This window comes from Sphingobium sp. LF-16 (assembly GCF_003711185.1).
Classification (GTDB): Bacteria; Pseudomonadota; Alphaproteobacteria; order Sphingomonadales; family Sphingomonadaceae; genus Sphingobium; species Sphingobium yanoikuyae_A.
In genome coordinates this window covers 3178652-3285867 of record NZ_CP029335.1, presented here as the reverse complement: position 1 = coordinate 3285867, position 107216 = coordinate 3178652, and the positions used below count along the sequence as shown (strand labels likewise).

Sequence of the window (107216 nt, the reverse complement as noted above, 5' to 3'; positions counted from 1 at the left end):
GCGCATCGATCAGTTGATGGATTGCAGAACCGGCTGGCCGCTCAGCCGACAATAAGAAGGGTACCATGCTTGATGCGCTGCCGGATGGACGGGCGATCGTGAACATGATGACATTGTGACAAGTTCAGGAGTTTGCGAAACCTCGGTCCGGGTTGTCGCTCAGCAGCCTTTCCTCCTCACTGATTTCCTGTTCGCTCTGAGAGCGCGCCGTCTCGGCCATAGCGCGTATCTTCTCGCGGCGAGCTTCGCGCCGCTCTGCAAAGGCCGCCTCAGTACCCCATGCGTTAGCCGCCCGGCGGGCAATCGCTCGCTCATTTTCTAACGACGCCTTATCAGCGCGGTCGCGCTGGATGGCCTCCTGCGCGCGACAGAATGTGGATGAGGGTTCCATGGCATATCCTTCCAAAAGATCGTGCCCAATAAGCTTATGAACGGAAGCAGAATCAGGAGGGCGGATGATCCCGTCTCGTTTGAGCGATCGCATCAATGAGGCGAGAGTATCGATACTCCCTGTATTGAAACTGCACCCCTATCATCCGGGTGATGCCATAAAGATGCATCTTCGCAGCATCGCCTTCATCGAGCTCTACAAGAATACTCGTGCTTTCTGCATTGCTGCCTGAAAGCAGGTGCGCCGGACCACCAGCGTCGCCTTCTACTGGCGATGACGATAATGCCGCGCGCGACGCGCGTAGAGCTTGCGATGTGCCGCTTATGTGTCCATTGGCAAAATCGTTGGCCAGGACCCTTCTTTTACGATGGATTTCCGAACCGGGCGTCTCGACGTCGATCCCCGAGGTTGCTGGGGACGTAACATTAAGCTTTTCATCTGAGTCACATCCATCATCCCAGCTGTCTTCACAACTGTGATGCGCGGCTTCACGGCGGGCCGCCTCAGAAAAGGGTGCTAACGAAAAATCGGACGAAGCAACCGGCTTTTCCACGGCCGTTACCGCATCTACTAGTACAGACATAATTCGTCTCCAAGCATGAGCGGGAGCACGAACTATCTCTCTGCTGTATTCAAGCCCAAGGCGTTAGGAGTGCAGTATGTTCGATATAGGATGTGAAATCGGGAATACCATGGGTGGCGAACGATTTTGAGCAACTGTCGCGCTTCGTCTTTGTGAGAGTACGAAAAAATGGATTGCTAAGTCCTTTTCCCGTTCGCTGCGCCGAGCATTCATCTCTCCTCCACTTAACATTTTACCATGATGGGAATTTTAGAACATAAGGGCAACGAGATGCAGCTGTTTTTCGCAGAGGTGATCCTCGGTAGACGCACTTCGCAATCATTTTACAGACAGCGGAAATTCCGCAGGCGGCCAGCATCGATCGCTCAGGCCCGAAAAGCGGAACGTCCGGACCTGCGGCACGAAAACTGGCGACTAAACGGCAAAGATGGGTCGACCGCGGAATCAGGGCTGGCCCGCTATCGCTATAGCTGAAAGGTCCGCAGTGGTGGCGTCGATAGGCACACCAGCCTCCTTCCGTTCGGAGTATCGGTCAACGAGCTGCGACGCATGCGGCCGCATCAGCACGGTGAAGCGGACCAGTTCCTCCATCACATCGACGATGCGCTCGTAGTAGCTCGATGCCCGCATCCGGCCGTCTTCGTCGAACTCCTTGTAGGCCATCGCCACTGACGACTGATTAGGGATTGTGAACATCCGCATCCAGCGGCCCAGCAAGCGCAGCGAATTGACGGCATTGAACGATTGCGAACCGCCGGACATCTGCATGACCGCAAGCGTTCTTCCCTGCGTCGGCCGCATCCCGCGGATCTGGAGCGGCAGATGATCGATCTGGGTTTTCATGATGCCGCTGATCTGACCGTGCCGCTCCGGGCTGCACCAGACCATGCCTTCCGACCACAGCGCATGCTCACGCAGCTCGTGCACCGCCGGGTGATCGTCTCCCGCCACCTGATCGGGCAGCGGCAGATCGCTGGGATCGAAGATCCGCGTCTCGGCGCCAAAGAACTCTAGCAGGCGCGCCGCCTCTTCCACCGCGAGGCGCGAAAACGAGCGTTCCCGCAGAGAGCCGTAGAGCAGCAGAATACGCGGAGGCGGTTGATCCGGGCCAAGGCCAGCGGCAGGACGAGCCAACGCGAAGGCCTTGTCCAGAGCAGGAAGATGATCGGGGGCTGCGAGTTCGCGCAGTCTCATGCGGAAATACCTTTCTCGTACCAGGGACGGGTCCGCTTCACCAAGGCGACGATCGATAGCATCACCGGCACTTCGACCAGCACGCCCACGACCGTTGCCAGCGCGGCGCCGGAACTGAGGCCAAAGAGGCTAATCGCGGCGGCCACAGCCAGTTCAAAGAAATTGGAGGCGCCGATCAGCGCCGACGGGCCGGCGACGCACCATGCCACACCGAAGCGGCGGCTGAGCCAATAGGCGATGCCGGCGTTGAGATAGACCTGAAACAGGATCGGCACGGCAATCAGCGCAATCACCAGCGGTTGCCGGAAGATCTGCTCGCCCTGAAAGCCGAACAGTAGCACCAGTGTCAGCAGCAGGCTGGCAAGGCTGATCGGGCCGGTGGCGGACAAGAAATGCTGGAGCCGCTTCTCGCCCCCGCGAAGTAGGACTCGGCGGAGCAGTTGCGAGATGACCACTGGGACGACGATGTAGAGTCCCACCGACAGCGCCAACGTGCTCCACGGCACGGTAATCGATGCCACGCCCAGCAGCAGTCCTACGAGCGGCGCGAACGCAAAGGCCATGATCAGGTCGTTCAGTGCCACCTGGCTCAAGGTGTAGTTCGGCTCACCATCGACGAGGCTGGACCAGACGAAGACCATCGCCGTGCAAGGCGCTGCAGCCAGCAGGATTAGCCCGGCAATGTAGGACGACGATACGCCTTCAGGCAGCATCGGCGCGAACAGGTGGCCCAGGAAGAAGGTGCCGAGCAATGCCATGGAGAATGGCTTGATCGCCCAGTTCACTACGATGGTAATGCCGATACCACGCCAGTGCTGCCGAAGGCTATGGAAGGCGCCGAAATCGACCCGTAGCAGCATCGGGATGATCATGAGCCAGATCAGGCCCGCCACCACGAGGTTGACGTTGGCGATCTCCAGCGCTGCGATCGCCTCGAAGGCGCCGGGAAGCAAATGGCCGAGACCGATCCCGACTACGATGCACAGGGCCACCCACAGCGAGAGATAGCGTTCGAACAGCGACATGATCGTCAGTCCTTCCCGGAAGCGATAGGCGCGGTCGCCGTGCCGCCGCCCAAGGCGATCTGCATGTAAACTGTGTCGAGCCAGCGGCCGGCCTTCCAGCCCATGCCGGTCAGGCAGCCGACCTGCTCAAAGCCGCAAGAGCCGTGTAGTGCGACCGAGGCCGGTTCGCCGCCACCGATGACAGCGACCATCTGCCGGAAGCCATAGGCATCGGCGGCCTCCAGCAAGGCCTTGAGCAACAGCTTGCCGATGCCGCCACCGCGCCGGTCGTGCGCTACGTAGATGCTGTTCTCGCAAGCATAGGCGTAGGGCGGTCTGTCCCGGAACTGCGTGGCGTAGGCATAGCCCACCACCTCAGATCCATCGCAGGCAACCAGGAATGGCCAACTACGTCCGGTCACCGTCAAGATCTTCTCGACGGTCTCGTCCCCGGTCGGTGGCACAACTTCGTAGGTCGCGGTGCCATTCAGGACGTGATGCGCATAGATTGCGGCGATAGCTTCCGCGTCGTCGACATTCACCCTACGAACCGAAAGGCTCATCGCCGGGTCGCTTCCACGACTTCCCCGTTTTCCTTGACGAATGTGCTGCGCTGGTGAGCTGGCAGCAGGTCCAGCACTGCTTCGGAAGGCCGGCAGAGCTTCACGCCCAGTGGCGACACGACCAGAGGCCGGTTGATGAGGATAGGATGCTCCATCATCGCGTCGACGAGGGCCTCGTCCGTCAAGGTCTCGTCGCGGAGGCCCAGTTCGGCATAAGGCGTCCCCTTCTCGCGCAGCAGAGCGCGCGGGGTGATGCCGGCGCGGTCGATGAGTTCCAGGAGCAGCGCGCGGCTCGGCGGCGTCTTCAGGTACTCGATAACATGAGGTTCGATGCCGGCATTGCGGATCATGGCCAGGGCATTTCGAGAGGTCCCGCAAAGCGGATTATGGTAGATCACGATATCGGTCATTGTTGCCTCTTCAGCAGCAGGTAAGTTCGGCCAGAAGCGGCTCACACAGTTCGGCGCGCCCTTGGCAGCAATCCTTTGCCAGATAGATCATCAGTCCGCGTAGCGCATCGAGGTTGGCTCGCTGGATCTGTTGGCGACCTCGCTTCTCGGACAGGACCAGCCCTGCCTTCGCCATCACGGCCAGATGGGTCGAAAACGTGCTCTGGGTCAGCCCCGATGCCTCTACCAGTTCGCCGGTCGACAGCCCTTCGGGCTCATGCCGGATTAGCAGGCGGAACGCATCGAGCCGCGTCGGATGGCCGAGAGCGGAAAGGATCGAGAGTGCCTCATCGGTTGCCATGCATCGGAATTATCCGATGCGATATGGCCCGTCAACCAGATATCGGATATTCCCGATGCTTTATTCGTCAGTCAGGCTTGAGGGCAGCTTGGGACCAATTGGTAGATGGAAGCTGGCATTCCGAGATCGGCTCGACGCGCGGTTGGAACGGAAAACCTGACCGTCTGCTCCTGGGGCTCAAAAATCGCCCCTCGAACGGCAAATTTGGGTCGAGATCGGCGGGATCTGGGACTTTGCTGCCGTTCGCCTGCGGCATGTCGAACGGCGCCTCTCGTCAGAAGCCGACATTCAACGTTCGCCCGACCGGCCTCTGGTTATGTCAGAAGCTTGGCCGTTATACCAAGGATCATAGATGATGACTCCCCGCGCCAATGCCGAGGCGATCAAGGCGGCGGGCATTTTCCAGCGCTTTTATGTCTCGACCGGCATCGGCCATGAGTTCCTGACCTAGGGGCCAAACCTGTACGAAATGGCGCCGTTGCTGTTTCGCGACCGCACGGGGGCGGGGCATCCGAGGAATTCAATTGCGCGCGTGTTTCATTGCAAATATGCGTAATCGAAGATCACGCCGTCGCGGGAGCGACCCTCGGCGGCGTGGCAGGCAAAGCAGGGGCGGAGCAGGGTGCGCAGCACGAAGCGGCAGGATCTACACGTCGCGCACCGTTGCTGCAGCGGGCCTGCCGCGCTCGCCCTACTGCTCGCCTCTACCGGCACCGCAGTAGCGCAGGAGGCGCCGCCGCCCCCGCTCAGTTTTCAGGCAGCGCTCGCCAGGCTCGACAAAGCCTCACCGGGGCTCAGCGGCGACGACCATGCCGTCCGCGCCAGCGAGGAAATCGCCGCCGCCACCCGAACGCTGCGCCGCCCGGTGGTCACCGCCTCGGCGAGCGTGATCGAATATCAGAAGACGCTCTCGGTCGACCTGTCCGAGCCCAAGGCCGATGCGCTGAGCGCCACCAACGGCTTTCTAGACCAGCTTGGCGGGCAATTCTCCGGCGCGAGCGCGCAGATTGTGGCGCAGGTGACCCAGCGGATCGGCGCGGCCCTGCCCCGGCTGTTTGGCGCGATTCCCAACACGCTGGAGTTCCAGACGCGCGACACCGTGTTCCGTCCGGCGATCACCGCGGCGATGCCGCTCTATACCGGCGGCGCGATTCCCGCCGTCCAGAAGGGCGCGGACGCAGCGGTAGGCATCGCCCGGGCCAAGCAGGCGGGCGGGCAGGATCTCTCCCGCGTCAATCTGGTGCGCGCCTATTTCGGCCAGAAGGTCGCGAGTCAGCTGACCGTATCCACCCGCGAACAGCTCGAAGCCTTCGACCGGCACCTCTCGGACGCGCGCAAGCTGGAAGCGGAAGGCGTGCTCGCCCATGCCCGGGTGCTGGAGGTGGAGGTCGCGCGCAACACCGCCCAGCGCGCCTTCGAGCATGCCCGCAGCGAGGAGGCGATCGCCACCGATACGCTGGCGCGGCTGCTCGATCAGCCGCTGGGCGTCACCGCCTCCACTCCGCTGTTCGTCCATTCGGAGCCGCTGCCGCCGCTCCAGCGCTTCCTCGACGGCATCGACCAGTCGCCGCGCGCGCAGGGTGCGGATGCCGCCAAGAGCGCAGCGCAGGCCGGGGTGGATCTCGCCAAATCGCGTTATCGCCCCCAGGCCTTCGCCTTCGGCAGCTACAACGCCAATCGCAACAACGCGCTGCCGACCGAGCCCGACTGGATCGCCGGCGTCTCGCTGCGCATGACCCTGCTCTCCAACTTCGATCGCCAGAAGGCGCTCTCGGCCGCCCGCGAGAACCAGGCCGCCGCCGCCGATGCCGCCGCGCAAGCGCGCCGCGACGTCGCCGGTGAGATCGTTCGCGCCTGGAACATCGCCGAAGCGGCGCGCCGCTCCTTCCTGCTGCTCGATGCCAACCTCGCCGCCGCGCAGGAAAATCTGCGCGTGCAGCAGCTTTCCTTCCGCGAAGGCGAGGTCGCCTCATCGGCGCTGATCGATGCCGAGGCGGCGCTGTCGACAGTCCGCACCCAGCGGCTCGCCGCCGCCTATGAATATGACCTGGGGTTGATGGCGCTGCTCGCCGCCAGCCACCGCGTCGACGACTATAGCGACTTCATGGCGCGTGCCGACCGGCACGTGGAGGACCAGCAATGACCGACGAGACCGCGGCTCCGCCGCGCCGCAAGCCGCCCATCCTCGCGATCGTGCTCGGCATCGCGGTGCTGGTGCTGATCGTCGGCGGGCTGTGGCTCGCCAACCGGCCCGCACCCGAGCAGCTGCAGGGCATGGTCGATGCCGACGAGGTCAATGTCGCCACCAAGGCGCTCGCCCGCGTCGAGACTCTGGTGGCCGAGGAAGGCCAGCGCGTCCGCGCCGGCACGCTGCTCGCGACGCTGTCGAGCCCGGAGATCGCCGGCGGCAAGGCGCAAGCGCAGGGCGCGGTGGACGCCGCCCGCGCGATCGCCTCGGAAACCAATGAGGGCGTGCGGCAGGAGGACATCGCCTCGTTGCGCTCCACTTGGCAGGCGGCGCAGGCGGCAGCCGACCTCGCCGCAGTGACCAGCCGGCGCACCGCGAACCTTTATGCGCAGGGCGTGGTCGCGGCGCAGCGGCGCGACGAGGCAGCGGCAGCGCGCGACGCCAGCGCCAAGCAGGCCGAGGCCGCGCGGCAACAGTATCTCAAAGCGCTCGCCGGCGCACGCCCGCAGAACAAGCAGGCGGCCAACGCCCAGGTCCGCATCGCCGAGGCGGCGCTGCAGACCGCCACCGCGCTCGGCAGCGAGACCCAGCTGGTCTCGCCGATCAACGGCGAGGTTTCGCGCAAGCTTGTGCAGCCCGGCGAAGTCGTCAGCCCGGTGATCCCCGCCTATCAGGTGCTCGACATCGACCATAGCTGGGTAGCGCTCACCGTGCGCGAGGATCGCTTCAAGTGGATCGCGATGGGCAAGCGGCTGCACGGCCACATCCCCGCGCTCGGCCGCGACGGCGATTTCGCGGTCTATCATATCGCCCCGCGCGGCGACTTCGCGACGTGGCGCGCAACGCGGCAGGCTTCGGGCTATGACGTCCGCGCCTTCGAGGTGAAGCTGCGCCCGGTCACGGCGATCCCCGGCCTGCGCCCCGGCATGAGCGTGCTGTTCGACTGGCCGCAATGAGCGCCTTCGGCCACGCCTTGGGGGCGGAGCTGCGCCATCTGGCGCGGGACCGCTGGGACCTGGCCGGGCTGACGCTGATCCCCGCGCTTCTGCTGTTTCTGATCGGTGCGATGTTCTGGCAGGGATCGATGCGGCGGCTGCCGATCGTGGTGATTGACGACGATCGCAGCTCGGCGAGCCGCGATATCCTGCGCGCGATCGACGCGGCGCCGCTGGTCCATATCGTCGCGATGCGCGCCACCGAGGCGGAGGCAGTGGAGGAAGTGCGGCGCCGCCATGCCAATGGCTTCGTCCACCTGCCCAAGGATCTCGGCGCGGGGCTTGCCCGCCACCGCACGCCGGTAATCCGCATCCTCTACAATGCCAGCTTCCTATCTTCCGGCTCGCAGGCGGCGAGCGGTGCGGAGAGCGCGGTGCAGGCCGCCGCCGCGTCGCTGGTGGTGGACCAGCTTTCCGGCCACGCCCTGCCCCCGGATCCGACGCGGCGCTTCGCCGTCGAGGCGGTGCCGCTCAACAACGCCGCGTCGAGCTTCGAGTGGTTCCTCAGCACGCTGATCTATCCGGCGGTGCTGCATCTGGTCGCGGCGGTCACCTCCGCGATGGCGCTGGGCCGGGAACTGGAGGGGCGGTCGCTCGGCGGCTGGGCGGCGCGCAGCGGCACGATCGTGCCCGCACTGTTCGGCAAGCTGCTGCCGTATGTCGGAGCCGCAAGCCTGTGGGGCATCGCCTGGCTGCTGTTCGTGACGCTGGGGCGCGGCTGGCGGGTGGAGGGCAGCGTAGCGGCGATCGTCGCGGGGCAGACGCTCTTCTATCTCGGCACCGCCGCGATTTCCGCGCTGCTCGTCGCGGCCACGCGCGAAACCGCCACGGCGCTGTCGGTCTGCGCGGTCTATGCGGGTTCGGCGTTAGCCTATGCGGGCGCCACCCTGCCGCTCAACGGCGGCAGCGGCTTCGCGCGCTTCTGGAGTGAGGTGCTGCCCCTCACCCATTACCTCGCGCTCCAGACCGGGCAGCTGGGCGGACAGGATGTCGCCACCATCTTCCCGCCGATTCTGGCACTGCTCGCCTATGTGCTGGTGCCGGGCGCGCTCGCCTGGCTGCTGATCCGGCGGCAGGCGCGATGAGTTTCGCCGCCGCCTTCCGCGCCACCTGGGCGACGGTGCTGACCTCCCGCACCCTGCTCAGCACGATGCTGCTCGCGGTGGTGCTCTATGCCTTCTACTATCCGGCGCCCTACAGCCAGGAAGTCGCTCAGCAACTGCCGGTGGTGCTGGTCGACGAGGACGGCAGCGCGCTCAGCCGCGAGCTGGTCCGCAACCTCGAAGCCACGCGCGCCGTGATCGTGGCCGAACATGCACCGAGCGTAGCCGAGGCTCAGGCGCAGCTCCGCGCGGGCAAGGTGGACGGCGTGGTGCTGATCGCCCGCGGACTGCAACGCCAGCTGCGTACCGGCGCGCCGGGGGCCGGGATCGCGGTATGGGTCAATGCCTCGTACCTCCTGCGCGCCAGCACGATCGGCGAGGCGGTGACCGAGGTGCTGCGCGATCTCGCCGTCGAGAAGCTGGACGTGCTGGGCCAGGCCGTGCGCACCGGGCCGCCGGTCACCATCGTCCGCGAGCCGATGTTCAACCCGACCGCGGGCTACAAGGGCTATGTCTTCCCCGCCGTGACCATCGTCATCATCCAGCAGACCCTGCTGTTCGGCGTCGCTACCTTCGTCGGCGGGCGGCGGCGCGATGGGCGCTGGCGGATGGGGCATGGCGAATATCTCGGCACGTGGGCAGCGTTCACATCGGTTGGGCTGCTGACCTGCCTGTTCCTGTTCGGCTTCATCTTCTGGGTGCAGGGCATCCCGCACGACGAGAATGTCGCGGGCATGCTGCTCGCCGCACCGTTGTTGGCGGCCTCGGTCGCCGGGCTGGGGCTGTGGCTGGGCAGCTATTTCGACCGGTCTGAGCGGGCGATGATGATCCTCGCGCCCACCTCCGCGCCCTTCTTCTTCCTCTCGGGCACTGCCTGGCCGCTCGACCAGATGCCGGGCTTCGTCTGCGCGGTGGCGCAGCTGATCCCCTCGACCAGCGGCGTGCAAGTATTCGTGCCGCTTAACCAGATGCACGCCAGCCTCGCCGACGTGGCGCCGGGGGTGCTCACGCTCCTCGGCCTTGCGCTCCTCTATGGCGGGCTAGGCTGGTGGCGGATCACCGGGCTGCGTCAGAAACTGAAGCTGAGCTAGCCGGCGACGAAGTCCGAACTCGCATAGCCTGCCTTGGCCGACGCCGGCCCAGCGGCGAGATGCTCGTAGCGGCCGGTCAGCGACAGCCGCGGGGTGAGTGACCAAACCTCCTGCAGCCGAGGGACATCGGAGGTCCGAGTGTGGCGGACTTCACTCTTTATACCGAAGGCGATCAACCACGATGCGGAAGGCTGTGGTTGCCTAGGGCCGCTTTTGGCCCGAGCGGTCGTTCAAAGTGACTGGTGGGAACGGCTTGAGCTGGTCGACACTTGCCGGATTAGCGTACGGTCTGCACGTGGGAAGCGAAATTTGGACGCTGAGCGGCTGGAAAGGGTCGGTTGTGATGCATCCGACCACCCGGCCGTGGGATCATTCCGCCGTCCCAACTGGCTTGGCCCAACGACAGCTTTTCATATCATCTGGCGTTCGCAGTCCGCCCTGCGAAGCCGGCCTCCCGTAAACGCGGCGCGGGGAAATATCGGTCGCGGCAAGGCAAAATTCCTGGCGCTAGCTAGGTCTCACATCCTTGATCGGGGAAAAATGAGCGCATCCATGGAGAAGATGCCGCCGCCACGGGCGACAAGGGGAAGCAGGATCGCGGCCCAGCTGAGATGGGTCGGCCATGCTTCGGGATAGACAAATGTCTGGATAACCAGGGTCATGCCCAGCAGGGCGAGCGCCGAAAGCCGCGTGAACAGGCCTAGCAACAGCAATATCGGGAAGAGATGCTCCGCCCAGGTCGCCACTGTTGCAGCAAGGTCGGGGGGGACGATCGGCAGGGCATATTCGGTGCGGAACAGCTCATATGTGCTGTCGGTGATAGTGATGATGCCATTCACCTTCGTGCGTCCCGACAGGAAAAATATCGCGGCAATGCCCAAACGGGCGACCAGCAGTAGCAGCGCATCAGGCAGCAGCGCCTCGATCCGCCGAACGAAGACATCGCGCATTTTCAGGGACAGACTCATCGTTCGTCTCCAGGAAGTGTGGCCGGGACGGAATGGCGCCCCGGCCGCCATGGTCAGGCCTTGGGGGAAAGCGCGCCGTTGCCCTTGGGCGTCTTGATCGACGTACAGGTGCCGGCCTTCACCAGTTTCCAGGCATTGCCTTGATAATCGACCTTCGACGTGCCCGCGCAGCTGGTGCCGGCACCGGCCGCGCAGTCATTCTTGCCGGCGAGCGAAACGCCGTAGCATTTCTCCATCTTGGGCTTCGTCTCCGCATGGGCGGAAGCGGCGAGCGTGGTCGCCGAAGCGATGGCGATGCTGGCGGCGAGCGCCGCATGAGTTGTACGCATAATGATGTCCTCTACGATCCAGCGCCTCTGCGCGCGGCCCGGACAGAGGGCCGGGCCGCGCGGTGATCGGGGAGGAGGCGGGAAGCCCGTGTCACATACGCGGGTTCGGGGAAGAACAAGCTGCGGTTACAATCGAACGGCGCAGAAATTTTCGTCGATGCTGTAACTGATGGCCGGTTCGGCCCGAACATGTGGGCGAGGAGATTGAATGCAGACCACAGAGGAGCATCTGCGCGCATTGATGATTGATGGGCTGGACGGTGATCCCGCCGCCCATGCGGCATTGCTGCGCCTGCTTGTTCCGCTGCTGCGGGGTTTCTATCGGCGCCGTGTTCGCGGCGCCGACGACGATGTCGAGGATATGGTGCAGGACACCCTTATTGCCGTTCACACCCGCCGCGCGACCTATGATCGCGGCCGTGCCTTCACCGCCTGGCTCTATGCAGTCGCTCGTTACAAGATGATCGACCATTTCCGCCGTGTCGGCAGGTTGCGGCCGATCGACGATCTAGAAGACTTGCTGGTCTCCGAAGAATTCGAGGCAAGCAGCATGGCGAAGCTCGACATAGACGATCTGCTGGAGCAATTGCCGCCCAAGCAGGCGCGGATGATCCGCGCAACCCGGCTGGAGGGATTGAGCGTCGCCGAAGCGGCAAGTGCGGAGGGCATAGGCGAATCCGACGTGAAGATTTCGGTGCATCGCGGGCTGAAGGCGCTGATGGTGCGGGTGCAGGGGGCAATGCGATGAACACGGACGATCTGATCCGGCATCTTGCCAGCGATACTCGCCCGGTGGCCCGAAACAGCGTCGCGCGGCGGCTGGCCATCGGTATCATCGTTGGCGGGATCGCATCAGCGCTTCTCATTCTGGCTTCGATCGGCATCCGCCCGGATCTGGGCACGGCCATGCAGGGTGCGTCCTTCTGGATGAAATGGGGATATACTTTCTCCCTGTCGATCGCCGCACTGGTGACGACGGCCCAACTCGCGCGCCCCAACAGCGGTCGATTGCGCGGATTGTGGGCGCTTGCGATACCCGTCCTGCTTCTTGCGGCGGTCGGCCTGCTCGAACTGGCGCGCACGCCCTCGTCGCAATGGCTGGCAATGTGGCTCGGCCATAGCTGGAAGAGTTGCCCCTGGCTGGTCCTGTCGCTGTCAGCCCCCATCTTCGCCGGTTTGCTATGGTCCTTCCGCAGGCTCGCCCCGACCCGGTTGCGCGCGGCCGGAGCGGCCGCTGGCCTGTCAGCGGGGGCCTTCGCGGCAACAGTTTACTGTATCCACTGCCCCGAAGTGTCGGCGATTTTCGTCCTGACCTGGTATTCGCTGGGAATATTGCTCGCGACCTTGCTCGGCATGCTGGTCGGGCCGCGGCTGCTGCGCTGGTGAAGCAGAAGCCGCCATTGCGCAGCATGTTGCCATCGGTTCGGTAAATTTCTGGCGCCTCTGTAACCGGGGGCCGCTGCAGGCCGAAAGACAGGGGCCAGATTGGCTCAACATTCTTTCGGAGAAATCATCATGCTCACCCATAACAGCGGTATCGGCATGGCTGCTTCGGCCGCCGCCATCGCGATCGTTTCAGCAGCAGCGGCACCGGCCGTGGCGCAAGACAGCGGGGATACGAAAGTCGTTCACTGCTACGGCATCAACAGCTGCAAGGGCACGTCGGACTGCAAGACCGCCAGCAACGAATGCAAGGGGCAGAATGTCTGCAAGGGGCATGGTTTCAAGGCCATGACCGTCAAGGCGTGCAAGGCCGCCGGGGGCAGCCTGACCGAGCCGAAATGACGTTTCAATGCCCGGCGTGCACAGGCGCGCCGGGCAGCCTTTATCAGCAGGAAGTTTACCCATGATCCCCTCCTTCTCCGGTTTCGGACTTGGCCTGCGCAAACAGCATTATGCCGACCTCCTGGACCATCGCATCGCGGTCGATTTTCTTGAGGTGATCTCGGAGAATTTCATGATCGACGGCGGTCGGCCGCGACATATTCTGCGCGATGTTCGCGCCCGCTACCCCGTCGCCCTGCACGGCGTATCCATGTCCATCGGCTCGGCCGACGGTCTTGATCGGGCCTATCTCACCCGGCTTCGCGCGCTGGTGGATGACGTCGATCCGCTGTTCGTGTCAGATCACCTGAGCTGGTCGCGGATCGAAGGCTTCAACTCGCACGATCTGTTGCCATTGCCCTACACGGAGGAGGCGCTCGATATCGTCTGCACCAATATCGACCAGGCGCAGGATGCGCTGGGCCGTGCGATGCTGATAGAGAACCCGTCGACCTATATTGATTTCGCTCCGGCAGACATGACCGAATGGCAGTTCATCGACGCCCTGTGCGCGCGAACCGGCTGCGGACTGCTGCTCGATATCAACAATGTGTTCGTCAGCGCTAGCAATCACGACTTCGATCCTGTCGCCTACCTCGACGGCGTGCCGCATGACCACGTGCGCCAGATTCATCTCGCCGGGCACAGCCATGGCGACCACCTGCTGATCGACACGCACGACCAGGCGGTGCCGCCGTCCGTGTGGCAGCTCTATGCGCATGTCCTGACAAAACTTGGGCCGGTCGCGACGATGATCGAACGCGACGATGCCATCCCGCCGCTGGCCGACCTGCTGGTGGAGCTTTCCACCGCGCGCGGGATTTCCGCCGGGAAGATGGAGGAAGCGGCATGAGCCTGCTGGCGCTTCAGCGCGACATGCGAGACTGGCTGCTACGGGAAGACATGGCTGCTGCCGATCGCATCGGTGCGGAGGCTGGGCCTGGCCTTGCCGTCTATCAGAATAATTACCGCACCCAGCTTGTCACCTGTCTGGAACTCAGCTTTCCGCGCTCCCGTGCGTGGATCGGTGAGGATTTGTTTCTTCATGCCGCCGTGCATCATATCGACAGCGTCCCGCCGAGCAGTTGGACATTGGACGCATATGGACGCGATTTTCCGACGACACTTGCACGGCTTCACGCTGACGATCCTGAGATAGCGGAAATCGCTGGTATCGAGCTTGCACTGGAAGAACTGTTCGTCGCAGCCGATAGTCCCGCCGTTGGGCTGGACGGTTTGGGCAATGTCGACTGGGATCGCGCGGTGTTGACGTTTTCATCGTCGATCGAACTTATGCACCTTCAAACCAATGGTTTTGTCATATGGTCGGCTCTGGTTGATCGGAAAGAACCACCCGCGCCGCAATATCTGGATATGCCCGATATGGTCATTTTGTGGCGTCAGGGCGAGCAGTGCCGCATCCGGACTATCGACGACGGCGAATTGCAGGCGCTGCTCAAATTGCGTCGTGGCATGACATTCGGCGCACTGTGCCGCGACGTCGCTTTGTCGCTCGGGGAAGAGGCAGGAATGATGCTTGTTGGACGGTGGCTGGGTCTTTGGCTTTCCGACCAAATGGTCGTTGCCATAAACGATCGCGGGCAAGCTGAGCCGCCGTGCTTATAGTCCGGTGTTAAGACCGCGTTTTGCAGATACGGCTAGCGCGGCTCTCTTTGCAGAACGACGAAAATCGGTCGCCAGTTTGCCGACAAAGCGGAAGGTTTGCATCTGGTGACCCGTATCCCGGCTCTGAGCGTCTCATAATGATGACGTGGACGGCTCTCCAACTTTCCCGCAGTCTGACCTGCGTATGAGTCGGAAGGAGAGCTCCAATGGGAACGGTCACGACGATTGGTTCAGACCTGGCGAAGAACATGTTCCAGGTGCACGGTGTGGATGCATGCCAATGGTGCAGCGGTATTGCGCCAGCGATTGACGCGCGATCGTTTGCTGAAGTTCTTCGCGAAATTGCCGTCTTGCTTGATCGGAATCGAAGCCTGGGCCTCATCACATTTCTGGGCGCGTTAGCCCATCGCTCTGGGTCATGATGTCAAGCTGATGCCCGCTTATTATGTGAAGCCGTACGTCAAACGCGGAAAGAACGATGCAGCGGACGCTGAGGCGATCTGCGAAGCAGCCGTGGAAATAATCGGTTTCACATTTTTAGATTGACCAGGCTTAGCACTGCGCCTGGTTTCATTGATCCTGATCAATATGATTTTCAGGAACGAGAGTCAGCCCTCCAGGATTATTCCGCCATATCATATGAAAGGACTGGATGTGGCTACGCAGCTCAAGGCTGACGGATCTCAATTTCTGCAACAGGAATTTCAGGAGGTGCTGAGCCGCTGGAATCGCGAACGGCTATCGCCCACTTTTCCAGAGGACATGTCAGCTAGTCGCTTCGACAATGATCGCCATATGCTTCGTCTGGAGATGGGATTTCTTGAGGAGTTGCGGCGGGAAGTCATGGTTGAGGCGCGCGAGGCGCCAACGGACCCTGATCGCTTCATCGCCTGGTTCGAGAATCTCAAGGCGAGTGGGCCTGGACAGCATGATCGTCTTTTCCCGTGGCTCGCTGAACAGGCGGACCGAGATGAGCTTCGATGGTTCCTGTCGCAGGAAGCTGCGGGCGAAGCAGGTTTCGACGATCTGGTCGCAATGACGCAAGTCAAGCTGCCGGCGCGCGCCAAGCTCGAACTGGCGCGCAATTACTGGGACGAGATGGGCCGGGGTAACGCGAAGGGCATGCATGGGCCGATGCTGGGCCAGCTGGTCGATACTCTGGACCTCGATACGCGTATCGAAAATACTGCCTGGGAAAGTCTGGCGCTCGCCAATGCCATGACGGCCATGGCCTCTTTACGTTGCTATGCTTGGCACAGCGTCGGCGCCCTGGGAGTGATCGAGCTTACCGCGCCCGATCGGTCCGCGTATACTGCCAGGGGGTTGAAGCGCGTCGGCCTGTCTGGGTCCGAACGACGCTATTTCGATCTCCATGCCGTACTCGATATCAAGCACAGCCGTGAATGGAATGATGAGGCAATCTACCCACTGGTCGCGGAAGATCCCCGCCGTGCAACCGCCATGGCGGAAGGAGCGCTGATCCGCCTGCGCTGCGGGGAGCGTTGTTTCGAGCGATATCGTGCTCATTTCGGATTGGCCTAAAAGATGAGTAACCGCATCCTGCTGGTCGAGGACGACCCTGCCGTCGCCGCCGTCATCGCTAACATATTGGAGGACGCCAACTATGCGGTAGACGGGCCTTACCAAACGCTCGCCGACGGTATCGCTGCCGTGGCTGAAGATATGCCGTCCGCTGCTGTCCTGGATATTCGGTTGAAAGATGGCGACGTCGGCCTTTTGGCAGGTGATCTTGATCTGTACGGCATCCCCTATGTCTTTTGTTCAGGCGCTCCGGACTTCGCGTTAATGCGCAAACATCCCACTGCCCCTTTGATCCTTAAACCGCTGCTTCCGACCGAACTTGAGCGCATGCTTCAAACTATGCTGCACTGAGCGCCGGCAGGCCGAACGCGAGGGATCGCCCACGGCGGCGACCGGCAGATTTTTGCCCTGGGAACTGGGCTGCAACCGGAGCGTCGAACTGAACAGATATGCTTGGCGATCGTCGCGCCTATTGGACCAGGCATCCGCGTTGTACCTTCCATTTCGTCTCGACGACGTGCCCATGGCTCAATGCCATCGACCGCTTTTCGCTAAGCTCACAGGTCGCGGTCGAAAAGACGGCATATTTCATTCCGTCGTCGATCTGCAGGCCGCCATCAACCTCTTTATCAAGGAGAATAACGAGGCCCCCCGCCCTTTCATCTGGAAGGTCGATCTGGACGAAATTATGCACGGGCACCAAATGTCGGATTCAACCCACTGGCCCAGACAGCTGGCGCTCTTCGCATCCCCTTCTTTGGTAGCCTCTCGGGGCGCTACGCCCACCCAGCTATTGACCAGCGTACCAGCCTGCCAGCGCCTTTGACCAAAATGGCCACTCCACCCCAATCCATCTCGATGGAAAAAAGCCAAAGTCGCTGCCTTCAGCGATTTCGAGCGCGCCTCGATCTGTAACGCCTTCCAGCTTTCCCGTGCCAGGGAGATGGAACCGCACTCTACGTGCCTCGGTTCTAACAAAGGGGAAAAGCGTAGGCGGGATCGGCATAGGAATGAGCGAAACAGTGACGAGCGGAAACGGCACCGCCGATGCTCAAAGGATTGAAGCGGAAGTTTTAGGCCTCGACGCAGGGACGGATCCCTTCGTAGCTGCGGTGCGCGCCACGCGCATGCCGATGATCATAACCAATCCACGTTTGCACGATAATCCGGTGGTGTTTGCGAATGACTCCTTCTGTCGGCTGACGGGTTACGAGCGCGACGAGATACTGGGTCGCAACTGCCGATTTCTGCAGGGGTCCGAAACGGATCCGACGGATGTCCAGGCGATTCATGATGCGGTGGAGGCGGTGCGCCCGATCGAGATCGACATTCGCAATTATCGCAAGTGCGGGGAGCCATTCTGGAACCGGCTCCTCCTTGCCCCCGTATTCGACGGGGCGGGAAAGCTCGCATATTTCTTCGCCAGCCAGGTCGATGTGACGCTGGAGCGCGAACGTCTTGAGGGACTCGAAAATTCGAACGCCGTCCTCATGGCCGAAATTACCAGCCGGCTCCAACGCCAGAACGAGCAGGAGCGCGAGCTCGATTTCGCCCTTCGCGCCGGAAAGTTCGGGACATGGAGTATCAATTTCGAGACCGGAGAGCTCGCCTCCTCTCCGGCGTGCCGGGCACTGTTTGGCGTAGATACGGAAAATCCGTTTACATATGATGACCGCCTGGCGGCTATTCATCCCGCCGATCGTGCGGCTAACATCGATGCGATCGACCTGACACGGCGTACGGGTGTGGACTTCGATGTGACCTACCGGATCGTCACGCCGGGGGGGGAAATCCGGTGGTTGACCTCTCGCGGTCAGCCGTTTCTCAATGCCGACGGCAAACCTGTTCGGCTTGCAGGCATATCTTCGGACGTTACGGAGCTGAGGCGCGCCGAGCGGATGCGCAATGCGCTGGTCGAACTCAGCAATGTCGTGCGCGACGTGCAGGACCCTGCAGACATCTCCTTTGCTGCATCCCGGATATTGGGCGAGGCGCTGGAGGTCAGCAGGGCGGGCTATGGCGTCATTGATCCGGCTCTTGAGACGATCACGATCGAGCGCGACTGGAATGCCGAAGGGATATCGTCCTTGGCCGGGGTGCTGCAGTTTCGGGATTATGGATCCTACATCGAGGATCTCAAGCGCGGGAAAGACGTCATTATTGCCGATGCCGACCTTGATCCGCGGTCGGTGGAGGGAGCCGATGCGCTCAAGGCCATAAGCGCGCAGGCTGTGGTCAATATGCCGCTCACTGAACAGGGCGGCCTTGTCGCATTGCTCTATCTCAATCATGCCACCGCACGCGACTGGCTCGACGACGAGATCGCTTTCGTCCGTGAAGTTGCGGAACGAACCCGAGTTGCTACCGAACGGCGACGGGCGGAAATCGAACTTCGCGAGCTGGCGGCCTCTCTGGAGCAACAGGTCGAGGAGAGAACGCGAGACCTGATAGCCGCCGAAGAGGCGCTGCGCCAATCGCAGAAAATGGAGGCTGTTGGGCAGTTGACCGGTGGACTGGCGCATGACTTCAACAACCTGCTCACCGGGATCACTGGTGGGCTTGAGATGATCCAGATTCGTCGGGCGCAGGGTCGGCATGAGGATGTGGACCGCTATGTACACGCTGCGCAAGGTGCTGCGCGGCGCGCGGCAGCGCTGACACACAGGCTGTTGGCTTTTTCCCGTCGTCAGACTCTTGCTCCAAAACCAACCTGCGTTGTCGACCTCGTGAATGGCATGGTCGACCTCGTCATGCGCACTGTGGGGCCGGCTATTGAGGTGGAGGCGGTCAACGGGGTAGGGCTTTGGCCAGTCCTTGCGGATCCGAGCCAGCTGGAAAACGCTCTTCTCAATCTGTGTATCAATGCGCGAGACGCAATGCCCGATGGCGGCAAGATAACGATCGAGACAGGAAACCGATGGCTGGATCGCCGGACTGCTGTTGAGCGAGACATGGAACCAGGGCAATATGTCTCCCTGTGTGTTTCGGATACCGGCACAGGGATGAGCAAGGAGACAATCTCCAAGGCATTTGATCCATTCTTTACGACCAAACCCATAGGGATGGGGACGGGGCTCGGCCTCTCTATGATCTATGGATTCACACGTCAGTCCGGTGGGCAGACCCGGATCTATTCGGAGCTCGGTCGCGGCTCAACGATATGTCTGTATCTTCCACGCCATCTGGGGGAAGCGGGCACTCCCGCAACACCGGAAGCCGAGCCGGCGCTGGCGCCTCAAGCACGCGAAGGCGAAACCGTTCTGGTGATTGATGACGAGCCCACTGTGCGGATGCTGGTCGTAGAGATTCTAGAAGGGCTTGGCTATGGTGCGCTCGAAGCCATAGACGGCGCGGCAGGGCTAAAAATTCTGGAGAGCGATACACGAGTGGACCTGCTTATCACTGATGTCGGCTTGCCTGGTGGAATGAACGGCAGGCAGGTGGCAGATGCAGCCCGTGTGAACAGGCCAGATCTCAAGATTCTCTTCATCACCGGTTATGCGGAAAACGCGGTATTGAGCCACGGGCATCTTGATCCCGGTATGCACGTCCTCACCAAGCCTTTTTCGATGGAGGCCATGAAGCAGCGCATCACCGATCTGCTTCACTGAGAAATTGGATGCGGAGAAAAGGGCCGATCGCACGTTTTCCGCGCTTTTCCACGCGATCGCCGCCGTTTACATTGAACTTATTCCGGCCAGATGACACTTACTCCCAGCTCGACCTCTGTGCGCAGCCGCTGAATTGCATGACGCTTGATGCACCCGCTTACTTCGCGCCGTGGGTCTTGTCGCTTGCGTCGCGATCCCCTCGAGCTTGGCCACCCACCACCCAAAGAAAGCGCCCGCGGTTGTGCCGACCGTGCCGGAGAGGATGACGAAAATGATATTGAGTTCGCCGTCAGCCGCCGAATATTCCGCAAGCGGCATGATAGCCTCGGACGGTATCGGCGGGAAAATATTCTCCAGCATCATCAAAACAGCGATCGCCCAATAAGCAAGCTGTCCAACAAGCTCGGTAATCCACTGCGTCATCGCCACGTCCTCGAATTTTGCCCTTCCCTGTGCAGGGATAGCAGGTATTGCACCATTGAGAGGGGTTGCGCCCGGGTCAGGCCAGCTTGAGCCCTTCCTGATTCATCCGACGCGCAAGATAATCGCCATCTGCCTTTTCCAAGGCCAACTTAAGCCGAGGAAAGAGATCATGCTCTTCGTCGCGCATATGAGTTTCGATGTCGCGGCGAAAATTTGCCAATTTAAGTTGGAAAGCGTCGTTATCCTTCACAAGGTCTGTAAGTTTATAAAGATATTGCTTCACATAACCATGCTCGGCATGGAGCGTGTAGGATTCCGCCAGAAGACCATGCTGGCGCATAGCGGGGTAAATTGCATTCTCCTCTTCCAGCGCATGTTTGCCCAATGCGTGCTTGAGCTGCGCTAGAAGGATGAGCCGTTTGGTGGACGTCGTACATAAGGCTCCCCCAATCTGGATGCTCGAACAGAATGAGAGGGGGAATCCAACCAACACAAGTTAGGCGGGCGGGAGCTGAACCGATTTTATCGGAACAGTCGCGTCGTTATCAGGTTGCTTACCGAGGGTTTAAGCGAACGCGCAGCGGTGGTTGACCACCTCCGGCAGGAACGCTTTGGACATCACAAAAGAATGCAGGAGACGATCATGGCAGACCTGACCGCTATTGTTGAACATATGGAAATGATCGGAGCGGATGGCGTCCACATCGGGACCGTGGACCGGCTTGAAGGTGACAGGATCAAAATGGTGAAGGCCGATAGCGGTTCTCATGGTGACCATCACCACTTCATCTCGACCGGTCTGGTTGCTGCGGTGGAAGACGATCAGGTTCGCCTTTCGGCTAATGCCGATTCCGCCATCCTGCTCGAAGAGGAACAGGATGGCGGTGCTATCATGGACGATGGCCGACAGCCTGGCGAAGGCTAAGGATTGGAGCATGACGCACACGGTAAGAAAAAGGCATGAGGACGATGTCGGGCTCATGACCGACAAGGAACTGATCGACAATTGGGAGGCAGCCTCCAGGGAGGAGATCGAAAACCCTTCTTCCTTCCTGCGAGCTGTCATCGATGCGATGGCCAAGCGGGACATCTCATCTTCATCGGATCCGCGGGTAGCGTGATGAAAAAGCCCCTGAGGCGCTGATGATGCGGTTTTGTGGAAAAGCCATGGTACCAAAGCGCATGGTACTGTGGTGAATAAAGTTATGGCACCAAACCATATCAAAATTCACAAATTATCACCCTCCCGGCACAACTGGGAATACATACTGAAAAGCAATAAAAGCAGGCGTAATGATCGTTTCGCCACAAATATTACAAATTGACGGTTTTAAACACAAATAAAACTTCTCAACTATGTTCGCTAGATGATATATCTCCGTCCCCACGCAATTGGCAATGGAGCATCCTGCCGATGGCGGGAATTTGGCTTTCTTGTATTATTCATTTTTTTGGCGGCTATTTCTGACACACATGGGCGTTGCCTGAAGACAAGATAGTCGTCAACAATAACGCTACTGTGCGTACCGACCCATCCTGCGATCAAAAGCCCTGATATGATCGAGTGTTCCGAAATTGACGTCGAAATGGGTATCCATGTCTCAATATTACGGTAGGAAACTCTCGTCCAATTAATCGGCTAATCAGTTAGCAATTGTTTCCTATTCTTTTTGTAATAATGCCCCCCGAGCACCCGGCGTGTCCTCCGACCAACGCGCACGCATCGCATATTGCTGCGCCATCTCCCAATGCAGCCGCTTGGCGAGAGGATTTGCAATTTTCTCGGCAGTGGCAAGCTCCTGAATCTCACGCCGGCGAAAGTAGGCCGCATCGTCCTGATGGTGCATCGTCGTCTCTCCTCATCTCGCCATGGAATGACTCCTGGTCACCCAGCCTTCCATTACATGGATCAATTTAAAGCTATCGCCAATTGAAGGCGTCTCGAGCCATGCATTTGATCAGAAAGCAAATTCTCGCTCTTCCTAACTTAAGTGGGAAAGTTTCTTGCGATCACAGCCGGACACGAACCCCTGTTGCCGTGTTGGGAAAAACAAAATGGAAGGAGAGCCAACATGCCACGTGGAGACAAGTCGAGCTATACGGACAAGCAAAAGCGCAAAGCGGAGCACATCGAAGAAGGCTATGAAGATCGGGGCGTAAGCCATGAGGAAGCCGAGCGCCGTGCGTGGGCAACAGTCAACAAGGAAACCGGTGGCGGCAAGAAATCCGGATCAGGACGTGGCAAGGCAGAAAACCACGATTCACCCAGAAAAGGCGGCCGCATTGGCGGATCAGATCAAAGTCATGCGAAGCGATCGCAAGCAGCGAAAAAAGGTTGGGAGACCCGACGCAAGCAGGCGAATGGCTGATGTCCATCCACAAGATGATATCGCTCCATCCAGACGTAGGGCAGGATTTTAATCCGCTTTTGGCCACCGCGGCACGCCACGCGATGTTCTGCGCTGAAATGTGTACCTCATGCGCAGACGCTTGCATGGCAGAGAAAATGGAGATGACGCAGTGCATCCGGTCATGCCTTGATTGCGCGGACGTCTGTACAGCGATGGGCCGGATCGCCGTGCGGCGCTCGGGCTTCAATATCGAAGTTGTCGGAGTGATGCTAGACAGTTGCGCCCGCATTTGTGATCTGTGCGCGGCCCAATGCGGTCGATATGAGCATGCGCATTGCAAACTTTGCGCTGACATGTGCCGCGAATGCGCGGCAGATTGCCGCGCAGCGCTTCCTACCGTCCAATGACGCCGAGCCACATGGTCCGGTAGTCGGAAAGTGACGGGACTTGCCAAGGATATCATCGACGGCTCATGCGGCTCAGTTGCTGACTTTGATCAGTAGGACCCGATAAGGCAGAGGCTGCCCCCACAATTATAATTGGCAAGACAGGAACCGAAGTTCTGAGCCAGGCCGTCAGGCGGCCTTGCCATTGACCGGATTTGGGCGGACATTTTCGTTTGCCGCCTCCATCTTGGGCAGAGTGACCGTCAAGCCGCCGTTCTTGAAAGCTGCGTTAGCGTTGTCACGGTCGATGTCCTCGGGCAGCCGGATACGGCGTTCAAAGCAGCTATCGCTGCGCTCGGGATAACCAAAGTCCTTGTTTTCAACTTTGGACCGCCTCACTCCCCGGAGCGTGAGCGCACCGTCTTCAACGGTAATATCCACGTCCTTTTCGTCGAGACCCGGCAGTTTGGCCGTAGCGCGGATTTCCTTGTCGGTCTCGCCGAGCTCGACATGCGGCCAGCCGGCCGCGCGGTACAATCCAGCCAATGCGGGTACGCCGAAGGCGCGGAAGAGGCCATCGAACTGCCGGTCCACCTCGCGGTGGAGCGAGAGCATCGGGTGGGTATCGCTGTCTCGGCCGCCCTCGGCACTGACCGGGACGGGGAGCCGGTTTTCCTGCCGCCTCCAGGGAATGAGATCACGAAAAGCCATGATAGTCATCTCCTTTTGTGGCTGGAAGGGGTAGGCCTACCGGGCCGCTGGATGCGGCCCGGCAAACCCTTTGGTCGGGGATCAGGCTGCTTCGCGGACCTCATCCCTAGGTGCTTCGATCTGATCCTGGGCGGCCTTGCCCCCAGCGATCTCAATTCGGCGCGGTTTCATCGCCTCGGGCACCACGCGCCTGAGCGTGATGCTCAGCAAGCCGTTCTCGAAACGGGCATCGCCAGCTTCCACGAAATCGGCAAGCTGGAAGCGCCGCTCGAACGTACGCGTGGCGATGCCCCGGTGCAGATACTCGCCCTGGCCGTTGTCCTCGGCACCCTTGCCGGTCACGGTGAGCAGATTCTGCTGGGCCACCACTTCAATGTCCTCGGGGCGGAAACCTGCGACAGCGAGCGTGATGCGATAGCTGTCTTCGCCTTCTCTCAGAATATCAAAGGGTGGATAGCCATCGTCTTCGCGCGCGCCTGCCTCGAGCAGGTTGAACAGCCGATCAAAACCCACGGTTGAGCGTCGATACGGCGAAAAGTCAAAAGCAGTGGTTCTCATTTCCAAATCCTCCTGATTGAGCAATTCGGGCATGAGAAGCGCCGGAGAGAGCCGGCGCTCTCAATGTCCACCGGACCCAGGTTTCGGCGTCCGGCGAGGAAAAATTAGGAAGCAATAAACCGGTTTCAAGAGGCATTTTTAGCTAGCGCTGGCGTGCGTTCTTCATCCGCTCAGGGCGCCGATGGTCAAGACTAAAGCTGCGCTTGTCCCTGGAGCTGCTACAGGGCTTATGGAGCGTCCGTACTGGGAACCATATACGTCGTAGGAACGGAGCAATGTCGAGAGAAGCCCCGTCTGCGTTGACGTCGCCGCTCGCGAGGAGAAGTTCCTTGTCAGTCAACATTGGTCAAGTGCATGAGCAACTCGCCGGGTGACCACGTGTAATCGACGTTACCGGCACTTGGCGCCCCCATATGCATATCCCAGGCCCAAACTCAAATTCCGGCCAATTGGTCAGCTTCTGCGAAGCGATCTTGAAAGCCGTCGAGTCTGGCCGATGAGTGAGCTTTAGTTTATGAGGCGATCCCCGCAAGGGATAAGCCATCACGATGGGCAATCCCCAGCTATCGTCAATGTCCAGTCCTTACCGCTGGATAGTCTATGCAAAAGCCGCCCTCGGCACGAAGCCGTAGCCCTATTAAAGGGCAGAAGGCGGCCTACGGCAAAGCGCCAGTCTTGATAAGTCAGCGTCTAGCCCATTTCTCCAGCCGGGCCTGATACTTTTTGCGCGCTCTGTCGCGGGCGGTCTCCAGCTTCGTCATACGCTTATCGCCTTCCGCCTGCAAAGCGCGGCGCTCCGCGTCGAGAGCACGCCGCCTTGCTTCGATGTCTGCCAGGCTCTGCTTGAGATTAGCAGCCGCTTGTTCGAGCGCTATTTGGGCTGCATCGAGTTTTGCGCGGCTGGGGCGCGGAACCTTCTTCCTTGGCGTCGGCGCGATGGGCGGCGCGTCGGCTTTCGCCACATTCTCCGTAGATATTCGTCTGCTTTTCGGGCGACTGCGATGTGGTGGCGACTTTGGCTCGGCAGCCTCGAAATGGTCAGCCGCACTGCCCCGGCTGACCTTAATTACGACTCCGGGCTTCGCGAGCGGCTCACCCATCAGCTTGGGGTCGGTGACCTTTTCTGCAATCCCGCGCGCAAAGAGGTCGGCGTCGGATCCCCACGCGGCCAGTGCAGCTTTCTGACTTGGCGCCGCTACATAGGCGTCGTGGAAGCCGGCGGGCGTACGGAAGACCTTGAGTTTCGCCATAGAGGGGAAACAGCTGTCCTGGCGCCCCCGTTCCGATCCTGGCCTTTGATGCAGATTATCGGTGCAACCCGTCTAACCCATCCGTCAACCGCCCATCGCCTCGTGATGATCCATAGTTGCTTGCTTGAACGACTGGTGACCAGATTAGCGCGTAGACTCATTACGCGTTGCACCAGAGGCGAACGCATATGAGTTTGATGGCGGCGAGGAAGTTGTCGGGATCCTTGTCGTAGCGGGTGGCGATGCCGCGGAACTGCTTGATGCGGTTGAAGAAGCGCTCGACAAGATTGCGCTGCTTGTAGAGCCATGGCGAGAAGGCGAAGCGCTGCTTGCGGTTGGATCGATTGGGAATATTGGCCCAGACGTTCCTGGCCGCAGCGGCTTCACGGATGGCGTTGCTGTCATACCCTTTGTCGCCCAGCAGGATTGCGCCCTCGGGAATGGCTTCGATCAGCGCCTCCGCCTCGCAGGCATCGTGAATCTGCCCGCCTGTCAGTCTCAGGCTGACAGGACGCCCGACAGCATCGACAAGAGCGTGGAGTTTGCTGGTGAGGCCGCCCCGGGAACGTCCCATGCCACGATCGCAGCTTCCCCCTTTTTGCCCGTCGCACCATTTTGGTGGACGCGCATGCAGGTGGAATCGATCATCACCAGTTCGCCATTATATCCGGCGGAAACCTCAGCCAGAAGCCGGTCCCACACCCCGGCTTTGCGCCAGCGCACGAACCGGTTGTAGCAGGTCGTCGATGGGCCATAGCGCTCGGGAATTTCCGCCCATGTCGCACCGGACCGGAAACGCCACATGATCCCGTTCAGCACTCGCCGGTCATCAACCCGCGCCACGCCACGCGGCTTGTTGGGCAACAACGGCTCGATGATGGCCCATTCCCGATCTGTCAGTTCATACCGCCGCCGTGCCATCAAGTCCTCCAAATCTGGAGGCTCCTGAATCACGCAAACGGTCAACCCTCAAGCCATTTTATGAGTTTACGGCCTAATTCCGTCGATCCATGAAAGAGGCCGCTTGAAAGCAGGACGGTCGCCCTCTTTCATCGCGCCTCCGTCGAGACTGACATCAGCAATTGTCCCAAAAGCGTGAGAAATCATGTCAGAGATTGATTTGGTTAAGCGTGATTTTTGCGGCGGGAATCGAAACTTCAAATGCGTCGGGAGGATTTTAGAGCGGAGAATAAGTCGAGGAGCAGATATGGCCGACGTGCAAAATGCCGCTTCTTACCCCACTTCCGTGGCTTCGGGGGGAACGAGCGATTTGAAGGCCCGGCTCATTGCCGCCGCCGAATTTCTCAAAAGCCCGAACACGGTCGGCTCTTCATTTCCAGCATCGCACTGGCTGATCGACCGAATGCTGCACGGCGTTGATTGGTCTCAGGTAACGACGATGCTCGAATATGGGCCAGGTACCGGCGCGTTCACTAGCGCCATTCTCGCTCACCTCCGACCGCATGCCAGGCTGATTGCCATCGACACCAGCCCGTCATTCACCGACCATTTGGCCTCGGCAATTCCGGACAGGCGTTTGCACGTCATCACTGGATCGGCCACAGATGCTCAGCAGTATATGGCGGATCTCGGCCTTTCGCAGGCCGATTGCATAATTTCGGGCTTACCATTTTCGACACTTGAGCCTGCAATCGCAACGCAGATCATTGATCGCAGCGTGCAGCTCTTGTCCCCTGATGGGCTCTTCATGGCTTATCAAATGCGGAAGGCTGTACGCCCACTTCTCGAGCAGCGATTTTCGTCAGTGCACGCCGCATATGAATGGCGCAACATTCCACCATGCTATCTGTTCTGGGCGTCGAAACCTAATAAATGATGGTTTAAAGAGCGACGGATCTTCCGGTCTGAGGCGTGGCGTGCCTCACGGTCGCTGATTATAGGAGGGGCCGGTATGCTCAGTCGCAACATTGTTGCCAACGGCTTGATCCTGCTCGAGCTCTTCTCCGTGCCACAGGTTTCTGCCGACAAATATGATGATGAAAATGGCGATGATAGTGCCGACAACAAAAGCACCGGCTTTCCCGAGCCGGTGTGCAGAAGGCTTTTCGTTGGGCGACATCACTTAATGCCTTCAAGAAGGATTTCGCCTTCATTCTCGCCGTCCCAATAATGGGCGCGTTCGCCAATCACCTGGATCAGAACCAGACCGGGAGTTTGAATGCCCTGCGGCCACCACCGTTCGAGCCCCTTCGTCCAATGGGCTTCAAACTGAGTCCGGTCTCTGATCAAGGCGGCTCGCCCTTCGACCGCGACGAAAAAAGGACGGTGGCCCAGCAGACCGGATTTGCCCTGATAGCTAAGATTGACAGCTGAATCGGCTTCCATGTCCGAAACCATGGAGGCGGTTTCGTCTGTGAAGAACCACGCCGTGCCGTCATAATCGACTTCGCGATTATTGCTCATCGGACGCGAACCAATGGCACCGCCTTTGGCATGAGTTGCAAGCATCGCGAAATCGATGTCCTTTATCTTCCGGGACAGGTCCACGAGCGACAATGACATGACTCTCTCCTTCCCTCCCTCAACGCATGACGCGGCTTGTCGGGCCAATGCGTTGGAAAAGACTATCGATCCGCAAGTCTATAAGCCTGAGATGGCATTTCTCCGGCAGCTTGCTGTTGGGGGGTAGACGATCTGCGACCTCCCCGAACCATTTCCTCGATCCAGGTGAGCAGCAACTGGTTGTATGCGCGCCGGCAGCCCTCGTTCCGCAACGAATGATCGGCTCCTTTGAGGATACGGTAGCTCAAGGAATTACTGTTGTGAAACGCCGACATATAGGAGCTGATTGTCTCATGCGGGACATAGTCATCATGTTCTGACTCCACGATGAGCACATCGCCTGCAAATCGCTCGCATGCTGCCAGCGCCTTGTCCTCTCGCCCCGTCCGAAAGCGTGCCCGATAGGCATTGATGAGGTCGCGATCCAGCATCGCCTTGGGGACATCCCAATGTTCGTCCGGATAGAGAGCGGGCACACGTAAGGCCAGCCAGTTGACCGGACGGACTGCGGTGAGAAGGGTGGCAAGATAGCCGCCATAACTTGTACCCACGACTGCAATCGCAGATGGGTCGACCTGGTCCTGGCCGACAAGATAGTCGTAAGCGGCTACGACATCGGCAAGACCATGGGATCGTGTCACTCTGTTGCGTTCTTCGGCGTGCCGGGCATGGCCTCGCAGATCAAAGGTGAAGCAGATACAGCCCAGCTGCGCGATCTCTTCGGCGCGCACCATGTCCTGATCGCGCGAACCGCCCCAGCCGTGAATGAAGAGTATGCCAGGAACAAGCTTGTCCGGAGACAGGATTGTCGCCTCAAGACTTTCCCCTTCGACATCGAAGCATATCTGGCTGCCTGTCATTCCAGCTCCATTGCATATTTTGTCATCGGTCCCGCGACCGCATCGATACCGCTATAATAGACGATGCTACCGATCGGTGCGGCGTCGATCTCACCATAAATCTCCATCGTGGCGCATGTAACCGCCGACAATTCGGGATCACGCGCAAAGGCTTTGAAAGCCGCTATTTCGGCGCCACTCGCGCCGCCCGCCCGCCAACTTTGTTCAAGGACGCCAATGCGTATTTCCCCGGAAGAATTAATCCCGGCAGCGACATCATAGTTGCGGCGAGAGGCAATCAGATCCGGGTAGAATTTCGAGACGATCGCATCATATGCGATCGCCTTTTTGATACCCTGCTTCAGATCGTCTGCAAGATCGAGTCCGGCCAGTCGTTCAAAGCCACCCCTCACAACATGCAGGGTCGAGCCGCCATAGACGGTGGCTCCGTCATTGTTGGTGGCGAGACGCTGCGTGCCCCAATAGGAGATCAAGTCTCCAAAAAGGCATGTCATGCCGACGCTGTAGGTGATGACATTGTCGAGATTCTCTTCAATCACGACGCCATGACGGGCAACAGCCTCCGTATCAAGTTGGGCTATCGCTTCTTCCAGTTTCCGAGGCGAGGTAACGACAAATTGTCCGAGCCCTGCCGTCGCTTCAACTTCCTTCAGGCGGATTGCACCCTGTTTAAGCAAGTCGAGGCCGGCGGCGCGCACAGCATCTACACTGAAAGCTGACCAGCCGGAGAGAACATGAGGCGCGAGCGCAGCGCCCAGTTCCGAGTGCCATCCCACGGGCACTGCATCACTGCTTTGGAAAAGCGGATGAGTGATGACCTTGCTTCCCACGAAGGCATGGGGAACCACACCGCCGTAAATCTGGCTCTCATCGCTTATGCCCAGTTGCCGCGCCATGGCTAGGTCGATCGTGCTTGCCGGAATGAAGAGCGTCTTCTGCGCACTATCATCTAACGCCGAAAATCCTGGCGGGTCATGTTCGACGAATGTCGCTTCGCCAAGGCGGGCAATCCTTCGGGCAAGTTCGGCTCTGGCGACCCTGTCATGCTCGTTGTTCATCGCGCCGGACTGGGCGGGACAGATCTTCACGAAACGGGTCTGATGCGAACTGGCCATTAAACCTCTCAGATCCTTGAGGCTCTGCCGCTAGGCCGTTTTCAAACAACCAGGTGACACAGCTTATTATCCATATGCCTGGCGTGGCGACTCGGCGGGCCTTGCCCTAAATAGCGTTGACTGGCAGCATGAGCGGAAGATGGTGCATGCAATCGCTTTTGGGATGCCTAGCCAGTTCACCTCGTTCACACCCATGGAGCGCCCCTCCAACGTCCCGATCCTGGGGCGACCTCATTCGGACGGCTCGAAGCGCGGCAGGGACGGTTTTAGCTCGCGCTCGAAAAATTCGATGAAGCCCGCCTGATCGTCTCCAGGGCACGTCAGCACAATATGATCGAAGCCAGCGTCCACATACTGTGAGATCAACTGAATATGGGTCTGAACGTCCGGACCGGCTGACACCTTCGCTGCCAGATCTTCAGGTCGGACATACTGGCTAGCAGCCTCAAAGCCCTTGACCGAGGGAATCTCGCTGTTGACCGACCAATCGAAGGCAGAGAAGCGAAATCTGTCGCGTGTGATCTCCAACCCTCTTTCAGCGCTGGATGCATATGCGATGACGGCCTCCGCATAGCAGGCCCCACGATTGCCGGCCCTGGCTTCATAGCCTTTTACCAGATCGCTTTCCGGCGCGGTTGTCATGATCCCGTCACCTTTTTCCGCGGCAAGAGCGACAGACGCTGGACCGCTAACGCCAACGATGACAGGAATCGGTTTGGTCGGAAGATCGTAGAGCTGGGCATGGTCGATAAGGAAATGCTTCCCTTTCCAGCTATGGACGCCGCCCTCCCAGAGAAGGCGAAGAATTTCGACCGCTTCGCCGAGCATGTCGTGCCTCTCCGGCACTGAGGGCCACCGCACCCCTGTAACATGTTCATTCAGTCGTTCACCCGCTCCCACCGCCAGGGTGAAGCGATTGTCACTCATGATAGCGACAGTGGCGGCGGCCTGCGCAACGATGACAGGATGATAGCGCAGGATCGGGCAGGTGAGGCCGGTCGCGATGCCGATCCGATCGGTCGCATGGGCGATGGCCCCTAGGACGCTCCAGGCAAAGGGGGCATGCCCCTGGGATTCGAGCCAAGGATGGAAATGATCTGAGATAGAGACGAAGTCAAACCCCGCATTCTCTGCACGGATCGCGTTTTCCACGAGCGCTTTTGGCCCATGCTCCTCCGTCATCAGCTTATATCCGAACTTCGGCATGGTCTTTTCCTCGATATGTTCGGGATGTTGGCGAAAAACGTCGGATGCGAGCTCTCTTTCGGCACTGGAGCGCTCGAGTTCGGCCGCGCGCCCTTCGCAGTGCCGGCTCAGGTGGGGATCAGATTGACAGCTGTCGGTTTGGCCGCCGGCAAGCCTGCGGCCTTGGCCTGAACAACTAGCTCTTCCTTGCGTGCAAGCATCTGATCCCGCAGGACAATCAGGTCGACATCGGTCGCGCGACATTGCGCGAACATGCCTTCTCCACGCATTTCCTCTTCGTGGACATGGTGCTTAATCTCCTCAGACAACACCTTGACCTTGGCCTCGTAGAATTTGTCGTCCCAAGAGCCAGCCTCGATGTCGTTGATCAGCACCTTGGCGCCGTCATGCTCGACATAGGCTTCCTCTAGCGTATCGGCCTCGATCTTGCCCTCGAACGCGGGATAGAAAATCTCTTCCTCTATCAGCGTATGGATCTTGAGTTCGGTGCAGATCTGGTGGGCGATGTCGCCCTTTTTCTTGCCAGTCGCAGCTTTCTCGAACTGCTCGAAAAGCTCTTCAACCTTGCGATGATCGGCCTTTAGGAGGGCGATGGCATCGGAATATTCGGCCTTGGCCATGTGGGATCTCCTTAGTGGTTCTATCCGCTAAGGAAGCCGTAAATTGCCGAAGGGTTCCGAGCGCCAATTTCACCTAATCCACCTCAATAATCTGGATCAGGCGGAACACATTTTTTCGCATGGTCTGCGGCGTGTGCATTGACGATCGCTCAAAAGCGACTTCATCGCATTTCGCGCACAGAGATGCTCATTGTGACCTTTCCAGGTGGTCGCTGAACCTGCCTCGCTGCCCTGTCCATCGCGCAACGCCTGGCACGCAGCTTTACGGAGCCGCTTATTGGTCATTCTGAGCATAGAGTCCTGGCACAGCGTTTCTTGCGTCTCGCGACGGCATTTCGATGCCTCTTCGCACATCATTTGAGCCAAACCCGCACTGCTCTAAGATCATGCATCCAAGTCAAATTTGCCTTTCGATCGCCTACCAAAATAACGGACAGAAAAAATCTTAGCTAATCGTCGGAACATGACCGATAATTTTCTAGTCGTGATCGCATATCCAAATATACTGGTACATCATCATGACTTATGCGCTTGCAGCGCTTGCAAGTTTTGGCGACCGCAATCGCTGCGTGCCAAGCAAACGATACAATTCCCCCAATCAGTATCTGCGATTTAATAGGAGGGCGACTTCCATCGCTGAAAGTCGCCCTCTTTAGCCTCACTCATCAGAATAGATTGATAAGGCCTGGGCCATCACTCCTAGCGCCAGTCAGGCGATATGCTTTCGTCATCCCCGTCACGTGACGGAGCCGCCTGCTCGCCTGCAGAAGCTTGAGAAAATTTACGCCTTACGCCGGCTTCTGTCGAACGCAGCTGATCAAGGCGATCAGACCAATATTGCATCATCTGCACGCGTTCGCCCCAATGCTCGCCGCGCACATAGGCACGCCGGACATCATTGCCTTCGATGTGGCCCAGCTGTCGTTCAATGGCATCCGGATGCCATTTGCCGCATTCGTTGAGCAAGGTCGCCGCCATAGCTCGGAAGCCATGCGCCGTCATTTCGTCCTGCTTGAAGCCCATCCGGCGAAGCGCTGCATTCAGCGTATTGTCGGATATCGCGCGTTTGTCGGATCGCGGGCTGGGAAACAGGAGCTGACCGCCCCCGGTCATACCCTCCAGCTTCTCCAACAGGCCAAGAACCTGACGGGAGAGCGGGACCTTATGAAGACGACGCATCTTCGTCCGGCTCGCCGGGATGAGCCAGATACAACTGTCCGGATCAAACTCCTCCCATTGCGCCAGCCGTAGCTCGCCTGGTCGAACGAACAGGTGGGCCGACAGCTGAAGGGCGATTCGGACCGCCCCATCGCCGTCATAGCCGTCGATGGCACGAAGCAGCGGACCCACCTTGGCCGGATCCGTGATAGCCGGCCTGTGCTTGACCTTAGGCGTCAGCAACGCCCCACGCAATTCGCTCGCCGGATCCTTGTTCGCCCTGCCGGTGGCAATGGCGTAGCGAAAGATGGTGCTCAGTGTCCCTCGAAGCCGAATCGCGGTTTCGTGATGCCCTCGCGCTTCGATCTTGCGCAGGATCTCCAGCACCTCCGGCGTCGAGATATCCCGCACCAGCTGGTTTCCGAGCGCGGGCCGTGCGTATTCGAGGATCCAGATATTCTTGCTGACCGTCTTCTCGGCTCGACCCCGAGCCTTCAAACGCGCGACATACTCGTCGGCAAGCTGATCGAACGTCCCGGTTTCAAGCAGCCGCGCCTGAGCGGCATCAGCCTTCCGTCGGCTCGACGGGTCTTCGCCTGACGCAAGAATGCGGCGCAGCTCTTCCCGCCGTTCTCGCGCCAGTGCGAGCGAGACATCGGGATACACCCCGACCGACAGCGTCTTCTGCTTCTTGAGGAAGGTGTAATAGAAACGCCAGTAGCGCGCCCCATTGGGCATCACCATCAGATACAGGCCCCGGCCGTCCGATAATTTATATGGACGGTGGATGGGCTTCGCGTTGCTCACGGCCATGGCGCTCAGCATGGGGTATCTCCTTCAGGGTACCCGCGAGAATAGCTACCAACTTTGGCCAGAAAAGGTTGCGAGATGCAACTGGACGCCCTGAGAGCAAAAGGCTCAAAAGGTCGCAGAAATCCGCCATTTCCGAGAGGCGGCTTGGGCATTTCCGAGATGTTCTGAGGGGAACAAATGGTGCCCGGGGACGGATTCGAACCGCCGACACTGCGATTTTCAATCGCATGCTCTACCAACTGAGCTACCCGGGCATCGGGTCTCGGCGGAGGTGACCGCCGGATGGAGGCGTGCCTATAGGCGTCAATCCGGCTCGCTGTCCAGCCCATAATTATCATTTTTTTGCAGGGCTTCGTCGCCCGGCATGCCGGGCACGCGATAGCCCTCGCCCAGCCATTGCAGCAGGTCGCGATCGCGGCATCCCTTGCCGCAGAAGGGGCGGGTTTCCGGCTGTGCCGGCTGGCCGCAAACCGGGCAGGCGCCGGCCTTAAGCGACATGACCGGCCGCCAGCGACAGCGCGGAATCGGCGCGCAGCGTGACCTCGCCACCCCGACGGCGGGCGAGCTGTTCGATCCAGTCGGCACGCTTGTGCAGCAGGTCGATGATCGCCGGCGCGGCGGTGATCGTCGCTGCGCCGCCCGTACCATGCCGTTCGGCACGGCGCAGCAGCGCCAGCGCGGCGGTCAGCACCGGATCCTCGCGCAGCAGTTCCATCAGATTGGCGCGTTCGCGACGGCGGATGATCTGGACGAAGCCGAAGCCGTTGACCGCCGTCCGCTCGAACGGCAGCGGCAGATATTTGTCGATCTGCGCGGCCGCGACGATGCGCTCGTCCTTGTTGTTCATGGTCGGCAGGTCGATGCCGATCGAGCCAGCCAGCCCCATGCGGCGGATCGCCTGGGCCGACAGCTTCGCGCCCTTGGGGCCGAGCTGGGCCGGCGGCAGGCTGCCGTCGATGTCGATCAGGATCATCGCGGGGGTCAGGAAGATGCGCAGCGCCGCATCCTCGGCGCCGACTTCGCCGCTGACCGCCTCTTCCATCAGTTCGCTCCAGCCAAGGGCTTCGAGCCGGTCCTCCTCATGGGCGGGACAGGGGCGGATGGCGACATCGGTGGCGCGCAGCCGCTGCAGCAGGCTGGGCCCCGGATGCACCTTGGAACCGGGCTGGGCGATGCGGCCCTTGGCGCGCTTGCCCCGCCCTTCCTCGGCGATCGCCTCGCGGAAGATTTCGACCAGCACATTGGCGCCCTCGGCCACCTTGGGCGGGATCGGCTCGATCAGCACTTCCTCGCCCGAGATCAGGCGCACCACGCCGCGCTTGCGCGGAATGATGGTCTGGACCAGACGGCCCTGAAGGATGGCACCTGCACGGGCGACCTCGCCCTCGCGCTCGATCAGCGCCTCGACGATGCGCCCTTTTTCGATCAGCGCGGCACGGGCCTCGCCAATGCCTTCTTCATAGAGCCATTCGGCCATCGTTCAGTTACCTACTTGTCGTGATTTCCGAGCCGTGAAATGTACCATTTCACTCGAAATCCCGACGGTCCAGTGGATAGCCCGCTGCCTCAAGCAGCGTGCGGGTTTCGTAAAGCGGCAGGCCCATGATCGCGCTATGGCTGCCCTGGATGCTGCGGATGAGGCCCGCGGCACGGCCCTGAATGGCGTAGCCACCCGCCTTGCCCAGCCCTTCGCCGCTGGCAATATAGCGGTCGATCTCGCTGCGCTCCAGCCGCTTGAAGATGACGATGCTGGTCGACAGGCGATGCCGTGCCACGCCCGCAGCGTCGATCAGGGTGATGGCGCTGTAGACGCGGTGCCGGCGCCCCGACAGCAGGTCGAGACAGGCGCGGACCTCCGCCTCGCTTTCCGCCTTGGGCAGAATGCGGCGGCCGGCGGCCACCACCGTGTCGCCCGACAGGATCAGCGCGCCGGGATGACGGGCAGCGACCAGCGCGCCCTTTTCGGCGGCGACACGCGCAGCATAGGCGGCCGGCAATTCGGTCTTGCGCGGGGTTTCGTCAATGTCCGCAGGATCGACGGCATCAGGAAGCACGCCAATCTGCCCCAGAAGGTCACGCCGTCTGGGGGAAGCCGAAGCTAGAATGAGTCGCATCGAAAATGCGGCTTATTTGAAGCGGTAGGTGATCCGACCCTTGGTCAGGTCGTAGGGGGTCAGTTCGACCAGCACTTCGTCACCGACCAGCACGCGGATGCGGTTCTTGCGCATCTTGCCAGCGGTGTGGCCGAGAATTTCATGATCATTCTCAAGGCGCACGCGGAACATGGCGTTGGGGAGAAGCTCCACAACCTGTCCGCGCATTTCAAGCAGTTCTTCTTTGGCCATAATATCCCAGAATCGAAAAATCGCGCCGCCATAGCGCCAAAACGTGGAAAATGGAAGTCAGGACGCAGAACCGAAATAATCACCGGCTGCGACGAGGGCCGCGAAGACGGCATCGAGCTGCTGCGTATCGATGCAATAGGGCGGCATGAGGTAGATGGTGTTGCCGAGCGGCCTTAGCAAGAGGCCGCGTTCCAGGAAGAAGGCACGCAGGCGCGGCGCGAGATCTGACAGATAGCCAGCGTCGGCCGCAACCAGGTCGATCGCCATGATCGTGCCGATCTGGCGCGGGTTGGCGAAGGCGGGGTGGCCGGCCAGCAAGGCCAGCCGATCGGCGATGCCCTGCGCCAGCGCCGCAATCCGTCCACGCACATCCTCTTCGGCCCAGATGGCGAGATTTTCGGCAGCAGCAGCGCAGGCGATCGCGTTCGCGGTGTAACTGGACGAATGGTAGAAGAGGCGCGCCCGGTCGGTCGAGCGATGCGCCTCGAAGATGCGCGGGGTCGCCAGCGTCGCGGCAAGCGGAATGGCGCCGCCGGTAATCCCCTTGGCCACAGCCATGATGTCGGGCACCACGCCCGCTTGCTCGCAGGCGAACAGCGTGCCGGTGCGGCCCCAGCCGGTCATCACCTCGTCCGCGATGAACAGCACATCGTGGCGCGCGCAGATATCGGCCATCGCCCGCAGCACATGCGGCGGATAGATCAGCATCCCACCGGCTCCCAGGATCAGGGGTTCGACGATGAAGGCGGCCGGGTGATCGGCGCAGGCCGTCTCCAGTGCGGCAAGCGTCTCCTGCTCGCGACCGGGATGCGGGAAAGGGACAGTGCCGACATCGAACAGCAGGGGCGTCCAGGCGGCATTATAGACACCGCGCTCACCGATCGACATCGCCCCGATCGTATCGCCATGATAGCTATGTTCCAGCACCAGGATGCGGCTGCGCGCCTCGCCCAGCCCGTCGAGCGCGCGATTATGCCAATAGCCAAGCGCCATCTTGAGCGCCACTTCCACCGCGGTCGATCCGCTGTCGGAAAAGAAGACATGGGCGAGGGGATCGCGGCCCGGCGTCTGTGGCATGAGATCGACCAGGCCGCGCGCCACTGCCTCGGCCGGTTCATGGGTATAGCCCGCGAAGATCAGCTGATCGAGCTGCCCAGCCTGGCGCGCGATGGCCGCGGCGATGCGCGGATGGCAATGGCCATGGGTCGTCACCCACCAACTGGAAATGCCATCGATCAGACTGCTGCCATCGGCCAGATGCAGGATCGCGCCCTCTGCCCGGATGACATGGGGAATAGGCTCGTTGAGGCCGTGCTGGGTGAAGGGGTGCCAGACAGGAGAGGTCATCGGCGTCCCCTACGCCCGATCGGCGGCCAAGGCTATGGCTTGTCCTTGCGATCCACCGGCGAGATGCTGGGTAGCACGGCTGCCGTCGGCACCACGACCGTGGGCACCGCGACATGGATGTCGACCCGGCGATTCTTCGCGCGACCTTCAGGATCGTCGCTGCCATCCTCCTTGGCATTGGGCGCGACCGGCCTGGTTTCGCCCAGCGCGATCAGGCTGATGCGATCCTTGGCGATGCCCTTTTCGACCAGATAGGCCTCTACCGCCTCGGCCCGGATGCGGGAGGCTACGCGATTGTCGCCGTCATTGCCCTTGCTGTCGCTATGGCCGCGCAACGTGATCGCCCCGCCGGTCTTGATCGCCGGGGTTTCGACCAGCGTATCGAGCGCGGCGCGGGCGGCATCGTCCAGCTTCAGCCCGGACGTGCCAAAGGCGATGGTAGCGTCGAGCGGTTCGATCTTCGGCGCTTCGGGTTCGGCCACTTCGGGGCGCAGGATCGAGCGGACCGGCTCGGCGACGTTATCGGCCTCGTTCGCGGCTATATCATTGCCCAACGCATTGGCTGCGTTGGCTACGTTATCAACAGCATTGCCTGCGGGCCGATCACAGGCCGCCAGCATGACGCACAGGGCCAGCGCGGGGGCGAGCCTCCTCATTCCTCCTCTCCTTCCGGTTTCTTGCGGGTCTTTGATGCGGGCGGCACATAGGACAGGATCGTGTCGCCCGGCTGTGGCGTCGGTCGCGACGCATGGGTGAAGAAGCGCATCGTGCCGTTCTTGCGGAGCAGCAGGAGCATGTCGGCATCGGCCGGCAGGTCGGCCTTGGCCGCCTCGAAATCAAACTGGTCGCTGATCCGCGTCTTGCGGAAGGTCCAGCCGGCATCCTCGCGGATCATGATTTCCTCGACGCCGAGGCCTGAATCGAACAGGGCGCGGCCACGCAGCGATTCCGGCAGCGCGCGCGGATCATGATCGTCGCTGGCGTCGCCCAGCTGATAGACATTGTCGCGGCCGACTTCAGGCGCAAACTCGTTGCAGACGAGCGCGTTATAGGCCTCATTCTCCGACGTGGCGGCGAGCACCTGGAACTGGGTCAGGTCCAGCCGCTCCTCGGTCGCCTCCGCCAATATCTCGCCATGATAGGTCGGGATGCCGCCATGGCGGGCGGGGGCCAGACGCTGCCAGCTATTGTCGGCGATCATCACCGGCACCTCCAACTGGCGCAGCTGGGCGGCAAGGCTGAGGCTGAAGGGCGTGGCGCCGACCAGCAGCAGGCCCTTGTCCTGCGCGCCCGTGACCTTGAGCAGCCGGGCGACCGGCTTGATCGAGAAGCCATGGAACAGGATGGTCGCAACCACAATCGAGAAGGACAGGGTGACGAGGATCGCGCCATCGCCATAGCCCAGCCGATCGAGCCGCAGCGCGAACAGGCCGGAAATGGCGACCGCGACGATACCGCGTGGCGCAATCCAGGCGACCAGCAGCCGTTCGTTCCAGGGCACCGGCGAGAAAGCGAGGCTGAGCAGCACCGTCGCCGGGCGGACGACGAACAGCAGCACCAGCAGATAGGCGAGGAAGCGCCATTCGAACTGGCGCAGCACATCAAGGTCGAGCGAGGCCGACAGGATCACGAACACGCCCGAGATCAACAGGACGGTGACATTTTCCTTGAACGGTTGGATGTCGCGCAGGGAATCGAATTTCATGTTGGCGAGCGCCACGCCCATCACCGTGACGGTGACGAGGCCGGTTTCCGCCTGGATGAGGTTGGAGAGAACGAACACGCCGATCACGGCGACCAGCAGGATTGGCGCTTTCAGATATTCCGGCACATGGCCGCGCTGGAACGCCCAGCCGATCGCGCGGGCGGCGAGCCAGCCGATCAGGCCGGCGATGATCGCGGCAGCGACCAGCGACAGAATGACGGCCGCCAGCGTGCTGCCCTCGCTCGACCGACGCAGATATTCGTATGTGGCAAGGCCGAGCAGCGCGCCGACCGGATCGTTGACGATCGCTTCCCATTTGAGGATCGCGCGCGGCCGGGCGGCGACGTTGGACTGGCGCAGCAGCGGCAGCACCACGGTTGGCCCGGTCACCACAAGAATGCCCGCAAACAGGATCGCCACCGGCCAGACGAGGCCCGCGACATAATAAAGGGCGAGCGCGCCCAATATCCATCCGATCGGCGCGCCCAGCACCACCAGCCGGGTGACGGCGCCGTCGGTCTTGCGCAGTTCGCGGAAATTGAGGCTGAGCCCGCCTTCGAACAGGATCAGGGCGACCGCCACCGACACCATGGGTTCGAGCAGTTCGCCAAAAGTGAGTTTGGGATCGATAAGGCCGGTCACCGGGCCACCGATGACGCCGGCGGCGAGCATCAGGGCGATGGCGGGCCAGCCGGTGCGCCAGGCAATCCATTGGGCGCCGATGCCCAATATGCCGATCAGCGCGATTACAAGGGCCTGTTCATGCATGGCCGGGACCATAGACAGGCGAAGCCGCCATGGTCACCCCCTTTATTTTCAACGATCTGGGGAACCGGATCGCAGAGCGGGAATGGCGGGCAAGGGAGAACCCGCCATTCCCGTGGCAAATATGCTTATTGCTGCGGCGGGGTTGCCGGATCAGCCGGGGTCGCCGGGCTGGCGGGCGCGGCCGGTGCCGGCGTGCCGGCGGCAGCCTGAATCCGCTGCTGCAGGGCCGGGTCGGCGGCCGCAGCCTGGCCGATGGCGTTGAACTTTTCGGGCGGAATGCCCTTCGACTGCAGCGCGGCCAGCATCTTGGGCTGCTTTTCCGCGGCGGCAATCGCATTGTCCGACTGGATCTTGGTCACTTCGACGGCGGCGGCCGCGAACTGCTTGATGTCGGCATCGCTGAAGTTGCTGGCGCTGGCGGCGGGGGCCGATGCTGCGGGGGCAGCGGGCGTCTGGGCCGACACGGAATAGGCTGCCAGCAGCGCGACCGACGCGACACCGGTCTTGATGATGTTCGAAAGGTTGAGACCCGTCATGTGCTTCTCCTTGGCTTTGCTACCGCCCAAAGCTGTGGACAAAGCAGGCCGGGGAAAAGTCCGGACAGGATGAAGCGTGGCATTAGAAAGATGGCGGAAAAGTTCCGGTCAGCCTGCCGCGAAGGGGAAACGATCGGTCGTGGGCCTCATTTCCATGCCGCAACGAAAAAGGGCCGCCCGATGAGCGGCCCTTCCCGATTCTGCTTACCAGATCTTCACCCGATCCTTGGGATCGAGATAGATCTTGCCGCCCGGCGCGGGCTTGAACGCATCATACCAGGCGTCGAAATTGCGCACGATGTCGGCGCGATATTGCGACGGCGCATGCGGATCGGTGACCAGGCGCTGGCGCAGATTGGCCTCGCGATAATTACGGCGCCACACCTGTGCCCAGCCCAGGAAGAAGCGCTGGTCGCCGGTCATGCCGTCGATCACCGGCGCGGCCTTGCCGCCCAGCGAGGCATGATAGGCGTCGAGCGCGACGGCCAGGCCGCCCAGATCGCCGATATTCTCGCCCATGGTGAAGGCGCCCTTCACATGCGCGCCGGGGAAGGGCTCATAGGCGTCATATTGAGCGCCGAGCTTGGCGGTCAGCGCCGTGAAATTGGCGACGTCCTGATCGGTCCACCACTGGTTGAGCTTGCCGGTCTCGTCATATTTCGCGCCCTGGTCGTCGAAATGATGGCTGAGTTCATGGCCGATCACCGCGCCGATGCCGCCATAATTGACCGCCGGATCGGCATTCGGGTCAAAGAAGGGCGGCTGTAGGATGGCGGCCGGGAAGACGATCTCGACCATGCCGAAATTGGCATAGGCGTTGATCTCCATCGGGGTCATGCCCCATTCCCAGCGATAGATGGGCTTGCCCAGCTTGCCGATATTATAGTCGAAGTCGAACTGGTTCGCGCGCATCGCATTGCCGAACAGGTCGCCCGATTTGATGGTCAGGCCGCTATAGTCGCGCCAGCGATCGGGATAGCCGATCTTGGGCGTGAAGGCGGCCAGTTTCTTGTGGGCGCGGGCCTTGGCCTCGTCGCTCATCCACGGCAGGCCGTCGATGCGGCGGCCCATAGCGGACAGGACATTCTTGACCAGCTGGTCCATCGCCGCCTTGGTTTCGGGCGGGAAATATTTGGCGACATAGACCTTGCCGACTTCCTCACCCAGCGATTCCTTGAGGAAGGTGACGCCGCGCTTCCAACGTTCCTCGCGCTCGGGCGTGCCCGACAGGGTGGTACCGAAAAAGGCGAAATCGGCGCTGGCGATGTTGTCGGGCAGATAGTCGGCATAGCTGTGGACGCTACGCAGCAGCAGGCTGTCCTTCAGCACGCCGATCGGCGCCTTGGCAATCAGCGCGGCTTCGCCGGTGACGGCGGAGGGCTGGGCGACCAGCAGGTCGGTGGGCTTGAGACCAACGGCGCCGAAATAGGCGGCGAAGTCGAAACCGGGCGCGGCCTTCTGCAGCGCGGCGAGGGTCATCTTGTTATAGGTCTTGTCCGCGTCGCGGCTGTCGACCTGGGTCCAGTGGACCTTGGCGATCTCGGTCTCGAACGCCATCAGCGCGGCGGCGCGCGCCTTGGCATTGGGTTCGCCCAGCAGGGTCAGCATCTGTTCGAGATGGGCGACATAGGCGGTGCGGACCGCCGCCATCTTCTCGCCCTGATCGAGATAATAGTCGCGGTCGGGCAGGCCCAGGCCACCCTGCATCATCGAGAGGATGTAGGTTTCGGGATCCTTGTCGTCCTGGCCGACATAGAAGCGGAACGGGCCGCGCACGCCGGCACGGGCCGCCTTGCCGGACAGGGCTGCATAGGCCTTCAGATCCTTGACCGCGCCGATTTCGGCGAGCCAGGGCTTGATCGGGGCAAGGCCCTTCGCCTCGACGGCCGCCGAGTCCAGATAGGTCGCATAGGCGACGCCGATCTTGCTGTTCGGATCGGTCTTGGCGCCGTCCAATATCTCGCGGGTGCGCTTCTGCGACAGTTCATCCAGCACGGTGAAGGCGCCATAGTTGGACTTGTCCGCCGGGATCGGCGTGTTCTTCAGCCAGGTGCCATTGGCATATTCATAGAAATCGTCGCCGGGCTTGACCGAGCTGTCCATGCCGGCGGTGTCGAAGCCGTAAGTGCCATAGGTCGGCTTGGCGGCCGGGGCAGTGGCGGTCGTGGTGGCGGGCTGGTCGGCATAGGCCACGGTCGCGGCGAGCGCGAGGCCGGTGGCGGCAGCGCCCATCAGGAGGAACTTCATGAAGGCTATTCCCTTGCTTCGTCTGGATCGGACGTCATTCACTCTGTCCGTTCTGGCGGGCAGTTCAACGCCCGTCAAAGCGGCATGTCCATGTCGTTGGTCGAAAATTATCGGCCGTTGAAATTATCGGGAAGGTGTATGTGCGCCCTGAAGGCGGCCGCCAGACTGTCCCGGTCGAGCGGATCGAGCAGCGGCAGGCGCCCCAGGCTGGGGACGCCGGCGATGTGCGGGATGATCCGCTCATTCTCCTCATGCGCATCCCCGATGAAGGCGATGCCGACGACATGGACACCGCGCGCGCGCAGCGCCTCTATGCTGAGCAGGCTGTGGTTGATCGTGCCAAGGCCGGTGCGAGCGCACAGGATTGCGGGCTGGCCCCAATAGGCGAACAGGTCCGCCATCAGCAGGCTTTCGCTGACCGGCACCAGCACGCCGCCGGCCCCTTCCACCACCAGCGGCCCGTCGACCCTGGGCAGGGCCAGGCGATCGAGCGAGATGTCGACGCCATCGATCCGCGCGGCAAGATGCGGCGAGGCCGGCGTGGCGAGGCGATAGGCTTCGGGCAGGATGCGTTCGGGCGGCAGGCCCGACAGGGTGGCAACCCGCTCCTTGTCGCCCTGCGGATCGACGCCGGCCTGGATCGGCTTCCAATAATAGGCACCCAGCGCCGCGGCGAGGCCGGCGGCGAAGACGGTCTTGCCAATGTCGGTATCGGTGCCGGTGACGATCAGGCGGGTCATCGGGCGACCCGGCGCAGCACGTCGCCCAGCGCGATCACATCAGCCCGCCCGACATTGAGCGAGAGCGAGATGCGCAGGCGGCTGGTGCCGGCGGGCACGGTCGGCGGCCGGATGCCACGCACGTCAAAGCCGGCCTCCTGCAAGGCGGCGGCGGCGGCCATGGTGCGCGCATCCTCGCCCAGGATCAGCGGGATGATCTGGCTGCGCGGACGGGGCAGGCCGAGCGGCGCGCAGATCGCCTCGACCGCGTCCTGGCGCAGCGTCGCCAGCCGGTCGCGGCGATTGTCGGCGGTCTCGATCCGGTCGATCGCGGCGGAGGCGGCGACCGCCATCAGCGGTGACGGCGCGGTCGAGAAGATGAAGGGGCGGGCGCGGTTGATGAGATAGTCGATATGGATGCGCGGGCCGCAGATCAGCGCGCCCTCCACGCCCATCGCCTTGCCACAGGTGTGGAGGGTGATGACATTGTGCAGCCCGTCGAGGCCGGCCGACAGGCCGCGCCCGCCGGGACCGAAGACGCCGGTGCCATGGGCTTCGTCCAGCAGCAGCATCGCATCATGGGTGGCGGCCAGCTTGGCGAGATCGCCGAGCGGCGTCATGTCGCCGTCCATCGAATAGAGCGTTTCGACCGCGATCCAGATCCGGCCCTTGCCCCCTTCGGCGCGGAAGGCGGTGATGAGGTCGGCGAAGCTCTGCAGGTCATTGTGACGGGCGAAGACCGCGGTCGCCTTCGACAGGCGGATGCCGTCATGGACACTGGCATGGATCAGTTCGTCCGCGACGATCAGGTCGCCGCGCTGTGGCAGGGTCGCGAACAGCGCCATGTTGGCGAGGAAGCCATTGGCCAGGAACAGCGACGCCTGGGTGCGGAAGAATTCCGCGGCCTTGGCCTCCAGCCCTTCATGTTCGGGGGCATTGCCGCGCAGCAGGCGCGAGCCGCCCGAACCGACCGGCACGCCGCGCGCGACGGCATCGGCAACGGCCTGGCCGATCATCGGATCGGACGCGAGGCCAAGATAGTCGTTGGAGGCAAAATCACGCCCGGCGCGAGGGATCAGGTGGCGCAGGCGCCCCCGCGATTCAAGCGCTGCGAGTTGCGTGCGGAAGGGTTCGCTGCTCATGGCCGCGGGCTATAGGCCCCCACCCCGAGCCGGGCAAGCAAGCGCTTAACTTCGCACATTTCCCGCACATTTTGTCATCTTCATTCAAATGTGGGAAATTTCGTTACAATGCTGTTCGATCGCCGAGGCCGGGCAATATAGGGCGGTGACATGCTGTAGGACAGCATAAGCGGCATATCGGCAAAGGGCAGGCGCCCTGTTGCTTGGTTGCGTCCGCGCTGCGCGGTCGATAGCCTCGGCATCCTCCCTCCCCGACGAGTACCCCGTGTCGATGCGTTCCGTTGCCTGCCGTCTTGCCGTCTTCCTGTTCGCCCTGTTACCCGGTCTGGCCCATGCCCAACCCGCCAATCGGCCGACCCCCGGCTATACGCGGGTGGCGATTGATACGTCGGTCGGGACCATCATCGTGGCGCTCGACCAGCGCCGGGCGCCGCTGACCAGCGCCAATTTCCTGGCCTATGCCGACGACCAGCGGCTCGACGGCACGGTCTTCTACCGGGCGGCGCGGCGCAAGAGCGATCCCAGATATGGGCTGATCCAGGGCGGGATCGATACCGACCTGCGCCGGGCCTTGCCGCCGGTCCGGCATGAGCCGACCAGCCAGACCGGGATCAGGCATCTCGACGCGACATTGTCGATGGCCCGGCCCGACCGGCCCAATTCGGCATCGGGCAATTTCTTCATCACGGTAGGCCCGACGCCGAGGATGGACGCGCAGGGCAGTTCGATCGGCTATGCCGCCTTTGGCCATGTGGTGGCCGGCATGGACGTGGTGCGTCGCATCCTGGCGGTGCCGACCTGTTGCGGCACGGGGCCGATGCGCGGGCAGATGATCGTCAAGCCGATCATCATCCGGCATGTGCGACGGCTGGACGGAAAGGCGCGGCCGACCGGCAAGGTGAAGCCCTGGCTGATCCCGCGGGCCAAGCCGCGCCCGAAGAAGTGAGGGATCAGGCGATCGCCGCCTGACCGCGCATCCAGTCGCGTCCGGCATTGCGCGGCGGCCGGGCGGTGAAGCGCTTCCAGGCCTGTTCGTGGAAGAAGAAGGCGACCGCATTGACCATCGGTTCGACCAGCGCGATGCCGCCGGCCAGCGCGACCGATCCGGTCATCAGATAGGCGACGGTGAAGCCCACGGTCAGGTGGATCGACAAATAGGTGGCGGTCTTGATGAGATCGAGCGACATGGCGGAACCCCTTTGAAAGCTGTTGCCCGATAATTAAGAATTGTTCGCAATAATCGCCAATGGCTTTTCCCGCTGGCTCTGATCGTTCCGGGCGATCAATATGGCGCAGGGAGGATCTTCATGACGGGACGGATCAGGGTCGGCATCGGCGGATGGGTCTATGAACCCTGGCGCGGCAGCTTCTATCCCGTCGGCATGCGCCAGAAGGATGAACTGGCCTATGTCGGCGTGCAACTGACCGCGACGGAGATCAACGCCACCTATTATAGCAGCCAGAAGCCGGCGACCTTTGCCGGCTGGGCGCAGGCGGTGCCCGACGGCTTCCAGTTCGCGGTCAAGGCGTCGCGATTCTGCACCAATCGCCGCGTGCTGGCGGAGGCGGGCGAGTCGATCCAGAAATTCGTCCAGCAGGGGATCGTCGAACTGGGCGACCGGCTGGGGCCGATCCTGTGGCAGTTCATGCCGACCAAGAAGTTTGACCCCGATGATTTCGGCGCCTTCCTGCAATTGTTGCCGGCCAGCGTCGATGGCGTGGCGCTGCGCCATGCGCTGGAGGTGCGGCACGAAAGCTTCGATGATCCGGCCTGCCTGGCGCTGGCACGCGACGCGGGCGTGGCGGTGGTGCTGGCCGATCATGACGATTATCCGGCAATCACCGGCCATGATGTCGGTTTTTCCTACAGCCGGCTGATGCGCAGCCGGGAGGAAGAGGAGACCGGCTATACCGCGACGGACATCGCCGGCTGGGCCGATCGGGCAAAGGCGCAGACGGCGCAGGGCGACGCCTATCTCTTCTACATCAGCGGCGCCAAGGTCCGGAACCCGGCAGCGGCGCGCGCGACCATCATGGCTCTGGAGCAACAGCTGTGACATAATTGCGTTTGATGCAATTGGCATGTCAGGCTTTGCGATTGTTACAATGATGTGAAATCATCATATGGCGCTGCATCCCGATCCGGGATGTCGTTCCAATGATGGAGTCCAATATGCGTCAGGCCTTTCAGGCGACTGCGCTGGTGGTTGCGGTCAGCGTCCAGATGCTGACCTTCTACTCGGTGCTGTACGCTTAAGCGCAGATCGCGCTCATCCTTGTCCCGCCAATGTGGGGCATAAAAAGGCCGCCCAGGGCATATGCCGGGGCGGCGCTTTTGTATCCGGAAACCCTGCCTTCCGGTGGCGGCGAGGGATCAACCCTCGGCCAGCCAGCCGGCGAGCAGATAGGCCACGACGCCGATCGGGCCCAGGGCGCACAGGGTCAGCAGCACCAGGGCAACGCGGATCAGCGTGACATCCAGCCCGGTGCGGTTGGCGATGCCGGCGCACACGCCCATGATCTTCGCGTTGCGGCGGTCGAGGGTGAAGCTGTTGTTCATGGATCTGGCCTTCAATAATATCTGTGATGGGAAAGGGGCGGTTGCCCGATCAGGCGATCGGGGCAACCGGAACCGCCGCGCCGACGAACAGGCTGGCGAAGATGACGGCGCCGACAAAGGCGAGGGCGACGCTCTGGAACTTGGCGATGGACATGATACTCACTCCCTAGATATTTCCTGGCCGGACCGTCCGGCCTTGATGTCAGACGATATTGCAGGCGGCGTGCCAGTTTCGATTTTTGGCGGAAATCCGTGGGTTTTCCTCAGAGGCTTATTTTTCCGTAATGCGAAAAAATCCGATGGTTGGGAAAATTCGCCGTCAATCGGTGAAAGTTACAGGTAGGCAATGAATAGGCCGTTGCTTTTCGTTTATGGCACGCTGCGACCGGGCCTTGATGGGCCGATGGCGCATTGGCTTGCCGATCGCGCCGAGTGGATCGGGGCCGGCTGGATCGGCGGGAAACTCTATCAGGTGGCGGATTATCCCGGTTTCGTGCCGGGGGAGGCGGGGCGCGTGCATGGCGACCTGTTCGCGCTGCCCGAAGCGGAGGCGCTGCTGGCGCAGCTCGACGCCTATGAGGAATGCTCGCCCGACGATCCGTTGCCCCATGAATATCGGCGCGAACGCCGCATGGTGGAAACGACGGATGGCCCGGTCTCGGCCTGGGTCTATCTGTACGCCCTGTCCGTTACCGGACATCGGGTGATCGCCAGCGGCGATTATCTGGCGGAGCGCTGATCCGCTGGAATGGATGACTCTGGCCTCTGGACGGGCAGGGCTGCCTTGCGCCTGCCCGTCCCGGCTGACGATCAGAAATGATAGGCGAGGCCGACCAGGGTCTGGTGCCGGTCGAACTTGCCGCCGTCGCCAAGGTCACTATATCGATATTCGATACGCGCCGTCACCTTGTCGGCGACGAAGCGCTCGACGCCGGCACCCACGCCCCAGCCGTCGAAACTGTCATGGCCCGACAGGGTGCCGCTGGCGTCGCTGAGCGCGATACGGGCGCGCATATTCTCGTAGCTGCCCCGGACATAGAGCAGGGTGTTGCCGCCGACGACATAGCCGGCGCGGGCGCCGATATCGAAGCTGTAATTGGGATCGATCAGCGCTCCGCCGACGCGCGATGCGTCATCGGCGGCGATGTCGAAACCGGCCTCCACGCCGACCACGATCTTGTCGGTAAGCTGATGATCATAACCGGCAAATCCGCCACCGAAGAAGGCGTCGCGCGATTCATGCAGGTCGAGACGGCCGACATCGCTGTTGGCGCTGCCGATGCTGTCGCGGTTCCAGCCCGCCTGGACGCCGACATAGGGGCCCTGGAAGCTTTCGGCATGGGCGGTGCCGCAGGCGAGGGCAAGGCCGATGGCTGCCGCGGTGCTGGTCATGTTTCTCATCATGTCTATCCCTTTTCCCATTTGTTCGAGATGGGCTCGAAATAGGGAAAAAGGCGGGCATGATAAGCCGGCGGCGGCGCACCAGACTGTCTCGCGTTGCGAGACAATCCGGTGGCCGGCCGATGCGCCAATGCGGGAGGATCAGTTCTGAAGCTGGTCCTTCTTCGGCAGGATCTTCTCGACGATGACGGGCGCCACCGGAGCGGGATCGACCGCGCTCTTGACCAGGCTGTCGAGGCTGGAGCCGTCGAGGCCCAGTTCTTTCATCAGCCCGTCGATCACCGGCGCCTGGGCACGGTAGCGCAGCGCGGCGGACACCGCGGCGCTGGCGAGATTCTGGTCGCCACCGGCGCTCACCAGGCCGTCCGCGCCCGCACCGCCGCTCTGGCCGGTAAGGCCGTCGACCTGCACGATCTTGATCGAGTCGATCGATTCCATCGGCTTGGCCGCCTCGCGCACCAGGTCGGGCAACACCTTGAGCAAAGCGAGCTTGGTTTGCAGCGACATCTGGTCGGAGGACAGCAGGTTTGCCGCTTCGTTGACTGCGCGTTGGCCGGCGGCCTCCACCTCGAAGCGGACGCGATCGGCCTCGGCGCGCAGCTTGGCGGCTTCGGCCTCACCTTCGGCCGCCACGCGCAGCGCTTCGGCGCGGTCAGCAGCCGCCTGTTTCTCGGCTTCCGCCTCGACCCGGATCTGGATGGCGGCGCGCTCCGCCTCGCGCGCGGCGTCGATCAGTTCGATCCGCTTGGTGCGTTCGGCGATCTCGGTCGCGCGGCTGGTCTGCACCTGTTCTTCGGCGGCAACCGCCTTGGCACGGGCCTCGTCGGCTTCGGCCTTGGCCTGGCTTTCCTCGCGGCTCTTGTTCTGGACCGCGATCTGCTGTTCCTGGCGCGCCAGTTCGAGCGCCTGGGCCTGGGCGATCTTGGCCTGCTGCACGGCGCGGTCGGCCTCGATCTGCTGGCTGTCGACCAGCTTCTTCGCCTCGATCCGGGCCTGGTCGGCTTCCTGGCTGCGCAGCGACTGTTCGCGGGCGACTTCGGCGACCTGGGCGGCGCGGCGCATCTCAACCTCGCGTTCCTGCTCCAGCCGGGCAAATTCGGCGTCGCGGGCGATCAGCAGGGACTGGCGCTCGGCCTCCAGATTTTTGGTTTCGATCTGGACGCGGGTTTCCTGCTCGATGTCGTTGCGCGACTTCTTGCGCAGTTCGATCTGCTCGGTGAGCTTGGTCAGACCCTCGGCATCGAAGGCGTTGTTGGCGTTGAAATGTTCGATCGAGGTCTGGTCGAGGCCGGTGAGCGAAACGCTCTCCAGTTCGAGGCCGTTCATCGCAAGGTCGACCGAGGAGACCTGCTGCACCTTCTGCACGAAATCACCACGCTGTTCGTGCAGCTGATTCATGGTCATGCCGGCCGCGACCGAGCGCAGCGCGTCGACGAACTTGCCCTCGACCAGTTCCTTCAGGGCTTCGGGATTCATGGTGCGCATGCCCAGCGTCTGCGCGGCGGTGGCGATCGACTGGGCATCGGGCTTCACGCGGACATAGAATTCCGCCTTCACGTCGATGCGCAGGCGATCGAGCGTGATCAGCGCGTCGCTATTCTTGCGTTCGACCGCCAGGCGGACGGTGTTCATGTTGACCGGCATGGTCTCGTGGAAGATCGGCAGCACCAGCGCGCCGCCGTTCATCACCACCTTTTCTCCGCCGAAGCCGGTGCGGACAAAGCCGATTTCCTTGGATGCGCGCTTGTAGAGGCGGGCGATGACGATGCCCAGCACGATCAGGACGAGCAGGCCGCTGCCGGCGATCATCGCATAGGGCAGGATGGAGAAACTCTCCTGCACGGCGGGAAGATTCATGACTCTCTCCTAGAGACGGGGCAGATAATGGTCGCCATGCGAGATGGCGCGGAACAGATGCTCTTCGCGGCGCACGAGCAGGATGGTCTCGCCTTCCTCCAGCACCTGGCCGTCATTGTCGGGCTCGACCATGACATAATGGGCCTGGCCATGATGATCCTCGACCCGCGCGCGGGCGGGGGAGCCGCGGGTCGCGCGGCCGGTGACGATGCGGGCACGGCTGCCGACCAGATGGTCGAGCGGAATGGCCGTGCTGTGGTCGCGGGGCAGCAGCGGCGCGAGCAGGCGGGCGGCAAGGCCGGTGGCGGGTAGGGCCGCGACGCCGGCGGCCGGGACCGCAATCCAGGGCGACAGCATCGCACCCAGAAGGTCGTGCGCCGCCTGCTGGCCAAGCAGGCCGATGACGGCAAAGCAGGTCAGGAACAAGGCGATCAGCGCCAGCAGCGGCAGGCGGCCAAAGCCCAGCCAGCCGAGCAGGTCTGCATCCGCGTCCAGATCGAGATCGGCGTCGCCAGCCAGGCCCAGCGCCTGGACGCCACCGATCAGCAGCATCAGCAGCAGGGCCGACACGAAAACGATATTTTCCGGCGCGAGAAGAAAGCCTGCCACCCATAACCCCCTGATTCGGAGGCGATGCTATCCGACGAAATGACGCCGGGACAGGATAAAGCGACGCGCTGTCTTAGTTCAGTGCATCGCCACGTCGCGGCTGAGATAGACCTCTGCCACGCGGCCGTCCTTCATCGCGCAGGTGAAGCGGCGGGTGGTGCCTTCGGTGGCGCGATAGCTGGCGCGGGTTTCGACCTCGCCATCGATATTATAGCCGTCGGCGGTCGCGCGCGGCTCGTCGATGTGCCGGATTTCGGCATAGCCGGCCTGGCCCTGCGCCTCGTCCCGCGCGGCCAGCGCGCAGGCGTCGGTCAGCTGGTCATTGCTCTGGTTGGTGGCAGCGACGTCCGAAAAATCATCCGCGCGGGCGGGCGATTCGGGGCTGTAGACATCCGCGTTGCCGGCATCCGCTCCATAATCGGTGCCGCCGGTCGGGGGCGGGGCGTCATTGTCGGCATAGGGGCGGTTGTCGATATCGGCGCCGCGTGCGTCCTTGCGGTCCTTGGAGACGGAATTGGCGACCACCACGGCGGCGCCGAGCAGCGCGGCAATGCCGACCGCGTCGCCAAAGCCGAAGCCATTGCCGCGATCATGGCGGTGATGCCAGTAGCGATCGTCATAGCGGGGCCGGGCCTGTGCCGGGGCGACGCTGCCCAGCAGCAGTCCTGCGCCGACCAGCGCACCCGTCATCCACCGCGTCCTGTTCCCGATCATCTGCCTATCTCCTGCGATGGACAGAGCCATAGCCGCGTCGGGCTGTCCAGAGGCTGAATGGGCTCAGTCCGGTTTGCGCTGGATGTCGAGCCCGGTGAAATGGGCGGCAAAGGCATAGCTGTCGGCATATTCCTCGATCAGCTTGTCGATCGGCTTGCCCGCGCCATGACCCGCACGATTCTCCACCCGCAGCAGATGCGGCTTGTCGCCGATCGACGCGGCCTGCAGCGCGGCGGCATATTTGAAGCTGTGCGCCGGCACGACCCGGTCGTCGGTGTCCGCCGTGGTCACCAGGATCGCCGGATACTCCTTGCCGCTCAAGATATTGTGATAGGGCGAATAGCCATAGAGCAGGGGGAAATCGCGTTCATTGTCGGGCGATCCATAATCGTCGACCCAATAGCGGCCGGCGGTGAAGCGATCGAAGCGCAGCATGTCCATGACGCCGACCGCGGGCAGGGCGGCGGCGAACAGGTCGGGCCGCTGGTTGACCACCGCGCCGACCAGCAGGCCGCCATTGGAACGGCCCTCGATCGCCAGACCATCCTTGGGGGTATAGCCCTGGGCCTTGAGATATTCGGCGGCGGCGATGAAATCGTCGAACACATTCTGCTTGTTGGCGCCGCGCCCGGCATCGTGCCAGGCCTTGCCGAACTCGCCGCCGCCGCGCAGATTGGCGATGGCATAGGCGCCGCCCTGTTCCAGCCAGGCCATGCGGGTCGCCGAATAGCCCGGTGTCAGCGCGATGTTGAAACCGCCATAGCCATAAAGGATGGTCGGTACCGCCTGCGCATGGTCGGCCAGCACTTTCTTGCGCAGGATCGTCATCGGGATCAGCGTGCCGTCCTTCGAGGGGTAGCTGACCTGTTCGACGCCATAATCGGCGGGATTGAAGGGCAGGTCGGGCTGGGCGAAGAGCTGAGTCTGCTGGCTCGCCGTGTCGAAGCGATAGATGCTGGCCGGCGTCACGAAGCCGGAGAAGGAGAAGAAGGTTTCCGGGTCGCCATCGCGCCCGCCAAAGCCGGCCGCCGTGCCCATGCCCGGCAGCGGCACGTCGCCAACCTTGCGCCCGTCCAGCTCGACCAGTTCGGCGACGGTTTCCGATTGGGTCATGTAAGCGAGGATGAAGCGGTTGCCGACCAGCGATCCACCGGCCAGCGTATCGGCGCGTTCGGCCACCAGCGGCTTTTCGCTGCGCCCCGGCCGCAGGGCATCGAGCGTCACCAGCCGCATATGGGCGGCCTTGCGGTCGGTGACGAAATAGAGGGTCGATCCGCGGCTGCCGATCAGGCGCCAGTCATTGGCGAGGCCCTTGACCAGCGTCCGCAGCTTGACGGGGCCACCGTCGAGCGCGGCGACATGCAGCTCGCGGCGCGGGTCCATGCCGGCAAAGCTGCTGACGATCAGCCAGCGGCCGTCGCTCGTCACCTGGGCAGTGTGGCTGAGGCCGGGGCGATCGGGCGTCGCATAGATGAGCTGGTCCTGCGCCTGGGGCGTGCCGATGCGATGATAATAAAGCTGCTGGTCGCTGTTGGTCGACTGATAGGCTTCGCCGTCGACCGGCGCGGCGTAGCGGGAATAGAAGAACCCCTCGCCCCGGCCGTCCCAGGCGGTCTGCGAGAATTTGACCCATTCGACCTTGTCGTCGAGGATCTTGCCGCTGTCGACGTCCAGCACGCGCAGGGTGCGCCAGTCGCTGCCGGCATCCTGCACCCCATAGGCAAGGAAGCGACCGTCGGGCGAGGGCGTCCATTCAGCGAGTGCGCTCGCGCCATCGCGTGCCCAGCGATTGGGGTCGAGCAGCAGCCGTTGTTCACCGGCCAGTCCTTCGCGGACATAGAGCGGCGTCTGGTTCTGCAGCCCCTTGTTATAGCCGTAGAAATAGCGGGTGCCTGCCTTGCGCGGCACGGTGAAGCGGCCATGGGCGAAGAGCGCCTGCATCCGCGTCTTGAGTGCTTCGCGGCCGGGCAGGTCGTCGATATAGCGGCGGGTCAGGTCATTTTCGCGGCCGACCCAGTCGCGCACGGCGGGGTCGGTGCGGACGTCATTTTCCAACCAGCGATAAGGATCGGTCACCTTCACGCCGAAATGATCCTCGACCAGATCCTGGCGGCGGGTGCGCGGGTAATGCAGGCCGTTGTCCGGCGGCGTCGCGTCGATCGCGGCGGGGGTGGCATCGCCCGAGGCAGCGGCCGCCACAGCAGAGGCCGGCGCGGCGGCGATCACTGCCAGCAGGGCCGGCAGCGGCCAGATCAGGCGGCGAAGCGCGCGCATCCTCTCGACCCTATTGTCCTTGAAAAGAAAACAGGCCGCGGCTTCGGATGAAGCCGCGGCCTGTTCGACTATCGTCTATCCACCGTTACCGGCGGAACCGCGATCAGGCGGCTTCGAATTCGTCTTCGTCGACGGTGTTGACCGGACCGGAGTCCTGGCCCTTGGCATCGACGTCACGGTCGACCAGCTCGATGATCGCGATCGGCGCGGCGTCCGAAGCGCGGAAACCGGCCTTGATCACGCGGGTGTAGCCACCGTTGCGATCCTTGTAACGCTCGGCCAGGACTTCGAACAGCTTGGTCAGCTGCGCATCGTCCTTCAGGCGGGCGTCGGCCAGACGACGGTTGGACAGGCCACCCTTCTTGGCGAGGGTGATCAGCTTCTCGACGTAGGGACGCAGTTCCTTCGCCTTCGGCGTGGTGGTCAGGATCTGCTCATGCTTGATGAGCGAGGCAGCCAGGTTGCGAAGCAGGGCGGTACGATGACCGGTGCTGCGCTGAAGCTTACGATGACCAACTTTATGACGCATGTCTCATTCCTTCGTTCGTTAAGGGGCCGGATGAGGTACCCCAGACCAGGCGGTTTTCATGGGGACCGCCTAATACCCCATTGACCGTCCGGCGACCGTCACGGGAGTAAATCCCGTGACGTCAGACGACGCTGCGCGTCGCTGGCCGGTCGTTCGCGTTCGCGTTGCGAACCGCCGCGCTGCTGCGCTGCGCGGCTCGCTCCGACTTAGCCCAGCAGCTCCTGTTCGAGCTTCTTGGCCATTTCCTCGATATTTTCCGGCGGCCAGCCGGGGATGTCCATGCCCAGGCGCAGGCCCATGGACGACAGCACTTCCTTGATTTCGTTCAGCGACTTGCGGCCGAAATTCGGGGTGCGCAGCATCTCGGCTTCGGTCTTCTGGACCAGATCGCCGATATAGATGATGTTGTCGTTCTTGAGGCAGTTGGCCGAGCGGACCGACAGTTCCAGTTCGTCCACCTTCTTGAGCAGATAGCGGTTGATCTGGTTGGTGTCGCTTTCGCCTTCCGAAGCAGCGGCAGCGGCATGGCCGGCAGCCGGGGCAGCGGCGGGCAGCGCGTCCTCGAAGTGGACGAACAGCTGGAGCTGGTCCTGCAGGATGCGGGCTGCATAGGCAATCGCATCTTCCGGCGTCACGGTGCCGTCGGTTTCCAGCGTCAGCGAGAGCTTGTCATAGTCCAGTTCCTGGCCGACGCGGGTGTTATCCACCTTGTAGGCGACCTGGCGGACCGGCGAGTAGAGCGCGTCGACCGGGATCAGGCCGATCGGTGCGTCTGCCGGGCGGTTGGCGACGGCGGGGACATAGCCCTTGCCGATGTCAGCCGTCAGTTCCATGTTCAGCGTCGCGCCCTGATCGAGGTGACAGATCACCAGATCGGGGTTCATCACTTCGATGTCGCCGACGACGGCAATGTCGCCTGCCTTCACCACGGCCGGGCCGGTGGCGGACAGCTGCAGACGCTTGGGGCCTTCGCCTTCCATCTTCAGCGCGACCTGCTTGATGTTCAGGACGATGTCGGTGACGTCCTCACGCACGCCGGCGAGCGACGAGAATTCGTGCAGGACATTCTCGATCTTGATCGAGGTGACCGCCGCGCCCTGGAGCGAGGAGAGAAGAACCCGGCGCAGCGCGTTGCCGAGCGTCAGGCCGAAACCGCGCTCAAGCGGTTCGGCAACGAAGGTCGCCTTGCGCTTGCCGTCGCCGGTCGGCTTGATCTCGAGGGCGTTGGGCTTCTTCAATTCCTGCCAGTTCTTCATGTTGACAGTCATGTACTTCCCCTGGGGATGTGGCCGTAACGGGTAGATCCTGGACCCATCAGGACGTTCCGGCCGATGCAAACGGGTAAGCGGGCGACGCGTCCGCCGCCCGCCTTCAAGCCTCTAGCGAAGCTTAATTAGACGCGGCGGCGCTTCGACGGACGCACACCATTGTGCGGGATCGGCGTGACGTCGCGGATCGAGGTGATGTGGAAGCCGACGGCCTGCAGTGCGCGCAGAGCCGATTCACGGCCCGAACCGGGGCCCTTGACTTCGACTTCGAGGGTGCGGACGCCATGTTCGGCGGCCTTGCGGCCGGCGTCTTCGGCGCACACCTGAGCGGCGTACGGGGTCGACTTGCGGCTGCCCTTGAAGCCCATCATGCCGGCCGAGGACCACGAGATCGCGTTGCCCTGGGCGTCGGTGATGGTCACCATGGTGTTGTTGAAGCTGGCGTTGACGTGCGCGACGCCGGCCGAGATGTTCTTGCGTTCGCGGCGCTTAATGCGCTGGGGTTCGCGTGCCATTTTGCTCTAATCCTACAAAAATCGTTCAAAAGCAGAAGTCACCGGAGGGTCGGTCCAGAGGACAAGACCCTCGACGATTACTTCTTCTTGCCGGCGATCGGCTTCGCCTTGCCCTTGCGGGTGCGCGCATTGGTGTGCGTGCGCTGACCGCGGACCGGCAGGCCCTTGCGATGACGCAGGCCGCGATAGCAGGCCAGATCCATCAGGCGCTTGATGTTCATCGCGGTTTCGCGACGCAGATCGCCTTCGACGGTCAGGTCGGCGTCGATGGCTTCGCGGATCTGCAGGACTTCGGCGTCCGACAGGTCCTGAACGCGGCGCGCATGGTCGATGCCCAGCTTGTCGGCGAGGTCGACGGCGGTCTTGCGACCGATGCCGTGGATGTAGGTGAGCGCGATGATTACGCGCTTGTTGGTCGGGATGTTAACACCCGCAATACGTGCCATGGTACTTAAATCTCCTGCTCCACGGGGCAGTTGGCGCCGCCCCATCTCAAAGCGTTCGGGCCTCTTTCCTGGCAAGGAAAAACAGGCCATGATGTTGCTTCCCGAGACGCAAAAAAGACGGCCAGTGCAGGAAGCACTGCCGCTGTTACGCGTGTAGGGAACGGCGGCCTTTATCGATTCGCCCCAAAACTGTCAATATCCGGCGCTTTTTTGAGGCTCTCCGTGCGATGAACGGAGCGGTTGCGCATGGGGGCAAGCGGCGATGGCCGTGGCCGGCCATCCGCCTCTACCGTCGCCCTGCCCCTTTTCGGGTTGAGCGCTCCGGCCGGCTCGGGCATGGAAGCGCGATGCGTCTGACCCGATTTCTTGTGTCCGCCCCGGCCCTTGCAGCGCCGCTGACCCTGTTGGTGGCCGGCTGCGTCGCGCCGCCCTCCGCGCCGGCGCCGCGCCCCGCGCCAGCACCCCGGCCTGCGCCGGTGCCGCCAGCCGAGCCGGCCCAGCCTGCGGCGGTCGAGTGGCAATATCGCCCTGCGACGCCGGGCAACTGGACCTATCGCGCCGATCCGGCCGGGCCGGTCGCACTGTTTGGCGAGTCGGCTTCTGCCCCGCGTTTGACGCTGCGCTGCGACCGGGCGACACGGCGGATCAGCCTGAGCCGCGCCGGCGGCGGGCAGGGGGCGATCACGGTGCGGACAAGCTATGGCGCGAGCAGCTGGCCGGCGGTGATGGCGGGGACGCAGGTGCCGCAGCTGACTGCCGTGCGCGGCGCGAGCGACGCGGTGCTGGACCAGCTCGCCTATAGCCGGGGCCGGTTCGCGATCGAGGTGCAGGGGCAGGAGACGCTGATCGTGCCGGCCTGGGCCGAAATATCGCGCGTGATCGAGGAGTGTCGGGGCTGAAAATCAGCGGTCCCGCCGTTTCGGCGCGGACGTTCAAGTATGATTCCAAAAAAGAATATTACAAGTCTTGATCCTGCAATCCGTCTGATTCACAGTCCGTCTCGTGGCCGATCGAGGGGTAGCTCAAAGCCGGTCACGCGGGCTTAATTAGCGAAAGGAGGTGATCCGATGTCTCATGGTTCAGCAATGGGGTCGGTCAAGTCCATTCGGGAAACGCGCCGCTGACGACGCCGGAGCGTCGGTACAAACCCTTCATGGTGTAGAGACCAAGAGCGCCGACATACAGGCCGTCTCCGCCAGGGGCTTTAGCGCGAACTTGTCTTCCTTCTGGGCGGTTTCCGGCCGCTGACCATGCACATGATGGGCCGTCGGGCATTGCGTCCCGGCGGCCCCTCTCATGTCCGGGGTGCGGCGCTTTTTTTGAGACATCGCGAAAGGGCGATGTCTCGGTACGGTGCCGGCCCGCGCCCCCGCCCAACCACCCGACAGGATGACGCTGGATCGGGCGGTTGGGCGGGGGAGCGGGCTGGAACCGGCTTTCTAAAACGGACCCTCAACGCCGGCGGGTTGCGAACCAGATGACGTGGCGGGGGCCCTTGCCATTGTCGCGCGCCTTGACCGCGACTTCCTCGACCGCGAAGCCCGCATTCTGCAACCGCCGGGTGAAGGCGGCGTCCGATCCCGCCGACCAGATCGCCAATATGCCGCCGGGCTTGAGCGCGCGCATCGCGCTGGAGAGGCCGGCATTGGTATAGAGCCGGTCATTGGCGTCGGCGGTCAGGCCGTCCGGGCCATTGTCGACGTCGAGCAGGATCGCGTCATAGCTGCCATGGCCGGCGGCGATCACATGGGCGACATCATCCATCACCAGCCGCACGCGCGGATCGTCCAGGCAGCCGGCGGCCAGATCGACCATCGGGCCGCGCGCCCATTCGATGATCTCGGGCACCAGTTCGGCCAGCGTGATCTGTGCCTTGGTGTCCATTTCCGCGAGCGCGGCGCGCAGGGTGAAGCCCATGCCATAGCCGCCGATCAGCATATGGAGGCCGGCGCGCTTGCCCAGTCGCTCCAGCGTCATCAGCGCCAGCGCCTTTTCCGACCCGTTCATCCGGCTGCTCATCAGCTCATTGCGGTCGAGCACGATCATGAAGTCGCCGCCGCGGCGATAGAGGCGCAGTTCCTGTCCGCCCGGAACGGCGGCGGTGCCCAGCAATTCGCGCGGTGTCATGGCAATGGTCCTCAAGCAGGGCGGGGAAAGCGGCCGCATGACAGGTCGCGCGCCGCTGCGCAATGGCGGCCCATCGGACGGTTCGCCGCCTATGGGCTGGCCAGCGGCGGCGCAGGGGTCTATCGGCACCCCCATCATGCGTTATTTTCTCGATACCGAATTCAACGGCTTTGGCGGCGCGCTGATCAGCGTGGCGCTGGTGCCCGAACATGGCGACGATGATTTCTATGCGTCGCTGCCACTGCCCGATGTGATCGAACCCTGGGTCGAGCGCCATGTCATCCCCTATCTGCGCCATGTGCCGCCGGGGCTGGACCATGAACTCAGCCGGATCGAGGCGGCCGACCATATCGCCGCCTATCTGGATGGCGATTCCGATCCGGTGATCATCGCCGACTGGCCCGAGGATCTGGCCCATTTCTGCGCGCTGCTGACCACCGGGCCGGGGCAGATGGCGGCGGTCGACTATGGGCTGCGGCTGGAACTGATCAATGCGGCGGGCTTCAGCGCGGCGGCCAACAGCCGGGTGCCGCACAATGCCCTGCATGATGCGCGGGCACTGCGCGACTTTTACGTCAATAATTGAGGCGAAAGGGGCGGTGTTGCGCACCGCCTCTGGCTCTCAGAGACTGTTTGAGAAAGTCGGTTCCGGCCCGCTCCCCCGCCCAACCGCCCGACAGGATGACACTGGATCGGGTGGTTGGGCGGGGGAGCGGGCTGGTACCGCGCTGAAAAATCGCTCTTTCGCGATTTTTCAAACAGGCTGTCAGCGCTCCGTGCCCCTCGCCTTGCCCCAGGCATGGGCCGCGGTATAGCCGAGATAGGCGGTGCCGAAGAGCGCGTAGAGCGGCTCGGGCAGGGCGTCGAGATAGGCGCGCATGCCCGCGATGATCGCACCCGCTACCTCCGGCTGCCAGCCCGAGATCAGCCCCATCGGGATCGACCAGAGCAGCAGCGCATAGATGACGTAGAGAAAGGCCGGCCGCGACCGCTGGGTCCACAGGTCGGTCGGCTCGGTGGGGAGGGGGCCGGGGAGCAGGGGAATATCGTCGGTCTTCAACATGATCGCGTCTCCCTTCAGCCGATGCGGTTGGCGAGCCAGCCATAGAGAAAGGCCTCGTTGGCCGGGCGGCTTTCGGCCAGCGCCAGATAGCGTTCGCCCTGCAAGGCCTCGATCGCCTTGATCAGCACGGCGTCGCCGGCTGTGCCGCGCAGGGTGCGGAAGGCGCGCAGCGCGGCAAGCGTGCGGGCGCCGATCGCGCCATCGGCCTTCAGGTCGGGATAGTCGCGCTGGTTGCGGTTGAGCGCGTTCAGCGCTCGCTGGAGAAAGGTGCTGGCGACCCCCGGTCCCATGTTGACGGCGGTGTCGAACAGTTCGGCGGCGAGCGCCATGCTCTGCTGCGCGACCGCGGCATAGCCCGGCCCATCCCAATAGAGCTGGCGATAGATGGTGCGCGCGGTTGCGGGCGGCAGGCGGCGCATGTCGCCGGCAAAGCCGTTCGCCCGCGCGACGCCCAGCGTGATGCCCATATTGGTCGGCCCGCCGCGATCGGCCGGATGGTCGACATAGCCACCCTCCCGCGCGATCAGTTCGTCCAGCAATGTGTCGATGTCCATGATTGGCCCTTCCATGGTTCGTGGATGGCGAATCATTTATCCCATATGGTTATCTGTAGGACAGGGTGGAATGGCATGGGCGCGTCTGTCGAAGTTCAGTGTAAACGGGCATCTGGGGTCGTTCGCGCCTGAACCGCGTCGGCAACGCCTCTGCTGCGCGTCGGTCATGCACTGGAACGCGCCCCGTCCAACAGGGGCTGGGCCATCGTGCCGCGTTAACGCCGCGCGCGGCACGCGCCCCGGACGCGACACCCACGCGCCTTGCTTGCACGCGGCACGCACCGGTCGACTGGCGCGGGCGCATTCACTCGCACCACCAAGTGTAGAGCAGGGAGAGAGAGCGTAGGAAAGGGGATGTCGGGGCGGGGCCAGCATGGCGCAGCCCGGATAGCGCTCGGTCCGCTTCCGGGCGGAAGGCTGCCTGGCGCGAAGCGAGCAGGAGCGCTCATTCCTTCTCCCGTTGGCGGGAGAAGGATACGAAGCCTTGCCGGCAAAGCCGGTTAGGCGAAGTTGGATGAGGGCGGCTTGTTTCAGAAGACCCTCACCCTCCCACGCCTTCGGCGCGGGCCCCTCCCTCTCCCGTGAACGGGAGAGGGTAGGCTGACAGTCCGCCCCCCCTCTCCAACATGACCAAGATTTCATGATTGCGCGGATTGATCCGGCGCGGTGCGGGGTCTAGCGGCCATCCTGTTCCAGCCGGAATATTCCGCCCATCCTTTCGAGGAAATCATGTCCGACAACGACCATAGTCGAAAGACCGCGCGTTCGGGCATGGGGGCGAACTGACAGGTTCGGATCACCCGCCCGCCCCGAAGGCGCGGTCGCACGAGGTGATCCATGAATGCAGCCATCCGTTTTCTCGTCGGCTCCCTGCGCCGCGGACCCCAGGCCCCTGATCTCAACCGCCTGTTCGATGACGGCCAGACCTATGGCGAGCGGCTGGCCGACCGCGTCGCGGCGATCGGCGGTTCCTGGCGCTTCATCATCGGTTTCAGCCTGTTCCTGGTCGCCTGGGCGCTGCTGAACACGCTGGTGCTGGCGCGCCATGCCTTCGATCCCTTTCCCTTCATCTTCCTCAACCTGATGCTGTCGATGCTGGCCGCGTTGCAGGCGCCGATCATCATGATGAGCCAGAACCGCCAGGCGGCCAAGGACCGGCTGGAGGCGCGGCTCGACTATGAGACCAACCTGCGATCGGAAGCGCAGATTGCCAGCCTGCACGACAAGATCGACCTGCTGCTGGCGATGGCGGGCGAGAGGGGGGATATGGCAGGGGCGGCCGACTGATCTTCCGGCATTTCCGGGTCTTGTTTGACATTGTGGGTCATGGTCCCGCAATGTGGCTGCATGTCCAATGGGGCGACATGGGGAGGGTCAGGTCGTGCAGAACAGGCTTATCATCGATCGGCGAACATGGCTGGCGGGGCTTGTGGGGCTGGCCGGCCAGGCATCACTGACCGGGCCGGCTCACGCCCTGACCGCGCGGGTCCGCAGCCGGGTGATCATCGACAATGATTTTTCCGGCGATCCCGATGGCCTGTTCCAACTGGCGCATCATCTGTTGTCGCCTTCGGTGCAGATCCCGCTGGTCATCGGATCGCATATTCATCCCAGGGATTTCCTCGACGGGTCGGACCGGCAAGCCGACAATGCCGTGCAATGCGTCAGCGCCATTATGGATTGCATGCGGCTGCCGCATCGGCCGCCGGTGCTGGCGGGGCGCAATGCCGCGCCGGCGCCCGGCATGCCGCCATCGGCCACCCCGGCGGTGGCCGCGATCATCGCCGAAGCGCAACGGACTGATAGCAAATTGCCCCTCTTCTATGTTGCGGGGGCTGGCCTGACCGACCTGGCCGAAGCGGTGCGCCTGCGACCGGAGATCGCGCGGCGGATCATCCTGGTCTGGATCGGCGGGCCGGAACATGGGGATGTCGATCCCACCGTCCATGTCCGGGCAAGCAAGGAATATAATCTGACCATCGATCTGGCCGCCGCGCAGGCATTGTTCAACGATTCGGCAGTCGAGATCTGGCAGGTGCCGCGCAACGTCTATCGCACGCTGATGATCAGTCATGCCGAACTCGACCGGGAACTGGCAGGGGCGGGGCGGCTGGGCCGTTATCTGCTGGATCAGTTGGAGCGGGCAATCAGGCGGATCGATGCGCCGCTCGGCGAAACCTATATATTGGGGGACAGTCCGCTGGTCACACTGACCGCGCTGCAATCCTCCTTCGATCCCGATGCGGCGTCGAGCGATTATCTGATCCGGCCGACGCCGCGGATCAACGATCAGGCGGGCTATGTCGCACATCCGGCCGGGCGGCCGATGCGCGTCTTCACCCGGATCGATAGCCGGCTGACCTTTGCGGACATGTTTGCCAAGATCCGGGCCGGCAGCGTCTGACACGCAGGGGCAGGCCCTCCGCCGAAGCGGCGAAAATCATGGATTATGGCGATGTTCGGAGAATTTTGGTCGGGACGAGAGGATTCGAACCTCCGACCCCCACACCCCCAGTGTGATGCGCTACCAGGCTGCGCTACGTCCCGACCGGAGGGCGCCCAATAGAGGGATGAATTGGAAGTTGCAAGGGATTCGATGCAGGCTTTTTGCGGAGCGTGCAAATGAACGGCTTTCCCGTCCCTTGCCCGATGCTTTCAAAGCCCGTCATTCCGGGCGCGAAAAGCCAAGCTTGTTGCCTTGCCCCGGCCATCTGTGTTAGCCGCCCGCGCTTGATCCCATGCCCGCGCCCTGCGGGTTGGGGAGACCGAAAAACAAGGCGAAAGTCCCACCATGTTCATTACTCCAGCCTTTGCCCAGACCGCGGGCGGGCAAGCCTCCGGCGCCGGTATCCTGGTGCAGATGGCACCGCTGGTCCTCATCTTCGTCGTCTTCTACTTCCTGCTGATCCGTCCGCAGCAGAAGAAGATGAAGGAGCATAAGGGCAAGATCGACGCCGTGAAGAAGGGCGATCAGGTCGTGACCGGCGGTGGCCTGGTCGGCAAGGTCGCGCGCGTCGACGACATCTATGTCGATATCGAGCTGGCGCCGAACATGAAGGTCAAGGCGGTCAAGTCGACCCTGGCCGACGTGATCGACCCGACCACCGCCAAGCCCGCGAACGACTGATCCAACCATGCTGAACTTCTCGCGCTGGGCCATCGCCGGCATCCTGTTGCCGCTGATCATCGGCATCTTCTGCGCCGTCCCGAGCTTCCTGCCCGATTCGACGGTGGCGAAGCTGCCCCCCTTCATGCAGACGCGGGTCAATCTGGGCCTCGACCTTGCCGGCGGCAGCCATCTGCTGCTGGAAGCGTCGACCCAGGATGTGGCCAAGCAGCGGCTCGCCAATATGGAGGAGCAGGTCCGCACGGAACTGCGCCGGGGCGAGACGAAGATCGCGATCGGCGATATCTCCAGCCGTGACGGGAAGCTCAGCTTCATGGTCCGCAACCCGAGCGAAGTGGATGCCGCCGTCGAGCGCATCCGCCCGCTGACCCAGGGGGCGGGCCTGACCGGCCAGCGCGACTTCAATGTCGAGGTGGTCAACAGCTCCACCATCGTCATCACGCCGACCCAGGCGGGAATCGACAATGCGGTCAAGAGCGCGATGCAGGTCGCGACCGAAGTCATCCGCAAGCGCATCGACGAAATGGGCACGCGCGAGCCGACCATCCAGCAGCAGGGCGCCAACCGCATCGTCGTGCAGGTGCCGGGCCTGCAGGATCCCAAGGCGCTGAAGGCTTTGCTGGGCCAGACCGCGAAGCTGGAATTCAAGCTGGTCGACATGAGCGCCAATCCGAGCGAGGTGGCCCAGGGCCGCGCGCCGGTGGGCAGCGAAGTCCTGCCCTATCCGACCAATCCGGCCGGGCCGCCGGTGATCGCCGTCCACCGCCAGGTGATGGTGTCGGGCGAGGAGCTGACCGACGCGCAGCAGACCTATGACCAGCAGACCAACGAACCCAATGTCACCATCCGCTTCAACGGATCGGGCGGCAACAAGTTCGCCAAGGTGACGTCGCAGAATGTCAACCGCCCCTTCGCCATCATCCTGGATGGCAAGGTGCTGTCGGCGCCGAACATCAATGAGCCGATCCTGGGCGGGTCGGCAACGATTTCGGGCAGCTTCACCGTCGAGGGCGCCAACCAGCTGGCGATCGCGCTGCGGTCGGGCAAGCTGCCGGTCAACTTCGTCGTGGTCGAGGAACGCACTGTCGGTCCGGGCCTGGGCGCCGATTCGATCCGCGCCGGCCTGGTCGCGTCGATCGTCGCGGTCGTTGCCGTCGCCGCCTTCATGTTCGTGAGCTATGGCCGGTTCGGCATGTATGCGAACCTGGCCGTGGCGATCAACGTGCTGGTGATCCTGGGCGTGATGGGCATATTGGGCGCGACGCTGACCCTGCCGGGCATTGCCGGCTTCGTGCTGACCATCGGCACCGCGGTCGACGCGAACGTGCTGATCTATGAGCGTATTCGCGAAGAGCGGCGACGCGGGCGCGGGGTCGTGCAGGCGATCGAGTTCGGCTACAAGGAAGCCAGCCGCACCATCTTCGAAGCGAACGTGACCCATGCGATCGCCGGTGGCATCATGCTCGCGCTGGGCTCCGGCCCGGTCAAGGGCTTCGCCATCGTGCTGCTGATCGGCATCGCGACCAGCGTGTTCACCGCCGTGACCTTCACGCGCGTTCTCGTCTCGGGCTGGGTGCGTCGCACTCGTCCCACGGACATCCACATTTAAGAGGGGCGGGAGGAACAACCCATGAAACTTCTCAAGCTCGTCCCCGACAACACCAATATCGGCTTCGTCAAGCTGCGCCACTGGGCCTTTGGCCTGACGCTGCTGCTGACCGTGCTGGCGGTCGGCGCGACCTTCTACAAGGGCCTGAACCTGGGCGTCGACTTTGTCGGCGGCCTGATGATCGAGGCGAAGTTCCCGCAGGCGGTCGAGACCGACAAGGTCCGCGACACGATCGCGGGGCTGCGCGTGGGCGAAAGCTCGCTGCAGCAGTTCGGCGATCCCAAGACGGTGCAGATCCGCCTGCCGCTGCCCGAACAGGGCGGCGCCGGCGCGGCCAATGCGGTGGTCGAAAAGACCCGCAAGGCGATGGAGGCACAGTTCCCCGGCGTCACCTTCTCGCGCTATGACACGGTGTCGGGCAAGGTGTCGGGCGAACTGATCCAGAATGGCGTGCTGGCGGTTGTGCTGGCGATCATCGGCATCGCGATCTTCTCCTGGTTCCGCTACGAATGGCAGTTCGGCGTGTCGACCTTCGTCGCGATCGTCCACGACGTGCTGATGACGCTGGGCTTCTTCGCGATCACCCAGCTGGAGTTCGACCTCAACATCATCGCCGCCGTGCTGACCATCGTGGGCTATTCGATCAACGACAAGATGGTGATCGACGACCGTATCCGCGAGAATATGCGCAAATATCGCAAGATGGACATGAAGTCGCTGATCGACCTGTCGGTCAACGAGACGCTGCCGCGCACGGTCATGACCTCGGTCACCATCCTGCTGGCGCTGGGCGCGCTGCTGCTGCTGGGCGGCCATGTGCTGCGCGGCTTCACCGCGGCCATGATGCTGGGCATCATCGTCGGCACCTATTCGTCGGTCTATGTCTCCTCCTCGCTGCTGATCACGCTGGGCCTGAGCCCGCAGACGGCCGAGAAGAAGGCGAAGAAGGGCGGCATCGCCGCCCAGGCCGAGCGCATGGGCCCGCGCGACGGAGCCCAGCCCTGAGCGACCGTCACACCGGAATCGAACTGCGCCGCGACGATAGCGGCCAGGGTCCGATCGTCACCGGCTTTCAGGGCCGGGGCTTCCGGGTGAAGGACGATGTCTTCCCGGACGGGCTGTTGCTCAGCCCCGTCCGGGCACTGGCCTGGATGCAGGCGCCGGCGGTGTCGGCGATGAGCGTCGCGGCGCTGGGCGATTTGTTCGACCATCTGGAACTGGAGCCTGAATTCCTGCTGCTGGGCACCGGCAGCGGGTTGCAACAGCCGCCCCGCGCCTTCGTGCGGGAACTGGAAGCCCGCGGCATCGGCGTCGAGGCGATGGACAGCCGCGCCGCTGCCCGCGCCTGGGGCGTGCTGCGTGCCGAGGAACGCTGGATCGTGGGTGCGCTGCTGCCGCTCTGATCAGCCGGGCTGAAGTCGGGGATAGCGCGCCAGCCATTGCTTGGCGCGCACCCGTTCATCGAAGATCGTCCGCCTGGCGCCGAGAAAGGCCGGGCCGGGCACCAGCCGCAAGCCGAACAGATCATCCAGGCCGAAGGGGGCGTTGACCTCCAGCCGGTCGTCGGGCGTCAGACGGACGCCGATGGCGGTCGCCGTCTCGGTCCAGTGGCGCATCGCGTCGGCAGCATCGGCATAGGGGGCGTCCCGATTGCGCAGGTGCATCCGCGCCTGATTCTTGACCGACCAGTCGACGTCCGGGCGCAGCGTGGCCAGTTGCCGCTCGATCTGCCGGTCGAGCGCAGGATCGGTCCGGATGGGATCGAACCAGATGATGTCGATATCGCCGACGGGGATCGACGGGGCGTGGCCGTGGAGATGGTCCCAGACCGCATCGCGCACGAAGCCGGCGGCGACCCAGCCATCGGGCAGGTCAAGCGCGCGGAGCAGATGCAGGATGGCCATGCGCCAGGGATCGGCGTTCAGCAGATCGCGCAAACGGGCTTCCATGCGGATTACGACTTCATCGACCAGGCGGTCAGTTCCTCCAGGTCGAGGTCGCGTTCCAGTTCCTGCAGCACATGTTCGTCAATGTCGCCGGCGCGGTGCAGGCGCAGCAGTTCGGCGCGGCCGGCGGCGATTGCCTCCAGCACCAGATCGAAATGGGCGTGGAGCCGGTCGGCGAACTGTTCTTCCTGCCCGGCATAGTTTTTCGAGAGGACCGCGCGGCGCTGATAGCGTTCGAGCAGTTGCGGGTGGATGAGTTCGCCTGCCGCATCATAGGCGAGCTGTTCGACGCGCACGGCCTGGACCCTGGCGATGGCGGCTTCGGCATCGCTCATGCTGAGGCGGGGGCGATCATGAATCGGGTCGGAGAGGCCCGCCCAGCGGATCAGCAGGCCGAGCGTGGTGCCCTGGATCAGGACGGTGCCCAGGATCACGCCAAAGGCGGCGACCAGCAGGAAGTCGCGCCCCGGAAAGCCCTCCGGCACGGAGAGTGCGACCGCCAGCGTCACCACGCCGCGCATGCCGGCCCAGCCGAGCACGGTGGCGCCGCGCGGGCCGATCGGGCTGTAGCGGCGCAGGCCCATCGCGCGCAGCAGCAGGATGATGGCGTCCGAGCCGAACACCCAGACGAAGCGGGCGGCGGTGAGGGCGAGCAGGATGAGCAGCACCGGCACCGCCATATTGTCGAGCACGACGGCGAAGCCGCCGACCCGGTCGACCACGCCGCGCAGCGACGAGCCGATCAGCATGAACACGGTCGCTTCCATGAGGAAGATCATCACCGCCCAGAAGGCGGTGCCGCGCATCCGCACCGAGGCGGACCAGACGATATGCTGATACCAGCCGCAGATGAGGCCGGCTGCGACGGTGGCGATGACGCCGGAAACATGGAAGGCTTCGCCCAGCAGATAGGCCGACCAGGGCACCAGCATGGAAGAGGCGATCATCAGATAATCGTCACCCAGCCGCCGGACCAGCAGCACCCAGATGGCGCCGATCGCGCCGCCGACCACCAGCCCGCCGACGGCGAGCAGGATGAAGCTTTCGAGGCCGGCCACGGCACTGAAACTGCCGGTTGCGACGGCGGCGATGGCGAAGCGGAAGAGGACCAGGCCGCTGGCGTCGTTGAACAGGCTTTCGCCCTCCAGCAGGACCGACAGGCGGCGGGGGAGATGCACGCGTTGCAGCACGGCGCGCGCGGCAATGGCGTCGGGCGGCGAGACGATCGCGCCCAGCGCGGCGCAGGCGGCCCAGGGCAGGGACGGCATCAGGGCATGGGCGACGGCGGCGACCACGAGCGTGGTGAAGATCACCGCGCCGATCGCCAGTGACATGATGCCGATCAGGTGGCGGCGCAGATGGCCCAGCGCAATGAACCAGGCGCCGTCCATCAACAGCGGCGGCAGGAAGATGACCAGGACCAGTTCGGGGTCAAGCGAGATGACCGGCAGGCCGGGCACGAAGGCGAGCAAGGTGCCGCCGGTCAGCAAGGCGACCGCCGGCGGCAGGCCCAGCCGATGCGCGGCATAATGAAGCGCGATGATCGCCAGCAGCATGGCCACCAGCAGTTCGAACAATTCCACCGGATGCATCGGCCTGGCCCCTGTCTGTCGATCGCCCTACCCTAATAGGGTCGCCGATCCTGTCCAGCGGTCCGCCCGATCATCGCACCGGACAGGCGGCGAGGGCGGTGGCGATGGCATCATAAAAGGGTTTGGGCCGCAGCGCATCGTCGAAGGGGTTGCCGCGCATGGGCAGGCCATCCGGGCGGCGGCTCTTGGTCGGATAGCTGTCGCGATTGAGATTGGAATAGCGATCGCTGAGGCCCCAGCAGATGACCTGGGAGACATTGCGATGGCTGAGCGTGATGTCGAGATAGCCCTTCACGAAGGCGGCAATTTCGGCATCGCGTCTGGCCGGCTCCTGGTCGCTCAGATGGCGGTCGGCGCAATCCAGTTCGGTGATCAGCACCGTCATGCCCATGGCGTCCAGTTCGGCAAGGAAGCGATTCCAGGCCCGTTCGTCGCGGCCGCGGCCCAGCGTATTGCCCAGATGGCTCTGGATGCCGATGGCATTGACCGGCACGCCGCGCTTGAGCGCCTGTTCCAGCACGCGCAGCACGGCGTCGCGATGATCGGGATTCTGCTCCCAGCTCATATTGCCATTATAGACGCGCTGCGCATGGGGGGCATATTGCGCCATCAGCTGAAAGGCGAGGTCGAAGAAGCCCAGGCCAAGGATGCGGGTGTAGATCGAGTTCTTCAATTGTCCGCTCTGGACGACGAATGCCTCGTTCACGCAGTCCCATGATTCGATCTGGGGGAAGGTGGTCGCAATATAGCGGGCATGATCGTTCATCAGGGCGATGAGCGGGGCGCCACCCTTCTGTGCCAGCGCCGCCTCATTGGCGATCAGCCAGCCGGGCACCCGATCATCCTGGTTCCAGACGAACGTATGGCCCCGCGGCGACATGCGGTGGCGGCTGGCGAAGCGCAGGACGCGCAGCGCCTTTGCCGGGTTGCGCTGTCCCTCCTTGGCTTCGAGATATTTCCATTTGAAATTATTCTCGGCGGTCAGCACCGAACATTCCCGGACGATCAACTGGGCAAAGGCCGGATCGTCCAGATGGGTGGGCGATACGGCGGTGCCAAAGCGCAGGCCCCGGCTGCGGGCGATGGCGTCGAGTCCGGAAGGCGGCGCGACGGCCAGGCCGGGCGCGCAGGACAGGGCCGGGATGGCGCCCGCCGTCAGCGACAGCATGTGCCGGCGGGACAGGGGCGGGCCATGGTCTTTCATGCTGCATTTGTCCGAGCGGAGAGGCGCAGAGGCAATCGGTAATTGGCCGGAGGGGGCTGCCCGCAAAAAAAAAGGGCCGCCCCATGCGGGACGGCCCAATGCTTCTGTTGCCGGGGAGCTACTGTCAGAAGCGGAATTTGAGTGCGGCGCGATAGCTCTGATAGCTGAGGTTGCCGCGCCAGGCGGTGGTGTCGGCCGACAGGCTGATGTCGACATTGCCGGTGCTGAGGGTCAGGCCGCCGCCCACTTCGCCCCAATTCTTGTCCGAGCCACCCAGCGCGAAGGGCGCGAGCGATCCGGTGCCGCCGACGAAATTGGCCAGGAAATAGGCCGGCTGGTCGCGGAACTCATGGACATAATTGGCGGTCAGATAGGGCTTGAACCCGCCGACATCGATCTTCGCCGTGGCCCCCAGGCGCCCCTGCGCGCTCTGGATCGCATGGCGATGGATCACCAGCGCGGTGTCGCCGCCATATTCAGCGAGGTTGCCGCCGCTGATATAGGCGCCGCGCAGCGAGGCGCGCGGCGTGATGGTGAAGGCGTCGCCACCCAGCGGCGCGCCGATGCCGATCTCACCCGACAGGGCCAGTTGCTGGTCGCTGCCGCGCAGTGTGTAGGGGGTGGTGCCCACCGCAAAGGCGCGCTTGGTCTTGCTGGTGAGGGTGCCGGCGCTGCCGACGCCATCCAGAACGACGCCGCCCAGATCCCAATTGCCATAGACGGTGGCCTGGTACAGGCGGGAACGGGCGGTGTCGCCGATGCCGGTATTGCCCTTGAGCTCGCTGAAGGAGGCGGCCAGGCCGATCACGGCATCGTCGCCGATCATCTTTTCGATGCCGGCCGCACCATACCAGCCGTCGAACTTGTCGCGGCCGGTGGTGATGGCGCCCCGCATCGGATCGCTCTTGCCGTCGATATAGCCGCCGGCGATGAAGGCGCTGACGTCTTCAGGCAGGGCATTTTCCTGGGTGACGGTTTCGTTGCCGCCGCCCTGATCCATGCCCAGGTTCAGATTGTTCATGCTGAGCGCGGCGAGCTGGAGCGGCTGACCGGTCATGGTCAGCGTGCCGCCCATGCTGCCGCCGCTGACGCGTGCCAGGCGATCGCGATAGAAGCGGGCCATATTGTCGTTCAGCACTTCGGACATGGAGGTGCGGAGCGCTTCGGTGCGCGGTGCCATGGCTTCGAGCGACGCCTGGATCGCGGCGACGCTCAGCAGGTCGGCCTCGCCATAGAGGGTGGCATAATTGCCGTAGAGGGCGCGGTTCTGATCGAGCAGGCGGGCAAAGCTGGTCTGCACCTGCGAGCCGCCATTGACGACGCCGGCATAGGTGCCGGCATCGACCGTGACGCTGACGCTGTTGGCGCCATAGGTCAGCACGGGCTTCAGGATGGCGCTGATGTTGGTCGGCGTGTCGAACGTGCCTTCGACGCCGCCTTCCGCAGTCAGGAAGGTGTAGCGGCTGCCATAGCGCAGCTTGGCGCCGGTCGCCGCGCCGAAGACGACCTTGCCATCGACCGCCGCGACGCCTTCGACATCATCGGTGGCCTTGACCGCGAGCAGATCGGAACCGCTGCTGCCAAGGTCGACATGCAGCGTGCTGCCCGAGGAGAGGATGGCATTACCCTCGACCGTGAGCGTGCCGATGGTGCCGATGCCGCCAGGCGCGACCACGCCCATGATGTTGGTGAAATAGGGGGTCCGCAGCGTGCCCTTGCCCGAGAGCAGGCCCGAGAGCAGCAGATAGTCGCCCGGTGTTTCGACCGCGCCATCGACATTCACCACGCCGGCGAGATGATTGATGTCCATCAGGCTGGTGAGCGATCCGGCGCTGGTCACGTCGAGCGTCGAGCCGGTGCCCGAGATGGTGAAGCGATCGACGGTGGCGTCGATGTCGAGCGTGGTCTTGCCGGCGGCGCTGAGCGTGACGTCATAATAGCGACCGACGACGCCCTGCGCAGCGACAGGGTCGATATTGTTCGGCACGAAATTGGTGGCGCCGGGCAGACCGTTGGCCAGGGTCGCGGCGGGCAGGACGGCATCGCCCTCCGCCTGGGCCTCCACGATGGCCTCGTCCGCCAGGCTGGCGGCACCATCAGACGGGCTGCGCTCGGCGATCTCGACCTTGCCCTTGTTGTCGGCGACGGTCTTGCTGCCGCTGGTGGTGGTCGCGTCGGTCGCCTCGACCGGCTCGCCATTGATCAGCAGCGTGTCGGTGCCGACGTCGTAACAGGCGTCGTCCGAGCCATCATTGGGCTGGTAGCAGACCTGGCCGAACTTCTGCGCATCATCCTCGCCAAAGGCGCCGGCGCCGGGCGTGGTCGGCACGCCGTTCACCAACGATCCGTTGCTGTCGATGATCATGTAATTGGGATCGAGCGCCGTCACCCAGTGGCTGGCGTCGCTCCATTTGCCGTCGCCGGCCTTGGCAGTGGCGTAGCGATAGGGATTATTCTGCGCGATCCAGTCCCAGAAGAGGTAGAGCGGTTGATAGAAGGCGGAGCCGCCATAAGAGCTTTGCGGCTGTTCCAGGAAGTAGCGGCTGCCGCCCGACAGGACGCCCAGCACCACCTTCTGGTCAAAGGTCTGGTCGAGGATCAGCGGGCCGCCGGAATCGCCGCCGGCGGTATTGCCTTCATTGGGAAGCGCATCGTCCTTGAAGACATTGAAGTCGAATTCGTTGGTCCGGGTCGGATCGTCGAAGTCGGTCTGGTAGAGATTCTGGGTATAGCCACCGCCTTCGCCGAACAGGAAGATGTCGATATCGTCGAGCGAGCCGAGCATGCCGAGGAAATTCTCGGCCACCTTGCGGCGATAATCGATGCCATAGCTGTTGCCGGTGGTGCCGCTGCCGCTGCGGCCATAGCCGGTGATCGTCACATGATAGCCGGTGCCGGTCGTGTCGCTGATGCTTTCCGGCGCGGGCAGGGCGGAAAAGAGCATCGCCCAGGTCGGCACGTCGCTGGCCGGCGTGTCGAGCGTGGCCATCGCCGTGTCGCCATAGAGGAAGCTGAGCGCCGGCGGATCGAGCGAGTCCGGATTATAGGCGATATTGTTGACGTTATAGACGCTGAGCGCGGTGTTGGTGCGATAGCCGTTGTTGATCCAGTTGACGAGGCCGGGGCGGGCGTTGCTCTGGAAGGCGAAGGCGACCGGAATGCCGTCATTCACCGTGCTGTAGGTGCTGGGGTCATAATCATTGACGCAGTGGGCGGCGAAAATGACGGTGCGCGGATTGATCAGCGTGCCGGTGCAGACATAGCCGTCGGCGCGATACATGATGCCGACGCCGTTCACATCGGTGCCATCGACGATGTCGGCCGGCGTATTATTGTCGTTCGGCACGACGGCATGGGCTGCCGGTGCGATGCTCAGAGCGGACAGAGCGGCCGATGCCAAAAGGGCAGAACGACCGGCGCGTGCCAACAGGCCCGCGCCATTCTTACGAATGCGCATGATGTTAACTCCCCAAAGACCGTTGGCGAGGCTATGCAGCTATCAGGCGCAAGACAATTACCCAAAAATGAAAGTTTCTGTCATGTATCCAAAAAGACACAATGTTATCTTTGCGTTATGAATATCCAACGTTGATTGACTGATCCGGCGGTCATGCCGTTTTCTATGTTAACGGTATCGATTATGTAATTTATGCAAATGTAATGGGTCGAAGAAATGCCGGGGATTTTCGGCTTGTTTCCCGCCCACTTGCGGAAGCGGGCGGTTCCGCTTAAGCATGAAGGCAAGTTCCGATCGGATTTGCGCGATCGGCGATTGATGAAGTGAGATACGGCCTTGGTGCAGCATAGCCGCCCATCGCCGCAGAGTTCCGGCCCGGTTGGCCGCGTTTCGGGCAAGTCCGCCCGTTCCGGTTCGGGTAATGGGAGCAAGGCTGCGGCCATTACGCCCCCGTCGAAGCAACGGGGCCTTTATCCCTACACGGCGCGTGACCGCCGATCCTATGCGGCAATCGATCTGGGTACCAATAATTGCCGTCTGCTGATCGCCAAGCCGTCAGCGGACGGGTTTATCGTGGTCGATGCCTTTTCCCGGATCGTGCGTCTGGGCGAGGGGCTGGCGGCCACCGGGCGGATCAGCGATGCGGCGATCGACCGGGCCATCGCTGCGCTGTCGGTCTGTGCCGACAAGCTGCGGCGGCGCCATGTGACGCTGGCGCGGTCGGTCGCGACCGAGGCCTGTCGGCGGGCGAGCAATGGCGCCGAGTTCATCCAGCGCGTCTATCGCGAGACCGGGATCGCGCTCGACATCATCAGCGCACAGGAAGAGGCGCGGCTGGCGGTGCTGGGGTGCCACGCGCTGCTGGAAGAGGGCAATGGCCCGGCGCTGATCTTCGACATTGGCGGTGGATCGACCGAACTGGTGCTGGTCGATTCCCATTGCGACGGCGCGCCGCGCATCGTCGATTGGGTGAGCGCGCCCTGGGGCGTGGTGTCGCTGACCGAGAGTGAATTGTTCGACCATGCCAATCCGGCCGAGCGGCTGGCCGCCTATGGCCGGATGCGCGCGCGCGTGGCCGAGGCGTTCGCGCCGCTCGCCCGTCGCCTGCCGCAGGGCGAAGCGGGCATCAGGCTGCTGGGCACGTCGGGCACGGTGACGACTTTGGCCAGCCTGCACCTTGACCTGCCGCGCTATGACAGGCAGGCGATCGATGGGTTGATCGTGCCGAGCAGTTCGATGCGCGCGATTTCCGAACGGCTGTCGACCATGGCGCTGGCGGATCGGCAGCGATTGCCCTGCATCGGCACGGAGCGCGCCGACCTGGTGGTCGCGGGCTGTGCCATTTTGGAATCGATCCTCGACATCTGGCCGGCCGAGCGACTGGGCGTCGCCGACCGCGGCATTCGCGAGGGCATATTGCGCGGCCTGATGGACCGCCATGGAGCAACGACGTGAGGGGTTCTGGCGCAGGCAAGGTGCGGGTGAAATCCGCCAAGGGGCGCACCGCGCAGTCGGTGCGCTGGCTGGAGCGGCACCTGAACGACCCCTATGTCCACAAGGCCAAGCAGGAAGGCTGGCGCAGCCGCGCCGCCTTCAAGCTGATCGAGCTGGACGAGAAATTCCATTTCGTGAAGGGATCGCGCGCGGTCGTCGACCTGGGCGTGGCGCCGGGCGGCTGGGCACAGGTGATCCGCAAGATGGCGCCCAAGGCGGCGGTGGTCGGCATCGACCTGCTGCCGGTCGATCCGATTCCCGGCGTCACCCTGTTCGAAATGGACTTCATGGACGACAAGGCGCCGGACCTGCTGCGCGAGGCGCTGGGGCAGGAGCCGGACCTGGTGATTTCCGACATGGCGGCCAATACGGTGGGCCATGCCCAGACCGACCATCTGCGCACCATGGGGCTGGTCGAGGCGGCCGCCGATTTCGCCGTGCAGAATCTGCGCAAGGGCGGCACCTTCGTCGCCAAGGTCTTTGCCGGTGGCACCGACGCGGAGCTGCTGGCGGTGCTCAAGAAGCATTTCACCACGATCAGGCATGCCAAGCCGCCGGCGAGCCGCAAGGGCAGCGTCGAATGGTATGTCGTGGCGCAGGGATTCAAGGGACGGCCGGACGCGCAAGAGTAACGGGGACAAGCGATCGGCCGCCTTCATGGGGGAAGAAGGGGGCGGGGCCTTTGGTAGCGACGGTTTCGACGGTGGCCTATCTGGGCCTGGAAGCGCGCACGATCGAAGTGCAGTGCCAGCTTGTTCCGGGATTGCCGGCTTTCATCGTCGTTGGTCTGCCCGACAAGGCGGTGGCCGAAAGCCGCGAGCGGGTGCGCAATGCGATCGCCGCGATCGGCCTGTCGCTGCCGCCCAAGCGGATCACCGTCAATCTTTCCCCCGCCGACCTGCCCAAGGAAGGATCGCATTTCGACCTGCCGATCGCGATCGCGCTGCTGGGCGCGATGGGGGTGATCGATGCCGAGACGCTGGCGGGCTATATCGTCGTCGGCGAACTGGGGCTGGACGGCCGCACCGCGCCGTCGCCCGGCGTCTTGCTGGCGGCGCTGCATGCCGGCGGGCAGGATCTGGGGCTGGTCTGTCCGGCTGCACAGGGGAGCGAAGCGGCATGGGCGGGGCAGGTGGAGGTGGTGGCGACACCCGATCTTCTGAGCCTGCTCAATCATTTCAAGGGCACGGCCGCACTGTCGCCGCCCCAGCCCGGCGCGGTCGAGCCGCCGATGCGGGCCGCTGACCTGCGCCAGGTGAAGGGGCAGGAAAGCGCCAAGCGGGCGCTGGAGATCGCGGCGGCCGGCGGCCATAATCTGCTGATGGTCGGGCCGCCGGGGGCGGGCAAGTCGCTGATGGCGAGCTGCCTGCCCGGAATATTGCCCGAGCTGACGCCGACTGAGGCGCTGGAAACGTCGATGGTCGCGAGCGTCGCCGGCACGCTGGAGGGCGGACGGATCAGCCGCGCCCGGCCGTTCCGCAATCCGCATCATAGCGCATCGATGGCGGCTCTGGTCGGTGGTGGCCTCAAGGCGCGGCCTGGCGAGGTCAGCATGGCCCATCTGGGCGTGCTGTTCCTGGATGAGCTGCCGGAGTTTCAGCGGGTGGTGCTGGATTCGCTGCGCCAGCCGCTGGAGAGCGGCGAGGTCAGCGTGGCGCGGGCCAACGCCCATGTCACCTTCCCGGCGCGGGTGCAGCTGATCGCGGCGATGAACCCCTGTCGCTGTGGCCATCTGTCCGACCCGGCGCTGGCCTGTTCGCGCGCGCCGCGCTGCGCCAGCGATTATCAGGCCAAGGTGTCCGGGCCGCTGCTCGATCGCATCGACCTGCATGTCGAGGTGCAGGCGGTGACGGCGGCCGATCTGGTGCTGCCGCCGCCGGCCGAGGGATCGGCGGAGGTGGCGGCGCGCGTCGCGGCGGCCCGCACGCTGCAGACTCGGCGCTATGCCGGCAGCAAGGTGCGGACCAATGCGGAGGTTGATGGCGAGCGGCTGGAGGATGTGGCCGGGCCGGACGAGGCCGGGCGGCAATTGCTGGCACAGGCCGCTGCCGCGATGAAGCTGTCGGCGCGCGGCTATACGCGGGTGTTGCGGGTGGCGCGGACGATCGCCGACCTGGCCGGCGCCGAGCAAGTCGGCCGGGTGCATGTGGCCGAGGCGCTGAGCTACCGGCGGCGCGCGCCGGTCAACTGAGCGCTCAGGCTGCGCTGTCGCTGGTGATGAGCTTGAGGTCGGCGGCCGCGACCGGGCCATTATCCTTGTGGGCGAAGCGGCCTTCGACCCGGCTGCCGGCTTCGATCGTGATCCGCTCGTAGGTCACGTCGCCGGTGATGCGGGCGGTGCTTTCGACCACCAGTTCCTCGGCGCTGATCGATCCGTCGACCAGGCCCGCAAGGCGCGCGCTCTGCGCGGTGACATGGCCGATGATGCGGCTGTCGGGGCCCTGGACCAGCGCGGCGCAGCGAATGTCGCCGTCGATCACGCCATCGACATGCAGGTCGACGGTCGCGGCGAGATTGCCGGTAATCGTCACGTCGCTGCCGATCAGCGAGAAGGGGGTGTGCTTAGCCCCGGTTGCCGACATCGGCGAGACGGGCCGTGGCGATTTGCTGGACTTGGAGAACATCTTTGCGGGCCTCGAGGAAACGGCGGGGATTGATGGGATCGCCGTTCACGCGCACCTCGAAATGAAGATGCGTGCCGGTCGAGCGGCCGGTGGAGCCCATGCGGGCGATCTGGTCGCCGCGCGCGACCTGCTGGCCGACACGGGCATTGAAGCCGGACAGGTGGGCGTAGCGGGTCATGATGCCATTGCCATGGGTGACTTCCACGACATTGCCGTATCCGCTGCGCTGGCCGACATAGCTGACCTTGCCGGGGGCAGCGGCCAGAATCGGCTGGCCATAGCGGCCGGGAAAGTCGAGTCCGGCATGGAAGGCGGCGTGGCCGTTGAACGGGTCACGGCGATAGCCATAGGAGCTGCTGAGCATCGGCGTGCCGGTCGGCTGGCCCGATGGAATGCGCAGCAGGCTGGTTTCCAGAAATTCCATGCGCGACAGGGCGGTGGCGAGCTTTTCCAGCTCGGCCGGCATCGCATCTTCGTCCCCATGCCAGGGCACGAACGGGCCACCCTGGGCGCGGGCCGCGTTGCGGGCGAGCGCGTCGGGATTGAGGCCGAAGCTGCGGATCGCGGCGGCCGCCTTCTGCGCGCGGGCTTCCACCGCACCGGTCAGCAGGGCGGCAAAGCGGCGCTGGCGGGCGTCGACCTGCATCAGCGGCGCGGCTTCGGGCGCCATGCTGATCTTGGCGTCGAGCTTGCCCTGGCCGGCCTTGTCCGTGGCGGCGTCCGCCTTGCCGACCGGGGCATTGGCCGCGGCATCACCGGGTTCGCCGAAATGGGTCTTGTAGAGATCGTCGATGAAATCCTGGCGCGCTTCCAGGTCATGGGCGAGGTCGTTCACAGACTTGCGATAGCCGTCGACCTTGCGTGCCTTGCTGGCGACGGCCGCACCCTTGGCGTCCAGCATCGCCCGGTCATGGGCGACGGCGGCGCTGCTGGCGAGCATCGATATGGTGACCGCGCCCCAGCCGACCAGGCCGGTCGACAGGATGCCGAGGGCCATGAGCTGGGCGCGCTTGGAAATGCGGATGAACTTTACCTGGCCGCCCGAGCGCAGGAAGATTTCCCGCTCCGGGCACAAGGCACTGAGCCTGGCCCAGAGGGTGGCGACCCCCTTCTTCTTGCGCTGCGACAATTGCGACCCCGTAACTATTTATTTCGGTGAGTCGGGCCGGTAGCAAAAGAAGATCGGACGCGCGAATCCACAGCCGCGGACTCGTGACGAGTCGAAGCTAAACCGGGACGAAATGATCTTCGTCCCATTTGGTTCCCTGGCTTTGAAAATATTTTTCGCGATCCGCTTCAGCTTCGGCGGGCGAAGCGCGAGGGCTCAAGAAAGCTGGGTAATTGCGATGCCGGAACGGCCGCGCTCCAATAATAGCCCTGGCCATAATGGCAACCACCTGATCGCAAATATTCCAGTTGTTCAATCGTTTCGACGCCTTCGGCGACGGTTTTCACGCCCAGGCTGTAGGCGAGGTTGAGCACGGTGCGCACGATGGCGGCATCATCCGGGTCGGTTTCCAGATCGCGGACAAAGCCCTTGTCGATCTTGATGACGTCGATCGGAAACTGCTTGAGGTGGGACAGCGAGGCGTAGCCGGTGCCGAAATCGTCGAGGGCGATGGCCATGCCCGACTGGCTGAGGCGCTGAAGATTGCGTTCCACCACATCGACATTGCGGCCGAGGAAGACGGATTCGGTGACTTCCAGCTCGATCCGGCGCGGTTCGACATCGGCATGGGCGAGGCGGGCGAGCAGCCGGTCGGGGAAGGCGCGGTCATGCAGTTCGACGCCGGGGACATTGACCGCGACATGGCCGAAATCGATGCCGGCGCTGGTCCAGGCCCGGCAATCGGCTAGCACCTGATCGATCATCCGCTCGGTGATCTTGCGGCCCAGTTCGGGATGTTCGAAGGCGGCCAATATCTGGTCGGGCATCATCAGCGTGCCGTCCGGACGGACGCAGCGCAGCAGCGCCTCGAAACCGATGACGCGGCCGTCCTGCAGGTCGACCTTGGGCTGATACCAAGGCACGGGCTGGGCATGGGCGAGTGCGTCGCGGGCCCGTTCCAGCATCCGCGCCTCGGTCTGCCAGCTTTCCAGCAGACTCGGTTCGAACAGGCAGGCGCGTCCGCGCCCGCTATTCTTCGCCTCATACAGGGCGATGTCGGCATGTTTCATCAGGTCGATCATGTCGCCGGCATGGTCGGGATAGAGGGCGACGCCCATGCTGACGCGGCAATCAATGTCCCGCCCGCCATGGCGCAGCGGCATGTGCAGGCGCGCGATCATGCGGCTGAGGATGGTGTCGAGATCGGCCAGGCCGCGCAGGCGGGTGAGGATGACGGCGAACTCGTCGCCGCCCATGCGCGCGATCATGTCGGCGGGGCGTACCGAGTCGCGCAGCCGTTCCGCCACGGCGCACAGCAGGGCGTCGCCGGCGTCATGGCCGGCGCTGTCGTTGATCCGCTTGAATTCGTCGACATCGGTCAGCACGACCGCCATCTGGCCGCCGGATCGTTCGGTCGACTGGGCCGCCTGCATCAGGCTGGCCATGAAATGGGAACGATTGGCGAGGCCGGTCAGGGCATCAGTCATCGCCAGATGGGCAAGATGGCGTTCGGCCTGCTTGCGGTCGGTGATGTCGACGATGCTGGCAAGGATACATTGTTCGCCGGCGAGCAGGATCGGGCGGGCGCCCAGCAGAACATCGCGGATGATGCCTTCGTCATTGGCGAGGCAGCATTCGTCATTGTCGATGCTGTCGCCCCGCGTCAGCCGATCGAGCAGACGCAGCGGCGGGGCATGGTCGACGATCAGCGCCAGCCGGGCGACATCGTCCGCGGTGCCCAGATTGCGTGTGGCGGAATCGTTCATGCGCAGGACGGTGCCGTCGTCGCGGATGACTATCAGCGGCAGCGGCACGGTCATGAACAGCCGTTCGAGCGCTTCGCCATTGGCGGCGAGCGCGACGCGGGCGGCCTGCGCATCCTGGCTGGCGGTCCATTCCATACGCTGCAACCGGTTGGTGCGGGCGATCGCGATCCACATGCCGCAATGAAGCATCAGCACCGCCATGATCATGCCGGGCATGGTCGGCGATAGAGGGGCAGGGGCCAGATAGCCGATCAGCAGCGCGACGCCGCAGCCCAGGCCGCCGCTGACATTGCCGCGGAAGCTCGTTGGCACCACCAGGTAGAAGACGAGCGGCAGCATCACCAGGACGAAGATGGCGATGTCGCTGCGCGAGGAGACGAGGAAGGCGACGCCGATGGCGGTGACGCATTGCCAGGCAAAGCAGATGCGTTCGACCGCCTTGAAACTGTGCATGTAGCGGCACAGGCCCAGGCTGACGAGCGACCAGAACACCACGACCAGGCGGGCGGGCACCGCGACCCAGAAATGGGCCGTCCCGGCAAAGCGCCAGTCGCTCAGCAGGAAGAGGGTGTTGAGCAGCGCCGACAAGGCGAAGAGCAGATGGGCGTGGCGACGCGATTCGGGCAGTCGATCGGCCTGGAAGGCGGCCTCCCGTTCCGGGCTGTGGAACTCGCCGCTAATGCGGGAAAGTGCAATCACGACTGGTCCATCTGGATATGGGGGCTGCGGGGAAAGATCCCATAATCTGCAGCATGTTAGCAAAATGATAAAATGTCATTCACTATGTGGCGCGCGCATCTCCGCGCGTCTTCGGGTGCTATGCTTGACCCTTCCGTCCCTCGTCGCTATAGGGCCGCTGCCCCGCGCTATGCGTCTGGAAGACTCGTTTTCCCGCCGCTTTCCGGGGCAAGCACTAGAGCTGAACATTATCGGCTGTCCCTGCGGCTCCGGGCGGATCTTGTCCGTCGGGGGCCTTTGCCGTTCGGAATTTTCGTGATTCCGGCCGGTCAGGAACGCAGGTGGCGTCCGGTAAAGTAACTGAAAAGGTGAAGGGCTTCATGCCAACAATCAACCAGCTGGTCCGCAAGGGCCGCGAACTGCAGAAGACCAAGTCCAAGGTCCCTGCGATGGATGCGAACCCGCAGAAGCGTGGCGTTTGCACCCGTGTCTACACGACGACCCCGAAGAAGCCGAACTCGGCTCTCCGTAAGGTGGCGAAGGTGCGTCTGGTCAACCAGCGCGAAGTCATCACCTACATCCCGGGTGAAGGCCACAACCTCCAGGAACACAGCGTCGTGCTGATCCGTGGCGGCCGTGTGCGAGATCTTCCGGGCGTGCGCTATCACGTTCTTCGCGGCGTTCTGGATACCCAGGGCGTCAAGGATCGCAAGCAGAGCCGTTCGAAGTACGGCGCCAAGCGTCCGAAGTAAGGGGAGAACAGTAATATGTCACGTCGTCGTCGCCCCGAAAAGCGCGTTATCCTGCCGGATCCCAAGTTCGGTGATATCGTGCTGTCGAAGTTCATGAACAGCATCATGCAGGACGGCAAGAAGGCCGTCGCCGAGTCCATCGTTTACGGTGCGCTCGATACTGTCGAAGCGAAGTCCAAGAAGGACCCGATCGGCATGTTCCATGACGCGCTGAACAATGTGAAGCCCGGCATCGAAGTCCGCAGCCGCCGCGTCGGCGGTGCGACTTACCAGGTCCCCGTCGAAGTGCGCCCCGAGCGCGCCCAGGCGCTGGCGATCCGCTGGCTGATCACGGCTTCGCGCAACCGCAGCGAAACCACCATGGCCGCCCGTCTGTCGGGTGAGCTGCTGGACGCTGCCAACAACCGCGGCAATGCCGTCAAGAAGCGCGAAGATACGCACCGCATGGCGGAAGCGAACCGCGCCTTCTCGCACTACCGCTGGTAACAGCAGGGCGGGCGCTTATATGCCCGCCTTGTTATTTGGTTTCCAAAATCGGTCCGTTCGCCGTGGGTGGCTACCCATGGCGAACGGATTGGTTTAGGGGCCACGCGCAGAATTAACGAATCCCCAACCGCCGGCGCGCCGGCAACGGAGAAGCATCATGGCCCGCAGCCATCCGCTCGAACGCTATCGCAATTTCGGTATCATGGCGCATATCGACGCCGGCAAGACCACCACGACCGAGCGTATCCTTTACTACACCGGCAAGTCCTACAAGATCGGCGAAGTCCATGACGGCGCCGCGACCATGGACTGGATGGAGCAGGAGCAGGAGCGTGGTATCACCATCACCTCGGCTGCAACGACCTGCATCTGGAACGACCACCGCCTGAACATCATCGACACCCCCGGCCACGTCGACTTCACCATCGAAGTCGAACGCTCGCTGCGCGTGCTCGACGGTGCGGTTGCCGCGTTCGACGGCGTTGCCGGCGTTGAGCCGCAGTCGGAAACCGTGTGGCGCCAGGCGGACAAGTACAAGGTTCCGCGGATGTGCTTCATCAACAAGCTCGACCGCACCGGTGCCGACTTCTATTATTGCGTGCAGACGATCATCGACCGTCTGGGCGCGACCCCGGCCGTCCTGTATCTGCCCATCGGCGCAGAGTCGGACTTCAAGGGCCTGGTCGACCTGGTCGAGAACCGCGCGATCATCTGGAAGGATGAGAGCCTGGGCGCCGAATTCTACTATGAAGAAATTCCGGCCGACCTCGCCGACAAGGCTGCCGAATATCGCGAAAAGCTGATCGAGCTTGCCGTCGAGCAGGACGATGCCGCGATGGAAGCCTATCTGGAAGGCAATCTGCCCGACACCGCGACCCTCAAGAAGCTGATCCGCAAGGGTACGCTGGGTCACGCCTTCGTGCCGGTGCTGTGCGGTTCGGCGTTCAAGAACAAGGGCGTTCAGCCGCTGCTCGACGCCGTCGTCGACTATCTGCCGAGCCCGCTCGACATCGAAGACGTCCAGGGCGTCAAGATGGACGGCGAAACCCCCGACAGCCGTCCGACCTCGGACGACGCGCCCTTCTCGGGCCTGGCGTTCAAGATCATGAACGACCCGTTCGTTGGCTCGCTGACCTTCCTGCGCATCTATTCGGGCACCCTGACCAAGGGCACCTACCTGAACTCGGTGAAGGACAAGAAGGAAAAGATCGGCCGTATGCTCCTCATGCATGCGAACAGCCGTGAAGACATCGACACCGCCTATGCCGGCGACATCGTCGCGCTGGCCGGCATGAAGGAAACCACCACCGGTGATACGCTGTGCGCCGAGCGCCAGCCGATCATTCTGGAGCGGATGGAATTCCCCGAGCCGGTCATCGAACTGTCGGTGGAACCCAAGACCAAGGCCGACCAGGAAAAGATGGGCGTCGCCCTCAACCGCCTGGCTGCCGAAGATCCCTCGTTCCGCGTCTCGACCGATCACGAATCGGGCCAGACCATCATCAAGGGCATGGGCGAACTTCACCTCGAAATCCTGGTTGACCGCATGAAGCGCGAGTTCAAGGTCGAGGCGAATGTCGGTGCGCCGCAGGTGGCCTATCGCGAGTATCTCAAGAAGGCCGTCGACGTCGACTACACCCACAAGAAGCAGTCGGGCGGTACCGGTCAGTTCGGCCGTATCAAGGTCAAGTTGACCCCCGGCGAGCGTGGTTCGGGCTTCGTCTTCAAGGACGAGATCAAGGGCGGTAACATTCCCAAGGAATATATCCCCGCGATCGAAAAGGGCATGCGCGAAACCGCTGCCACCGGTTCGCTGATCGGCTTCCCGATCATCGACTTCGAAGTGCTGCTCTATGACGGTGCGTACCATGACGTCGACTCGTCGGCGCTGGCGTTCGAAATCACCGGCCGCGCCGCGATGCGCGAAGCGGCGCAGAAGTCGGGCATCACCCTGCTCGAGCCGGTCATGAAGGTCGAAGTCGTGACCCCGGAAGAATATCTGGGCGACGTCATCGGCGACATGAACAGCCGTCGTGGCCAGATCCAGGGCACCGATACGCGCGGCAACGCGCAGGTGGTCGAGGCGATGGTCCCGCTGGCCAACATGTTCGGCTATGTGAACTCGCTGCGTTCCTTCACCCAGGGCCGCGCGAACTACTCGATGATCTTCTCGCACTATGACGAAGTGCCGCAGAATGTTGCGGACGAAGTCAAGGCGAAGATGGCCTGACGAGTTTCCCTGTCCGGGCCGTGCAATCGGCTCGGATAGGGGCTGGTAATCTGTGAATATGCTGCTATGGACGCGCCTTCGCGAGGCGCGGCCGAGCGGTCAGACCCAAGCTGATTTTGATTAGAAGGTAGGATAAAATGGCTAAGGCTAAGTTTGAGCGGAATAAGCCGCACTGCAACATCGGCACCATCGGTCACGTTGACCATGGTAAGACCTCGCTGACCGCGGCGATCACCAAGGTTCTCGCCGAAACCGGCGGTGCGACCTTCACCTCGTACGACAACATCGACAAGGCTCCCGAAGAGCGCGAGCGTGGCATCACCATCTCGACCGCCCACGTCGAATATGAGACCGAAGCCCGTCACTACGCGCACGTCGACTGTCCGGGTCACGCTGACTACGTCAAGAACATGATCACCGGTGCCGCCCAGATGGACGGCGCGATCCTGGTTGTTTCGGCCACTGACGGCCCGATGCCGCAGACCCGTGAGCACATCCTGCTCGCCAAGCAGGTCGGTGTTCCCCAGCTGGTCGTGTTCATGAACAAGGTCGACCTGGTCGACGACGCCGAAATCCTCGAGCTGGTCGAGCTGGAAATCCGCGAGCTGCTGAGCTCGTACGACTTCGACGGCGACAACATCCCCGTCATCGCCGGTTCGGCTGTCGCTGCCCTGCAGGACAAGACCCCGGAAATCGGCCACGACGCCGTTCTGAAGCTGATGGCTGCCGTCGACAGCTGGATCCCGCAGCCCGACCGTCCGGTCGACAAGCCCTTCCTGATGCCGATCGAAGACGTGTTCTCGATCTCGGGTCGTGGTACCGTCGTGACCGGCCGCGTTGAAACCGGCATCGTCAAGGTTGGTGAAGAAGTCGAAATCGTCGGCATCAAGCCCACCAAGAAGACCACCGTCACCGGCGTCGAAATGTTCCGCAAGCTGCTGGACCAGGGCCAGGCCGGCGACAACATCGGCGCGCTGATCCGTGGCGTGGGCCGTGAAGAAGTTGAGCGTGGTCAGGTTCTGGCCAAGCCCGGCTCGGTCACCCCGCACACCGAATTCGACGCCGAAGTCTACGTGCTGTCGAAGGAAGAAGGCGGCCGTCACACCCCGTTCTTCGCGAACTATCGTCCGCAGTTCTACTTCCGCACCACCGACGTGACCGGCGAAGTGATCCTCCCCGAGGGCACCGAGATGGTCATGCCTGGCGACAACGTGAAGCTCGGCGTCAAGCTGATCGCTCCGATCGCCATGGACTCGGGTCTGCGCTTCGCAATCCGTGAAGGCGGTCGTACCGTCGGCGCAGGGGTTGTCGGCACGATCTCGAAGTAATATAGGACCGCAGCGGCGCGAATCGCCCGATTCGCGCCGCTGAAGTTTTTTACCCGCCCCGGATCGCCTTTCTCCGGCTCGAATGAGCTAGAAGGGCAAAACGGGGCGGATATTTTTTTGTTGGCGTGTTTTTGTAAATCAACGGCTGCTCCGGCTGATTCATGAAAATGCGCTGGTTATTGGCTCTTTCGCATCGGTACAGGAACAATGGACAGCAACATCCGCATTCGCCTCAAGGCGTTCGATCATCGCGTGCTCGATCAGGCGACCGGCGACATCGCCGAAACCGCCCGCCGCACCGGCGCCCTCATTCGCGGTCCGATTCCTCTTCCGACGCGCATCGAAAAGTTCACGGTCAACCGTGGTCCGCACATCGACAAGAAGTCGCGCGAGCAGTTCGAAGTCCGCACCTACAAGCGTATGCTTGACATTGTGCAGCCGACGCCGCAGACGGTCGACGCGCTGATGAAGCTGGACCTGGCTGCCGGCGTGAACGTCGAAATCAAGCTGGCCTAAGGTCGGCAAGTCCCCGCCTTCCGCAAGGTTGGCGGGGTATCGGGTATTCTGTTCCTCTTCTCTGGAGAGACGGAAGCTCAAACGACACAAGGGATACCGCACGGCCCGCCGGTGAACCGGCTAAGGCGCGTGGTCCTGGTCCCCCGTCGCCTTTCCCGAGAGGGATCGGCATCCAACCCGGACGGGGTGATCTATACATTGGGTTGGGCCGCGAAGCAGAGATGCTGAGCGGTTTTTTCGTTGGATACGCCCGCTGCTATGGCGGGCCTCTATGGGAGTAATCAGTGATGCGCACTGGCGTGATCGCTAAGAAAGTCGGGATGACCCGCCTGTTCCAGGACGACGGACGTCACGTCCCCGTCACGGTCCTCAGCCTTGAGGGTACGCAGGTCGTCGCACGTAAGGAAGTCGAGCGCGACGGTTATGTCGCCCTTCAGCTGGGCGCTGGCGTTGCCAAGGCCAAGAATGTCGCCAAGCCGCAGCGCGGTCACTTCGCCAAGGCGGAAGTTGAACCCAAGGCGCGTCTGGTCGAATTCCGCGTCGCCGAGGATGCGCTCCTCGACGTCGGCGCCGAAATCGCCGCTGACCACTTCGTCGCTGGCCAGCTGGTCGACGTTGCTGGTCACACCCAGGGTAAGGGCTTTGCCGGTGCTATGAAGCGCTGGGGCTTCGGCGGTATGCGCGCCACCCACGGCGTGTCGATCAGCCACCGTGCGCATGGTTCGACCGGTAACCGTCAGGATCCGGGCCGCGTCTTCAAGAACAAGAAGATGGCCGGTCACATGGGTGATCGTGAGCGGACCCAGCAGAATCTCGAGATCGTCCGCACGGACGTCGAGCGTGGTCTGCTGTTCGTCAAGGGTTCGGTTCCGGGCGCCAAGGGCACCTGGCTGACCGTCAGCGACGCCGTGAAGGTTCCCCGTCACGCCGACGCGCCCTATCCCGCCAGCCTAAAGCAGGCTGCAAACAGCAATGCCGCGCCGGCCGAGACGCCCGCGGAAGCGGCCGCTCCCGAAGCGACCGAAGGCCAGGAGGGCTAAACCATGAAGGTCAATGTACAGACCCTCGACGCCGCAGCTGCCGGTGAGCTGGAGCTCAACGATGCCGTTTTCGGCCTCGAGCCCCGCGCCGACATTCTGCACCGCGTCGTCACCTGGCAGCTCGAAAAGCGTCGTGGCACTGCCCGCGGCACGCGCGAGCGTTCGGATGTCGCCCGCACCGGCAAGAAGTTCGGTCGCCAGAAGGGCGGCGGTACCGCCCGTCACGGCGATCGCCGCGCTCCCGTCTTCATCGGCGGTGGTAAGGCTCACGGTGCCCGCGTGCGCGACTTCAACCCCTCGCTGAACAAGAAGGTTCGCGCGCTGGGTCTGAAGATGGCGCTGTCGTCGAAGGTCAAGGATGGTTCGCTGATCATTCTCGACAATCTCGACGTAGCCGAAGGCAAAACCAAGGCGCTGGTCGCCAACTTGGCCAAGCTGAACCTGAACAAGGTTCTGTTCATCGACGGCGACGCCGTGAACGTCAGCTTCGCCAAGGCTTCGGCCAACATCGTCGGCGTCAACCTGCTGCCGGCCGTTGGTGCCAACGTCTACGACATCCTGAAGGCCGACTCGCTGGTGCTCACCCGCGCCGCGGTCGAAAAGCTGGAGGCCCGTTTCAATGGCTAAGAAAGAAGCCGCGACCGTGGACAACCGTCACTTCGACGTCGTTGTCGCGCCGGTCATCACCGAGAAGTCGACCCTTCTCTCGGAAAACAACGCCGTTGTTTTCCAGGTCGCCAACGACGCATCGAAGCCTGAAATCAAGGCTGCCGTCGAGGCGCTGTTCGGCGTGACCGTCAAGGCGGTCAACACGCTGGTGCAGAAGGGCAAGGTCAAGCGCTGGAAGGGCAAGCCCTACAAGCGCAACGACGTGAAGAAGGCGATCGTCACGCTGGCCGAAGGTCAGTCCATCGACGTCACCACCGGTATTTGAGGCGAGATAGATGGCACTCAAGCACTATAATCCGACGAGCCCGGCCCAGCGCGGCCTGATCCTCGTCGACAAGTCGAGCCTGCACAAGGGCAAGCCCGTCAAGGCGCTGACCGAAGGCAAGCGCAAGACCGGTGGTCGTAACAACAAGGGCCATGTCACTTCGCGTGGTATCGGTGGCGGTCACAAGCAGCGCTATCGTATCATCGACTTCAAGCGTCGCCTGTGGGACGTTGAAGGTACGGTCGAGCGTCTGGAATATGACCCCAACCGCACCGCCTTCATTGCGCTGGTCAACTATCCAGACGGCACGCAGGCGTACATCATTGCGCCGCAGCGTCTGGCTCCCGGTGACAAGGTCATCGCGGGCAAGAAGACCGACGTGAAGCCGGGCAATGCGATGGAACTGGGTCAGATGCCGGTCGGCACGATCATCCACAACATCGAGATGAAGCCGGGCAAGGGCGCGCAGCTCTGCCGTTCGGCAGGCACCTATGCCCAGCTGGTCGGTCGCGACCGTGGCATGGTCATGGTGCGTCTGTCGTCGGGTGAGCAGCGCTACATCCGTTCGGACTGCATGGGCACCGTTGGCGCCGTGTCGAACCCCGACAATGGCAACACCAACCTTGCCAAGGCTGGCCGCAACCGTTGGAACGGCATCCGTCCTCTGACGCGCGGTGTTGCGAAGAACCCGGTCGATCACCCGCATGGTGGTGGTGAAGGCCGGACCTCGGGCGGCCGTCACCCGGTCACCCCGTGGGGCAAGCCGACCAAGGGTGCGCGCACCCGTCACAACAAGGCAACGGACAAGTTCATCATCCGTAGCCGCCACGCGAAGAAGAAGAGGTAAGCGAGATGGCTCGTTCCGTCTGGAAAGGTCCGTTCGTGGACCTCAGCCTTCTGAAGAAGGCGGAAGTCGCGCAGGAAAGCAATGGCCGCTCGGGTCCGATCAAGACCTGGTCGCGTCGTTCGACCATCCTGCCGCAGTTCGTTGGCCTGACGTTCAACGTCTATAACGGCCGCAAGCATGTTCCGGTTCTCGTGAACGAGGATATGGTGGGTCACAAGCTGGGCGAATTCGCTCCGACCCGCTTCTTCCCCGGTCACGCTGCCGACAAGAAGGGCAAGCGCTAATGAGCAAGGAAAAGGCTCCCCGTCGCGTCGCCGACAATGAAGCGCTCGCCGTCGGCACGCAGATCCGTGGTTCGGCCCAGAAGCTGAACCTGGTCGCCACGCTGATCCGCGGCCGCAAGGTCGAGGACGCGCTCAACATCCTCGCCTTCTCGAAGAAGGCGATGGCTGTCGACGTGCGCAAGGTGCTGGCTTCGGCCATCGCCAATGCGGAAAACAACCACAATCTGGACGTCGACGCCCTGGTCGTCGCGGAAGCATCGGTGGGCAAGAGCTTCACCCTGAAGCGCTTCCACGCTCGCGGCCGCGGCAAGTCGACCCGGATCCTCAAGCCCTTCAGCCGCGTGCGCATCGTCGTGCGTGAAGCTGGCGAAGAAGCGGAGGCGTAAGCACATGGGTCACAAGAGCAACCCGATCGGTCTGCGTCTGCAGATCAACCGTACCTGGGACAGCCGCTGGTTCGCCGAAGGCGCCGACTATGGTCGCCTGCTGCTGGAAGATCTCAAGATCCGCCAGTACATCATGAAGAACCTGCCGCAGGCCGCGATCTCGAAGGTCGTGATCGAGCGTCCGGCCAAGCTGTGCCGCGTGTCGATCTACGCTGCCCGTCCCGGTGTCATCATCGGCAAGAAGGGTGCAGACATCGAAAAGCTTCGCAAGAAGCTGGGTGCCTTCACCTCGTCGGACGTGTCGCTGAACATCGTCGAAATCCGCAAGCCGGAAATCGATTCGAAGCTCGTCGCACAGGGCATCGCCGACCAGCTGGAACGCCGCGTTGCCTTCCGTCGCGCCATGAAGCGTGCGGTGCAGTCGGCTCTCCGTCTGGGCGCCGAAGGCATCAAGATCACCTGCGGCGGCCGTCTGGGCGGCGCGGAGATCGCGCGTGTCGAATGGTATCGTGAAGGCCGCGTTCCGCTGCACACCCTGCGTGCGAACGTCGACTATGCCGAAGCCACGGCGCACACCGCCTATGGCGTTTGCGGCATCAAGGTCTGGATCTTCAAGGGCGAGATCCTCGGCCATGATCCGATGGCTACCGACCGGCTGATGCTGGAGGCTCAGACCTCCGGCGTGCGCCCGGCGCGCTGAGAATAAGAAGGTAATAGCGTCATGCTGCAACCGAAGAAGATGAAGTTCCGCAAGACCTTCAAGGGTCGGATCAAGGGCGATGCGAAGGGCGGCACTGCGCTGAACTTCGGCGCCTATGGTCTCAAGGCTCTGGAGCCCGAGCGGATCACCGCGCGCCAGATCGAAGCGGCTCGCCGCGCGATCCAGCGCCACCTGCGCCGTCAGGGTCGTCTGTGGATCCGCGTGTTCCCCGACGTTCCGGTCACCAAGAAGCCGGCAGAAGTCCGCCAGGGCAAGGGCAAGGGTTCGGTCGAATATTGGGCGGCTCGCGTCGCTCCCGGCCGTATCCTGTTCGAACTGGACGGCGTTCCCGGTCCGCTCGCAGCAGAGGCCTTCTCGCGCGCCGCGATGAAGCTGCCCATCAAGACGAAGGTCGTTGCCCGCCTCGGCGACACCTCGCACCTGGAGGGTTAAGCTGTGGCCAACGTTGCAGACCTCAAGACCAAGTCGGACGACGAGCTGTCGACCGAGCTGAACAACCTGAAGCGCGAGCAGTTCAATCTGCGTTTCCAGGCGGCCACCAACCAGCTGGAAAAGCCCAGCCGCGTTCGTGAAGTCCGTCGTTCGATCGCGCAGATCAAGACCCTGCAGACCGAGCGTTCGCGCTCGGCCGCGAAGTAAAGGAAACACACGATGCCCAAGCGCGTGCTGACGGGAACGGTGGTTTCCGACAAGACCGACAAGACGGTGGTGGTTCGCGTGGAGCGCAAGGTTAAGCATGCGCTCTACGGCAAGATCATCCGCCGGTCGAAGAAGTACCATGCCCATGACGAGGGCAATGTCTACAAGGAAGGCGAAACGGTCCGTATCGAAGAGACCGCTCCGATTTCCAAGCTCAAGACCTGGAAGGTCATCGAGCGTGTGGACACCCACAAGTCGCCGGAATCGGCGGCCTAAGGGCAGTCACCGACTCTAGAGTCGAAAAAGTTCGGACGCGGGGCTGGCCTTTTCCTTCGGGAGGAGGTACAGGCCCGCGCTTCGTGCATTTCGATTCACCGGGTCGACTCACGAAATTCGGAACCGCCGGGATAGTCCCGGTAGGCCAAATAAGAAGGAACCGGATCCATGATCCAGATGCAATCCAATCTTGACGTCGCGGACAACAGCGGCGCCAAGCGCGTCCAGTGCATCAAGGTGCTGGGCGGCTCGAAGCGGCGTTTCGCCGGCGTGGGCGACATCATTGTCGTCTCCGTCAAGGAAGCTGCTCCGCGCGGTAAGGTGAAGAAGGGTGACGTGCATCGCGCCGTCATCGTGCGCACCGCCAAGGACGTGCGTCGCGCTGATGGCAGCGTGATTCGCTTCGACGGCAATGCCGCTGTGCTTATCAACAAGAACGAGGAGCCGATCGGCACCCGTATCTTTGGCCCGGTCGTTCGCGAACTGCGCGCCAAGAAGCACATGAAGATCATCTCGCTCGCTCCCGAGGTGCTGTAATGAGCGCTGCTAAGATCAAGAAGGGCGACAAGGTTGTCGTCCTGGCTGGCAAGGACAAGGGCCGTACCGGCGCCGTCCTCCAGGTGATGCCCAAGGACGACAAGGTCCTGGTCGAAGGCATCAACGTGCATGCGAAGCATCGCAAGCCCGACCAGTCGAACCCGCAGGGTGGCATCGACCGCAAGCCGGCCCCGATGCACATTTCGAACGTCGCTGTCGCCGACAAGGATGGCAAGCCGACCCGCGTCCGTTTCGAGGACCGCGACGGCAAGAAGGTCCGCGTCGCCGTCAAGTCCGGTGAGGTGCTGTAATGGCCGACAAGTATATTCCGCGCTCGAAGTCGATCTACGACGACGCCATCGTGAAGGCGATGGTCGAGAAGTTCGGCTACAAGAATGTGATGGAAATCCCGAAGATCGAAAAGATCGTGCTCAACATGGGCGTCGGTGAAGCCACGCAGGACAAGAAGAAGGTCACTTCGGCCGCCGAGGAAATGGAACTGATCGCCGGCCAGAAGCCGGTCATCACCAAGGCGAAGAAGTCGATCGCGCAGTTCAAGCTGCGTGAAGGCATGCCGATCGGTGCCAAGGTCACGCTGCGCCGCGAGCGCATGTATGAATTCCTTGATCGCCTGATCAACATTGCCCTGCCGCGCGTGCGCGACTTCCGTGGTCTCAACCCGAAGAGCTTCGACGGCCGTGGCAACTATGCCTTCGGCATCAAGGAGCAGATCATCTTCCCCGAGATCAACTATGACCGCATCGACAAGGTGCGTGGCATGGACATCATCGTGACCACCACGGCGAAGACTGACGACGAAGCGCGCGAACTGCTGCGCCTCTTCGGCTTCCCCTTCCCGATTGAAGAGAAGCAGGCGGCCTAACAGGCCCCGCTTCTCTCCCAACGCTTAAGCTAAGGAAGAGAACTTAAGTCATGGCGAAACTGAGTTCGATCAACAAGAACGAGCGCCGCAAGAAGCTGGTGAAGAAGTATGCCGGCCGCTATGCGAAGCTCAAGGCGATCGCAGCCGATACCGCTCTCGACGACACCGAGCGTCTGATTGCGCGTCTGAAGATGGCGGAAGTCCCCCGCAACGGCAACCCGACCCGCATTCGCAACCGCTGCGAACTGACGGGCCGCCCGCGCGCTTACTACCGCAAATTCCGTCTCTGCCGCGTGCAGCTGCGTGATCTGGCCAACAAGGGCCTGATCCCCGGCGTCACCAAGTCGAGCTGGTAAGGATCATTTGAGATGGCATTGACCGATCCCCTGGGTGATATGCTCACCCGCATCCGTAACGGGCAGCAGGCGAAGAAGGACAGCGTTGTGTCCCCCGCCAGCAAGCTCCGTGCCCGCGTGCTCGACGTGCTGCAGCGCGAAGGCTATATCCGTGGTTATTCCGAGGAAACCCTCGGCAATCACCCCGGCCTGCGCATCGAGCTGAAGTATTTCGAGGGCCAGCCTGCGATCAAGCATGTTGCCCGCGTGTCCAAGCCTGGTCGCCGCGTCTATTCCGGTTCCAAGGAACTGCCGGTGATCCGCAACGGCCTGGGCATCACCATTGTCTCGACGCCCAAGGGCGTTCTGTCCGACGCCGAAGCGCGTGAACAGAATGTCGGCGGCGAAGTGCTGGCGGAGGTGTTCTGATGAGCCGCACTGGCAAGAAGCCGGTCACCGTGCCTGCGGGCGTGACCGCGTCGATCGCTGACGGTCAGCTGTCGGTGAAGGGCCCCAAGGGCACCCTCGCCATGCCGCTGGCCGACGAAGTGACTTACACCGTCGAAGAAGGCAGCATCGCTGTAAAGCCCGCCAACAACGGCAAGCGCGCCCGCGCTTTCTGGGGCATGCAGCGTACCCTGATCCAGAACCTGATCACCGGCGTGACCCAGGGCTTCTCGAAGAAGCTGCTGATCACCGGTGTCGGCTACCGTGCGAACTCGCAGGGCAAGACCCTGAAGTTGCAGCTCGGCTACAGCCACGACGTCGATTTCGAGATTCCGGAAGGCATCGAGATCAAGACCCCGGATAACACCACGGTCGAGATCAGCGGCATCGACAAGCAGCAGGTAGGCCAGGTCGCCGCCGAGATCCGCCGCTGGCGCAAGCCCGAACCCTATAAGGGCAAGGGTATCAAGTACGCCGGCGAATTCATCTTCCGCAAGGAAGGGAAGAAGAAGTAAGATGGCTAAGCTTTCCCTCTTCGCGCGGCGTCGTCGCCGCGTTCGCACCGCGCTCAAGGCTGTTTCGGGCACCCGCCCGCGCCTCAGCGTCCATCGTTCGGGCCGTCACATCTACGCCCAGATCATCGACGACGTCGCCGGTACCACCGTCGCCGCCGCTTCGACCCTGGACAAGGATGTTGGCTCGAAGGCTCTGGGCAAGACCGGCGCCTCTTCCGAAGCCGCTGCCGATGTCGGCAAGCGCGTCGCTGCCGCTGCTACGGCGGCCGGCGTCACCAAGGTCGTGTTCGACCGCGGTGGCTTCCTGTTCCATGGCCGCGTCAAGGCGCTGGCCGATGCCGCCCGTGAAGGCGGGCTGGAGTTCTGATCATGGCTGACGAAAACACCAACGAAGTCGTCGCGCCCGTCGAGGGTGCCGAGGCTCAGACCGAAGGTCGTGGTCCCGGCCGTGGCCGTGGCCGTGGCGGTGACCGCAACCGTGGCGAGCGTGGCGGCCGTGGCCGTCGCGACGACCGCCGTGGCGGCAACCGTGACGAGGAACAGGGCGAAGAGCTGATCGAGAAGCTGGTTCACATCAACCGCGTCTCGAAGACCGTCAAGGGCGGTAAGCGCTTCGGTTTCGCTGCTCTGGTCGTCGTCGGCGACGGCAAGGGCCGCGCCGGTTTCGGTCATGGCAAGGCGCGCGAAGTGCCTGAAGCCATCAGCAAGGCGACCGCTTCGGCCAAGAAGGCCATGGTTCGCGTTCCGCTGAAGGAAGGCCGCACCCTGCACCATGATGGCCTCGGCCACTTCGGTGCTGGCAAGGTGACTGTCCGTTCGGCTCCGGCCGGTACCGGCATCATCGCCGGCGGTCCGATGCGCGCCGTGTTCGAAAGCCTCGGCGTCGCTGACGTCGTGACCAAGTCGAACGGCACCTCGAACCCCTACAACATGATCCGTGCGACCTTCGCGGCGCTGGGCGAGCAGACCAGCCCCAAGTCGGTGGCGCAGCGTCGTGGCAAGAAGGTCGCTGACCTTCTGCGTCGCGGTGGTGCCTCGGCCGAAGTCGCGCAGGCTGACGCCGAAGCGATTGCGGAGTAACTGACATGGCGAAGATCAAGATCAAGCAGATCGGTTCGCCGATCCGTCGCCCCGAAAGCCAGAAGAAGATTCTGATCGGCCTGGGCCTTGGCAAGATGCATCGCGTGGTCGAGCTGGAAGACACGGCGGAAGTCCGCGGTGCCATCAAGAAGCTCCCCCACATGGTGGAAGTGGTCGAGGGCTAAGCCCTTTCGATCTGACGAAATGAAGCGAAAGAGGGGGAAACCCCTCTTTCGTTTTTTCAGCGGAAGCGCTAACGGGCGCTTCCTTTAGATGATCCCGCACGGGATCAGCGCGACAAAAGCGAAAGCGAGTGCGAACATGAAACTGAACGAAATCAACGACAATGCCGGTGCCCGCAAGGGTCGTATGCGCGTCGGCCGCGGTATCGGCTCGGGCAAGGGCAAGACCGCCGGTCGCGGCCAGAAGGGTGCCAAGGCACGCTCGGGCGTCAGCATCAACGGCTTCGAGGGTGGCCAGATGCCGCTCCACATGCGCATCCCGAAGCGCGGCTTCAACAACATCTTCGCCAACGATTATGCGATCGTGAACCTGGGTGAAGTGCAGGCCGCGATCGACGCCGGCAAGCTGGACGCCGCTGCCGTCATCGACCATGCTGCGCTCAAGGCAGCCAACCTGGCCCGTGGTGGCAAGGATGGCGTCCGCGTTCTCGCCAAGGGCGAACTGACCGCCAAGGTCAGCTTCCTGGTCGCCGGTGCCTCGAAGAGCGCCGTCGAAGCGGTCGCCAAGGCCGGTGGCAAGCTGGACGTGATCGAAGTCGTCCCGGCAGCCGAGAAGGCCAAGGCGAAGAAGGGCACCGCCCTTGCCGCCAAGAAGGCCGCCAAGGCCTAAGTCTCGCCCGAGACTTGCAAGCACGGCCCCGCTGCCCGATATGGGTTGGCGGGGCTATGTGTATCGGGGGGAGCATATGTTCGTCGCAACGGCGGCAACTCCCGTTCGACATGGTCTTCCCGCCCCGCTAAGGGGGTAGCGATTCCGCCGCGGAGCCCGATGGCTCCGGCAAGAATGATTTGAAGGGCAGCCACAATGGCATCGAGAGCCGACCAGCTCGCATCCAATCTCAGCCTCGCGAAGTTCAGCCAGGCGACCGACCTCAAGAAGCGCCTGTGGTTCACCCTCGGCGCGCTGATCGTCTTCCGCTTCCTCAGCTTCGTGCCGCTGCCGGGTATCGATCCCACCGCGCTCGCGGCCTGGTCGCAGAAGTCGGCCGGTGGCATCCTCGACATCTTCAACACCTTCTCGGGTGGTGCATTGTCGCGCGCGAGCCTCATCACGCTCGGCATCATGCCCTATATCACCGCGTCGATCGTGGTGCAGCTGGCCGCCTCCCTCTCGCCGCAGCTCGCGGCGATCAAGAAGGAAGGCGAGAGCGGCCGCAAGAAGCTGAACCAATATACCCGCTATGGCACCGTCGGCCTGACCGCCGTGCAGGGCTACGCCGCCGCCGCCAACTGGCAGGCGCAGGGCGTGGTCGTGGACCCCGGCATGCTGTTCGTCGTCTCGGCGATCATCTCGCTGATCGGCGGCACCATGTTCCTGCTGTGGCTGGGTGAGCAGATCACCTCGCGCGGCATCGGCAACGGCACCTCGCTGATCATCATGGCCGGTATCGTCGCGCAGCTGCCGGTGACGCTGAGCAACCTGTTCAAGTCGGGCAGCGAAGGCTCGATCTCGGGCCTGGTCATCTTCCTGGTCGTCGTGCTGGGCTTTGGTCTGATTGCCTTCATCTGCTTCATGGAACGGGCGCAGCGCCGGGTGCTGATCCAGTATCCCAAGCGCCAGACGCGCCAGGGCCTGATGCAGGCCGATCGCAGCCACCTGCCGCTGAAGGTCAACACCGCAGGCGTGATCCCGCCGATCTTCGCCAGCTCGCTGCTGCTGCTGCCGCTGACCATCTCGCAGTTCATGGGCGTGAAGGCGGACGATGACAGCCGCTGGAGCAGCATCGTGCTGACGATCAACCAGTATCTGTCGCACGGCAGCCCCTTCTACATGGGCCTCTATGGCCTGGGCATCGTCTTCTTCTGCTTCTTCTACACCGCCGTGGTGTTCAACCCTGAAGAGACGGCCGACAATCTGAAGCGCAATGGCGGCTTCATTCCGGGCATCCGTCCGGGCAAGAATACCGAGAATTATCTCGATTATGTCCTGACCCGGATCACCGTGATCGGTGCCGCCTACCTGGCCTTCATCTGTCTGGTGCCGGAATTTGCCATCGCCCGGGCGGGAATTCCCTTCTACCTTGGTGGGACTAGCCTGCTGATCGTCGTCAATGTTACGGTCGATACCGTGACCCAGATCCAGAGCCATCTGCTTGCCCATCAATATGGGGATCTGATCAAGAAGGCGAAGCTGAAGGGCCGTCTGCGCTAAGGGGGCGCAGACAGGCAAGCGCAAGTACAAGGGGAGAATGCGCGCAATGAATATCATTCTGCTTGGTCCTCCGGGTGCCGGCAAGGGCACCCAGGCCACGCGGCTCGTCGACAGCCGTGGCATGGTTCAGCTGTCGACCGGCGACATGCTGCGGGCTGCGGTCAAGGCGGGGACTCCGGTCGGCCTTCAGGCCAAGGCGCTGATGGAATCGGGTTCGCTGGTGCCGGACGAGGTCGTCTCGGGCATCATCGGCGAAGCGCTTGATGCGCTGGCGGCCGATACCGGCGTGATCTTCGACGGGTATCCGCGGACCGAGGCCCAAGCCCATTCGCTCGACACCATCCTGGCCGATCGCGGCCGCACGCTCGATCATGTGATCGAGCTGGAAGTGGACGAGGATGCGCTGGTCGAGCGCATTACCGGTCGCTTCACCTGCGCGACCTGCGGCGAAGGCTATCATGATGTCTTCAAGCAGCCCAAGGTCGAGGGTACGTGCGACAAGTGCGGCGGGCATGAGTTCAAGCGTCGTCCCGACGACAATGAGGAAACGGTGCGTACCCGCATGGCCGAGTATCGCGCCAAGACCGCACCGATCCTGCCGATCTACGAAGCGCGCGGCATCGTCAGCCGCGTCGACGGCATGGCCGACATGAACGACGTCAGCGGCGCGATCGTCGCCATCTTGGACGGCGTTCCGGCCTGAGCTATTCTCCCTCCCCGGCGACAAGGCGGGGAGGGGACATGGCCTATCCAATCAAATCGATACTGACAGGCGCCGGCATGGCGCTGGCGGCCGCGCCCGGACAGGGTGGGGTGGTTGCCAGCAGCGATGCCGGCTTTGTCGTGCAGGCGAGCGTGGACGTGGCGCTGGCGCCCGACGCGGCCTATGCGCTGCTGGCAGAGCCGGGGCGCTGGTGGAACAGCGCCCACACCTATAGCGGCGATGCGCGCAACATGGTGCTGCAGGCGAAGGCCGGGGGTTGCTTCTGCGAGACCCTTCGCGACAAGAGCGGAAACGGCGCCTCAGGCGGCATCGAACATGCGCGGGTCATCTATGCGGCACCGGGCCAGCGATTGCGGCTGAGCGGGGCTCTGGGGCCGCTGCAGAGCGAAGCCGTGACCGGCGTGCTGGACTTCGCCATTGCGGCCGCGCCGGGCGGCAGCCGTGTGACGCTGACCTATTCGGTGGGCGGTTATATGCGCGCTGGCCTGGCGCCGATCGCGCCGATCGTCGACAAGGTGCTGGTGGAGCAACTCGACGGCTATAAGCGGGCGGCCGACAGCAAGGGCTGACGCGCGACCGCGCCGGCAGGCAATAGCAAATCGGGGTGGAAGCCCGATGGCCTCCACCCCGATGGATGATGCTTAATTCTCGTCGCCCATGCGCAGCGCGGCGATGAAGGCTTCCTGCGGAATCTGGACGCTGCCATATTCGCGCATCCGCTTCTTGCCTTCCTTCTGCTTCTCCAGCAGCTTCTTCTTGCGGGTGATGTCGCCGCCATAGCATTTCGCCGTGACGTCCTTGCGCATCGCCGCGATCGTCTCGCGCGCGATCACCTTGCCGCCGATCGCCGCCTGGATCGGGATCTTGAACAGGTGGCGGGGGATCAGATCCTTGAGGCGCTCGCACATGTGGCGGCCGCGCGCTTCGGCGGCGGAGCGGTGGACGATCATCGACAGCGCATCGACCGGCTCGTTGTTGACCAGGATGCTCATCTTGACGAGGTCGCCCTCGCGCGTGCCGATCTGGTGATAGTCGAACGAGGCATAGCCACGGCTGATGCTCTTCAGGCGGTCATAGAAGTCGAACACCACTTCGTTGAGCGGCAGTTCATAGGTCACCTGAGCGCGGCCGCCGACATAGGTGAGGTTCTTCTGGATACCGCGACGGTCCTGGCACAGCTTCAGGATCGAGCCCAGATATTCGTCGGGGCAGTAGATCACCGCCTCGATCCAGGGCTCCTCGATCATCTCGATATGATTGGGATCGGGCATGTCGGCCGGATTGTGCAGGTGAAGGGTGCGACCATCCTTCATATGCATGTCATAGACGACCGACGGCGCCGTGGTGATCAGATCCAGATCATATTCGCGGCTCAGACGCTCCTGGATGATTTCCAGATGCAGCAGGCCGAGGAAACCGCAGCGGAAGCCGAAGCCGAGCGCGGCCGAAGTTTCCATCTCGAACGAGAAGCTGGCGTCGTTGAGGCGCAGCTTCGAGATCGACTCGCGCAACTTCTCGAAATCATTGGCGTCGACCGGGAACAGGCCACAGAATACCACCGGCTGCACTTCCTTGAAGCCCGGCAGCGGCTTGGCGGCGCCATTCTTCACCGTGGTGATCGTGTCGCCGACGCGGGTCTGGGCGATTTCCTTGATCTGGGCGGTGATGAAGCCGATCTCGCCGGCGGCGAGTTCGGGCAGCGCCTCGATCTTGGGGCGCATGCAGCCGACGCGGTCGATCAGATGCTCGGTGCCGCCGATCATGAACTTGATCGCCTGCCCCTTCTTGATGACGCCGTTGACCACGCGCACCAGGATGACGACGCCCAGATAGGGGTCGTACCAGCTGTCGACCAGCATCGCCTCCAGCGGGGCGTTGCGGTCGCCCTTGGGGGGCGGGATCTTGGTGACGATGGCTTCCAGGATATCGTCGATGCCGATGCCCGACTTGGCGCTCGCCAGCACCGCTTCCGACGCGTCGAGGCCGATCACCTCCTCGATTTCCGCGCGCACCTTTTCCGGCTCGGCGGCGGGCAGGTCGATCTTGTTCAGCACCGGCACAATCTCATGATCATGCTCGATCGACTGATAGACGTTGGCTAGCGTCTGCGCTTCCACGCCCTGCGCGGCGTCGACGACCAGCAGCGCGCCCTCGCACGCGGCCAGCGACCGCGACACTTCATAGGCGAAGTCGACATGGCCCGGCGTGTCCATAAGATTGAGCTCATAGGTCTCGCCATTTTTGGCGGTATAGTCCAGGCGCACGGTCTGCGCCTTGATGGTGATCCCGCGCTCCTTTTCGATGTCCATGTTATCAAGGACTTGCGCGCTCATCTCCCGGTCGGTCAGGCCGCCGGTGCGCTGGATCAGGCGATCGGCCAGCGTCGACTTGCCATGGTCGATATGCGCAATGATCGAAAAGTTTCGGATATGGGACAGGTCGGTCATCGGCGCCCGATAGCAGCAGTTGCGGGCGCTGTCAGCAGGATCACGCTGTGCATGGCACGTGAAATTGCGGTGCGATGACAAGCATCGTCATTAACCCCCTTTGCTTGGAAGCCCCTTGCGGCTGTGTTACGTTCCAGAAAAATATCCGGGGCGCACCAATTTCTCTCGACCAGACAGGAAACGGGGTTTTTGAAAATGCGTGTATTGAAGATGCTGACTGCGGCTGCGGTCTGCCTTGGTTCGGCCGCGCCGATGGCGATGGCCGCCGAAAAGGGTTCGTCGGCCCGTCAGGAACAGTCGCGAAAGCAGGCGGAAATCCCGCGCTGTACCAAGCGCCTTGGCACCGTTGCGATCGTCGAGCCCGACAATCAGTGGTGGCGCGAACTCAATCTGGGCAGCCCCGAGGCGATCCTGAAGATCTTCGTGCAGCAGTCGGGCTGCTTCGGCCTGGTCAATCGTGGCCGGTCGATGGCAAGCCGCAACATGGAACGCGCCATGGCCGACAACGGCGAATTGCAGGCGAACAGCAATCTGGGCCGTGGCCAGGTGAAGGCGGCGGATTATTTCCTGGAGCCGGACATCGTCTCCTCAAACCGCAACAGCGGCGGCAATTCGCTGGGCGGCGTGCTCGGCGGCTTCATGGGTGGCAGCACCTGGGGCCGGATCGCTGGCGGCATCAACGTCAAGAAGAGCGAGGCCAATGTCACCCTCTCGGTCGTCAATGCCCGCACCACCGAGGAAGAGGCACTGACCGAAGGCTATGCCCGCAAGTCGGACCTGAGCTTCAACGCCAGCGGCGGGTCGAGCTGGTGGGGCGGTTTTGCCGGCGCCGGTGGCGGTGGCTATCAGAATACCGAGATCGGTCAGGTGATCGTGCTCGCCTATCTCGACGCCTATACGAAACTGGTGACGCAACTGGGCGGCCTGCCCGAAAATGCGGCCGCTGCCGCGCCGGTCGCGCAGCCCTGATGACAAGGGGGCGCTGCCGCTGCGGCAGCGCCCTCATCCGCTCGGCGCGATTTCCGCGAGCGGGCCGGGCGCCCGTCGCCGCTTCTTCCACCAGCGCAGGATGATCTCTCCTGCTGGTCGCTCGACCAGGCGGTTGATGAGCGTGCCGAGCGTCAGCGCGACCAGGAAGGCGGCGGCAAAGCCGATCCAGGGACTGTAGCCGGCCCTGGCGATTTCCAGCATGACGACGAAGCCGACATGCTGGTGGATCAGGTAGAAACTGTAGCTGATCCCGCCCATCCAGACGAGCGGCCGGATCGCCAGGAAGCGCAGATGATTGCGGATCAGCGCTGCGAAGGTCGCCATCAGCACCAGGCCGACAATGGTCACGTCCCATGTTTCCATGGTCGCGATCGACAGCAGGGCGAGCGCGGCATAGGGGGCCTGCTGCTGCCAGCTGCGTTGCCCAGCCCATATGCGGTAGGCCAGCATGCCGATGATGAAGAAGGGCGTATAGCGCAGCACCAGCAGCATCACGACCCGTTCGGGCACGATGTCGGGCCAGAGCTGCATGACCCAGCGCAGGATCAGCCAGACCACCAGCGTCGGTTCCAGATGCCGCAGGCCGATCCATTTCCAGATCGAGACCATGCAGAAATAGAAGGCGATCTCCACCGTCAGCGTCCAATAGGCGCCGTCCACTTCGGGAATGAAGGCAAAGCCCTGGAGCATCGTCAGATTGGCGAGAATCGCAAAGGGGCCGACCAGCAACTGGGTCGCCTGCGCCAGATATTCGATCGACAGCGTCACCAGCATCGCCACCAGATAGGCGGGGTAGAGGCGGGCGAAGCGGTTGACGATGAAGTCGGCGACCGTGCCGATCCGGTCCAGCGTGAAGAAGATTGCAAAGCCGGAAATGGTGAAGAACAGCAGCACGCGGTAATTGCCGCCGGGAAAGCTGAAGGGCACATGGCTGGCCTGCGGGAACAGCTCATGGAAACGGGTCGAATAATGGAAGACCAGCACGCACAAGGCGCCGATGCCGCGCAACGCGTCCAGCTCCGTCAGCCTTGTCCGTTTCGGCTTCGTTTCAACCATGATGCTTCATAGCAATGATGGAGCAACGAATGGGATATTTTCTTGGTTAACGCGCAATGCGCAAATGGCGGATACGGGCGCTGTCGGTCCCAATCTGGAACGTCCCGCCTTTGCCCCCGTGCGGGATCGCGGTCTTAGCCGGCCGCGCACCAGTCGATTGGCTTGGTCGACCAGGGGCGGGCATAGCGTTTGAGGATGAGGAGTTGGCCCAGCGAGACACCGTCGCGCAGCAGGATGCGGGCGGTCGGATCACTGTCGGCGGGATCGGCATGGGCTTCGAAGCTGCCGCCGTTCAGCATGCCCTGCAACGCGGTGCGGCCGGCGCGGGCAAGGGCGGCTTCCTGCGGGCAGGCAGCGCCTTCGAGTCGCGGCGCGCTGATGTCGGCGAGATGGTAGCGACGGCCCTGATAGGCATAGGCGTCGGTGGCGAGGACACAGGCCTGGCCGTCCAGATCGTCACAAGCGGCAAAACGGGTGGATATGGTGGCGGGGGCGTCGATGGATGGTGCTGAAGCCGTCGTCGACGCGGGCAGCACATGGCGCATCAGGACCAGCAGCAGCGCCCCCATCAACAGGGCGATGAGGATGAGACGAAGCGGCACGATGGCGCGGCGCTGATCCTGCTTGTCATTCAGCCAATGGCCGGAACGGTCCCGGTCTTCGTCACCAATATCATGCAGGCTATAGGCCATGATTCATCCCCAATCGGAGGCCATCGCTAGTAAATATTGGGAAATTTTTGGTTAACCATGACGCTCGCACAGGGGGCGGCGGACGGCGCCTTGACGCCGCGCCGGGGCCATGGTGAAAAACCGCTGGAGCCAGACGAGGGAGACGGCGTGAGCGAAGCATGGCTATATGACGAGCATCCGGCGATGGTCCGGGCGCATCCCTTCCTGTTCCTGCTGCTGCTGGTTTCGGTGGTCGGCATATTGGCGATCGGCGTGTGGTGGGTGATGCACAAGGGCGAGCGGCTGGCGCTGAGCGAGCGCGAAGTGCTGCTGGAGCGTGGCTTGCTGGCCAAGCAGCGGACCGAGATCGCGCTGTCCAGCATCCGCAGCGTGCGCATCACGCAGACCTTCGGCCAGCGGCTGTTCAATGTCGGCAATGTCGAGCTGTTCAGCGCCGGTGACGTAGCGGAAATCGCGATCCGCAACATGCCGCGACCGGGCCGGATTCGGGCGATTGCGGCGGCCCGCAACCTGGACCTGCTGCCCCAGCGCTGAGCGGTCGAGCAGGGGCGGTGCGCACGGAAAGCGCACGAAATCCGCCATTTTCTTGTCGAACATAATGTCTAGGCCCTTGACTTGGGCGCATTTATTTTAACCAATAGGAGCCCAGGGGCCGGCAGAGCTTTCCACCCGCACGAGGACGCCAGGAACAAGCAACGTCGATCCGCATCAGGCGGACGGCGGGAAAAAGGGGGCGCCTTGATGGTGGGTTTGCGCGTAATGCCGCTGTTGCCGGAACTGACGGCCGATCAGCGGGCCGAGATTCGGCAGTCCTGCGGCTTTGCCTGCGTGCGCTGCGGGGTGACCATCTATCGTTATCTGGGGCTGCCAGACGGGCCGGGGGCGACGCTGCTCTGCCCGACCTGTCACGGGCTGGTGGAGGAAGGGCGGCTGACCGCGAATCAGGTCCACAGCTTCCATGCCAATCCGGTGGTGCGCCAGCGCCACTTCGCGCGCGATCGCCTGCCCTTCTCCAACGAATTGCCGCAATTGATCGTCGGTGGATCGCGGATGCTGCGCGATACGCCGATTCCCATCACCCTGGACGGCGAGCCGATCCTGATCTTCGCGCCGCCGCGCCGATCCATGGGGGCGACGCGGATCAGCGTCAGGCTGGGCGCGGCCGACGGCACGCCGATGCAGGTGATCGATGGCAATGAATGGAAGCCGCATGACGGCAGCTGGCATTTCCTGTTGCGTGGCGACCGCTATTCGATGATGGCGGCGCGGGGCGACGGATTGTGCGTTTTGCGTATCGTTGCGCGCAACCGGCTTGCGGTCGAGCATCTGCGGACCACGATCAACGGGCGCCGGCTGGAAGTGACGCCGGACTGGCTGGAGGTCGATGGCAAGCGCTATGTCGACCGGATCGGCAGCGGTACGCTGATCGGCCTGGAACTGTAGACGGCGCCTTTCGGGGCGCTATCCGGGCTCCCGATTGCAGCTATTGCGGATCGAGTCATGTCATGACTGGATTCCGTAACGGAAACAGGCGATGCCCACAGGCGTCGCCTTTTTCGTCTCACCGATATGGATGAAGTGTATCTGATATAAATCAATGGCTTGGCCGGCATCATAAAAAATTGATCATAGAAGAAGTTTACATCCGTTCCGGGGCATGATTCCCTGTGGGCGATCAGAGGGGTTGGAATGTCGAATGCGGTTGCCAGTCTGGACGATAATCAGCGGGCATGCCTGCGGCTGGTGGCACAGGGCTATACCTCCAAGCAGATCGCGCAGCGCACATCGCTGACCCCCGGCACGGTCGACCAATATGTCTATCGCGCGACCGTGGCGCTGGGCGCCAAGGATCGGCGCGAAGCCGCCCGGATATTGGTAGAGGCCGAGAAAAACGCGCAATTCAAGCAATTTGAATTAAAGCCGGAGCCGCTTGTTGAACCGGCGATGGCGGGTGAGAAGGAGGCGTCGGCACCAAGCAGGCCGACCCGGACCGGCGACATCCCGGCTGGTGCAGAGCGGCAGGAAAAGGGTCGTTTGCGCCAATTGGGTAACCGGATTCTGGCAACCATGGGAGGGGAACCGCATGGGCTGAATCGATGGCAGATCCTGACGACCATCTTCCGGGTCGCGTTATGGGCAGGGGGTTCCCTGGCCGCGCTGATCACGATGGGATATTGGCTCAATCATCTGTTCGGCTGACGGTCTCCAACAATCCAACCATCTGATGGGCCAGCGAGCGCTGGCCTAAAAAGGGAGCCTTGCCATGTCCAATGCCCGCCGCGCCGAGCGCGCCGCCAAGAGCGAAATGCACATGTCGGACGACACCTTCTTCAACCTGAGCGGCCAGGTCCGCGATGCCTATGTGAAGCTGGACGATGTTCTGGCCCATACGCTGCGGATGAGCGCCGACATGATCGACACCGCCCGCACCATCGGCCTGGCCCCCGAACAGGGACAGAAGCTGTTCAAGCGCTTCCATGGCTGCATCGACACGATGATGCAGAGTCGCGAGCAGCTGCTGGGCGCCCATCTGGAAGCGACCAAGATCCGCATGAAGACCAATCAGGCCGAACGCGCCGACGGCTGCTACAGCCCGTGGAGCGCGCTGGAAGAAAAGCAGGCCGACGCCCTGCGCCTGGTCGCCTGACGCGACCGGACCGGAAGGCAGGATCGTGCAGATCTTCCTCGCTTATACGATCGCGCTGATCGCCACCTCGATCTTCGTGGTGCGCTATGGCGGCGCGACCGGGCGCTGGAGCATCGTCGGCGTCTGGGCAGGGTTCATCCTGGCCCAGACGGCGGTCCTGACCATCCGGCCGGAGGCGGTGCTGATCCGCACGATCCTGGCGATCGAATGCGCCTCGCTGCTGTTCAAGATCATCATTTCGATGCTGAGCAGCCGGCGCTGGCCGATCATCGTCGCCGCCTTCCAGCTGAATGTGGCGGCGGTTCAGGTCGCGGTGATCGTGTCACCCGCCTACCTCACCAAATTCTTCTACGCCATGTCGACAATCTGGGCGGTGCCGGTGCTGGTCGTGATGGCCATGGGCACGCAGATGGACCGGAAACACGCGTTTCCGGCCTGAGCAAAGGAAACAGGATGCGGAAATGCCCGTCATTCCCTCTTGAAGCCGTCCCGTCCCGAGGAAGGCATGTTGCTTCTGTTTTTGTCCGATTGATGGAGGGCCGATAATTATGGCATCAAGGGACATGACCCAGCGCGTTACGCGCCATCTGAACCCAGTAGGGAGTGATGGAATGGAGGGAGAGGGTGGTTATCCGGCCGAAAGTCCGGTCGTCACCGCGGCCGACCTGGTCCGCGGCTTTTCCGAATGTCGCGACATGGCGACACGCACGCCGCTTTACATCACCCATCATGGCCGGGCGACTCATGTGCTGCTGGGCGTCAACGAATTCCGGGCGCTGAAAGCCCAGTCGGGCAGCGCCGGTCAGGAAAGCGCCGAGGAGAAATTGTTCGCGCTGGCCGACTGGGTCGATCAGGCGGTGATCATCTGCGACCAGGACATGCGCGTCGACTTCGTCAACCGGGTCGCCAGCGCCATCTGTCGCAAGCCGGTGGGGCAGATGGTCGGCCCCAAGCTGGACGTCG

The 107216-nt window shown here is 63.0% G+C and carries 123 protein-coding genes, 2 tRNA genes and 3 pseudogenes (1 of these 128 cut by a window edge); 68 read left to right on the top strand and 60 right to left on the bottom strand.

Annotated features, from left to right (window positions below; genetic code table 11):
* Positions 1 to 124: 124 nt before the first annotated feature.
* From DIZ22_RS15345 to DIZ22_RS15320, 7 genes are all read right to left on the bottom strand, one after another.
* Positions 125 to 391, bottom strand: a complete 267-nt coding sequence (locus DIZ22_RS15345) for a hypothetical protein (protein WP_122928380.1) — start codon at positions 389 to 391, stop codon at positions 125 to 127.
* Between the two features lie 52 nt (positions 392 to 443).
* Positions 444 to 974 (bottom strand): hypothetical protein, encoded by a 531-nt coding sequence (locus tag DIZ22_RS21850; RefSeq protein WP_164488897.1) that lies wholly within the window; start codon positions 972 to 974, stop codon positions 444 to 446.
* A 444-nt stretch (positions 975 to 1418) separates the two neighbouring features.
* Positions 1419 to 2168, bottom strand: a complete 750-nt coding sequence (arsH, locus tag DIZ22_RS15340; RefSeq protein ID WP_048938941.1) for an arsenical resistance protein ArsH — start codon at positions 2166 to 2168, stop codon at positions 1419 to 1421.
* Complete coding sequence (gene arsB, locus DIZ22_RS15335) at positions 2165 to 3193, bottom strand: ACR3 family arsenite efflux transporter (protein ID WP_048938942.1); 1029 nt, start codon at positions 3191 to 3193, stop codon at positions 2165 to 2167. Before arsB ends, arsH begins: the two co-directional genes overlap by 4 nt.
* A 5-nt stretch (positions 3194 to 3198) precedes the next feature.
* Positions 3199 to 3735: a GNAT family N-acetyltransferase gene (locus DIZ22_RS15330; protein ID WP_122928379.1), complete on the bottom strand. Its 537-nt coding sequence runs from the start codon at positions 3733 to 3735 to the stop codon at positions 3199 to 3201.
* Positions 3732 to 4145, bottom strand: coding sequence for an arsenate reductase (glutaredoxin) (gene arsC / locus DIZ22_RS15325; protein WP_048938944.1), 414 nt, complete (start codon positions 4143 to 4145; stop codon positions 3732 to 3734). Before arsC ends, DIZ22_RS15330 begins: the two co-directional genes overlap by 4 nt.
* Positions 4146 to 4155: 10 nt before the next feature.
* Positions 4156 to 4485 (bottom strand): metalloregulator ArsR/SmtB family transcription factor, encoded by a 330-nt coding sequence (locus tag DIZ22_RS15320; RefSeq protein WP_048938945.1) that lies wholly within the window; start codon positions 4483 to 4485, stop codon positions 4156 to 4158.
* Positions 4486 to 5107: 622 nt separating this feature from the next.
* Between DIZ22_RS15320 and DIZ22_RS15315 the strand changes: the two genes are divergently transcribed.
* The 4 genes from DIZ22_RS15315 to DIZ22_RS15300 are packed head-to-tail and all read left to right on the top strand — an operon-like array spanning position 5108 to position 9862.
* A complete protein-coding gene (locus DIZ22_RS15315) occupies positions 5108 to 6628 on the top strand; it encodes a TolC family protein (RefSeq protein WP_063141607.1) in 1521 nt (506 codons plus the stop codon).
* On the top strand, positions 6625 to 7629 hold the full coding sequence (locus DIZ22_RS15310) for an efflux RND transporter periplasmic adaptor subunit (protein ID WP_017502347.1): 1005 nt from the start codon (positions 6625 to 6627) through the stop codon (positions 7627 to 7629). The genes DIZ22_RS15315 and DIZ22_RS15310 overlap by 4 nt, the downstream gene beginning before the upstream one ends.
* Positions 7626 to 8753, top strand: a complete 1128-nt coding sequence (locus tag DIZ22_RS15305; RefSeq protein ID WP_122928378.1) for an ABC transporter permease — start codon at positions 7626 to 7628, stop codon at positions 8751 to 8753. Before DIZ22_RS15310 ends, DIZ22_RS15305 begins: the two co-directional genes overlap by 4 nt.
* The gene (locus DIZ22_RS15300) at positions 8750 to 9862 is read left to right on the top strand and encodes an ABC transporter permease (RefSeq protein ID WP_122928377.1); all 1113 of its coding nucleotides are present in this window, start codon (positions 8750 to 8752) and stop codon (positions 9860 to 9862) included. The genes DIZ22_RS15305 and DIZ22_RS15300 overlap by 4 nt, the downstream gene beginning before the upstream one ends.
* 518 nt (positions 9863 to 10380) lie before the next feature.
* Here DIZ22_RS15300 and DIZ22_RS15290 read toward each other — a convergent pair.
* The gene (locus DIZ22_RS15290; RefSeq protein ID WP_048938959.1) at positions 10381 to 10830 is read right to left on the bottom strand and encodes a DoxX family protein; all 450 of its coding nucleotides are present in this window, start codon (positions 10828 to 10830) and stop codon (positions 10381 to 10383) included.
* A gap of 53 nt (positions 10831 to 10883) precedes the next feature.
* Positions 10884 to 11159 carry a DUF2282 domain-containing protein gene (locus tag DIZ22_RS15285; RefSeq protein ID WP_048938960.1) on the bottom strand — a complete coding sequence of 92 codons (276 nt, stop codon included), beginning with the start codon at positions 11157 to 11159 and terminating at the stop codon, positions 10884 to 10886.
* 208 nt (positions 11160 to 11367) lie between these two features.
* On the opposite strand from DIZ22_RS15285, the gene DIZ22_RS15280 reads away from it, so the two are divergent.
* The 10 genes and pseudogenes from DIZ22_RS15280 (at position 11368) to DIZ22_RS15240 (ending at position 19762) form a co-directional block, all read left to right on the top strand.
* Positions 11368 to 11907 (top strand): sigma-70 family RNA polymerase sigma factor, encoded by a 540-nt coding sequence (locus DIZ22_RS15280; protein ID WP_048938961.1) that lies wholly within the window; start codon positions 11368 to 11370, stop codon positions 11905 to 11907.
* Positions 11904 to 12545 carry a DUF1109 domain-containing protein gene (locus DIZ22_RS15275; RefSeq protein WP_048938962.1) on the top strand — a complete coding sequence of 214 codons (642 nt, stop codon included), beginning with the start codon at positions 11904 to 11906 and terminating at the stop codon, positions 12543 to 12545. Before DIZ22_RS15280 ends, DIZ22_RS15275 begins: the two co-directional genes overlap by 4 nt.
* Before the next feature lie 129 nt (positions 12546 to 12674).
* Complete coding sequence (locus DIZ22_RS15270; RefSeq protein ID WP_004208798.1) at positions 12675 to 12944, top strand: hypothetical protein; 270 nt, start codon at positions 12675 to 12677, stop codon at positions 12942 to 12944.
* Between the two features lie 61 nt (positions 12945 to 13005).
* The gene (locus DIZ22_RS15265; protein ID WP_048938963.1) at positions 13006 to 13836 is read left to right on the top strand and encodes a DUF692 domain-containing protein; all 831 of its coding nucleotides are present in this window, start codon (positions 13006 to 13008) and stop codon (positions 13834 to 13836) included.
* Entirely contained in the window at positions 13833 to 14609 is a 777-nt protein-coding gene (locus DIZ22_RS15260) for a DNA-binding domain-containing protein (RefSeq protein WP_048938964.1), read from the top strand. The genes DIZ22_RS15265 and DIZ22_RS15260 overlap by 4 nt, the downstream gene beginning before the upstream one ends.
* Positions 14610 to 14815: 206 nt before the next feature.
* A pseudogene (locus DIZ22_RS21845) lies at positions 14816 to 15119 on the top strand (IS110 family transposase); the annotation flags it as partial.
* A gap of 144 nt (positions 15120 to 15263) precedes the next feature.
* Positions 15264 to 16151, top strand: a complete 888-nt coding sequence (locus DIZ22_RS15255; RefSeq protein WP_004208795.1) for an iron-containing redox enzyme family protein — start codon at positions 15264 to 15266, stop codon at positions 16149 to 16151.
* A gap of 3 nt (positions 16152 to 16154) precedes the next feature.
* Positions 16155 to 16502, top strand: coding sequence for a response regulator transcription factor (locus DIZ22_RS15250; RefSeq protein ID WP_004208794.1), 348 nt, complete (start codon positions 16155 to 16157; stop codon positions 16500 to 16502).
* A 113-nt stretch (positions 16503 to 16615) separates the two neighbouring features.
* Positions 16616 to 16842: pseudogene (locus DIZ22_RS22260) on the top strand (IS630 family transposase); the annotation flags it as partial.
* 319 nt (positions 16843 to 17161) lie between these two features.
* The gene (locus DIZ22_RS15240) at positions 17162 to 19762 is read left to right on the top strand and encodes a PAS domain-containing protein (protein ID WP_122928375.1); all 2601 of its coding nucleotides are present in this window, start codon (positions 17162 to 17164) and stop codon (positions 19760 to 19762) included.
* 66 nt (positions 19763 to 19828) lie between these two features.
* On the opposite strand, the gene DIZ22_RS22065 is transcribed toward DIZ22_RS15240, so the two are convergent.
* Positions 19829 to 20185 carry a hypothetical protein gene (locus tag DIZ22_RS22065; RefSeq protein WP_199909694.1) on the bottom strand — a complete coding sequence of 119 codons (357 nt, stop codon included), beginning with the start codon at positions 20183 to 20185 and terminating at the stop codon, positions 19829 to 19831.
* 76 nt (positions 20186 to 20261) lie between these two features.
* Complete coding sequence (locus DIZ22_RS15230) at positions 20262 to 20678, bottom strand: hemerythrin domain-containing protein (protein ID WP_080993684.1); 417 nt, start codon at positions 20676 to 20678, stop codon at positions 20262 to 20264.
* Positions 20679 to 20828: 150 nt separating this feature from the next.
* Between DIZ22_RS15230 and DIZ22_RS15225 the strand changes: the two genes are divergently transcribed.
* From DIZ22_RS15225 to DIZ22_RS22445, 3 genes are read left to right on the top strand one after another with little or no spacing between them, the layout of a single operon-like run.
* Positions 20829 to 21110: a DUF2171 domain-containing protein gene (locus tag DIZ22_RS15225; protein ID WP_080993687.1), complete on the top strand. Its 282-nt coding sequence runs from the start codon at positions 20829 to 20831 to the stop codon at positions 21108 to 21110.
* The gene (locus tag DIZ22_RS15220) at positions 21085 to 21306 is read left to right on the top strand and encodes a hypothetical protein (protein WP_235654594.1); all 222 of its coding nucleotides are present in this window, start codon (positions 21085 to 21087) and stop codon (positions 21304 to 21306) included. The genes DIZ22_RS15225 and DIZ22_RS15220 overlap by 26 nt, the downstream gene beginning before the upstream one ends.
* A 33-nt stretch (positions 21307 to 21339) precedes the next feature.
* A complete protein-coding gene (locus tag DIZ22_RS22445) occupies positions 21340 to 21510 on the top strand; it encodes an HVA1 family protein (RefSeq protein WP_080993685.1) in 171 nt (56 codons plus the stop codon).
* A 336-nt stretch (positions 21511 to 21846) separates the two neighbouring features.
* Here the strand turns inward: DIZ22_RS22445 and DIZ22_RS15210 are convergent, their stop codons facing one another.
* Positions 21847 to 22032 carry a hypothetical protein gene (locus tag DIZ22_RS15210; RefSeq protein ID WP_048938969.1) on the bottom strand — a complete coding sequence of 62 codons (186 nt, stop codon included), beginning with the start codon at positions 22030 to 22032 and terminating at the stop codon, positions 21847 to 21849.
* 225 nt (positions 22033 to 22257) lie between these two features.
* Here DIZ22_RS15210 and DIZ22_RS15205 point away from each other — a divergent pair, with 225 nt between their 5' ends.
* A complete protein-coding gene (locus tag DIZ22_RS15205; protein ID WP_107917549.1) occupies positions 22258 to 22554 on the top strand; it encodes a plasmid stabilization protein in 297 nt (98 codons plus the stop codon).
* 557 nt (positions 22555 to 23111) lie between these two features.
* Here the strand turns inward: DIZ22_RS15205 and DIZ22_RS15195 are convergent.
* The 4 genes and pseudogenes from DIZ22_RS15195 to DIZ22_RS15180 form a co-directional block, all read right to left on the bottom strand.
* Positions 23112 to 23633 (bottom strand): Hsp20/alpha crystallin family protein, encoded by a 522-nt coding sequence (locus DIZ22_RS15195; protein WP_122928838.1) that lies wholly within the window; start codon positions 23631 to 23633, stop codon positions 23112 to 23114.
* A gap of 81 nt (positions 23634 to 23714) precedes the next feature.
* The gene (locus DIZ22_RS15190; RefSeq protein WP_063141738.1) at positions 23715 to 24191 is read right to left on the bottom strand and encodes an Hsp20 family protein; all 477 of its coding nucleotides are present in this window, start codon (positions 24189 to 24191) and stop codon (positions 23715 to 23717) included.
* A 683-nt stretch (positions 24192 to 24874) separates the two neighbouring features.
* Positions 24875 to 25441: a hypothetical protein gene (locus DIZ22_RS15185; protein ID WP_122928373.1), complete on the bottom strand. Its 567-nt coding sequence runs from the start codon at positions 25439 to 25441 to the stop codon at positions 24875 to 24877.
* Between the two features lie 160 nt (positions 25442 to 25601).
* Positions 25602 to 26362: pseudogene (locus DIZ22_RS15180) on the bottom strand (IS5 family transposase).
* Between the two features lie 286 nt (positions 26363 to 26648).
* Here DIZ22_RS15180 and DIZ22_RS15175 point away from each other — a divergent pair.
* Positions 26649 to 27278, top strand: a complete 630-nt coding sequence (locus tag DIZ22_RS15175) for a methyltransferase (RefSeq protein WP_240626741.1) — start codon at positions 26649 to 26651, stop codon at positions 27276 to 27278.
* A gap of 45 nt (positions 27279 to 27323) precedes the next feature.
* On the opposite strand, the gene DIZ22_RS15170 is transcribed toward DIZ22_RS15175, so the two are convergent.
* From DIZ22_RS15170 to DIZ22_RS15080, 19 genes are all read right to left on the bottom strand, one after another.
* On the bottom strand, positions 27324 to 27521 hold the full coding sequence (locus tag DIZ22_RS15170; RefSeq protein ID WP_004208783.1) for a hypothetical protein: 198 nt from the start codon (positions 27519 to 27521) through the stop codon (positions 27324 to 27326).
* Complete coding sequence (locus tag DIZ22_RS15165; protein WP_122928371.1) at positions 27521 to 27964, bottom strand: pyridoxamine 5'-phosphate oxidase family protein; 444 nt, start codon at positions 27962 to 27964, stop codon at positions 27521 to 27523. The genes DIZ22_RS15170 and DIZ22_RS15165 overlap by 1 nt, the downstream gene beginning before the upstream one ends.
* A gap of 62 nt (positions 27965 to 28026) precedes the next feature.
* On the bottom strand, positions 28027 to 28824 hold the full coding sequence (locus DIZ22_RS15160; protein ID WP_048939675.1) for an alpha/beta fold hydrolase: 798 nt from the start codon (positions 28822 to 28824) through the stop codon (positions 28027 to 28029).
* The gene (locus tag DIZ22_RS15155) at positions 28821 to 29939 is read right to left on the bottom strand and encodes a DUF3182 family protein (protein ID WP_048939677.1); all 1119 of its coding nucleotides are present in this window, start codon (positions 29937 to 29939) and stop codon (positions 28821 to 28823) included. The genes DIZ22_RS15160 and DIZ22_RS15155 overlap by 4 nt, the downstream gene beginning before the upstream one ends.
* Before the next feature lie 231 nt (positions 29940 to 30170).
* A complete protein-coding gene (locus DIZ22_RS15150; protein ID WP_048939425.1) occupies positions 30171 to 31145 on the bottom strand; it encodes a TIGR03557 family F420-dependent LLM class oxidoreductase in 975 nt (324 codons plus the stop codon).
* Between the two features lie 107 nt (positions 31146 to 31252).
* Positions 31253 to 31765, bottom strand: coding sequence for a hemerythrin domain-containing protein (locus DIZ22_RS15145; RefSeq protein WP_004208777.1), 513 nt, complete (start codon positions 31763 to 31765; stop codon positions 31253 to 31255).
* A gap of 699 nt (positions 31766 to 32464) precedes the next feature.
* A complete protein-coding gene (locus tag DIZ22_RS15140) occupies positions 32465 to 33748 on the bottom strand; it encodes an integrase arm-type DNA-binding domain-containing protein (protein WP_048939424.1) in 1284 nt (427 codons plus the stop codon).
* A 166-nt stretch (positions 33749 to 33914) separates the two neighbouring features.
* A tRNA-Phe gene (locus tag DIZ22_RS15135) sits at positions 33915 to 33990 on the bottom strand.
* A gap of 49 nt (positions 33991 to 34039) precedes the next feature.
* The gene (gene yacG, locus DIZ22_RS15130) at positions 34040 to 34234 is read right to left on the bottom strand and encodes a DNA gyrase inhibitor YacG (RefSeq protein ID WP_010339540.1); all 195 of its coding nucleotides are present in this window, start codon (positions 34232 to 34234) and stop codon (positions 34040 to 34042) included.
* The gene (locus tag DIZ22_RS15125; protein WP_048939423.1) at positions 34224 to 35213 is read right to left on the bottom strand and encodes a hypothetical protein; all 990 of its coding nucleotides are present in this window, start codon (positions 35211 to 35213) and stop codon (positions 34224 to 34226) included. The genes yacG and DIZ22_RS15125 overlap by 11 nt, the downstream gene beginning before the upstream one ends.
* Positions 35214 to 35262: 49 nt before the next feature.
* Positions 35263 to 35850 carry a nucleoside triphosphate pyrophosphatase gene (locus tag DIZ22_RS15120; RefSeq protein ID WP_029547990.1) on the bottom strand — a complete coding sequence of 196 codons (588 nt, stop codon included), beginning with the start codon at positions 35848 to 35850 and terminating at the stop codon, positions 35263 to 35265.
* A 12-nt stretch (positions 35851 to 35862) separates the two neighbouring features.
* The gene (gene infA / locus DIZ22_RS15115; protein ID WP_003049127.1) at positions 35863 to 36081 is read right to left on the bottom strand and encodes a translation initiation factor IF-1; all 219 of its coding nucleotides are present in this window, start codon (positions 36079 to 36081) and stop codon (positions 35863 to 35865) included.
* A gap of 57 nt (positions 36082 to 36138) precedes the next feature.
* The gene (locus DIZ22_RS15110) at positions 36139 to 37428 is read right to left on the bottom strand and encodes an adenosylmethionine--8-amino-7-oxononanoate transaminase (protein ID WP_010339537.1); all 1290 of its coding nucleotides are present in this window, start codon (positions 37426 to 37428) and stop codon (positions 36139 to 36141) included.
* A 32-nt stretch (positions 37429 to 37460) separates the two neighbouring features.
* Positions 37461 to 38084, bottom strand: coding sequence for an OmpA family protein (locus DIZ22_RS15105; protein ID WP_010339536.1), 624 nt, complete (start codon positions 38082 to 38084; stop codon positions 37461 to 37463).
* Positions 38081 to 39913 (bottom strand): sodium:proton antiporter, encoded by a 1833-nt coding sequence (locus tag DIZ22_RS15100; protein ID WP_010339535.1) that lies wholly within the window; start codon positions 39911 to 39913, stop codon positions 38081 to 38083. Before DIZ22_RS15100 ends, DIZ22_RS15105 begins: the two co-directional genes overlap by 4 nt.
* A 113-nt stretch (positions 39914 to 40026) precedes the next feature.
* A complete protein-coding gene (locus DIZ22_RS15095) occupies positions 40027 to 40437 on the bottom strand; it encodes a DUF4168 domain-containing protein (protein ID WP_122928370.1) in 411 nt (136 codons plus the stop codon).
* A 204-nt stretch (positions 40438 to 40641) separates the two neighbouring features.
* Complete coding sequence (locus DIZ22_RS15090; RefSeq protein ID WP_048939422.1) at positions 40642 to 42684, bottom strand: M13-type metalloendopeptidase; 2043 nt, start codon at positions 42682 to 42684, stop codon at positions 40642 to 40644.
* A 107-nt stretch (positions 42685 to 42791) separates the two neighbouring features.
* Complete coding sequence (gene bioD, locus DIZ22_RS15085) at positions 42792 to 43424, bottom strand: dethiobiotin synthase (protein WP_010339533.1); 633 nt, start codon at positions 43422 to 43424, stop codon at positions 42792 to 42794.
* A complete protein-coding gene (locus tag DIZ22_RS15080; RefSeq protein WP_010339532.1) occupies positions 43421 to 44545 on the bottom strand; it encodes an 8-amino-7-oxononanoate synthase in 1125 nt (374 codons plus the stop codon). The genes bioD and DIZ22_RS15080 overlap by 4 nt, the downstream gene beginning before the upstream one ends.
* A gap of 271 nt (positions 44546 to 44816) precedes the next feature.
* Here DIZ22_RS15080 and DIZ22_RS15075 point away from each other — a divergent pair, with 271 nt between their 5' ends.
* Entirely contained in the window at positions 44817 to 45491 is a 675-nt protein-coding gene (locus DIZ22_RS15075; RefSeq protein ID WP_048939421.1) for a peptidylprolyl isomerase, read from the top strand.
* A gap of 4 nt (positions 45492 to 45495) precedes the next feature.
* On the opposite strand, the gene DIZ22_RS15070 is transcribed toward DIZ22_RS15075, so the two are convergent.
* Positions 45496 to 45732: a DUF2061 domain-containing protein gene (locus DIZ22_RS15070; RefSeq protein WP_017499658.1), complete on the bottom strand. Its 237-nt coding sequence runs from the start codon at positions 45730 to 45732 to the stop codon at positions 45496 to 45498.
* A 120-nt stretch (positions 45733 to 45852) separates the two neighbouring features.
* Between DIZ22_RS15070 and DIZ22_RS15065 the strand changes: the two genes are divergently transcribed.
* The gene (locus tag DIZ22_RS15065; RefSeq protein WP_048939420.1) at positions 45853 to 46602 is read left to right on the top strand and encodes a DUF72 domain-containing protein; all 750 of its coding nucleotides are present in this window, start codon (positions 45853 to 45855) and stop codon (positions 46600 to 46602) included.
* Between the two features lie 317 nt (positions 46603 to 46919).
* Here DIZ22_RS15065 and DIZ22_RS15060 read toward each other — a convergent pair whose 3' ends face one another.
* The gene (locus DIZ22_RS15060) at positions 46920 to 47105 is read right to left on the bottom strand and encodes a PspC domain-containing protein (RefSeq protein ID WP_004208760.1); all 186 of its coding nucleotides are present in this window, start codon (positions 47103 to 47105) and stop codon (positions 46920 to 46922) included.
* A 346-nt stretch (positions 47106 to 47451) separates the two neighbouring features.
* On the opposite strand from DIZ22_RS15060, the gene DIZ22_RS15055 reads away from it, so the two are divergent.
* Positions 47452 to 47844 carry a gamma-glutamylcyclotransferase family protein gene (locus tag DIZ22_RS15055; RefSeq protein ID WP_029547989.1) on the top strand — a complete coding sequence of 131 codons (393 nt, stop codon included), beginning with the start codon at positions 47452 to 47454 and terminating at the stop codon, positions 47842 to 47844.
* Between the two features lie 71 nt (positions 47845 to 47915).
* Here the strand turns inward: DIZ22_RS15055 and DIZ22_RS15050 are convergent, their stop codons facing one another.
* The 9 genes from DIZ22_RS15050 to rpsM all read right to left on the bottom strand — a co-directional run bounded on the left by DIZ22_RS15050 (position 47916) and on the right by rpsM (position 56718).
* Complete coding sequence (locus DIZ22_RS15050) at positions 47916 to 48497, bottom strand: porin family protein (RefSeq protein WP_010339528.1); 582 nt, start codon at positions 48495 to 48497, stop codon at positions 47916 to 47918.
* Positions 48498 to 48647: 150 nt separating this feature from the next.
* Positions 48648 to 50363: a flotillin domain-containing protein gene (locus DIZ22_RS15045; RefSeq protein ID WP_010339527.1), complete on the bottom strand. Its 1716-nt coding sequence runs from the start codon at positions 50361 to 50363 to the stop codon at positions 48648 to 48650.
* Between the two features lie 9 nt (positions 50364 to 50372).
* Positions 50373 to 50972 (bottom strand): OB-fold-containig protein, encoded by a 600-nt coding sequence (locus tag DIZ22_RS15040; protein WP_010339526.1) that lies wholly within the window; start codon positions 50970 to 50972, stop codon positions 50373 to 50375.
* A gap of 78 nt (positions 50973 to 51050) precedes the next feature.
* Entirely contained in the window at positions 51051 to 51662 is a 612-nt protein-coding gene (locus tag DIZ22_RS15035; RefSeq protein ID WP_010339525.1) for a hypothetical protein, read from the bottom strand.
* 87 nt (positions 51663 to 51749) lie between these two features.
* Entirely contained in the window at positions 51750 to 53960 is a 2211-nt protein-coding gene (locus tag DIZ22_RS15030) for a prolyl oligopeptidase family serine peptidase (protein ID WP_122928369.1), read from the bottom strand.
* A gap of 103 nt (positions 53961 to 54063) precedes the next feature.
* Entirely contained in the window at positions 54064 to 54489 is a 426-nt protein-coding gene (gene rplQ, locus DIZ22_RS15025) for a 50S ribosomal protein L17 (protein WP_004208754.1), read from the bottom strand.
* A gap of 206 nt (positions 54490 to 54695) precedes the next feature.
* Positions 54696 to 55757, bottom strand: coding sequence for a DNA-directed RNA polymerase subunit alpha (locus DIZ22_RS15020; RefSeq protein ID WP_004208753.1), 1062 nt, complete (start codon positions 55755 to 55757; stop codon positions 54696 to 54698).
* A gap of 125 nt (positions 55758 to 55882) precedes the next feature.
* A complete protein-coding gene (gene rpsK / locus DIZ22_RS15015; RefSeq protein ID WP_004208752.1) occupies positions 55883 to 56272 on the bottom strand; it encodes a 30S ribosomal protein S11 in 390 nt (129 codons plus the stop codon).
* A gap of 77 nt (positions 56273 to 56349) precedes the next feature.
* The gene (gene rpsM / locus DIZ22_RS15010; RefSeq protein WP_004208751.1) at positions 56350 to 56718 is read right to left on the bottom strand and encodes a 30S ribosomal protein S13; all 369 of its coding nucleotides are present in this window, start codon (positions 56716 to 56718) and stop codon (positions 56350 to 56352) included.
* Between the two features lie 347 nt (positions 56719 to 57065).
* Between rpsM and DIZ22_RS15005 the strand changes: the two genes are divergently transcribed.
* A complete protein-coding gene (locus DIZ22_RS15005; protein ID WP_010339523.1) occupies positions 57066 to 57617 on the top strand; it encodes a hypothetical protein in 552 nt (183 codons plus the stop codon).
* Positions 57618 to 58170: 553 nt separating this feature from the next.
* On the opposite strand, the gene DIZ22_RS14995 is transcribed toward DIZ22_RS15005, so the two are convergent.
* On the bottom strand, positions 58171 to 58845 hold the full coding sequence (locus DIZ22_RS14995) for an MnmC family methyltransferase (RefSeq protein WP_010339522.1): 675 nt from the start codon (positions 58843 to 58845) through the stop codon (positions 58171 to 58173).
* Between the two features lie 136 nt (positions 58846 to 58981).
* On the opposite strand from DIZ22_RS14995, the gene DIZ22_RS14990 reads away from it, so the two are divergent.
* On the top strand, positions 58982 to 59431 hold the full coding sequence (locus DIZ22_RS14990; protein WP_026108855.1) for a hypothetical protein: 450 nt from the start codon (positions 58982 to 58984) through the stop codon (positions 59429 to 59431).
* 180 nt (positions 59432 to 59611) lie between these two features.
* Here DIZ22_RS14990 and DIZ22_RS14985 read toward each other — a convergent pair whose 3' ends face one another.
* Positions 59612 to 59908: a 3TM-type holin gene (locus tag DIZ22_RS14985; protein WP_004208747.1), complete on the bottom strand. Its 297-nt coding sequence runs from the start codon at positions 59906 to 59908 to the stop codon at positions 59612 to 59614.
* 14 nt (positions 59909 to 59922) lie between these two features.
* The gene (locus DIZ22_RS14980) at positions 59923 to 60462 is read right to left on the bottom strand and encodes a glycosyl hydrolase 108 family protein (RefSeq protein ID WP_029547986.1); all 540 of its coding nucleotides are present in this window, start codon (positions 60460 to 60462) and stop codon (positions 59923 to 59925) included.
* Between the two features lie 837 nt (positions 60463 to 61299).
* Between DIZ22_RS14980 and DIZ22_RS14975 the strand changes: the two genes are divergently transcribed.
* Both DIZ22_RS14975 and DIZ22_RS14970 read left to right on the top strand, forming a co-directional pair.
* A complete protein-coding gene (locus tag DIZ22_RS14975; RefSeq protein WP_010338412.1) occupies positions 61300 to 61749 on the top strand; it encodes a DUF1003 domain-containing protein in 450 nt (149 codons plus the stop codon).
* A 94-nt stretch (positions 61750 to 61843) separates the two neighbouring features.
* Positions 61844 to 62866 carry a nucleoside hydrolase gene (locus DIZ22_RS14970; protein ID WP_048938090.1) on the top strand — a complete coding sequence of 341 codons (1023 nt, stop codon included), beginning with the start codon at positions 61844 to 61846 and terminating at the stop codon, positions 62864 to 62866.
* Positions 62867 to 62932: 66 nt separating this feature from the next.
* Here the strand turns inward: DIZ22_RS14970 and DIZ22_RS14965 are convergent.
* A tRNA-Pro gene (locus DIZ22_RS14965) sits at positions 62933 to 63009 on the bottom strand.
* Positions 63010 to 63253: 244 nt separating this feature from the next.
* Here DIZ22_RS14965 and yajC point away from each other — a divergent pair.
* Genes yajC through DIZ22_RS14945 form a run of 4 tightly spaced genes read left to right on the top strand, consistent with a single transcriptional unit; the run spans position 63254 to position 66601 of the window.
* Positions 63254 to 63589, top strand: coding sequence for a preprotein translocase subunit YajC (gene yajC, locus DIZ22_RS14960; protein WP_004208743.1), 336 nt, complete (start codon positions 63254 to 63256; stop codon positions 63587 to 63589).
* Between the two features lie 7 nt (positions 63590 to 63596).
* Entirely contained in the window at positions 63597 to 65198 is a 1602-nt protein-coding gene (gene secD / locus DIZ22_RS14955) for a protein translocase subunit SecD (protein ID WP_010338410.1), read from the top strand.
* Positions 65199 to 65219: 21 nt separating this feature from the next.
* The gene (secF, locus tag DIZ22_RS14950; RefSeq protein ID WP_010338409.1) at positions 65220 to 66203 is read left to right on the top strand and encodes a protein translocase subunit SecF; all 984 of its coding nucleotides are present in this window, start codon (positions 65220 to 65222) and stop codon (positions 66201 to 66203) included.
* Positions 66200 to 66601, top strand: coding sequence for an MTH938/NDUFAF3 family protein (locus DIZ22_RS14945; RefSeq protein WP_313041677.1), 402 nt, complete (start codon positions 66200 to 66202; stop codon positions 66599 to 66601). Before secF ends, DIZ22_RS14945 begins: the two co-directional genes overlap by 4 nt.
* On the opposite strand, the gene DIZ22_RS14940 is transcribed toward DIZ22_RS14945, so the two are convergent.
* The 4 genes from DIZ22_RS14940 to DIZ22_RS14925 form a co-directional block, all read right to left on the bottom strand.
* Positions 66602 to 67147, bottom strand: a complete 546-nt coding sequence (locus tag DIZ22_RS14940) for a nucleotidyltransferase family protein (protein ID WP_010338406.1) — start codon at positions 67145 to 67147, stop codon at positions 66602 to 66604.
* A gap of 5 nt (positions 67148 to 67152) precedes the next feature.
* Positions 67153 to 68736 (bottom strand): Na+/H+ antiporter, encoded by a 1584-nt coding sequence (locus DIZ22_RS14935; RefSeq protein ID WP_122928368.1) that lies wholly within the window; start codon positions 68734 to 68736, stop codon positions 67153 to 67155.
* A gap of 70 nt (positions 68737 to 68806) precedes the next feature.
* On the bottom strand, positions 68807 to 69940 hold the full coding sequence (locus tag DIZ22_RS14930; protein ID WP_010337282.1) for an endo-1,4-beta-xylanase: 1134 nt from the start codon (positions 69938 to 69940) through the stop codon (positions 68807 to 68809).
* Between the two features lie 124 nt (positions 69941 to 70064).
* Entirely contained in the window at positions 70065 to 73397 is a 3333-nt protein-coding gene (locus tag DIZ22_RS14925; protein ID WP_122928367.1) for an autotransporter domain-containing protein, read from the bottom strand.
* Between the two features lie 336 nt (positions 73398 to 73733).
* Between DIZ22_RS14925 and DIZ22_RS14920 the strand changes: the two genes are divergently transcribed.
* From DIZ22_RS14920 to DIZ22_RS14910, 3 genes are read left to right on the top strand one after another with little or no spacing between them, the layout of a single operon-like run.
* A complete protein-coding gene (locus DIZ22_RS14920; RefSeq protein WP_010337284.1) occupies positions 73734 to 74852 on the top strand; it encodes a Ppx/GppA phosphatase family protein in 1119 nt (372 codons plus the stop codon).
* Positions 74849 to 75523, top strand: coding sequence for an RlmE family RNA methyltransferase (locus DIZ22_RS14915; protein ID WP_122928366.1), 675 nt, complete (start codon positions 74849 to 74851; stop codon positions 75521 to 75523). The genes DIZ22_RS14920 and DIZ22_RS14915 overlap by 4 nt, the downstream gene beginning before the upstream one ends.
* A 50-nt stretch (positions 75524 to 75573) precedes the next feature.
* Entirely contained in the window at positions 75574 to 77082 is a 1509-nt protein-coding gene (locus DIZ22_RS14910) for a YifB family Mg chelatase-like AAA ATPase (protein WP_048938086.1), read from the top strand.
* Positions 77083 to 77086: 4 nt separating this feature from the next.
* On the opposite strand, the gene DIZ22_RS14905 is transcribed toward DIZ22_RS14910, so the two are convergent.
* From DIZ22_RS14905 to DIZ22_RS14895, 3 genes are all read right to left on the bottom strand, one after another.
* Positions 77087 to 77473 carry a polymer-forming cytoskeletal protein gene (locus tag DIZ22_RS14905; protein ID WP_010337288.1) on the bottom strand — a complete coding sequence of 129 codons (387 nt, stop codon included), beginning with the start codon at positions 77471 to 77473 and terminating at the stop codon, positions 77087 to 77089.
* A complete protein-coding gene (locus DIZ22_RS14900; protein ID WP_010337289.1) occupies positions 77454 to 78644 on the bottom strand; it encodes a M23 family metallopeptidase in 1191 nt (396 codons plus the stop codon). Before DIZ22_RS14900 ends, DIZ22_RS14905 begins: the two co-directional genes overlap by 20 nt.
* Before the next feature lie 167 nt (positions 78645 to 78811).
* Positions 78812 to 81088 carry an EAL domain-containing protein gene (locus DIZ22_RS14895; RefSeq protein WP_122928365.1) on the bottom strand — a complete coding sequence of 759 codons (2277 nt, stop codon included), beginning with the start codon at positions 81086 to 81088 and terminating at the stop codon, positions 78812 to 78814.
* 359 nt (positions 81089 to 81447) lie between these two features.
* On the opposite strand from DIZ22_RS14895, the gene rpsL reads away from it, so the two are divergent.
* The 28 genes from rpsL to DIZ22_RS14755 all read left to right on the top strand — a co-directional run bounded on the left by rpsL (position 81448) and on the right by DIZ22_RS14755 (position 98990).
* On the top strand, positions 81448 to 81819 hold the full coding sequence (rpsL, locus tag DIZ22_RS14890; RefSeq protein ID WP_004208728.1) for a 30S ribosomal protein S12: 372 nt from the start codon (positions 81448 to 81450) through the stop codon (positions 81817 to 81819).
* A 15-nt stretch (positions 81820 to 81834) separates the two neighbouring features.
* Positions 81835 to 82305: a 30S ribosomal protein S7 gene (rpsG, locus tag DIZ22_RS14885; protein WP_004208727.1), complete on the top strand. Its 471-nt coding sequence runs from the start codon at positions 81835 to 81837 to the stop codon at positions 82303 to 82305.
* A 157-nt stretch (positions 82306 to 82462) separates the two neighbouring features.
* Positions 82463 to 84535, top strand: coding sequence for an elongation factor G (gene fusA / locus DIZ22_RS14880; protein ID WP_004208726.1), 2073 nt, complete (start codon positions 82463 to 82465; stop codon positions 84533 to 84535).
* Between the two features lie 137 nt (positions 84536 to 84672).
* A complete protein-coding gene (gene tuf, locus DIZ22_RS14875) occupies positions 84673 to 85863 on the top strand; it encodes an elongation factor Tu (RefSeq protein WP_004208725.1) in 1191 nt (396 codons plus the stop codon).
* 207 nt (positions 85864 to 86070) lie between these two features.
* Positions 86071 to 86379 carry a 30S ribosomal protein S10 gene (gene rpsJ, locus DIZ22_RS14870; RefSeq protein ID WP_004208724.1) on the top strand — a complete coding sequence of 103 codons (309 nt, stop codon included), beginning with the start codon at positions 86071 to 86073 and terminating at the stop codon, positions 86377 to 86379.
* A 287-nt stretch (positions 86380 to 86666) separates the two neighbouring features.
* Positions 86667 to 87419: a 50S ribosomal protein L3 gene (rplC, locus tag DIZ22_RS14865; protein ID WP_004208723.1), complete on the top strand. Its 753-nt coding sequence runs from the start codon at positions 86667 to 86669 to the stop codon at positions 87417 to 87419.
* 3 nt (positions 87420 to 87422) lie between these two features.
* Positions 87423 to 88046 (top strand): 50S ribosomal protein L4, encoded by a 624-nt coding sequence (rplD, locus tag DIZ22_RS14860; protein WP_004208722.1) that lies wholly within the window; start codon positions 87423 to 87425, stop codon positions 88044 to 88046.
* On the top strand, positions 88039 to 88353 hold the full coding sequence (locus DIZ22_RS14855) for a 50S ribosomal protein L23 (RefSeq protein ID WP_004208721.1): 315 nt from the start codon (positions 88039 to 88041) through the stop codon (positions 88351 to 88353). Before rplD ends, DIZ22_RS14855 begins: the two co-directional genes overlap by 8 nt.
* Before the next feature lie 10 nt (positions 88354 to 88363).
* Positions 88364 to 89200 (top strand): 50S ribosomal protein L2, encoded by an 837-nt coding sequence (gene rplB, locus DIZ22_RS14850; RefSeq protein WP_004208720.1) that lies wholly within the window; start codon positions 88364 to 88366, stop codon positions 89198 to 89200.
* 5 nt (positions 89201 to 89205) lie between these two features.
* A complete protein-coding gene (gene rpsS / locus DIZ22_RS14845) occupies positions 89206 to 89484 on the top strand; it encodes a 30S ribosomal protein S19 (RefSeq protein ID WP_004208718.1) in 279 nt (92 codons plus the stop codon).
* Complete coding sequence (rplV, locus tag DIZ22_RS14840; protein ID WP_004208717.1) at positions 89484 to 89870, top strand: 50S ribosomal protein L22; 387 nt, start codon at positions 89484 to 89486, stop codon at positions 89868 to 89870. The genes rpsS and rplV overlap by 1 nt, the downstream gene beginning before the upstream one ends.
* Before the next feature lie 4 nt (positions 89871 to 89874).
* Entirely contained in the window at positions 89875 to 90570 is a 696-nt protein-coding gene (gene rpsC / locus DIZ22_RS14835) for a 30S ribosomal protein S3 (protein ID WP_004208716.1), read from the top strand.
* Positions 90571 to 90591: 21 nt separating this feature from the next.
* Positions 90592 to 91023 (top strand): 50S ribosomal protein L16, encoded by a 432-nt coding sequence (rplP, locus tag DIZ22_RS14830; RefSeq protein WP_004208715.1) that lies wholly within the window; start codon positions 90592 to 90594, stop codon positions 91021 to 91023.
* A gap of 3 nt (positions 91024 to 91026) precedes the next feature.
* Positions 91027 to 91230: a 50S ribosomal protein L29 gene (rpmC, locus tag DIZ22_RS14825; protein ID WP_004208714.1), complete on the top strand. Its 204-nt coding sequence runs from the start codon at positions 91027 to 91029 to the stop codon at positions 91228 to 91230.
* 12 nt (positions 91231 to 91242) lie between these two features.
* Entirely contained in the window at positions 91243 to 91506 is a 264-nt protein-coding gene (gene rpsQ / locus DIZ22_RS14820; protein ID WP_004208713.1) for a 30S ribosomal protein S17, read from the top strand.
* 168 nt (positions 91507 to 91674) lie between these two features.
* Positions 91675 to 92043 (top strand): 50S ribosomal protein L14, encoded by a 369-nt coding sequence (gene rplN / locus DIZ22_RS14815; RefSeq protein ID WP_004208712.1) that lies wholly within the window; start codon positions 91675 to 91677, stop codon positions 92041 to 92043.
* Positions 92043 to 92354 (top strand): 50S ribosomal protein L24, encoded by a 312-nt coding sequence (rplX, locus tag DIZ22_RS14810; RefSeq protein WP_004208710.1) that lies wholly within the window; start codon positions 92043 to 92045, stop codon positions 92352 to 92354. Before rplN ends, rplX begins: the two co-directional genes overlap by 1 nt.
* The gene (gene rplE, locus DIZ22_RS14805) at positions 92354 to 92926 is read left to right on the top strand and encodes a 50S ribosomal protein L5 (RefSeq protein ID WP_010337292.1); all 573 of its coding nucleotides are present in this window, start codon (positions 92354 to 92356) and stop codon (positions 92924 to 92926) included. The genes rplX and rplE overlap by 1 nt, the downstream gene beginning before the upstream one ends.
* Before the next feature lie 50 nt (positions 92927 to 92976).
* Positions 92977 to 93282 carry a 30S ribosomal protein S14 gene (gene rpsN, locus DIZ22_RS14800; RefSeq protein ID WP_004208708.1) on the top strand — a complete coding sequence of 102 codons (306 nt, stop codon included), beginning with the start codon at positions 92977 to 92979 and terminating at the stop codon, positions 93280 to 93282.
* 12 nt (positions 93283 to 93294) lie between these two features.
* On the top strand, positions 93295 to 93690 hold the full coding sequence (gene rpsH, locus DIZ22_RS14795; RefSeq protein ID WP_004208707.1) for a 30S ribosomal protein S8: 396 nt from the start codon (positions 93295 to 93297) through the stop codon (positions 93688 to 93690).
* Positions 93690 to 94223 carry a 50S ribosomal protein L6 gene (gene rplF / locus DIZ22_RS14790; protein WP_004208706.1) on the top strand — a complete coding sequence of 178 codons (534 nt, stop codon included), beginning with the start codon at positions 93690 to 93692 and terminating at the stop codon, positions 94221 to 94223. Before rpsH ends, rplF begins: the two co-directional genes overlap by 1 nt.
* A gap of 1 nt (position 94224) precedes the next feature.
* Positions 94225 to 94590 carry a 50S ribosomal protein L18 gene (rplR, locus tag DIZ22_RS14785; protein ID WP_004208705.1) on the top strand — a complete coding sequence of 122 codons (366 nt, stop codon included), beginning with the start codon at positions 94225 to 94227 and terminating at the stop codon, positions 94588 to 94590.
* A 2-nt stretch (positions 94591 to 94592) separates the two neighbouring features.
* Positions 94593 to 95303 (top strand): 30S ribosomal protein S5, encoded by a 711-nt coding sequence (gene rpsE, locus DIZ22_RS14780; RefSeq protein WP_004208704.1) that lies wholly within the window; start codon positions 94593 to 94595, stop codon positions 95301 to 95303.
* A 5-nt stretch (positions 95304 to 95308) separates the two neighbouring features.
* Positions 95309 to 95488: a 50S ribosomal protein L30 gene (gene rpmD, locus DIZ22_RS14775; RefSeq protein WP_010337294.1), complete on the top strand. Its 180-nt coding sequence runs from the start codon at positions 95309 to 95311 to the stop codon at positions 95486 to 95488.
* A 136-nt stretch (positions 95489 to 95624) separates the two neighbouring features.
* Positions 95625 to 96155: a 50S ribosomal protein L15 gene (rplO, locus tag DIZ22_RS14770; RefSeq protein ID WP_004208702.1), complete on the top strand. Its 531-nt coding sequence runs from the start codon at positions 95625 to 95627 to the stop codon at positions 96153 to 96155.
* A gap of 195 nt (positions 96156 to 96350) precedes the next feature.
* A complete protein-coding gene (gene secY, locus DIZ22_RS14765) occupies positions 96351 to 97697 on the top strand; it encodes a preprotein translocase subunit SecY (RefSeq protein WP_004208701.1) in 1347 nt (448 codons plus the stop codon).
* A 46-nt stretch (positions 97698 to 97743) separates the two neighbouring features.
* Entirely contained in the window at positions 97744 to 98400 is a 657-nt protein-coding gene (locus DIZ22_RS14760) for an adenylate kinase (protein WP_004208699.1), read from the top strand.
* A gap of 38 nt (positions 98401 to 98438) precedes the next feature.
* Positions 98439 to 98990, top strand: coding sequence for an ATPase (locus DIZ22_RS14755; RefSeq protein WP_048938083.1), 552 nt, complete (start codon positions 98439 to 98441; stop codon positions 98988 to 98990).
* 72 nt (positions 98991 to 99062) lie between these two features.
* Here the strand turns inward: DIZ22_RS14755 and lepA are convergent, their stop codons facing one another.
* Entirely contained in the window at positions 99063 to 100868 is a 1806-nt protein-coding gene (gene lepA, locus DIZ22_RS14750) for a translation elongation factor 4 (RefSeq protein ID WP_010337296.1), read from the bottom strand.
* Positions 100869 to 101063: 195 nt separating this feature from the next.
* On the opposite strand from lepA, the gene DIZ22_RS14745 reads away from it, so the two are divergent.
* The gene (locus DIZ22_RS14745) at positions 101064 to 101837 is read left to right on the top strand and encodes a CsgG/HfaB family protein (protein ID WP_029547675.1); all 774 of its coding nucleotides are present in this window, start codon (positions 101064 to 101066) and stop codon (positions 101835 to 101837) included.
* Positions 101838 to 101870: 33 nt separating this feature from the next.
* Here DIZ22_RS14745 and DIZ22_RS14740 read toward each other — a convergent pair whose 3' ends face one another.
* Entirely contained in the window at positions 101871 to 102914 is a 1044-nt protein-coding gene (locus DIZ22_RS14740) for an acyltransferase (protein ID WP_010337298.1), read from the bottom strand.
* 134 nt (positions 102915 to 103048) lie between these two features.
* Positions 103049 to 103606, bottom strand: a complete 558-nt coding sequence (locus tag DIZ22_RS14735; RefSeq protein ID WP_010337299.1) for a hypothetical protein — start codon at positions 103604 to 103606, stop codon at positions 103049 to 103051.
* 147 nt (positions 103607 to 103753) lie between these two features.
* Here DIZ22_RS14735 and DIZ22_RS14730 point away from each other — a divergent pair, with 147 nt between their 5' ends.
* The 6 genes from DIZ22_RS14730 to DIZ22_RS14705 form a co-directional block, all read left to right on the top strand.
* Positions 103754 to 104140, top strand: coding sequence for a PH domain-containing protein (locus DIZ22_RS14730; RefSeq protein WP_029547676.1), 387 nt, complete (start codon positions 103754 to 103756; stop codon positions 104138 to 104140).
* 225 nt (positions 104141 to 104365) lie between these two features.
* On the top strand, positions 104366 to 105049 hold the full coding sequence (locus DIZ22_RS14725; RefSeq protein ID WP_010337301.1) for a hypothetical protein: 684 nt from the start codon (positions 104366 to 104368) through the stop codon (positions 105047 to 105049).
* Positions 105050 to 105295: 246 nt separating this feature from the next.
* Positions 105296 to 105805, top strand: coding sequence for a helix-turn-helix transcriptional regulator (locus tag DIZ22_RS14720; protein ID WP_010337302.1), 510 nt, complete (start codon positions 105296 to 105298; stop codon positions 105803 to 105805).
* Between the two features lie 64 nt (positions 105806 to 105869).
* A complete protein-coding gene (locus tag DIZ22_RS14715) occupies positions 105870 to 106253 on the top strand; it encodes a hypothetical protein (RefSeq protein WP_004208690.1) in 384 nt (127 codons plus the stop codon).
* Between the two features lie 25 nt (positions 106254 to 106278).
* Positions 106279 to 106692 carry a hypothetical protein gene (locus tag DIZ22_RS14710; RefSeq protein WP_004208689.1) on the top strand — a complete coding sequence of 138 codons (414 nt, stop codon included), beginning with the start codon at positions 106279 to 106281 and terminating at the stop codon, positions 106690 to 106692.
* A 172-nt stretch (positions 106693 to 106864) separates the two neighbouring features.
* On the top strand, positions 106865 to 107216 hold the beginning of the coding sequence (locus tag DIZ22_RS14705; RefSeq protein WP_010337303.1) for a PAS domain-containing protein. Its footprint extends 584 nt past the window's final position; 352 of the gene's 936 nt are visible here — the first part of the coding sequence; its start codon is at positions 106865 to 106867; its stop codon lies beyond the right edge, outside the window.

What these genes read in the sequence shown, in the direction of transcription:
- rpsE (WP_004208704.1), top strand. Translation starts at nt 94,593, where the DNA reads ATGGCTGACGAAAACACCAACGAAGTCGTCGCGCCCGTCGAGGGTGCC.
- DIZ22_RS15105 (WP_010339536.1), bottom strand. Translation starts at nt 38,084, where the DNA reads ATGAGGAGGCTCGCCCCCGCGCTGGCCCTGTGCGTCATGCTGGCGGCC.
- DIZ22_RS15275 (WP_048938962.1), top strand. Translation starts at nt 11,904, where the DNA reads ATGAACACGGACGATCTGATCCGGCATCTTGCCAGCGATACTCGCCCG.
- rpsS (WP_004208718.1), top strand. Translation starts at nt 89,206, where the DNA reads ATGGCTCGTTCCGTCTGGAAAGGTCCGTTCGTGGACCTCAGCCTTCTG.
- rplO (WP_004208702.1), top strand. Translation starts at nt 95,625, where the DNA reads ATGAAACTGAACGAAATCAACGACAATGCCGGTGCCCGCAAGGGTCGT.
- DIZ22_RS14745 (WP_029547675.1), top strand. Translation starts at nt 101,064, where the DNA reads ATGCGTGTATTGAAGATGCTGACTGCGGCTGCGGTCTGCCTTGGTTCG.
- DIZ22_RS15155 (WP_048939677.1), bottom strand. Translation starts at nt 29,939, where the DNA reads ATGGCCAGTTCGCATCAGACCCGTTTCGTGAAGATCTGTCCCGCCCAG.
- DIZ22_RS15220 (WP_235654594.1), top strand. Translation starts at nt 21,085, where the DNA reads ATGGCCGACAGCCTGGCGAAGGCTAAGGATTGGAGCATGACGCACACG.
- DIZ22_RS14725 (WP_010337301.1), top strand. Translation starts at nt 104,366, where the DNA reads ATGCCGCTGTTGCCGGAACTGACGGCCGATCAGCGGGCCGAGATTCGG.
- DIZ22_RS15160 (WP_048939675.1), bottom strand. Translation starts at nt 28,824, where the DNA reads ATGACAGGCAGCCAGATATGCTTCGATGTCGAAGGGGAAAGTCTTGAG.
- yajC (WP_004208743.1), top strand. Translation starts at nt 63,254, where the DNA reads ATGTTCATTACTCCAGCCTTTGCCCAGACCGCGGGCGGGCAAGCCTCC.
- DIZ22_RS22065 (WP_199909694.1), bottom strand. Translation starts at nt 20,185, where the DNA reads ATGACGCAGTGGATTACCGAGCTTGTTGGACAGCTTGCTTATTGGGCG.
- DIZ22_RS15125 (WP_048939423.1), bottom strand. Translation starts at nt 35,213, where the DNA reads ATGGCCGAATGGCTCTATGAAGAAGGCATTGGCGAGGCCCGTGCCGCG.
- DIZ22_RS14755 (WP_048938083.1), top strand. Translation starts at nt 98,439, where the DNA reads ATGGCCTATCCAATCAAATCGATACTGACAGGCGCCGGCATGGCGCTG.
- DIZ22_RS15330 (WP_122928379.1), bottom strand. Translation starts at nt 3,735, where the DNA reads ATGAGCCTTTCGGTTCGTAGGGTGAATGTCGACGACGCGGAAGCTATC.
- rpsC (WP_004208716.1), top strand. Translation starts at nt 89,875, where the DNA reads ATGGGTCACAAGAGCAACCCGATCGGTCTGCGTCTGCAGATCAACCGT.
- rpsG (WP_004208727.1), top strand. Translation starts at nt 81,835, where the DNA reads ATGTCACGTCGTCGTCGCCCCGAAAAGCGCGTTATCCTGCCGGATCCC.
- DIZ22_RS14740 (WP_010337298.1), bottom strand. Translation starts at nt 102,914, where the DNA reads ATGGTTGAAACGAAGCCGAAACGGACAAGGCTGACGGAGCTGGACGCG.
- rpsN (WP_004208708.1), top strand. Translation starts at nt 92,977, where the DNA reads ATGGCGAAACTGAGTTCGATCAACAAGAACGAGCGCCGCAAGAAGCTG.
- DIZ22_RS14715 (WP_004208690.1), top strand. Translation starts at nt 105,870, where the DNA reads ATGTCCAATGCCCGCCGCGCCGAGCGCGCCGCCAAGAGCGAAATGCAC.
- DIZ22_RS15210 (WP_048938969.1), bottom strand. Translation starts at nt 22,032, where the DNA reads ATGCACCATCAGGACGATGCGGCCTACTTTCGCCGGCGTGAGATTCAG.
- DIZ22_RS21850 (WP_164488897.1), bottom strand. Translation starts at nt 974, where the DNA reads ATGTCTGTACTAGTAGATGCGGTAACGGCCGTGGAAAAGCCGGTTGCT.
- rplR (WP_004208705.1), top strand. Translation starts at nt 94,225, where the DNA reads ATGGCTAAGCTTTCCCTCTTCGCGCGGCGTCGTCGCCGCGTTCGCACC.
- DIZ22_RS15185 (WP_122928373.1), bottom strand. Translation starts at nt 25,441, where the DNA reads ATGGCGAAACTCAAGGTCTTCCGTACGCCCGCCGGCTTCCACGACGCC.
- arsB (WP_048938942.1), bottom strand. Translation starts at nt 3,193, where the DNA reads ATGTCGCTGTTCGAACGCTATCTCTCGCTGTGGGTGGCCCTGTGCATC.
- DIZ22_RS14735 (WP_010337299.1), bottom strand. Translation starts at nt 103,606, where the DNA reads ATGGCCTATAGCCTGCATGATATTGGTGACGAAGACCGGGACCGTTCC.
- arsC (WP_048938944.1), bottom strand. Translation starts at nt 4,145, where the DNA reads ATGACCGATATCGTGATCTACCATAATCCGCTTTGCGGGACCTCTCGA.
- tuf (WP_004208725.1), top strand. Translation starts at nt 84,673, where the DNA reads ATGGCTAAGGCTAAGTTTGAGCGGAATAAGCCGCACTGCAACATCGGC.
- DIZ22_RS15195 (WP_122928838.1), bottom strand. Translation starts at nt 23,633, where the DNA reads ATGGCTTTTCGTGATCTCATTCCCTGGAGGCGGCAGGAAAACCGGCTC.
- DIZ22_RS15080 (WP_010339532.1), bottom strand. Translation starts at nt 44,545, where the DNA reads ATGAGCAGCGAACCCTTCCGCACGCAACTCGCAGCGCTTGAATCGCGG.
- rpsQ (WP_004208713.1), top strand. Translation starts at nt 91,243, where the DNA reads ATGCCCAAGCGCGTGCTGACGGGAACGGTGGTTTCCGACAAGACCGAC.
- DIZ22_RS15165 (WP_122928371.1), bottom strand. Translation starts at nt 27,964, where the DNA reads ATGTCATTGTCGCTCGTGGACCTGTCCCGGAAGATAAAGGACATCGAT.
- lepA (WP_010337296.1), bottom strand. Translation starts at nt 100,868, where the DNA reads ATGACCGACCTGTCCCATATCCGAAACTTTTCGATCATTGCGCATATC.
- DIZ22_RS15095 (WP_122928370.1), bottom strand. Translation starts at nt 40,437, where the DNA reads ATGACGGGTCTCAACCTTTCGAACATCATCAAGACCGGTGTCGCGTCG.
- DIZ22_RS14925 (WP_122928367.1), bottom strand. Translation starts at nt 73,397, where the DNA reads ATGCGCATTCGTAAGAATGGCGCGGGCCTGTTGGCACGCGCCGGTCGT.
- rplE (WP_010337292.1), top strand. Translation starts at nt 92,354, where the DNA reads ATGGCCGACAAGTATATTCCGCGCTCGAAGTCGATCTACGACGACGCC.
- rplF (WP_004208706.1), top strand. Translation starts at nt 93,690, where the DNA reads ATGAGCCGCACTGGCAAGAAGCCGGTCACCGTGCCTGCGGGCGTGACC.
- DIZ22_RS15250 (WP_004208794.1), top strand. Translation starts at nt 16,155, where the DNA reads ATGAGTAACCGCATCCTGCTGGTCGAGGACGACCCTGCCGTCGCCGCC.
- rpsK (WP_004208752.1), bottom strand. Translation starts at nt 56,272, where the DNA reads ATGGCACGCGAACCCCAGCGCATTAAGCGCCGCGAACGCAAGAACATC.
- DIZ22_RS14760 (WP_004208699.1), top strand. Translation starts at nt 97,744, where the DNA reads ATGAATATCATTCTGCTTGGTCCTCCGGGTGCCGGCAAGGGCACCCAG.
- DIZ22_RS15205 (WP_107917549.1), top strand. Translation starts at nt 22,258, where the DNA reads ATGCCACGTGGAGACAAGTCGAGCTATACGGACAAGCAAAAGCGCAAA.
- DIZ22_RS15175 (WP_240626741.1), top strand. Translation starts at nt 26,649, where the DNA reads ATGGCCGACGTGCAAAATGCCGCTTCTTACCCCACTTCCGTGGCTTCG.
- DIZ22_RS15120 (WP_029547990.1), bottom strand. Translation starts at nt 35,850, where the DNA reads ATGCGACTCATTCTAGCTTCGGCTTCCCCCAGACGGCGTGACCTTCTG.
- DIZ22_RS15320 (WP_048938945.1), bottom strand. Translation starts at nt 4,485, where the DNA reads ATGGCAACCGATGAGGCACTCTCGATCCTTTCCGCTCTCGGCCATCCG.
- DIZ22_RS14995 (WP_010339522.1), bottom strand. Translation starts at nt 58,845, where the DNA reads ATGACACCGCGCGAATTGCTGGGCACCGCCGCCGTTCCGGGCGGACAG.
- DIZ22_RS14905 (WP_010337288.1), bottom strand. Translation starts at nt 77,473, where the DNA reads ATGTCGGCAACCGGGGCTAAGCACACCCCCTTCTCGCTGATCGGCAGC.
- DIZ22_RS15150 (WP_048939425.1), bottom strand. Translation starts at nt 31,145, where the DNA reads ATGCCGAAGTTCGGATATAAGCTGATGACGGAGGAGCATGGGCCAAAA.
- rpsJ (WP_004208724.1), top strand. Translation starts at nt 86,071, where the DNA reads ATGGACAGCAACATCCGCATTCGCCTCAAGGCGTTCGATCATCGCGTG.
- DIZ22_RS15285 (WP_048938960.1), bottom strand. Translation starts at nt 11,159, where the DNA reads ATGCGTACAACTCATGCGGCGCTCGCCGCCAGCATCGCCATCGCTTCG.
- DIZ22_RS15110 (WP_010339537.1), bottom strand. Translation starts at nt 37,428, where the DNA reads ATGACCTCTCCTGTCTGGCACCCCTTCACCCAGCACGGCCTCAACGAG.
- DIZ22_RS14975 (WP_010338412.1), top strand. Translation starts at nt 61,300, where the DNA reads ATGAATGCAGCCATCCGTTTTCTCGTCGGCTCCCTGCGCCGCGGACCC.
- DIZ22_RS15265 (WP_048938963.1), top strand. Translation starts at nt 13,006, where the DNA reads ATGATCCCCTCCTTCTCCGGTTTCGGACTTGGCCTGCGCAAACAGCAT.
- DIZ22_RS14940 (WP_010338406.1), bottom strand. Translation starts at nt 67,147, where the DNA reads ATGGAAGCCCGTTTGCGCGATCTGCTGAACGCCGATCCCTGGCGCATG.
- DIZ22_RS15090 (WP_048939422.1), bottom strand. Translation starts at nt 42,684, where the DNA reads ATGAAGTTCCTCCTGATGGGCGCTGCCGCCACCGGCCTCGCGCTCGCC.
- DIZ22_RS14935 (WP_122928368.1), bottom strand. Translation starts at nt 68,736, where the DNA reads ATGCATCCGGTGGAATTGTTCGAACTGCTGGTGGCCATGCTGCTGGCG.
- rpsH (WP_004208707.1), top strand. Translation starts at nt 93,295, where the DNA reads ATGGCATTGACCGATCCCCTGGGTGATATGCTCACCCGCATCCGTAAC.
- DIZ22_RS15310 (WP_017502347.1), top strand. Translation starts at nt 6,625, where the DNA reads ATGACCGACGAGACCGCGGCTCCGCCGCGCCGCAAGCCGCCCATCCTC.
- rplC (WP_004208723.1), top strand. Translation starts at nt 86,667, where the DNA reads ATGCGCACTGGCGTGATCGCTAAGAAAGTCGGGATGACCCGCCTGTTC.
- rplX (WP_004208710.1), top strand. Translation starts at nt 92,043, where the DNA reads ATGAGCGCTGCTAAGATCAAGAAGGGCGACAAGGTTGTCGTCCTGGCT.
- DIZ22_RS14930 (WP_010337282.1), bottom strand. Translation starts at nt 69,940, where the DNA reads ATGAAAGACCATGGCCCGCCCCTGTCCCGCCGGCACATGCTGTCGCTG.
- rplB (WP_004208720.1), top strand. Translation starts at nt 88,364, where the DNA reads ATGGCACTCAAGCACTATAATCCGACGAGCCCGGCCCAGCGCGGCCTG.
- DIZ22_RS15290 (WP_048938959.1), bottom strand. Translation starts at nt 10,830, where the DNA reads ATGAGTCTGTCCCTGAAAATGCGCGATGTCTTCGTTCGGCGGATCGAG.
- rpsL (WP_004208728.1), top strand. Translation starts at nt 81,448, where the DNA reads ATGCCAACAATCAACCAGCTGGTCCGCAAGGGCCGCGAACTGCAGAAG.
- DIZ22_RS15030 (WP_122928369.1), bottom strand. Translation starts at nt 53,960, where the DNA reads ATGCGCGCGCTTCGCCGCCTGATCTGGCCGCTGCCGGCCCTGCTGGCA.
- fusA (WP_004208726.1), top strand. Translation starts at nt 82,463, where the DNA reads ATGGCCCGCAGCCATCCGCTCGAACGCTATCGCAATTTCGGTATCATG.
- rplD (WP_004208722.1), top strand. Translation starts at nt 87,423, where the DNA reads ATGAAGGTCAATGTACAGACCCTCGACGCCGCAGCTGCCGGTGAGCTG.
- DIZ22_RS15035 (WP_010339525.1), bottom strand. Translation starts at nt 51,662, where the DNA reads ATGACGGGTGCGCTGGTCGGCGCAGGACTGCTGCTGGGCAGCGTCGCC.
- DIZ22_RS15075 (WP_048939421.1), top strand. Translation starts at nt 44,817, where the DNA reads ATGCGTTCCGTTGCCTGCCGTCTTGCCGTCTTCCTGTTCGCCCTGTTA.
- DIZ22_RS14980 (WP_029547986.1), bottom strand. Translation starts at nt 60,462, where the DNA reads ATGGACATCGACACATTGCTGGACGAACTGATCGCGCGGGAGGGTGGC.
- DIZ22_RS15100 (WP_010339535.1), bottom strand. Translation starts at nt 39,913, where the DNA reads ATGGTCCCGGCCATGCATGAACAGGCCCTTGTAATCGCGCTGATCGGC.
- DIZ22_RS15005 (WP_010339523.1), top strand. Translation starts at nt 57,066, where the DNA reads ATGCGTCTGACCCGATTTCTTGTGTCCGCCCCGGCCCTTGCAGCGCCG.
- DIZ22_RS14985 (WP_004208747.1), bottom strand. Translation starts at nt 59,908, where the DNA reads ATGTTGAAGACCGACGATATTCCCCTGCTCCCCGGCCCCCTCCCCACC.
- rplV (WP_004208717.1), top strand. Translation starts at nt 89,484, where the DNA reads ATGAGCAAGGAAAAGGCTCCCCGTCGCGTCGCCGACAATGAAGCGCTC.
- rpmD (WP_010337294.1), top strand. Translation starts at nt 95,309, where the DNA reads ATGGCGAAGATCAAGATCAAGCAGATCGGTTCGCCGATCCGTCGCCCC.
- DIZ22_RS15145 (WP_004208777.1), bottom strand. Translation starts at nt 31,765, where the DNA reads ATGGCCAAGGCCGAATATTCCGATGCCATCGCCCTCCTAAAGGCCGAT.
- DIZ22_RS14990 (WP_026108855.1), top strand. Translation starts at nt 58,982, where the DNA reads ATGCGTTATTTTCTCGATACCGAATTCAACGGCTTTGGCGGCGCGCTG.
- DIZ22_RS15280 (WP_048938961.1), top strand. Translation starts at nt 11,368, where the DNA reads ATGCAGACCACAGAGGAGCATCTGCGCGCATTGATGATTGATGGGCTG.
- secY (WP_004208701.1), top strand. Translation starts at nt 96,351, where the DNA reads ATGGCATCGAGAGCCGACCAGCTCGCATCCAATCTCAGCCTCGCGAAG.
- DIZ22_RS15065 (WP_048939420.1), top strand. Translation starts at nt 45,853, where the DNA reads ATGACGGGACGGATCAGGGTCGGCATCGGCGGATGGGTCTATGAACCC.
- DIZ22_RS15060 (WP_004208760.1), bottom strand. Translation starts at nt 47,105, where the DNA reads ATGAACAACAGCTTCACCCTCGACCGCCGCAACGCGAAGATCATGGGC.
- DIZ22_RS15045 (WP_010339527.1), bottom strand. Translation starts at nt 50,363, where the DNA reads ATGAATCTTCCCGCCGTGCAGGAGAGTTTCTCCATCCTGCCCTATGCG.
- DIZ22_RS15070 (WP_017499658.1), bottom strand. Translation starts at nt 45,732, where the DNA reads ATGTCGCTCGATCTCATCAAGACCGCCACCTATTTGTCGATCCACCTG.
- rplQ (WP_004208754.1), bottom strand. Translation starts at nt 54,489, where the DNA reads ATGCGTCATAAAGTTGGTCATCGTAAGCTTCAGCGCAGCACCGGTCAT.
- DIZ22_RS15345 (WP_122928380.1), bottom strand. Translation starts at nt 391, where the DNA reads ATGGAACCCTCATCCACATTCTGTCGCGCGCAGGAGGCCATCCAGCGC.
- rpsM (WP_004208751.1), bottom strand. Translation starts at nt 56,718, where the DNA reads ATGGCACGTATTGCGGGTGTTAACATCCCGACCAACAAGCGCGTAATC.
- DIZ22_RS15020 (WP_004208753.1), bottom strand. Translation starts at nt 55,757, where the DNA reads ATGACTGTCAACATGAAGAACTGGCAGGAATTGAAGAAGCCCAACGCC.
- DIZ22_RS15055 (WP_029547989.1), top strand. Translation starts at nt 47,452, where the DNA reads ATGAATAGGCCGTTGCTTTTCGTTTATGGCACGCTGCGACCGGGCCTT.
- rplP (WP_004208715.1), top strand. Translation starts at nt 90,592, where the DNA reads ATGCTGCAACCGAAGAAGATGAAGTTCCGCAAGACCTTCAAGGGTCGG.
- DIZ22_RS15140 (WP_048939424.1), bottom strand. Translation starts at nt 33,748, where the DNA reads ATGCTGAGCGCCATGGCCGTGAGCAACGCGAAGCCCATCCACCGTCCA.
- bioD (WP_010339533.1), bottom strand. Translation starts at nt 43,424, where the DNA reads ATGACCCGCCTGATCGTCACCGGCACCGATACCGACATTGGCAAGACC.
- DIZ22_RS15270 (WP_004208798.1), top strand. Translation starts at nt 12,675, where the DNA reads ATGCTCACCCATAACAGCGGTATCGGCATGGCTGCTTCGGCCGCCGCC.
- yacG (WP_010339540.1), bottom strand. Translation starts at nt 34,234, where the DNA reads ATGTCGCTTAAGGCCGGCGCCTGCCCGGTTTGCGGCCAGCCGGCACAG.
- DIZ22_RS15300 (WP_122928377.1), top strand. Translation starts at nt 8,750, where the DNA reads ATGAGTTTCGCCGCCGCCTTCCGCGCCACCTGGGCGACGGTGCTGACC.
- DIZ22_RS15260 (WP_048938964.1), top strand. Translation starts at nt 13,833, where the DNA reads ATGAGCCTGCTGGCGCTTCAGCGCGACATGCGAGACTGGCTGCTACGG.
- DIZ22_RS15225 (WP_080993687.1), top strand. Translation starts at nt 20,829, where the DNA reads ATGGCAGACCTGACCGCTATTGTTGAACATATGGAAATGATCGGAGCG.
- DIZ22_RS14720 (WP_010337302.1), top strand. Translation starts at nt 105,296, where the DNA reads ATGTCGAATGCGGTTGCCAGTCTGGACGATAATCAGCGGGCATGCCTG.
- DIZ22_RS15170 (WP_004208783.1), bottom strand. Translation starts at nt 27,521, where the DNA reads ATGTCGCCCAACGAAAAGCCTTCTGCACACCGGCTCGGGAAAGCCGGT.
- DIZ22_RS15305 (WP_122928378.1), top strand. Translation starts at nt 7,626, where the DNA reads ATGAGCGCCTTCGGCCACGCCTTGGGGGCGGAGCTGCGCCATCTGGCG.
- DIZ22_RS15240 (WP_122928375.1), top strand. Translation starts at nt 17,162, where the DNA reads ATGAGCGAAACAGTGACGAGCGGAAACGGCACCGCCGATGCTCAAAGG.
- DIZ22_RS14855 (WP_004208721.1), top strand. Translation starts at nt 88,039, where the DNA reads ATGGCTAAGAAAGAAGCCGCGACCGTGGACAACCGTCACTTCGACGTC.
- DIZ22_RS15050 (WP_010339528.1), bottom strand. Translation starts at nt 48,497, where the DNA reads ATGACCAGCACCGCGGCAGCCATCGGCCTTGCCCTCGCCTGCGGCACC.
- secF (WP_010338409.1), top strand. Translation starts at nt 65,220, where the DNA reads ATGAAACTTCTCAAGCTCGTCCCCGACAACACCAATATCGGCTTCGTC.
- rplN (WP_004208712.1), top strand. Translation starts at nt 91,675, where the DNA reads ATGATCCAGATGCAATCCAATCTTGACGTCGCGGACAACAGCGGCGCC.
- secD (WP_010338410.1), top strand. Translation starts at nt 63,597, where the DNA reads ATGCTGAACTTCTCGCGCTGGGCCATCGCCGGCATCCTGTTGCCGCTG.
- infA (WP_003049127.1), bottom strand. Translation starts at nt 36,081, where the DNA reads ATGGCCAAAGAAGAACTGCTTGAAATGCGCGGACAGGTTGTGGAGCTT.
- arsH (WP_048938941.1), bottom strand. Translation starts at nt 2,168, where the DNA reads ATGAGACTGCGCGAACTCGCAGCCCCCGATCATCTTCCTGCTCTGGAC.
- DIZ22_RS15190 (WP_063141738.1), bottom strand. Translation starts at nt 24,191, where the DNA reads ATGAGAACCACTGCTTTTGACTTTTCGCCGTATCGACGCTCAACCGTG.